Genomic DNA, 92051 nt, shown 5'->3' on the forward strand with positions numbered 1-92051 from the left:
GGGTCATCGTTCGACTTGCATGTGTTAAGCACGCCGCCAGCGTTCATCCTGAGCCAGGATCAAACTCTCCGTTGAAGTAAAACAAAAACGAACACAACCAACACCCCCGGGAAAACGGGAGAAGAAAGCTGCAAAATTTGAAACCAGCTGTAAAAACCAGACCCACCACACAAAGCGGCAGGCCCGGCAAATTCAACCAATTCAATACAATAAATTGGTATCAACAAACTTGGCACACTATTGAGTTCTCAAACAACAGACACATTCGAATACTTGTCGAAACAATTCATGTGAATGAATTCTTTATGTTTCGCTTTTCTTCGTCGCGATGTTTACAGCCTATTTCATTCATTTCCACTTTGCAAATCCGGAATGTTCTCTCGAAATTCACTTTGCGGAACGAATCCGCCCAGCAAACATGAAGCAGTTTTCCATATCCACGCCAGGCGCGGGAAGAGTTGCTTCTCTATTTAGTGGGGGTTGGTCACCACTCATTGGTGGCGACTAGGAAGACACTACACGCTCCTCCCCGGCCGTGCAAATCGGCCTGGCAGGGCGTTCAGGCAACACTGTGGGGAGGCGGGCAGGACCTTGTTAGGGCGCAGCGACTTCAACGGTCGCCAGGTTCTTCTTGCCCCGGCGCAGCAGCAGATACCGGCCGTGCAGCAGCTCGCTGGACTCAATGACTACCTCGGGATCCGCGACCTTGGCGTTGTTCACGTAGGCTCCGCCTTCCGCAACCGTGCGCCGGGCCGCCGATTTGCTCTCCGAAAGTCCCGAGGCGACCAGCAGGTCGATGATTCCCAGCGCCGCGGTGCCGACCGTGACGGATGGCAGCTCGGAGGTGGCTGCCTTCAGCGTGGCCTCGTCCAAGGCCGTAAGGTCACCATTGCCGAACAGGGCAGCGGACGCCGCGATGACCTTCTCGGTGGCATCCACGCCGTGGACCAGTGAGGTCACTTCGAAGGCCAGCTTCCGCTGGCCCTCGCGGGCGAACGGCCGTTCGGCAACAGACACTTCAAGGGCCTCGATCTCGGCCCTGCCCAGGAAGGTGAAGACCTTGAGCCGTGCTGCAACATCACTGTCCGCCGTGTTAAGCCAGAACTGGTAGAAAGCATAGGGGCTGCACATCTGCGGATCCAGCCAGATGGCGTTGCCCTCGCTCTTGCCGAACTTCGTGCCGTCGGAGTTGGTGATGAGCGGCGTCCCCAGAGCGTGGACGTGCCTGCCCTCCACCTTGCGGATGAGATCAGTGCCGCTGGTGAGATTTCCCCACTGGTCGGAACCACCGGTCTGCAGCACACAGCCGTGGTCGCGGAAGAGCTGGAGATAGTCCATACCCTGCAGGATCTGGTAGCTGAACTCCGTGTAGCTGATCCCCTCATCGGAATTCAGGCGGTTGGCAACAATATCCTTTTTGATCATGGTGCCCACGCGGAAGTGCTTGCCGATGCCCCGCAGGAAGTCGATGGCGCTCAGCGGCGCGGTCCAGTCCAGGTTGTTCACCATGCGGGCGGCGTTGTCCCCCTCGAAGCTGAGGAAGCGCTGGACCTGCGCCTGCAGTTTTCCGACCCACTCCGCGACCGTCTCGGGGGTGTTGAGCACGCGCTCAGCCGTCTGCCGGGGATCGCCGATCAGGCCGGTGGATCCGCCGACCAGGCCGAGGGGCTTGTGGCCGGCCAGCTGGATCCGGCGCATCAGGAGCAACTGGACCAGGTTGCCCAGGTGGAGACTCGGCGCCGTAGGATCGAAGCCGCAGTAGTAGGTGGCAGGATCGCCGGCGAGCAGCGTCTCCAGCTCCGCCTCATCCGTGGAGACGTGGACAAGGCCACGCCATTTCAGCTCCTGCCAGACGTTGGCGAAGGTCGGGTCATTCTGCTGGGAACGGAGATCATTTAGCTGGGACACGGAATCCAAGTTAGCAGGATCCGGACACCGGCAGCGCTTGTGACCGCCGGACGGCGCCCCGCCGTCGGCTGCCGGAGCACATCCGGCTGTCGGCCGGCGGCTGCCGGCATCCGCGCCCGCCGGTGACAGCTATTCTTCGATGCCGGCCGGCACGGCGGCAGCAGAGATGAGCCGGAGCCGCTGGGTGGGCCGGGTCATCGCCACATACAGGTCGCCGACGCGGCCGTGCTCGTGGTTCAGCATCGCCGACGGCTCCAGCACCACGACGCCGTCGAACTCCAGACCCTTAGCCTCGCGGGGGCTGATCACCACGATGTCCTGGACATAGCTGCCGGCGTCCGTGCCGACGCGGCGGCCGTAGACGGCGCGGAGCGCGGCGGTCGCCTCGGGGAGGAGATCGCCGTCGGCAATCACCGCCAGCAGGCCGCCCTCCAAGGCAGCCAGCTCCTGCGGCAGGACCTCGACGAGCTTGCTGACGATCCGGCCGGGCTCGACGCGATCGATGACCGGTGACCAACGGCCCTCACGGACTGCTTTGGGGGCCGAAACAACCAGCCCGGCAGCGGTGGCCATCCGCGCGGCTGCTTCAGCAATCTGCGACGGCGTGCGGTAGTTGACGGTGAGTTCCTCGAGCTGCCAGCGGTCCCCGAACATCGGGGCCAGGGCGCTTTGCCAGGAATTGGCTCCGGCGATGGAGCTCGTCTGGGCGATATCGCCCACGATCGTGAAAGACTTCAGCGGGCAACGGCGGACCAGCAGGCGCCATTGCATCGGCGAGAGCTCCTGCGCCTCGTCCACCACGATGTGCCCGAAAGCCCAGGAACGGTCGGTCGTGGCACGCTCGGCAGCGGTAAGCCGGGTTTCGCGCTCCTGGTTCTGGTCCACCAGTTCCTCGGCGGAGATGAGGACATCCACGCCGGCGGTTTCCATGTTGACCAGGGTCTGCTTGGCATTGGCGATGTCGCGGGCACGGTCATTCTCCTGCTGCGCCAGTCCCCTGCCGGCCGCGGCGTCGAGCTCGCCCAGCAACTCGGCGGCCTCATCCAGCAGCGGCACGTCAGCCTCGGTCCACGGCGCATCGGCGGGCCGGAGCAGCAAGGCGCGCTCGGCCGGGCTCAGCATCGGGGTGCAGGCTTCAAGGATGGCCGGCTTGCTGAGCATCTCCCCCACGAGCTTTTCCGGAGTCATCGGCATCCAGCAGAGGTTCAGCGCAATGCGGACGTCCCGGGCGGAGCGGACGTCCTCGGCCAGGTAGGAGCGGTCGGCGTTGTTACCGATGCTGCCGGCTTCCACCAGTTCCGTCATCTGCTCGGTCAGTTCGCGCAGCAGGATCCTGACGAACGAGACGCGGGCCTCGTTGTGCGGCTTGTTGGTGGCGCGGGCCCTCTCGCGCGCCCGGCGGACCTGCCGGGGGGTGAGGACGAGCTTGCGCCCGTCGACGTCGAGGGTCCGGTTTTCGGCGGGGATCCGCTGGCGGTTGGCCACGGCGTTGGCAACGACGTTGGCCATGTCCAGCCGGCCCTTGATGGCGGCGACGGCGGATTCCGGCTCGGCGACGGCTTTGACGCCCGGCATCAGGCGCCCCACGCTGGCCATCACCACGCCGGTCTCGCCGAGCGAGGGCAGCACGCGTTCGATGTACTTCATAAAGGACGACGACGGGCCCACGAGCAGCACGCCGGCGGTCTTGAGCCGGTCCCGGTGGGTGTAGAGCAGGTACGCGGCGCGGTGCAGCGCGACGGCGGTCTTGCCGGTGCCGGGTCCGCCCTGGACCACGAGGGCGCCGGAGATGGAGGAGCGGATGATCCGGTCCTGCTCGGACTGGATGGTTCCGACGATGTCGGACATCCGGCCGGTCCGTTTGGAGTTCAGGGCTGCCAGCAGGGCGCCTTCGCCCTGGAGGGAATCGTCGTCGGCGAGCATGTCGGCGTCGAGCACGTCGTCCTCGATCGCCTTGACGTCGCGGCCCTGCAGGATCAGGTGGCGCCGGCGCCGCACGCCCTGGCGGTCGAACGCCGTGGCCTGATAAAAGTGGCCGGCCTCGGGGGCGCGCCAGTCCAGCATGAGCCGCTGGAGCTCGTCCGTGGTCAGGCCGATGCGGCCGATGTACTGGGCTTCCCCGGAATCAAGGTCGAGCCGGCCGAACACCAGGCGGTCGTCGACGGCGTCGAGCTGGGCGAGGCGGTCCTCGTACATTGCAGCGAAGGCGTCCCGCTCCGAGACGTTCTGCATGGTGCCCACCGCGCCGGCACGGCGCACCTGGGCCAGCTGGGCGCGCTTTTCTGCCCGCAACTCATCCAGCCGGGCATAAAGTCCGGCCACATAGTCGCGTTCATGGGCCAAATCAGCGTCGTGCATCGAACGTTCCCCTATCGAAAAAGACAGACCCACCATTTTACACCCATTTCGTTGGACGCGTCGGAAACATGTCAGGGCCTCGTTTTTTCAGGCATTCCACCGATGCTTCCGACGGCGTCCGGCGACCGCGGGGGCTAGACGCGCAGCAGCGACTCGATCCGATACCCGCCCAGAGCGGCGCGGCCCCGGAGCCCCTCAAGTTCCATCACCACGCCCACCCCGGCCACTTCGACGCCGCAGCGTTCGAACAGCCGGGCGGCCGCGCCGAGCGTGCCGCCCGTGGCGAGGACGTCGTCGAGGATCAGGACGCGGCTGCCCGGCGCGAGGTCGGTGGTGTGCAGCTCGAGGGTGGCGGTGCCGTACTCCAACGCATAGTCCTCCGCGACCACTTCACGGGGCAGTCTGCCGGCCTTGCGGACGGTGATGACGCCGGTGTCCGAGGCGTATGCAGCGGCCGCGGCCAGCAGGAAACCGCGGGCCTCCACCCCGGCGACGGCGTCGAACTGGCCCTTGAACGGCTCGACAAGGGCGTCCACTACAGCCCTGAACGCGGCCCCGTCGCCGAAGACAGGGGTCAGGTCCCGGAAGACGATTCCGGGTTTGGGGTAATCCGGGATGGTGGCGCACAGGCTGCCGATCAGCCCGGCCACCGTGGCAGGGGTGTGGTGCCCGGGCAACGTGGTCTGGTGGGTCTCGCTTTGATTCACCCATCAACCCTACTGGCTGGTGCCACGGCGCCCGCGCTCCGCACCGTCGCCGCCTTGTAGCGGGAGACGGTCGGGTCGCCGCTGAGCCAGAAACGCCAGGGGTAGTGGTGGGTGCCGCCGGCGCCGGACACCCCGACGCGCGGCCCGGAGCTGATGCCGGAAGCCTGGCCGGGCGGCACCTCCAGCCGGAACGGCGCGTCGAGCGCGTCCCGGCCGCTGTCCGCCGTCGTCAGTCCGAGAGCCGTGGCGAGCCGGGCAGGGCCGCTTGCCAGGTCTTTCGGGGATTTCGACGTCGGCCGCCGGGCCTGTGCCAGCGCCTCCCCCGCGATGATCTCGCCGGCCCGCAGGAGCAGGGCCGATGCCGTACCCGCCGGTCCGCACACGATGTTGGCGCAGTGGTGCAAGCCGTAGGTGAAGTAGACGTACAGGTGGCCGGCCGGGCCGAACATGGGCGCGTTGCGTGCCGTGGCTCCGCGGAAGGTGTGCGAACCGGGATCGGGGTGTAGCGAATCGTGCGGGCCGAGGTAGGCCTCCACCTCGGTGATCCGTACCGACACCAGGCCGTCCCTGCCCTCATACGTCAGCACCGCGCCCAGCAGCCGCGGCGCCACCTGCCGGGCATCGGCGGATAAAAGCTCCCGCACGGCGCCGGGTGTCAGTCTGGAATCCATGCTTCGACTTTAACAAGCCCCCCGGCCGGCCCCGCCACGGCCGTGTCCGATTTCCGCTAGCAGAGGTACCGGGAAGCTGGCAGGATGAGCTTATGGACTTCCTGCAGCGCTACCGGGCCATCGATGCCCGGGACACCCGTTTCGACGGGCAGTTCTACACCGCTGTCCGCACCACGGGCATCTACTGCCGGCCCTCGTGCCCGGCCCGGACCCCCAAGGCCGGGAATGTCACCTTCTACGAAACGTCTGCCGCCGCGCACGACGCCGGCTACCGGGCCTGCAAACGCTGCCTGCCCGAGGCCGTCCCCGGCACGCCCGCCTGGAACCTGCGCTCCGACATCGCCGGCCGTGCCATGCGGCTGATCAACGACGGAGTCATCAACCGCGACGGCGTCGAAGGGCTCGCCGCCAGGCTGGGCTACTCCTCCCGGCAGCTCAACCGGATCCTGAGCCACGAACTCGGCGCCGGCCCGCTCTCGCTGGCCCGGGCCAGCCGCGCCCAGACCGCCCGCACCCTGCTCGTCTCGACCCCGATGAAGGTGGCCGACATCGCCTTCGCCGCCGGCTTCAGCAGCGTGCGCCAGTTCAATGAGACCATCGGCGAGGTCTTCGCCATGACCCCTTCGGCGCTCCGGGCCACCGCCCGGCACAGCCGGGCGCCGGGTCCGGGTCCGGCAGCCGTGTCATCGACAGCACTCACGCTGAACCTGCCGTACCGGGAACCGTTTGATCCCGGCGTCTTCGACTTCCTTGCCGTCCGCGCCATCCCGGGCATCGAGGAAGGGACGTCCACCTCCTACGCCCGGACCCTGCGGCTTGCCCACGGTGATGCCCGGTTCACGGTGGATTTCGACGCCGACGCACCGGGCCGGCCCCTCATGCTGACCGTCGGCGCACTGGACCTGAGGGACCTTACCTCCCTGCTCAGCCGGGTCCGCCGCCTGCTGGATCTCGACGCCGATCCGGTCGCCATTGACGGCGCGCTGGCGGCCGATCCGCGGCTCGCGGCGAGCGTGGCGCGCCTGCCGGGGATGCGGATGCCCGGCGCCGTCGACCCGCAGGAGCTCCTGATCCGGGCCATGATCGGGCAGCAGATCACGGTGGCGGCGGCCCGCACCGCGCTCATCCAACTGTCCGCGGCAGGGAGCGGGTGCCTAATTCCCGCCGACGGCCTGCACCGGCTGTTCCCCACCGCAGCGCAGATCGCGGAGACCGGTTTCGAATTGCTCCGCGGCCCGCAGCGCCGCATCGACTCCGTCCGCGGGGCTGCCGCGGCGATGGCCTCCGGTGAGCTCGACTTCGGCTACGGCGACGACCTGCCCGGCCTGGAGGCCAAACTGCTGCCGCTGGCCGGCGTCGGGCCGTGGACCGTGGGGTACGTCGCGATGCGGGTGATCGGTGCGCCCGACGTCTTCCTGGCCAATGACGCCGCCGTGCGCAACGGCATCCGCTCGCTGGCCCGCGGTTCCGACGGCGCGGCCCTGTCCCCTGAATTCCGGCCGAGTGCCGACTTCCGTGAAATCAGCCCGTGGCGCTCCTACGCCACCATGCACCTCTGGCGGGCAGCCGCGTCAGCGCAGGCCGCCGCACGCGCCGCGGCCCGCGCCGCATCCCGCTCCCGGACCCGCCCGGCGACGGCCCAGACTCCCCCACCGAAGAAAGTGATGCCATGAAAGCCCAGCTGTTGACCATGTCCACCCCGGACGGCCCGTTTACCATCTTGGCGCGGGACGGCGCCGTCCTGGCCTCCGGCTGGACCGCGGTCCCGGCTGAGCTGACCGGCCAGATCCATGCCCGGCTGCTGCCGGCGGATTTCGAGCCAGTTACGGAGCTGGGCTCCATCTCAGCCGCCGTCGAGGAGTTCTACGCGGGCAATCCGGGAGCCGCCATGGCGGTACCCGTGCTGCAGAAGTCCGGGCCGTTCCGGGGCCATGCCTGGGATGTGCTGCGGACTGTGCAGCCGGGGCACCCGGTGACCTACACCGAGTACGCGGAGCTTGCCGGAAATGTTAGGGCCGTCCGGGCCGCGGCCAGCGCCTGCGCGTTCAACGCGGCTGCGCTGTTCGTGCCCTGCCACCGCGTGATCCGCACCGACGGAAGCCTGGGCGGGTTCCGCTGGGGGCTTGCTATCAAGGAAAGCCTGCTGGACCGCGAGCGGGAGCTGGCCCACGCCGCACCACAGCACCTCTCGTCAGCGCCGAGGTGAGACTTCGCGCCGATGGTCCGAAGGATCATGGGCGCGAACTCTCACCTCGGCGGGAGTCTCAGCGGGTCGCGGGCACCCCGGCCGGCCACGGCAGCAGCGCGGGGAGCTCGACGCCGTCGGCCGCGGCGGTGGCGCGCAGGCTGCCCAGCGTTGGGGTGCGTCCCGCAAGCCAGGCCGCGATATCGGTCAGCATCCCGTTAATCACTGTGGACCGGCCGCCGGGGGCTCCGATGGCCACGCCCGGCAGACCGAGCGGCTGGAGGACAAACCGCTGCCCTTCGGGGACGCGCGCGGACAGGAAGTCGAAGAGGTGCTCGCAGAACGGCCGGCTCCAGGTTTCCGGACCCCGTCCCGTGCCGAGGTCGGCGGCGTGGATAGTCAGTTCGCGCCAGAGAGCTAGTCCGCCGTCGAACACGACGCCGCCGCGGTAGTTGATCGGCGTCTGCCAGCCGACGTCGTCCAAGGATTCAAAAGCGTGCAGCGCCCGGCCCAGGGCCGCGTCCACGTCGGCGCGGTGTTCCGCCATGCTGTGCCCGGCAGCCATGTCGATGGCCCGGGTGCGGCTTTCGAACCCGCCGTCGTAGAGTTCGATTCTCTCGCCGCGGGCCGCGAATTCCAGCTGGCGGGCCATCGCGTTAGCGATGCCGCCGAGGTGGGCCAGCACATGTCCGCGGGTCCAGTCCGGCAGTTCCGAGGGCGCCTTGACGTCAGGCTCCGTCAGTTTGGCAGTGATTCCGGTCACGACGCCGGCAGCGCGGCGGAGTTCTTCCAGCAGCTTTTCGGGGGTGATAGCGGTCATGGCGAACATCCTAGCCGGAGCTCCCCGATTAACCCGGATTAACCCAGCTCAGCCGGACCGAAGCGGTGCCGGAGGTGCCGGCGGCTGTGCCGGGCCTGCCAGAACTCGATCTCCCGGGGCTGAAGGGCGTACAGCTGCCAGTCCGGGTTGTCGCCGCCGTCCGCGCCGGGCCGGGCCTGCCAGTCCGCAGCCGAGGCCTCGGCGGACAGCTCCGCCACACTGCCGGCAACACGGACCTGCCGGCCCTGCTGCTGCCAGAAGAAGTTCAGCGCGGCGTGGGGATTCGCCGAAAGTTCCCGGCCTTTCCGGGACGTGCGCGATGTCGCGAAGAGCCAGCCGGCGTGGTCGATGTCCTTCAGAATCAGCATCCGGGAGGAGGGCCGTCCGTCGGCGTCGACGGTGGCCAGGCTGAAGGCGTTGGGCTGCGGCACACCGGCTGCCAGCGCCTGATCGAACCAGAGGCGGAACAGCTCCGCCGGGTCCGCGGGCGCCGCAGCGGGTTCGAAGTCCGGGAGCACTTCGGGGAAGTCCGGCAGGGCACGCAGCAGTTGGCGGAAGGATTCGCTCATGTGCCCACCCTAACGAACGCGGGAAGGCCCGCGCCCGCAGGGTCCGCTGCGCTGTGCTGCTACCCCGCGTACCCGCGCACGCCGTCAAGCTCCGTTTCAAGCGCCAGCAGCTGGCGCTCGACGGCGGCCGGTGCGGTGCCGCCCTGGGAGTTGCGGCTGTTGAGCGAGCCCTCGGTGGACAGGACCGAGCGGACCTCCGGCGTCAGATGCTCCGAGATGGCCTCGTATTCCCCGTCCGTGAGGTCCCAGAGTTCCACCCCGCGGCTTTCGGCCTGCTTGACTGCGGCACCGGAGAGCTCGTGCGCCTCGCGGAACGGAACCCCCTGGCGGACCAGCCATTCGGCGATGTCCGTGGCCAGCGCGAAGCCCTGCGGGGCCAGCGATTCCATCCGCTCGGTGTCAAACGTCAGCGTCGCGATCATGCCGGAGACGGCCGGGAGCAGGACCTCCAGCGTGTCAGCGGCGTCGAAGACCGGTTCCTTGTCCTCCTGCAGGTCACGGTTGTACGCGAGCGGCAGGCCTTTCAGGGTGGCCAGCAGCCCGGTCAGGTTGCCGATCAGCCGGCCGGCCTTCCCGCGCGCGAGTTCGGCCACATCCGGGTTCTTCTTCTGCGGCATGATCGAAGAGCCGGTGGAGTACGAATCGTGCAGTGTCACGAAGGAGAACTCCTTGGTGGCCCACAGGATGACTTCCTCCGAGACCCGGGAGAGGTCAACGCCGATCATGGCCGTGATCCAGGCGAACTCGGCGAAGACGTCGCGGGAGGCGGTGCCGTCGATCGAGTTGTGCGTGGCGGAGAAGAAGCCCAGCTCGGCGGCCACGGCCTCCGGATCCAGGCCCAGCGAGGATCCCGCGAGAGCGCCGGAACCGTAGGGCGAGATCCCTGCGCGTTTGTCCCAGTCCTGGAACCGCTGCACATCGCGCAGCAGCGCCCAGGCGTGGGCCAGCAGGTGATGGCTGAGCAGGACCGGCTGGGCGTGCTGGAGGTGGGTGCGGCCGGGCATCGCCACACCCCGATGCTCCCTGGCCTGGCCCACCAGCGCATCGATCGTGGCGAGCACACCGCGGGCGATGATCCTGGCATGGTCACGCAGGAACATCCGGCCCAGGGTAGCCACCTGGTCATTGCGTGAGCGGCCGGCCCGGAGCTTGCCGCCGAGCTGGGTGCCGGCGCGTTCGATAAGTCCGCGTTCCAGCGAGCCATGCACATCCTCGTCGGACTCGGCCGGTGTGTAGGCGCCGGAGGCGACGTCCTCATCCAACCGGGCCAGGGCGTCGAGCATCCCTTCGAGTTCGGCGTCGTCGAGCAGTCCGGCCTCGTGCAGCACTCGGGCGTGCGCCTTGGAGCCGGCGATGTCGTAACGGGCCAGCCGCCAGTCAAAGTGCGTGGACTTGCTCAGCGCCGCAAGGGCATCCGCGGGGCCGCCGGCAAAGCGGCCGCCCCACAGTGCGCCGGTATTCGTAGCTTCCGCCTTGGTGGTTTCCGATTCAGCCACCGGGGCTACTGTCCTGCGACGCGGAGGTCACGGCCGGACGCGACCTTGGCGGACATGCCCCACAGCTCGATGAAGCCGCGGGCCATCGACTGGTCGAAGGTGTCGCCGGTGTCGTAAGTGGCGAGGTCGAAGTCGTACAACGAGGTCTCCGAGCGGCGTCCGTTAACGATCGCCTGGCCGCCGTGCAGCATCATGCGGATGTCACCGGTGACGTGGCGCTGGGTGTCCTCGATGAAGGCGTCCAGGGAGCGCTTGAGCGGGGAGAACCACTGGCCGTCGTAGACCAGCTCGGACCAGCGCTGGCCGACGGTCGCCTTGAAGCGGGCCTGCTCGCGTTCGATCGTGATGTCCTCGAGGTGCTTGTGCGCGGTGATGAGCGCCATGGCTCCGGGCGCCTCGTAGATTTCGCGGGATTTGATGCCGACGAGGCGGTCCTCGACGACGTCGATCCGGCCGATGCCCTGGGCGCCGGCGCGGCGGTTCAGGTCCTTGATGGCCTGCAGCGGGGTGACCCTGACGCCGTCGATCGCTACCGGAACGCCGGCCTCGAAGGAAATGGTGACCTCATCCGGGGCCGGCGGGAACTCCGGGGTGGCGGTGTAGTCGTAGATGTCCTTGGTGGGGGCGTTCCAGATGTCCTCGAGGTAGCCGGTCTCGACGGCGCGGCCCCAGACGTTCTGGTCGATCGAGTACGGGTTCTTCTTGGTGGTCTCGATCGGCAGTCCCTTTTCCTCGGCGAAGGCGATGGCCTTGTCACGGGTCAGGGCGAGGTCGCGGACCGGGGCGATGCACTTCAGGTCCGGGCCGAGGGTCTGGATGCCCACTTCGAAGCGGACCTGGTCGTTGCCCTTGCCGGTGCAGCCGTGGGCCACCGTCGTGGCACCGAATTCTCGGGCGGCTTTGACCAGGTGCTTGACGATCACCGGGCGGGAGATCGCGGAGACCAGCGGGTAGTGGCCCTGGTAGAGGGCGTTGGCCTTCAGGGCCGGCATGCAGTACTCGTTGGCGAACTCGTCGCTCGCTTCGGCCACGTAGGCCTCGACGGCGCCGCAGCCCAGGGCACGCTGGCGGATGGTCTCCAGCGACTCGCCGCCCTGTCCGACGTCGACCGCCACGGCGATGACCTCGGCGCCGGTTGCTTCACCGATCCAGCCGATGGCTACGGAAGTATCCAGGCCGCCGGAGTAGGCCAGCACAATACGCTCAGTCACTTCAAATGCTCCTTAGTTGTTGGGGAAAAATCAGTCGTGCGGGAAAAATATCGGGGTAAAGCTTGTCTGCTGAAAGCCTGTCACACCGCTGGCGCAGGCCCAATCATCAAAAAGTCCGGCCGGCCGTCAACTGGTGCCGGCTTCCTCGGCGAACTGCAGGAAGCGGGCGGCCGTGGCCGGGCCGCCCAGCGGATCGCGGGTGACCAGCAGGACCGTGTCGTCCCCTGCGATGGTGCCCAGGATGGAGGGCAGCACCGAATGGTCGATCGCCAGGGCCAGGAAGTTCGCGGCCCCGGGCGGTGTCCGGAGCACCACGAGATTCGCGGACGCCTCGGCGGTGACCAGGAGTTCCCCGCACAACCGGGCGAGCCGGGCATCGAGGATTTCCTGGGTCACGCCGCTCTTGGCCGCCCGCTCACCACCCTCCCCCGGCACCGCGTAGACGAGTGCGCCGTCCTTGCCGCGGACCCGGACAGCGCCGAGTTCCACGAGGTCCCGGGACAGCGTGGCCTGGGTGACCTGGACGCCGTCGTCCGCCAGCAGGGCCGCCAGCTCGGCCTGCGAGCGGACGGATTCGCCGGTCAGGATCGCGGTGATCCGCGCCTGCCGGGCCGTTTTGGTGGCCGGGCTGGCTCCCGGGGAAGCCGGCTGGACGGACACTATCCCAGCCCTTCGACCACTGCGAGGCCGGAGCGGTGCATAAGCCAGGCCATCAGCGCCTTCTGGGCATGCAGCCGGTTTTCGGCCTCGTCCCAGACGACCGACTGCGGGCCGTCGATGACGCCGGCGGCGATCTCATAGCTTCGGTAGGCCGGCAGGCAATGGAGCACGACGGCGTCCGGCGCCGCGAGCGTCATCGCCGCTTCGTCGACGGCGTAGCCGCGGAACAGCCGCAGCCGGGCTTCCTTCTCGTCCTCCTGGCCCATCGACACCCACGTGTCGGTGGCGACGACGTCTGCGCCCAGCAGCGCCTCGGCGGGGTCCACCGTGACGAGCACCGAGCCGCCGGTTTCCGCCGCGCGGTCCTCGGCGGCGGCGATGATCTCCGGCGAAGGCAGGTAGCCCTCGGGGCCGGCGACCCGCACGTGCATGCCCGCGGTGACCCCGGCCAGGAGGTAGGAGTTGGCCATGTTGTTGGCCGAGTCGCCGAGGTAGCTCATGGTGAGGCCCGCGAGGCCGCCCTTGTGTTCCTTGATGGTGAGCAGGTCGGCGAGGAGCTGGCAGGGGTGGTAGTCATCGCACAGGGCATTGATTACCGGGACGCGGGAGTTCTCCGCCATCGCAACGAGGCCGGAGTGGGCACCCGTGCGCCAGACGATGGTGGAGACCATGCGTTCGAGGACCTTGGCGGAGTCCTCGACGGATTCCTTGTGGCCGATCTGTGCCTCACCCGGGTTGATAATGAGGGCGTTGCCGCCCATGTCCGCCACTCCGGTGGCGAAGGAAACGCGGGTCCGGGTGGACGTCTTGTCGAAGATGACGGCGACGGTCTTGCGTCCGCTGCCCTCGGCGGCGAAAGGCTGCACGCTGTAGGGGGCAGCCTTCATCCGGACGGCGAGCTCGAGGACCTCGGCTTGCTCGGCCGGGTCCAGGTCGGTGTCCTTGAGGAAGTGGCGGGTCCGGGAGTTCGATGTGGTGGCCGTCGAGGTGGTTGTCGAGTTCACTGGGCGTCCTTTGCGGTCTGGAGGAGGGCGGGCAGGGCCGCCAGGAAGCGGTCAGCCTGATCCGTGGTGAGGATCAGCGGCGGCGCGAGGCGGATGATGCGCGGGCCGGGACTGTTGACGATGAAGCCCGCCTCCAGCCCGGCGGTCACGACGCCGGGGGCCACATCGGCGTCGAGATCGAAGCCGATCAGCAGTCCCTCGCCGCGGATCTCGGTCACGCCGTCGACCGTGGTCAGGCCGGTGCGCAGGTGCGCCCCCACGTGCCGGACGTGGTTCAGGACCTCCTGGTTTTCGAGCACATGCAGGGTAGCCAGCGCCGCCGCGGTGGCCACCGGATTGCCGCCGAAGGTGGTACCGTGCTGGCCGGCGGTCAGGAGCGAGGACGTGTCCGGGCCAAAGGTGAGCAGGGCGCCGATCGGGAAACCGCCGCCGAGGCCCTTGGCGAGGGTCACGGCGTCGGGCACAATCCCGGCGTCTTCGCTGGCGAGCCATTTCCCGGTGCGGCCGATCCCCGTCTGGACCTCGTCCAGGATCAGCAGGGCGCCGGCGGCGCTGGTGGCCTCGCGGGCGGCTTTGAGGTAGCCGGCGGGCAGCGGTCGGACGCCGGCCTCGCCCTGGATCGGTTCGAGGAAGACGGCGGCCGTGGTGTCATCCACGGCGTCCCGGAGGGCCCCGACGTCGCCGAACGGGATGTGTACTACGCCGCCGGGCAGCGGCGCAAAGGGGGCCCGGTAGGCTTCCTTCGCCGTCAGGGCGAGTGCGCCCATCGTCCGGCCATGGAAGGCGCCTTCGAGGGCAATGATCCTGGTCCGCGGTTTCTGGGCCGTGCCCGTGTTCCGGCGCGCCAGCTTGAACGCGGCCTCCACCGCCTCGGTGCCGGAGTTGGCGAAGAACACCCTGGAACCGGCCGGTGCGTTGCTGAGTTCCAGCAGTTTCTCGGCCAGCGCAATCTGGGTGGGGCTCGTGAAGAAGTTGGAGACGTGGCCCAGGGTGGCGAGCTGGCTGGAGATCACCGAGGTGACAAACGGGTGGGCGTGGCCCAGGGCGTTGACGGCGATCCCGCCGAGCAGGTCCAGGTATTCCTTGCCGTCGGCGTCCCAGACGAGGCAGCCGGAGCCGCGGACCAGGACTCGCTGCGGGGCGCCGAAGACGCCCAGGAGCGAGGAAGAGTAGCGGGCCAGCCAGTCAGTACCGCTGCTGCTGGGAACAATTGTGGTTGCGGTGGCCTCCGCACCGATGGGGGCCCCGCCCGTCCCCAGCCTCACCCCATCCTCGCCAGCTCGGACGGGGACCCCGGAGGCAGTGGGCCCACCGCGGTGCCCGACCACACCCGGCCCCCCATCGCTGCTGCGGCCTTCAGCGGAATGGCTCGGTTCAGTGCTGCTCACTATGCGTTCACTTCCTCGTCCGGGACCACCTGGGTGCCGATGCCTGCGGTTGTGAAGGTTTCCAGCAGCATCGAGTGCGGCAGCCGGCCGTCCACTATGTGGGCACGCTCCACGCCGCCCTCGACGGCCTTCAGGCAGGCCTCCATCTTCGGGATCATGCCGGACTCCAGGCGCGGCAGGAGCTCGCGCAGTTCCGAGGCCGTCAGCGAGGAAATCAGCGACGAGCGGTCCGGCCAGTCGCCGAAGAGCCCCTCGACGTCGGTGAGGATCACCAGCTTGGAAGCGCCGAGCGCTTCGGCCAGGGCCGCGGCGGCGGTGTCCGCGTTGACGTTCAGCACCTGGCCGGTGGTCTGCGCCTGCTTTGCTCCCGGGTCGCCGCTGCCGTCATCGAAGATTTCCGGCGCCACGGTTGAAATCACCGGGATCCGGCCGGCCGCGACGATGTCCAGAATGCCCTCGGGATTCACGCCGACGACTTCGCCGACGAGGCCCAGATCCACCTCTTCGCCGTCCACGACCGTGCCGGTGCGGATGGCCCGGAGCAACCCGCCGTCCTCCCCCGACATGCCGACGGCGTAGGGGCCGTGGGAGTTGATCAGGCCCACGAGCTCGCGGCCCACCTGGCCGGTGAGAACCATCCGGACCACGTCCATCGCCTCGGGGGTGGTGACGCGCAGCCCGCCCTTGAACTCGGATTCGATCCCGAGCCGGCGGAGCATGGCATTAATCTGCGGGCCGCCGCCGTGCACCACTACCGGGTGGATTCCCACGTGGTGCAGGAAGACGACGTCCTCGGCGAAGGCGCGGCGGAGCTCGTCGTTGACCATGGCGTTGCCGCCGTATTTGATCACCATGGTGGTGCCGGCGAAGCGCTGGATCCAGGGCAGCGCCTCGATCAGGGTGCCCGCTTTGCCCTGGGCGTCGCGCATGGACGTGGTTTCGCGTGTCTGGCTGTTCAAATTGTTCGTCCCTCCGGGAACTCCCTAGCTGGAGTAGGCGCTGTTTTCGTGGACGTAGTCGTGCGTGAGGTCGTTGGTCAGGATCGTGGCCTCGGCGTCGCCGGCCTGCAGATCGATCTCGACCAGCACTGCGCGCGGCTCCAGGTCCACCAGGCTGCGGTCATCGCCGATGCTGCCGTTGCGGCAGATCCGGATGCCGTTCATGGTCACGTTCAACTGGTCCGGTTCGAAGGCCGCGTCCGTGGTGCCCACGGCGGAAAGAACGCGGCCCCAGTTGGGGTCCTTGCCGAAGATGGCGGTCTTGAAAAGGTTGGAGCGGGCGACGGCGCGGCTCACGGTCTCCGCGTCCATTTCGCTGGCGGCGTTGAACGTGCGGATGGCGATGTCGTGGCTGGCGCCTTCGGCGTCGCCGATGAGCTTGCGGGCCAGCTCCGCGCACACCTGTGTCAGCCCGGCACCGAACTCGACGGCGGACGGAACCGCACCGGAGGCGCCGGAGGCGAGCAGCACGACAGTGTCGTTGGTGGACATACAGCCATCCGAATCCGCCCGGTCGAAGGTGACCCGGGTGGCTTCGCGGAGCCCGACGTCGAGCATGTCCGGCTGGACGTCCGCGTCGGTGGTGAGGACCACCAGCATGGTGGCGAGCCCGGGGGCCAGCATGCCGGCGCCCTTGGCCATGCCACCGATGGTGAATTCTTGGCCTTCGGCATCCGTGCCGGTGAAGACGGCCTGCTTGGACACGGAGTCCGTGGTCATGATCGCCGTGGCGGCGTCGGCCCCGCCCTCGGCGCTGAGTGCGGCTTTGGCGGTGCCGAGCCCGGCAAGGATCTTGTCCATCGGGAGCTGTTCGCCGATCAGGCCGGTGGAGCAGACCACGACGTCGGTCGCGGAGATACCCAGCGCTTCGGCGGTCTTCTCGGCCGTGGTGTGGGTGTTCTGGAAGCCCTGCGGGCCGGTGCAGGCGTTGGCTCCGCCGGAGTTGAGGATGACGGCATCCACGCGCCCGTCCTTGACCACCTCCCGGGACCAGTGCACGGGGGCAGCGGCCACCCGGTTGGAGGTGAATACGGCCGCGCCGGCCTTGGCGGGCCCGTCGTTGACGACGAGGGCCAGGTCCGGGGTGCCGGAGGCCTTGAGGCCTGCCGTCACGCCGGCGGCCCGGAATCCCTTGGCTGCGGTGATGCTCACGGTGCGACTCCCTGCAGGTCGAGGCCGGCGGTTTCCACCAGGCCGAGGGCTATGTTCATGGACTGCACGGCGCCGCCGGCGGTCCCCTTGGTCAGGTTGTCGATGGCGCAGGTGACGATCACGCGGCCGGTGTGCCCGTCGAGCGCCAGCTGCAGCACGGCATGGTTGGATCCCTGCACGGACTTGGTGGAGGGCCAGCGGCCTTCCGGCAGCAGGTGGACGAACGGCTCGTCGTCGTAAGCCTCGCTCCAGGCGTGGCGCAGCTCCTCCGCGGTGACGCCCGGGCGGATTTTCGCAGTGGCGGTGGTGAGGATACCCCTGCTCATCGGGGCCAGCGTGGGCGTGAACGAAACCGCGACCGGTCCGCGCGCGGCCTTGGACAATCCCTGTTCGATCTCCGGGGTGTGCCGGTGCCCGCCGCCCACGCCGTACGGGCTCATCGAGCCCATGACCTCGGCGCCGATCAGGCTGGCCTTGGCGGCCTTGCCGGCCCCCGAGGTGCCGGAAGCGGAAACGATGACGACGTCGTCGGTCTGCAGCAAGTGGCTGGTAAAGCCCGGAGTGAGGGCCAGCAGGGCCGACGTCGGGTAGCAGCCCGGGACGGCGATCCGCTTGGCGCCGCGGAGTTCTTCGCGCTGGCCGGGAAGTTCCGGCAGTCCGTAGGGCCAGGTCCCGGCGTGCGGCGATCCGTAGAACTTCTGCCAGGCGGCCGGATCCTCCAGCCGGTGGTCGGCGCCGGCGTCGATCACCAGTGTGCCGGCCGGCAGTTGCGCCGCGATCCCGGCGGAGGCGCCGTGCGGAAGCGCGAGGAACACGACGTCGTGTCCGGACAGGTTTTCCACCGTGGTGTCTTCGAGGATGCGGCTGGCCAGGCCATGGAGATGCGGCTGCAGTTCCCCTAGTCTGGAACCGGCGTTGCTGTGCGCTGTGATGGCCCCGATGGTCACGTCCGGGTGGCCGGCCAGGAGCCGCAGCACCTCGCCGCCGGCGTAGCCGCTCGCGCCGGAGACGGCAACAGAAATTGTCATAACCACGACTATACAGCAAGAGTATGCATAGGTGCTGATATTTATGCACGCATTGATCTGTGCTTTTTTCCTGTGTCCACCGCCCTGTGTCCCGGGTATGTTCCGGAGCCGGCCTCAGCCGGAGCCCGTATGCTTGCCAGAGGGTGATCCAGACCGTGCGGTCCGAATGCCGGATGCGCGTTGCCCGAAACAGTTACGAGGCATGCCCTATATGACCCCCACCCTCACTGCCGCTCCCGAAGCTTCAGGGCGCCCGAAATCGCGCGTCCGGCAACCCAACGCCGTCGTACTGAGCTATTCGGAACTGCTGAAGACGGTGAAGGCTGCCGGCCTCCTCGAACGCCGCGTCGGTTTCTACATCACCGTGTTCGCCAGCCTGGTCCTCCTGATGACCGCCACCTGGTTCGGTTTCGCCCTCATCGGGGACAGCTGGTTCCAGCTCCTCATTGCCGCCGCTGTGGGCGTTCTCTGCACCCAGTTGAGCTTTCTGGCCCACGAGGCCGGACACCGCCAGATCTTTGCCTCCCGGCGCGCCAATGACTGGGCCGCCCGGCTGCTCGCCACCTCGGTGGCCGGCATCAGCTACTCCTGGTGGGAGCAGAAGCACGGCGCGCACCACAACCACCCGAACGTGATTTCCAAGGACCCGGACATCGCCACCGGCGCCATCGCGTTCTTCCCGGAGGCCGCGGCCACACGGCAGGGCCGGTTCTCCTTCCTGACCCGCAAGCAGGGCTGGCTGTTCTTCCCGCTGCTGTTCCTGGTGGGCCTGGGCCTCCAGATCGATTCGATCAAGTTCGTCGTCCAGCGCGCCAAGGTCACGCACCGCTGGGTGGAAATCCCGATTCTGGCGGTCCGCCTGAGCCTGCTGCCGGTTCTCGCCTTCACCTTTTTGCCGTGGGGTATGGCGCTGGCCTTCATCGCCGTCCAGCTCCTCGTCTTCGGTTTTTATATGGGCGCGTCCTTCGCACCGAACCACAAGGGCATGCCGGTCCTGCCGGCGGACAGCCGCGTGGATTTCTTCAGCCGCCAGGTCCTGACGTCCCGGAACATCTCCGGCGGGTTCCTGATGGACATCCTGCTCGGCGGCCTCAACCGCCAGGCCGAGCACCACCTGTTCCCGGACATGGCCCGCCCGCAGCTGGACAAGGCGGCCGTGATCGTCCGTGAGTTCTGCGCCAAGCACCAGGTTCCCTACACGGAAACCACGCTGCTGCAGTCCTATGGCATCATCGTCCGGTACCTCAACGAGGTCGGCCTCTCCGCTGGCCGGCACTTCGAATGCCCGATGGCTACGGTGACCCGCCGCTTCTAAGCGGCCGCCCGTCAGCCGCCGGATTTGGCCTCCGCTGAAGCGGAGGGACCGGCTTCGGAGCACTGAATATCCTGTTCGACCCGGAGTGACGGCCGCTTACCGGCCGTCACTTCGTTGTTGGTGCCGCTGTCCCTAGGATGGGTGCAGGATCAGGGCACGGAAGTCCGGGCTCGGAAAAATCCGCGGGGCCATCCAACCTTGCAACGCCGGGCCATCCAGCCCTGCAACGCCGGCCATCCAACCCAGCAAGGAGACACATGATGCATGCAATCGTCGCCCGCGAGGCGGGAGGGCCCGGGGTTCTTACGCTCGCCGAGGTGGAACGCCCGGTTCCTGGTCCCGGCCAGCTGCTGGTCAAGGTCTCCGCCGTCGGGGTGAACTTCATCGACACGTACAAGCGCAGCGGCACGTACAAGGTGCCCTACCCCTTCACCCCCGGCTCCGAGGCGTCCGGCACCGTGCAGGCACTCGGCGACGGCGTCAGCGGATTCGCCCCCGGCGACCGGGTTGCCACGGCCGAAGGCATCAACTGCTACGCCGGCTATGCCCTGATCGATGCGGACAAGGCCCTGCCGGTCCCCCGCGGCGTCGACGACTTCACCGCGGCCGCCCTGCCGCTGCAGGGCATTACGGCGCACTACCTGATCAACTCCTCCTTCCGGGTCGAAGCGGGCCACACCGTGCTGCTCCACGCCGGAGCCGGCGGCGTCGGCCTCCTGCTGATCCAGCTGCTCAAGGCCAGGGGCGCACGCGTGATCACCACCGTCTCCACCGATGAAAAAAAGCAATTGGCCCGCGGGGCCGGTGCCGACCATGTGCTGCGTTACGACGGTTTCGCCGCCACGGTCCGCGAACTAACGGGCGGGACCGGCGCTGATGTGGTGTACGACGGCGTCGGCAAGGACACCTTCGACGGCTCCCTCGCCGCCCTGCGCATCCGAGGCACCCTCGTGCTCTTCGGTGCCGCGTCCGGCCCCGTGCCGGCCGTCGACCCGCAGCGGCTCAACGCCGGCGGCTCGCTGTACCTGACCCGGCCGACGATCGCCCACTACCTGCGCGATGCCCGGGAGCGACGCTGGCGCTCGGACGAGATCTTCGCGGCGGTGGCCGACGGAAGCCTCAAGGTCCGGATCGGTGCCCGCTATGACCTGGCGGAGGCGGCACAGGCCCATGACGACCTTGAGCAGCGGCGCACCACCGGAAAAGTCATCCTGGTGCCGTGATGTCCGGGACGCAGGGGGCCCGGGCGGCGGGGCCGGCGGCAGGACACCAGCGGGCCATGATTCGCCCGCCCGGCCGGCAGCGGAGGATTAACACAAAGCGAACCATGACACCTTCCATTCACCTCAACCGGAGATAATTCCCCTGTGACTGAGCAGCAACCGCACCGCAGCGACCCCCCGCAGACCCCTGCCGCCGCCGGCCCGGCCTACCGGGCGCAGCTTCCGGGATCGCTGGCGGCACCGCCGGAGCGGACCCTGATCGAGATCCTGCAGGACACCGCCACCCGCTTTCCGGATGCCTCCGCGCTCGACGACGGCCACGAATCGCTTAGCTACGCCCAGTTGCTGGCGGCAGTCCGGGCCACGGCGAAGGAACTGCATCTGGCCGGGCTCGGCGCCGGAGACAAGATCGGCGTCCGGATCCCCTCCGGCACCAACCGGCTCTACCTCTCGATCCTGGCCATCCTGATGATCGGCGCAGCCTACGTCCCGGTGGACGCAGATGACCCCGACGAGCGGGCCAAACTGGTCTTCGGCGAGGCCGGGGTAGCCGGCATAGTCCGGGGCACCGGGGAGATCGTGACGGGCAGCGGGCGGCCCCGGCCGTTCCCTTCCCCGAGGCTGCCCGGCGCGAACGACGACGCCTGGGTGATTTTCACCTCCGGCTCCACCGGAACCCCCAAGGGTGTTGCCGTGCGGCACCGCTCCGCGGCGGCTTTCGTCGACGCCGAAGCCCGGATCTTCCTGGCAGAGGATCCGATCGGGCCGCAGGACCGGGTCCTGGCCGGCCTGTCCGTCGCATTTGATGCTTCCTGCGAGGAAATGTGGCTCGCGTGGCGCCACGGCGCCTGCCTCGTCCCTGCTCCCCGGGCCCTCGTCCGGACTGGCATGGACCTCGGCCCGTGGCTGATCAGCCACGGCATCACGGTGGTCTCCACGGTGCCAACCCTTGCGGCTCTCTGGCCCGTCGAGTCCCTCGAGAGCGTCCGGCTGCTGATCTTCGGCGGCGAGGCATGCCCGCCGGAACTCGCGGATCGCCTCGCCGTGGAGGGCCGCGAAGTCTGGAACACGTACGGCCCCACCGAGGCTACCGTCGTTGCCTGCGCTGCACCGCTGGGAGGTCCAGGACCGGTCCGGATCGGGCTGCCGCTGGACGGCTGGGACCTCGCCGTCGTCGACGTCAACGCGGTGCCCGTTGGCGAAGGCGAGGTGGGCGAGCTGATCATCGGCGGCGTCGGGCTGGCCCGCTACCTCGACCCGGCGAAGGACGCGGAAAAGTACGCCCCCATGCCTTCCCTCGGCTGGGAGCGGGCCTACCGTTCCGGTGACCTGGTCCGCTATGAGGCCGCGGGCCTAATCTTCCAGGGGCGCGCCGATGAGCAGGTCAAGCTCGGCGGCCGCCGGATCGAACTGGGCGAAATTGACGCAGCACTGCAGGCCCTTCCGGATGTTGCCGGCGCAGCCGCAGCGGTGCAGACGACGGCGGCCGGCAATCAGATCCTGGTCGGCTACCTCGCCCCGGCCGGCGGCGGGGTGGACCTGGCCGCGGCCCGGGAATTGCTCGGCGCGAGCCTGCCGGCCGCGCTGATCCCCCTCCTCACCCTCGTGGAGTCGCTCCCCACCAAGACCAGCGGCAAAGTGGACCGCCGCGCCCTGCCCTGGCCGCTCGCCGGTGCCGCCGATACCGACGGCGCCCCGCTGAACCTCCCGGACGATGCACGCTGGATCGTGGACCAATGGAGCGCCGTGCTGGGCAGTACCGTCAGCAGCCTTGACGCCGATTTCTTCGCCTTCGGGGGCGGCTCCCTCGCGGCGGCCCAGCTGGTCTCGGCCCTGCGCGTCCGCTACCCCACCATCACCGTGGCTGACATCTACGCCACGCCCCGGATCGGGGCCCTCGTGGACGCCGCGCGGCAGTCCCTGCCCGAGGGCGGAGCCGGCCCCGCCCCGGAGCGGACGGTCCGCCGCACCGCACGCAGGTCACAGGTTTTCCAGATCCTGATGGGCGTGCCGCTGCACATCCTCGTGGGCATGCGCTGGCTCAGCTATCTGATGGCAGCCAACAACCTGCTCTCGGCGCTGGCCGGCTTCAGCGCCGCGCCCACGGTGTCCTGGTGGTGGGTGGCAGCCTCCTGGCTCGTCTTCGTCAGCCCGGCCGGCCGGATGCTGATCGCGGTAGCCGCCGCCCGCCTCCTGCTGAGGAAGGTGGTGCCGGGGGTGTACCCCCGCTCCGGCCGGGTGCATCTGCGCCTCTGGCTGGCCGAGCAGATCCAGGACCTGGCCGGCGCCATCAGCCTCGCCAGCGCGCCGTGGGTGCCCTACTATGCCCGCGCCCTCGGCGTGAAGGTCGGCAATAATGTCCAGCTCCACTCCCTGCCGCCCGTCACCGGTCTGCTGTCCCTCGGCAGCGGCTGCAATGTTGAACCCGAGGTCGACCTGTCGGGCTGGTGGATCGACGGCGATGTGGTCCACATTGGCGCCATCCACATCGGTGCAGGAGCCACCATCGGCGCGCGCAGCACGCTCATGCCCGGAGCCACGATCGGCGCCGGAGCCCGGGTGGAGCCCGGCTCGGCCGTCCTGGGGAAGGTTAAGGCCGGCCAATTGGTCGCCGGGTCCCCAGCGGAGCGGCGCGGCAAGGCCAGGCACACCTGGCCTGACACGGCACCGGAGCATCCCCTGATCGGCCGGCTCTGGTTCGCCGGCTTCGCCACAGCCTCTGCCGTGCTGGCGCTGATCCCCCTGCTGTCCGCGGCAGCCGCGGCGTCGGTCATGTTCTTCTTCATCCAGGGCAAGGAATCGCTCTCCGCCGCGTTGCCCCAGCTCATCGTGTCGCTCCCGCCGGCGGCGCTGGTGTGGTTCCTGACGAACCTCGTGCTCATCCTGCTCACCACCCGGCTCCTCGGCGTGGGACTGGCCGAAGGCTACTACCGGGTCCGCAGCCGGATCGGCTGGCAGGTCTGGGCCACCGAACGCGTGCTGGACCTGGCCCGGGATCTACTCTTCCCCCTCTACGCCAGCCTCTTCACCCCGGTCTGGCTGCGCTTGCTCGGTGCGAAAATCGGCAAGAACGTGGAGGCCTCCACCGTCCTGCTGATCCCCAAGATGACCACCGTCGGCGAAGGCGCGTTCCTGGCAGATGACACCATGGTGGCGTCCTACGAACTCGACGGCGGCTGGCTGAGGATTGCCCCCGCCAAGATCGGCAAACGCTCCTTCCTGGGGAACTCGGGCATGACGGCCGCCGGCCGCAACGTACCCAAGAACTCGCTCGTAGCCGTGCTCTCGGCGACGCCCGCGAAGGCCAAGTCCGGGACGTCGTGGCTGGGCAGCCCGCCCGTGCGGCTCCGGCGCACCGCGATCGCCTCGGATGACACGCGCACATACCAGCCGCCGCTGCGGCTCAAGTTTGCCCGTACCCTCTGGGAATTGGGCCGGTTTGTCCCGGTTGTAGCGACAGTGTCGGTCGCGGCCGGGGTTCTTCTCGCCTTCGATTGGCTGGCTTCCAGCTTCAACTACGGGGTTGCCGCGGCCCTGGGCGGCGTGGTGATCCTGATTGCCGGCGCCGCGGCTGCGGGAAGCGCCGTGGTGGCCAAGTGGGTCCTCGTGGGGCGCATCCGTCCGGGCGAACACCCGCTGTGGAGCTCCTTCATCTGGCGCAACGAGGTGGTGGACACCTTCATCGAGATGGTCAGCGCGCCGTGGTTTGCCCGCGCGGCTACGGGAACGCCGGCTCTGGTCTGGTGGCTTCGGGCGCTCGGCGCGAAAATCGGGTCGGGGACCTGGTGTGAAAGCTACTGGCTGCCCGAAGCGGACCTCGTGACCCTGGGCCGGAACTCCACCGTCAACCGCGGCTGCGTCATTCAGACCCATCTGTTTCACGACCGGGTGATGAGCATGGACACTGTTACGCTCGAAGACGGAGCAACCATGGGACCCCACGGGGTCATCCTCCCGCAGGCCAGGATCGGCACAGGCGGCACGGTGGGCCCGGCATCCCTCGTCATGCGGGGTGAAACGGTGCCGGCCGCGACATACTGGATGGGCAATCCGGTGAGTCCCTGGGCCGGGCCGGCCGCTCCGGCCCCCAAGCTCAAGTAGCCACACCCGCACCGCCAGTCCCGCACCCGCAATCCCGAAGGCCCGTTCCCCATGAGTTCCACCCCGATGAATCCCCCTGCAGGAGCCGGCACCGGCAGCGCGCTGCCACCGGGGGGAGCGGCCGGCGCACCGGAGCCGTACCTGCCCGGCCACGGCACCAACGCGTACCGCGTCACCCGCTATGAACTGGAGCTGGACTACAAGCTCAGCAGCAACCGCCTGAGCGGTCGCGCCGTCGTGCACGCGGTCACGCAGTACGCGACCGCGGCGATCGTGCTGGACCTTGTCGGCCTCCGGGCCAGCAAGATCCAATTCAGCGGCCGGCGGGTGCGGAAGTTCAGCCAGCGTGCGGAGCAGCTTGTGGTTGTGCCCGACGCCGCCCTGCTTCCGGGCGAGGAGTTCACCCTGGACATCCGTTACGAAGGTAACCCGTCCCCCCGCCGGGGGCTGTGGGGTGAGGTGGGCTGGGAGGAGCTCACCGACGGCGTGCTCGTCGCCGGCCAACCCAATGGCGCTGCGTCCTGGTTCCCGTGCAACGACCACCCGCGGGACAAGGCCAGCTACCGGATCAGCGTAACCACTGACGCTAACTACCGCGCCGTCTGCAACGGGGTGCTGCTCTCACACAGCAGCCGGTCCAGCCGCGAGACCTGGGTGTACGAACAGTCCGAACCCATGTCCTCGTATCTCGCCACCGTCCAGATCGGCCGCTACGAACTGCTGGCGCTCAACCCTGGCCGCCCGGCGGCTCAAGTGCCGCAGTACGCGGCCGTTCCCGCAGCACTGGCTGACGCCGCCCGCGAAGGGCTGGCACGCCAGCCGGAGATGATGCGGACCTTTACAGACTGCTTCGGCCCGTACCCGTTCCAGGAGTACACCGTGGTGGTGACGGAGGACGAGCTGGAGATCCCGCTCGAGGCGCAGACCTTGTCCATCTTCGGTCCCAATCAGCTGAAGCAGGACTGGAATTCGCAGCGGCTCATTGCCCACGAGCTCTCACACCAGTGGTTCGGCAACTCGCTGACCGCGGCATCCTGGAAGGACATCTGGCTGCATGAGGGGTTCGCCTGCTACGCGGAATGGATCTGGTCCGAGGAGGCAGGCGTTATGCCGGTGGCGGGCCGGGCGGCCGCCGCCTGGCGGAAACTCCACTCCGGCAGCCAGGATCTGCTCGTGGGTGATCCCGGGCCGGAGCTGATGTTTGATGACCGGGTCTACAAGCGCGGCGCCCTCGCGCTGCACGCCCTCCGCCTGCGCTGCGGCGACCTGGCGTTCTTTGCGCTGCTCCACGACTGGGCCGGACTGCACCGCCATGGCTCCGTGTCAACGCCCCAGTTCATCCTCGCCGCGGACCGGGCGACGGGCCTCGACACCGAAGCCCTGCTGCATCCCTGGCTGTATGAGGAAGCCCTGCCGCCGCTCCCGGCCGGCGGCTAGCCGGGGTCAGCACCCGATTTCAGGGCCGCGTTGTGCGCCCGTTCTCCAATGATGGCCGCTATGAGCGCATCACGGCGGCCATCTTTGGCGACTCGTTGGCATGGTGGCCGCTCCCGGCGGCCATAGACTCTCAAAACGCGAAGCCGGCAGGCAGGAACTCCTGGTAAACGATGATTTAGATACTCACCATGTTGAACAGGAGTTCCGTCACTTCCTCAAGCCCGCACCCGCGCGGCTTTAGAGTTCACTGGCTTCAGAAAACGCGACGGCGGCGGCGAGGTCCGGGGGCAGACCCGTCTCCGCCGGAGCCAGGTCCCGGACGTCGGCACGGTGCAGCACATCGAGGGTGTCCGGGGCGGTCCGCAGCCCGTCGCCAGCCATCTTCAGCCAGGCTTCCTTTCGGGCCCAGAGCCGCCCACGTTCGCGCAGCACCGCCCGGGGTGGGAGTCCCTGCAGGCCCCGGCGTTCCGCCGGTGCCAGCGCGACGACGTCGAAACCGGCAAAATCCGTCCGTGCGGGATCCTCGACGTCCACGCCAAGCCGCAGGCCCGGTTCCCGATGAACGACGGCGGCCAGCAGCGCCCAACCGCGGCAGCGTGACAGGCTGAGGGAAAGCCCGGCCGGGGCGCCGTCGAGCCAGTAGCCCGGCCGTCCATGGTCCACTTCCGGGCCGGTTCCACAGTCCGGGCAGGAGTACGCGGCCGTCAGCTGACCGGGGCGTACCCCCAGGAGACCCGCGGCGAGATTCCGCAGCGCAATCCGGCCGGCCAAAAAGTCCCGCCGGGTTGCTGCGTTTTTGATCCCCGCGGCACGCGCAAGTTCCGCGGGATCCAGGAAGGCCCCGCCGCCCGGTCCGACATCGGCAAGACGAACGGACCGGACAATGACCCCGAAAATACCCGGGACGTGGGTAACGTCGAGGCCTCCGGACACTCCTACCGTTGGACTGCTCCAAAGCGTTCGTGGGCGACCGCCACGGCGCTTTCGCGGGCCGCGGAGGCTTCGTCGGCGGTCAGGGTGCGGTCCCCGGCGCGGAAGCGCAGGCTGAACGCCAGCGACTTCGTGCCTTCTTCGATGCCCTTGCCCGCATACACGTCGAAGAGTGCCACGTCCTCGAGCAGTTCGCCGGCGCCTTCGCGCAGCGCCGTGAGCACCTCTTCGGCCGGTACCTCGTGGGGCACCACAAGGGCGACGTCCTGGCTGGCCACCGGGTAGGTAGAGATGTGCCGGGCAACGATCACGTCGGCGGCGGCCTCAAAGAGGGTGTCAGCGTTGAACTCAAGCGCAACGGTCCGGGCGGGCATGTCATGCGCTGCCAGCAGCTTCGGGTGCAGCTCGCCGGCGAAGCCCAGGACCTCGCCGGTGCGGAGCGCCAACTGCGCGGCCCGTCCCGGGTGGAAGGCCTGATGCTGTCCCTGGCTGACCACGATCTCGACTCCCAGCACGTTGCCGGCAAGCCGGGCGATGTCCAGCGCATCCGCCCAGTCCCACGCACGCGGCGAGTGGCCGGCGGCGGCGGGCGAATCGTGCCCGGTGAACACCGCGGCAAGGTACAGCGGCTGGTCCGGGACGCCGTCGTACAGGGCATCCAGCACCTCGTCACCGGGCCTGGCGCCGAGCGGCGGGATCGAAGCGGTGCCGAGCGTGTCCCCCGGCAGGAACACGAGGCCGGCCTCGAACAGCGCCAGGTCGCGGAAGCCTCGGGACTGGTTCCGCTTGGCCACCTCAATAAGCCCCGGCAGGATCGAGGTCCGCAAGTAGCCGTGCTCCTCACTGATCGGGTTGGCGAGCTTAAGCGCCCTGCGCGCCCCGCCTTCCGTGTCCACGCCGAAGGTGTCGTTGGCGGCCTTGGAGACGAACGGGTAGGCCAGGACCTCGGTCAGGCCGGCGTCGGCCAGTGCCTGCACGAGGCGGCGGCGCTGCTGCTGGACACGGGTCAGGCCACGGCCCGGAGGCGCCACTGGGAGGGTCGCCGGAATGCTGTCGTAGCCGACCAGCCGGGCGATTTCCTCGGTGAGGTCCTCCTTGGTTTCCAGGTCGTTGCGCCAGCTCGGGGCCGTCACCGTGTAGCTGGTGACGTTCTTTACGACGACGGCGCCCAGGTCCTCGAGCGAGGTGACAATCTGCCCGTCGCTGAAGTCGATGCCGATCCGTTCCGAGGCGAAGGCTGCGGGCAGCTCGATCGTGACGGTGTCCGGTGCGGTGCCGACGTCGGTGCCTGCCTCATCGGCAGTTCCGCCGGCCAGCTCCACCAGGAGGTCAACCACCCGCTGCGCTGCGATGCCCGCAACCTGCCAGTCAACGCCGCGTTCGAAACGCTTGGATGCCTCGGACGGCAGCCTGTGCCGGCGGCGGGAGCGTCCGATCGACACCTCGTCGAAGTGCGCGGCCTCGACCAGGACGTTCGACGTCGAACCGCTGACCTCGGTGGCCGCACCCCCCATGACGCCGGCAATCCCGATCGCGCCGGAACCGTCGGTGATCAGGAGGTCCTCGACGTCGAGTTTGCGTTCCTTGCCGTCCAGAGTGGTGATCTTCTCCCCCGCCACGGCGCGCCGGACCACGATGTCGCCGGACAGCGTGTCCAGGTCGTAGCAGTGCGTGGGCTGGCCGAGCTCAAGCATGACGTAGTTGGAGATGTCCACCGGCAGGGAAATGGAGCGGATGCCGGCCAGCCGCAGCCGGGAGGTCATCCACGGCGGCGTCGGCCGGCCGGCGTCGACACCGCGGACGGTGCGGGCCACGAAGCGGTCGCAGCCGGTCTTGCCGTAGACCGGGGCGTCGTCGTTGAGCTTGACACCGTGGCCGCCGGTCAGCGCCGCGGGGGCCCGGACGCGGGACGCCGGGTCGGTGAAGGACGTGCCGGTGGCGTGGGCGTATTCGCGGGCAACCCCGCGGATGGAGAACGCGTACCCGCGGTCCGGCGTCACGTTGATCTCGGCGGCCTGGTCGTAGAGGCCCAGGAGTTCCATGGCGTCGGTGCCGAGGTCCGGATCCAGCCCGATCCGGGAGAGGACCAGGATGCCGTCGTGGTCTTCGCCGATGCCGAGTTCGCGGACGGAGGCGATCATGCCCGCGGACAGGTGCCCGTACGTCTGCCGCGCGGAAATGCGGAAGTCGCCCGGCAGCACGGCACCGGGAAGGGTGACCAACACTTTGTCGCCTTCGACGAAGTTGTGGGCGCCGCAGATGATGCCCTGCACGCCGGAGGGGTCGATGCCCTCTCCCGTGAGGCCCTGCTGCCGGCCTTCGGGGACAACCCGGACCTGGCACCAGTTGATGGTCTTGCCGTTGGTCTGGGGTTCCTTGACGATGCTCAGGACCTGGCCCACCACGATCGGCCCCTGGAGGGTGTCCGTGGGCCGGTGGACTGCTTCTTCTTCAAAACCGACGGTGACCAGTTCGGCCATGACGTCTTCGGCCGTTGCTCCGGCCGGTACCTGCGCGAATTCACGCAGCCAGGAAAGGGGGATACGCACTGTTAGATCTCCATCCCGAAGTGCTCGCTGAAACGTACGTCGCCTTCGATCATGTCGCGCATGTCGCCCACCTCGTTGCGGAACATCAGCGTGCGCTCGATGCCCATGCCGAAGGCAAAACCTGAATAGATGTCCGGATCGATGCCGGCGGCGCGGAGCACGTTGGGGTTGACCATGCCGCAGCCGCCCCATTCGATCCAGCCGGGCCCGCCCTTGGCCCCCGGGTGCCAGATGTCCAGCTCCGCGGAGGGCTCGGTGAACGGGAAGTAGTTGGGGCGCAGCCGGATCCGGGCCTCGTCGCCGAACATCTGGCGCGCGAAGTGCTCCAGGGTGCCGCGGAGGTCCGCCATGCTGAGTTTCGTGTCGATGGCCAGGCCCTCGAACTGGTGGAAGACCGGGGTGTGTGTGGCGTCGAGCTCGTCGGTGCGGAACACCTTGCCGGGGCACAGGACATAGATGGGCAGTTCGCGTTCCAGCATGGAGCGGACCTGCACCGGGGAGGTGTGGGTGCGCATCAGCAGGTGGGCCTCGGGCGGCTCCACGAAGAAGGTGTCCTGCATTTCACGGGCCGGGTGGTCCGGCTTGAAGTTCAGCGCATCGAAATTGAACCACTCGGACTCGACCTCGGGGCCCTCGGCGATTTCCCAGCCCATTCCGACGAAAATATCCGCGACGCGCTCCTGCAGGGTGGACAGCGGGTGACGCGCACCGGCACGACGGCGGCGCGGAGCCGCCGTAACGTCCACGGTCTCCTCGACCAGGATCCGCGCGTCGTTCTCGGCTTCCAGCCCGGCGGTGCGGTCCGCGAGCGCCTTGTTGACGCGTCCGCGGGAGGCGCCCATGAGCTTGCCGGCGGCGGCCTTCCGGTCCTTCGGCAGCCCGCCGATTTCGCGGTTGGCGAGGCTCAGCGCGGACTTTTCGCCTGTGTGCGCCAGGCGTACGGCCTTGAGTTCATCGAGCGTGGCGGCGGCGGCAATGGCGGCAACGGCCTGGTCTACGGCTGCGGTGATGGCGGCTTCGTCCAGAGGATTCGGAACGGCGCCCGGCAAAATTTCAGTCATCTACTGTTCTTAGCTACGAGTCGGTTTATGCCAACGGCAATCGCGCCCGCAGATTGATTTCGCCGGCAGCGCATCTGTCATCAACATCTGTCATCAACAAAGGTCAGGGCACGCCGAAACCCCTCCGGCGGGCACTGGTGTCCAGTCTAGTTGAACGCATCCCGCTGCCCGGACGTCACGGGGACTCCTGCGGTTCGTAAAGGGCACGGATCCCCGGTTCAGTCCGGCTTCGTCCCGGCTAGCATTGCCTCATGACGTCCGGACAACGGCTGCGGCAGCTGGCCAACGTACTGAATGCAGCAACTCCGCTGGGGTTGCTGCTGGCCGGCTGTGCCCGCACCCCAGTCCGCCGCGGACCCCGGGGACTGCTGATCGCTACCGGCTACCGCTGGCGGCTGCCCATCGCCGGGGCGTTCACGGTGGGCAATGTGGTGCTGTTCCGTTCCGGGCCGGCGGAAGCCCTGGCCGATCCGGTCCTGCTGGGGCACGAGGAACGCCACAGCACCCAGTACGCCTGGTGCCTCGGTGTCCCCTTCCTGCCGCTCTATCTCCTCGCGGCCGTCTGGTCGCTGTGGCGGACCGGCAACCCCGGCTCCGCCAACGCCTTCGAGCGGCACGCCGGGCTGCAGGCCGGCGGCTACCCGGAGCCGGGTACTGCACGGACCCCTGCACGGACCCCTGCACAGACCACCCCTTCAACCAGTGCGGGCCGGGCGGCCCATGAGCGGAACGAGGCATGACATGACCGAAATCCCCAGGACTATTTCAGTCAGCGGAACCGGCAGCGCGGAAGCCGCGCCCGATCTGCTGACTTTTTCCATCGGCGTCGAGTGCCGCCGCGAGAACGTCGCAGCGGCGTACGGCGGTGCCGGAGGGGCCTCAGCCGCCATCTCCGCGGTTCTCCGGGACCGCGGCGTCGAAAGCAGGGACATCACCACCTCGGGACTCAATGTCAGGGCCGAGGTCAACTGGCAGGAAGGTCTGGGCCAAACCGTCTCCGGATACCTGGCATCCAGCGTGCTGAGCGTCCGGATCCGTGAACTGGCGGCTTCCTCGGAAATCATCGCCGCGGCCGTCGCGGCCGGCGGCGACGACGTCCGGCTCAACGGATTGGAGCTCGGCTTCGCGGATCCCGCCGCGGTCACGGCCCGCGCCCGCGAGGCCGCCTGGGCGGACGCCCTCGCCACGGCCCGGCACTTCGCTTCCCTCGCCGGCGCCTCGCTGGGCAAGGTGGTCTCGCTCGCCCAGCAGACCGGCTACCCCGCCCCCATCCCGGTAGCCGGGCTGCAGCGCGCCGTCGCCGCAGAGTCTCTCACCGTGGAGGCCGGCGAATCCAGCGTCAGCGCAGCCGTCGGCGTTGTCTGGGAGCTGCTCGACTGACGGACTGGTGCATTGCTGCCCGTGTACGGCTGCAGCGAGTGGGCATTTTCGTTGGTTCGTCGGGGGTCCGGGCGCGGTGGCCGGGCTCCGGGACATGCCCCGCGCCGGGGCCCGCGGCTGGACGTAGTGTCATTATGCCCAGTCCCGGGTTCGAAGAATGGGCATATTCCCTGCGGACTGCACGCCCGCCCAAAGGGACATGCCCAGCGCCGGGGCCAGCGGAAGGACATAGAGTCATTATGCCCAGTCCCGGGTGCGAAGAATGGGCATGTCCCCCGGCGCATGAAGATCCAGGCTCCGTCTGACCCCCGACGAACTAACGAAATGACCGCTAGTGCGTGGCACCCGCGGCCAGCTTGAGATCCGCCGTGGTGCCCAGCGTGGTGCGGACGACGACGGCGAGCGCCGCCGCCATGAGCCCCACCGGCAGGGACGCGGTGACGCTGCCCGGCGGGACCTGTTCGACCGCATACGGGACGTGAACGAAGCCTCCTCGTGTTCCGGGGCGCAGCCGCAGTGCGTGCATCAGCCCGTAGAAGACGTGATTGCAGACGTAGGTCCCTGCCGTCTGGGATACCTCGGCGGGGATCTGCGCGGTATCCAGCGCCGCCAGGGCAGCCTTCACCGGCAGGGAACTGAAGTACGCCGCCGGTCCGCCGGAGACCACGGCCTCATCCACCGGAGCGTTTCCCGCGTTGTCCGGAATCCGGGCGTCGTCGCAGTTGATGGCAATCCGTTCCAGCGAGATGCGGGACCTGCCGCCGGCCTGGCCGGCGCATACCACCACTTGCGGGCTGTACTGCTCCAGCGCTTCCTCCAGCACCCTGATCGAGTCCCCGAAGGCGCACGGCAGTTCCACCGTCCGCACCTCGTACCCCTCGGCCCGCAGCAGTGCCCCGGCCTCCCGTGCCGCGGTCCAGGACGGGTTGGTGCTTTCGCCGCCGAACGGCTCGAACCCTGTCAGGAGAATCATCGCCCCAGCCTAGCAATGCGGCCTGCAGTTCTGACGGGGTCCTTGACTTAAATTCGAACATACATTCGAATGGAGCCATGAGATGGGACGCGCAAGCACTCAAACCGGCGCCAGGAGTCAGGGCAGCTGACGGCACCACTGGTGAAGACAGTACTCGTGAACACAGTTCCGCTGACGGCGGCACCGCCGGCACTGCCCCCGGCTCCGGCGGCGGGCGAGGCGCACCGCCGGCCCCCGATGCCCTCCTTCCGCTGCTCGGGCTGGTGCGCTCCGTGACCACCCCCGAGTTTGCCGGGGTCACTTTCCATGAGGTCACCGCCAAATCGGTGCTCAACAAAGTGGCGGCCGGTTCGCGGATGCCGTTCGAGTGGACCATCAACCCCTACCGCGGCTGCAGCCACGCCTGCGTCTATTGTTTCGCCCGGAAGAGCCACACCTATCTGAACTTCGACGCCGGCCTGGACTTTGACAGCCAGGTGGTGGTCAAGATCAACGCCGCTGAGGTCCTTCGCCGGGAGCTGGCGAAGCCCTCGTGGGGTCGCCAGCATGTCGCCCTGGGGACGAACACGGATCCGTACCAGCGTGCCGAGGGCCGCTACCAGCTCATGCCGGGCATCATCGGCGCCCTCGCCGATTCGGTGACTCCCCTGTCCATCCTGACCAAGGGCACCCTCCTCGCCCGGGACATCCCGCTCCTGAAGCACGCCGCGGCCCAGGTCCCTATCGGGGTGGGCATCTCGCTGGCGATGACCGATGAGCATCTCTCGGAAGCCGTGGAGCCGGGCACTCCCGGGCCGCGGGCTCGCTTGAAGCTGGTGTCCCGGCTCCGGGAGGCAGGGCTGCCCTGCGGCGTTATGGCCATGCCCATCCTGCCGTGGCTCTCAGACAGCGACGAGTCCCTCGATTCGCTGTTCGGTGCCCTCAAGGCGGCCGGCGCGACGGGTGTCACGGCCGGGGCCCTGTACCTCAAACCCGGGACCCGGGAATGGTTCATGCAGTGGCTTGCACGGGAGCACCCCCAGCTTGCCGGCAAGTACCGGCGCCTGTATGGCAGCGGCTCCTACGCCTCGAAGGAGTACCGGGCGTGGCTGGCCGGGCGCATCCGGTACTTCAAGGCCCTGCACGGCTTTTCCGGCTCACACGGCTTCAGCCACCGGGACGTTAACACTGATCCCTATGGCGGCGGTCCCAACAGTGCTGATCCCTATGGTGTGGATCCCAACAGTGTGGATCCCCGGCAGGACGAGGCCCAGTATCCGGCCGGCAGCATCCCAGAGACCGCCGGCTACCCGGGCCACCCGGGCGGGCAGGGCAGCCGGGAGGAGCAAGCCGCGCAGCCCACCTTGTTCTGACGACACTGTCCGGGGCCCTGGGTTCCGGACCGCAGCCCTGCCTGCGGAGAGGGTGCTGAACGCGCACCTCGGCTTAAAGGGCCTTCAGCGCGCCGAGCACTTTGGCGAGGGACTCTTTCGCGTCGCCGAAGAGGAGCGTGGTCTTGGGGTCGTACAAGAGCTCGTTCTCGATGCCCGCGAAGCCGGGGCGCATCGATCGTTTCAGGAACACCACTTGCCCGGCCTGGGCCACCTCAAGGATCGGCATGCCGAAGATGGGAGCCCCGGGCGTTGACTTGGCGGCCGGATTGACCACATCATTGGCGCCGACCACCAGGGCGACGTCGGTGTTCGGGAACTCCGGATTGGCTTCCTCCAGCTCCTTCAATGCCTCGTAGCGCACGTTGGCTTCGGCGAGTAGCACGTTCATGTGGCCCGGCATCCGGCCCGCCACCGGGTGGATGGCGAAAACGACTTCGACTCCACGGGCCTCCAGTGCGGTGGCGAGCTCCGCGACGGTGTGCTGGCCCTGGGCGACGGCCAGCCCGTAGCCGGGGACGATCACCACCCGCTGGGCGTAGCCCAGCTGGACGGCGACTTCCTCGGGCGAGGACGAGCGGACCGGCCGTTCGCTCTGGACGGTCGAGCCCGCCGTCGAGCCGCCGCGGAAAGCGCCGAACATGATGCCGGCCACCCCGCGGCCCATAGCGGAGGCCATCACCTTGGTCAGGATGGTTCCGCTGGCCCCCACGAGCGTGCCGGCGACGAGCAGCAGGACATTGCCGAGCACGATTCCGGAGGCCGCCACTGCGAGGCCTGTGAAGGCGTTGAGCAGAGAGATCACGATGGGCACGTCGGCGCCGCCCACTGGCAGTACGAGCAGGAGTCCGGCCACGAGCCCCAGGACCAGCAGCGCAACGGCCCAGGCCGTCGAGCCGGTGAGGACGATGAAGACCCCGACACCGGCCGCACCCAGCAGGACAACACCCATGATCGCGGGCATGCCGGGAAAGAGCAGGGGGCGGGTGCTGATCAGTTCCTGCAGCTTGCCCACCGTCACCGCGGAGCCGGCGAAGGACACCGCGCCGACGGCCATGGTGAAGACCACGGCCAGCCGCACCCACGGGTCGTCGCCGTGCCCCAGCTCCAGCAGGGCGACCAGCGCGGCAGCCCCGCCGCCGACCCCATTGAACAACGCAACGAGCTGGGGCATCTGGGTCATCTGCACGCGCCGGGCCACCGGGACTGCCACGGCGGAGCCGACGGCGATCGCGGCCAGGATCAGCGGGATGTTCGCCAGCTTCGCGGACAGGAACACGGTGATGACGGCCACGAGGGCGCCGGCGGCTCCGATGGCGTTGCCGCGCCGGGCGGTCCGGGGCGAACTCAGGCCCTTCAGCGCGAGGATGAAGCAGACGGCGGCCACCAGGTAGAACATGGCCGTCCACTCCGGGGCAAGGAGACTCACGTGCGCTCCTCCCCGGCCGGGCCTCCGGTACGGGGGTGGGCCGGCTTCCGTCCGCCTGTCCGTCCGCCGAACATCTCCAGCATCCGGTCCGTGACGACGAATCCGCCCACCAGGTTCGCTGTTGCGAGGACGACGGCGAGGAGCGCGATCGCGAGCAGCCACGGCTCGGCGGCTTGTCCTGCCACGATGATTGCGCCGACGAGGATGATGCCGTGGACGGCGTTGGCGCCGGACATCAGCGGGGTGTGCAGCTTGCTGGTCACCTTGGAGACGACTTCGAAGCCGACGAAGACCGCGAGTACCATCACCGTGAGTATCGTGACCGGATCCATCACTGCTGTGCCTCCATTATTTGGCTGCCTCCATGGCGTCGGCGGTAGCGGCGTGCCGGACCGAACCCCCGTGGGTCAGGCAGGCTCCGGCGACGACGTCGTCGTCGAAGTCCGGGGCGACCTGGCCATCTTTAGTCATCAGGGCGAGCAGGTTGGCGACGTTTTTGGCGAACAGGCGCGACGCATCGGAGGCCATCGCGGAGGGCGCGTCCCGCAGCCCCACGAGGGTCACGAAGCCGCCGGCGACAGGCACCCTGATGTCCTGGCCAGCGATCACCCCCTCGACGTTTCCGCCGGATTCGGCCGCCAGGTCAACGACGACGGATCCGGCCCGCATGCCGGCCACCATGTCAAGGGTGACAAGCAAGGGTGCGGAGCGGCCGGGAATGGCTGCCGTGGTGATGAGGACATCCGCCGCCGCGACATGCGGGGCCAGCATGGCCCGCTGCCGCGTGGCCCGGTCCTCGCCGAGTTCGCGCGCGTACCCTCCGGCCCCTTCCGCGGCGGCGTCCGCCGACCGGTTGTCCAGGTCCAGGTGGATGAAGGTGCCGCCCATCGAGGCGACTTCGTCGGCGGAGGCCGCCCGGATGTCGTTGGCCGAGACCCGGGCGCCCAGGCGTTTGGCGGTGCCGATTGCCTGCAGCCCGGCGACGCCGGCTCCGAGGACCAGCACCCGTGCGGGCGGTATGGTCCCGGCCGCCGTCATGTAGAGCGGGAAGAACCGCGGGTAGCGCAGGGCCGCCTCCAGCACGGCCCGGTAGCCGGAGACGAGGGACTGTGAACTGAGCGCATCCATGGACTGGGCCCGGGAAATGCGCGGGACCAGTTCCAGCGCGAAGGAGGTGACGCCGGCGTCGGCGAGGGCCCGGACGGCGGGCAGCTCCGAGGCCGGCGAGCCGAACCCGACGGTTATTGTTCCCGGCCGCAGCCTGGCGGCGGTCTCGGTTGCCAGTGGCCGGACGTGCAGGAGGACATCCAGGGCTTCGGGCAGCAGCTCCGGGACAATGGTGGCTCCGGCCGTGGCATAGGCTGCATCCGCATACCCGGCTTCCGTCCCTGCACCGCACTCCACGGCGATTTTCAGGCCGAGGGCCGTGAGTTGCTGCACTGTCTCCGGTGTCGCCGCAACGCGTCGCTCCCCCGCACGCCGCTCCCGTCTGACACCGACCTGCACGGGCAACTCCTCTCGGTTCGCTTCAGAATAGTCACATGCCGGAGGCTTTGGCGAGAGACGCGGCGGGGAAAAGCGCTTCCGGCTATCATGCGGCTCTGTGGATCAGCCGGCGGGGACAGCCGGGCGGAGTGAACCCTGAACGTTATCCAGCAGTGCCTCCACGATGGGAAGGTCCGCCGGAATCCAGGGCAGTCCCAGGATTTCCCCGCGGTTCCGCAGACCGACCCAGCGCAGCTCGTCGTGGTCCTGCAGCGGCAGCGGGTCGCCGTCTACCAGCTCCGCAAACCACACACGCATTGCGGCACGCTCGTTGAGCGGCCAACCGGTGGCGGATCCGGCCTCCAGTTCGGCGCCCAGCCGGACGCTTACGCCGAGTTCTTCGAATAACTCGCGATGCAGCGCCTGCTCGGCCGTCTCTCCGGACTCCACCTTGCCGCCCGGGAACTCCCACATGCCGGCAAATTGCGGGGGTGCCGTGCGCCGTGCGACCAGCAGCCGGCCCGGATTGGCCAGGGAGTCCAATACAGCGCCGCCAACGATGCTTATGAGTGAAGTCACGCCCCAAGTCTAGGGCGGCGGCCGCTTCCGGGAGAATGGAGGTGGCCGCCTTCCTGATCACCAGGAATACCGGGTGGGCCCGCCCCGTTGCATAGACCAGCCCACACATCAGATTTATCTTGCCGCATTTTTTCTGGCTCATGCCGGGAACATCACCGAAAAGCAGACGAATGACAACCACTAAACAAGCCCCGGCCACGCCCAAGACCGGCACCCGCCATCTTGCCCTTGCCATCGTTTCCCTGGCCATGGGCGGATTCGGCATCGGCACCACGGAATTCACCATGATGGGCCTGCTCAAGGAGGTGGAACAGGGGCTCAACATCAGCACCCCGGAAGCCGGCCACCTGATCTCGGCGTACGCCCTCGGTGTGGTCATCGGCGCCCCGGTGCTGGCCGCCGTCGGCGCAAAACTGCCGCGGAAATACCTGGCCCTGGGCCTCATGCTGTTCTTCAGCGTCGCCAACCTCACCTCCTTCATTGCCCCGGATTACGGCAGCATGCTCGTATCCCGCTTTGCGGCCGGCCTGCCGCACGGCGCGTTCTTCGGCGTCGCGGCGGTGATCGCTGCCTCCCTCGTCGCCCCGACCAGGCGCGGCTGGGCCATTTCAATGGTTATGGCCGGCCTGACCATCGCGAACGTCGTCGGCGTCCCCTTTGGAACCTGGCTGGGCCAGACGTACGGCTGGCGGCTGCTCTTCCTGCTGGTCGGCGTGATCGGCATCATCACGCTGGTGATGCTCTGGCAGTTCGTCCCGTTCCAGAAGCCCCATGCCGATGCCAGCTTCCGCCGCGAGCTGGGTGCGCTCAAGCGGCTCCAGGTCTGGCTGGCCCTCCTGATCGGCGTCGTCGGCTTCGGCGGGTTCTTCGCCACTTACACCTACATCGCCCACACCATGACCTCGGTGACCGGGATCCCCTCGGTCTGGCTGCCGCTCGTGGTGGCGCTCTACGGGCTGGGCATGGTGGCCGGTAACATCGTCGGCGGCCGGATCGCGGACAAATCCGTGATGGGAACCATCTACTGGGTCCTGCCCGGCATCGCCGTGGCCCTTGTGGTCTACGCCCTGGCCGTGCACTGGCCGTGGTCCGCCCTGGTGATGGTCTTTGTGGTGGGCGGCGCCGGCGCCATGCTGGTTCCGGCCCTGCAGACCCGACTCCTGGACGCCTCACCCGACGCCCCCTCACTCGCGTCCTCGCTCAACCATGCTGCCCTGAACGTGGCCAATGCCCTGGGCGCCTTCCTCGGCGGACTCGTCATCGCCTGGGGCTGGGGCTACGTCGCCCCCGCCCTCGTGGGCGCCGGCCTGGCCCTGCTGGGGCTCGGAGTCGCCGCCGTCAGCGGCCTGGTGGAAAGCAGAAGGCCGCTGGCACCGTAGCCCGAATGCGGTTTCTTGAACGAACTACTCCTTGAGTGTTGTGCCGGGGTGGCCGCGGGCACCGGCCGGTGCCTGCGCCCGCACGGAGTACCGTACCCGCCGGACCCCGCCGCGCCCACCGCGGAATGCCCCAACGCCGGCCCGGAGGCGCAGCCTGGTCACGGCTGGTAACGATTGAATGTGATCCTGCTGACATTTAAAGCCGCAGGTGTTAGCTTGAAACCGTATTCGGAATCCACAATTCGGATGCCGACGAATATGTAGGAGGAGACATGGGCTTTCTTGGCTGGATCATTCTCGGACTCATAGTAGGTGCAATCGTTAAGGCAATCATGCCCGGCAAAGTCGGCGGCGGCTGGGTCACCAGCCTCGTGCTCGGCGTCGTCGGCGCACTAGTCGGCGGCTGGATCGGCGACCTGCTGTTCGGCGGCGGCAAGATGGAATTCTGGAATCTCGGTTCCTGGATCCTGGCCATAGTCGGCGGCCTGGCAGTTGCCGGAATCTACGGCGCCATCACAGGACGCAACAAGACCAGCGCCTAATCGCGCGGAGCAATGACGCGGGAACGACGGCGGGGGCCCACCTTTCGGTGGACCCCCGCCGTGTTTTCGTGCTGGACCGCGGCTTTGACCGTCCGGCTGCGTTTCCAGCCGCACCAGCCGCTACGCGGATTCCGTGCCGCTCCCCTGCTGCGACTGCTGCGCGCGGGCGCTGGCGTACAGGCAGACCGTGGCCGCGGTTCCGAGGTTGAGGCTCTCGGCAGCCCCGTACACCGGCACGGCCACCCGGTGGTTGGCAAGAGCAAGTTCTTCCCCGGACAGTCCCTGGGCCTCGTTACCGAAAAGCCAGGCGGTCGGATTCTCCAGCGCGTACCCGGATTCCGGAGCCGGCGCCCCCAGCCGGCGGGCGGAGTTCTCGTCCTGGAGCCGGTCCAGGTTGAGCTCGCCGTCGCCGTCGGCGGCCAGGACGCCGATACCGCGTTCCTTGCATTGGGCGACGATCTCCTCGACTTCGGCGCCGAGCACAACCGGCAGGTGGAAGAGGGATCCCGCCGTCGAACGCACCGCTTTGGGGTTGTAGATATCGACGCTGGAGGAGGTCAGGATGACGGCGTCCGCGCCGGCCGCGTCGGCTGCCCGCAGAACAGTACCGGCGTTGCCGGGGTCACGGACCTGGGACAGCACAGCGATCAGCCGCGGACCGGCGTCGAGCACCTGCTCGAGAACCGTGTCCAGGAAGCCGCAGACCGCAAGAACACCTTGCGGGTTGACCGTGTCCGCCATCGCGGCGAGCACTTCGTCGGTGGCGAGGTAGGCGGTGGTGCCCTCCGCGAGTGCTTCCAGGTCCGGGTGCCGGTCCAGGCAGGACTCGCTCGCGTAGACCTCGTAGACGATGCCGGGCTCCCCCGCAGCAATCCTCCTCTGGTGCAGGCCAAGGGCTTCCCGGACTGCCTGCGGCCCCTCAGCGAGGAACTCACGGCGCTTTAACCGGGCCGGGCGCCCGGCAAGCTGAGCTACCTTCCTCACCCGATCAGCTCGAGGGTTGGAGAGTACGTCATCTTGCGGGCGCCCGGTTTCGTTCATATAAGAACCTTAGTTGCTATTGCAGCCGGTTCTTGAACGAGGCAGCCGTCCGAACTACTTCAGGTTCTACTCGGCAGCCTCGTCGGTGGCCTTCTTGGCAGCAGGCTTCTTGGCGGCGGCCGGCTTCGTGGCGGCCGGTGCAGCCTCGGCCTGGACGGCCGGAGCTGACGTATCGGCGGGCAGCGAATCCTTGGCGATCTTGACCAGCGCGGCGAAGGCGTTGGCGTCGGAAACGGCAAGCTCGGCCAGCATACGGCGATCAACCTCGACCTCAGCGGCCTTCAGGCCCTGGATCAGTCGGTTGTAGGTCAGGCCGTTGGCGCGGGAGGCAGCGTTAATGCGCTGGATCCACAGGCGGCGGAAGTCGCCCTTCTTCTTCTTGCGGTCGCCGTAGCTGTACACAAACGAGTGCAGCAGCTGCTCTTTGGCCTTGCGGTACAGGCGTGAACGCTGTCCACGGTAGCCCTTTGCGCGTTCGAGGATAACCCTGCGCTTCTTGTGGGCGTTTACCGCCCTCTTCACACGTGCCACGTGCGTACTCCTTCGAAAATTCTGATCCCAAGCGTCTACTGCCGGAACAACCGGCCGGCCTGAGAAGCCTTTTTAATAGTTGACTGCTGCCAGGTGGCAATCAGCCAGAGAACTTGGAACTTAGATGCCGAGCATCTTCCGAATGACCTTGGCGTCGCCCTTGAAGACGATCTTGTCGCCGGCCAGGCGGCGGGTCAGCCTCGAGGACTTATGCTCGAGGTAGTGCCGGCGGTTGGCCTGCTGGCGGCGCAGCTTGCCGGTACCGGTCAGCTTGAAGCGCTTCTTAGCACCGCTGTGGGTCTTCATCTTCGGCATGGGAACCGATCTCCTTACGTATCCGCAGACAAGGTCTGCAGTCTTTCGTGCAGCCACCCCTGCGGGCGGCATGCTGGTTGCTTGCTGCCGGACATTGCTGTCCGGCAGCCGTGAACTAGTTGGTCTTCTTGGTTGCCGGCCTGGCGGCGGCCTTGGGGGCAGCCGGCCGTGCCGCGGGCTTCGGTGCCGCAGGACGCGGAACCGGCTTGGGCGCAGCCACCGGCTTCGGTGCTGCTGCCGGAGCAGCCTTGTCACCCTCCGGGGCCTTGGCAACCTCGGGAGCCTTCGCGGCTGCAGCCTTCGGCGCCGGAGGCGCCTTGGCAACTGCCGGCTTGGTAACTGCGGGCTTGACGGCGGCCTTGGGAGCCTCGCGCTTCGGAGCAGCCTTGGCGGCCTTGGGGGCCTCCTTCGGCGCTTCCTGGACGGGAGCCTTTTCTGCCGGAGCTGCCTCGACCTTGGTCTCGGCGGCGGGGGCCTCCGTAACGACGGCTTCTTCCACCGGGGCGGTCTTGGCCGGAGCCTCGACGACGGCGGCTTCCGTTGCGGGGGCCTCCGCTGCCGGTGCCTCAGCCTCGGTCACCGGCGCCTCGGGTGCAGTCCGGACCTCGTAGCCCTCCGGAAGAAGATCGGCGAGCGACTGCGTCAGGGGTGCTTCGGGGCCTGAGGTCTCAACGCGGCCGCCACCCGATGCCTTCGCTTCGTTCTCGGCCTTGGCTTCGGCGCGCTGCGTTGCGCGGCGAGCCTCCGCCTTGGCTTCGGCCTTGTTCTTCAGCGGGCCCACTACCATGACCATGTTGCGGCCATCGATGCGCGGGCTGGACTCCACAACCCCGACTTCAGCGACGTCGTCGGCAAAGCGCTGGAGCAGGCGGATGCCCATCTCGGGGCGCTGCTGCTCACGGCCGCGGAACTGGATCATGGCCTTGACCTTGTCACCGGCACCGAGGAAGCGGAGCGCGTGGCCGCGCTTCGTCTCATAGTCATGGGTGTCGATCTTCAGGCGGAAACGGATTTCCTTCAGGACCGTGTTGGTCTGGTTCTTCCGGGCCTCGCGCGCCTTGACCGCAGCTTCGTACTTGTACTTGCCGAAGTCCATCAGCTTGCACACCGGAGGCTTAGCCTGAGGTGCAACTTCAACGAGATCAAGATCCGCTTCGGCAGCCAAACGCAGGGCGTCTTCAATACGGACAACTCCTACTTGTTCGCCTGCAGGGCCGACCAGCCGCACCTCGGGGACGCGGATACGCTCATTGATTCTTGGCTCGCTAATGTTAAGGCTCCTGTGTTCGTGAGGGGTATTCCACCGGCAAAAAGAGAAGGCCTCCAATTGCCGGAGCAATCGGAGGCCTCGAGGATCGGTGCTGCCTGCCTCCTGAGGAGGCGGCATACATTCCCGCCAGGCTGACGCCCGGGTAAATGCCCGACCAGGTACCCGGCAACCTTGCTTCTTGCGAAGCTTCCCGAAGGATCGCGGCTGACGCGGGTGGGAGAGAACTCCGCTTGCTAACTGGAAACCGATTCTACAGAAAGAATCCCGTCCGGCGCACATCCACAACGGATCATGGTTGGTTCAACGGGGTTTCCACCTGTAGTCAGTCACCGCCATTCAACTCTGAGCAGTGAAAATAACGACATCCAGTCGGTCTGTGACAAGCTTACCAGCATGAGCACAACAGAGCGTAATTCACACGTCTACGAGCCCGACGGCGCCCAGAGCGATGTCGCACAGCAGATCCGCGACATCTCCGAGGTTCCCGCAATCGAGGTCATCACCACCGCCGCTGTGCACCTCATGAGTGCCGCCGCCGTAAAGCTCGGCCTGGCCGCCGAGGAGAACGCCGATGAGCTCAAGGACCTGGACGAGGCCCGGAAACTGATCACGGCCCTCGCCGGCCTGGTCACCGCGGCCGCGCCAGAGATCGGATCGCAGCATGCCGGCCCCCTGCGCGACGGGCTGCGGTCGCTGCAGCTGGCCTTCCGCGAGGAATCGATCCTTCCGGACGCCCCGGGCAAGGGTCCGGGCGAGAAGTACACCGGCCCGGTCAACTAACATCGCAGAAACCAGGCAGTAGCCAGTCACTTCGCGACGGCGGCCGGACCACGGTGGTCCGGCCGCCGTCGTCGTTAACGCAGGCTGTGTTTGACCATCGTCGTCCTCGATCGTCGTCAGTCATCGTCCGTCGCTGACGAACGCCGCTGGAACCGCGCCGTCGGGACTGCGCCGCTGCTTATGCGGTGGAGGCCAGCCGGAGCCGGCGGCGGTGCTGCAGCACAAGTCCCACGAGGCACAGCACGACGCCGGCCACTCCCACGGCGGCGAAACCGGCCCCCGGGCTGACGCCGTCGATGAAGAGTCCGGCCAGCGGCGCCCCGAGGGCCACGCCGCCGGTGAGCGCCGATCCGTACCAGCCCATCGCCTCACCACGGCGGCGCTCGTCGACGAGTGCGGCAACTTTCTCCGAGGCTGCCGAGAGGACCGGGGCGCACAGCAGCCCCGGCAGGAGCGAGAGCAGGCTCAGTGTCCAGGTGTCCTTCGCAAACGCCATGGGAATGGACAGGGCTGACATGCCCAGGAGCAGCAGAATCGGAGAGATCGGCCGGTGCAGGGCGCCGTAGATGAGCCCGCCGACCACCGAGGCCGCGCACCAGAAGAGGAACACGAGGCCGATCTCGGCCTGGTGTCCACCGGCCTCGAGAACCGCAACGATCCCCACGTCGGTGCCGCTGAGCACCATGCCTGCCCCGGCCGCGACGGCGAAGACGGCGCCCACGGCGGCGGTGAACCAGGCGAAATTGTGGCTGACCTTGTGCCGCAGCCCGGACCCGTTCTGCCGCCTTTCCGCGGCGGACGCCAAGGGCGCCAGCTCTGCGGCGGCTTCCTGCAGGTGGGCCGGTGCGGCGGCGACGACGGCGGCTTCCGCGCATTCCAGCTGGTCCGCTTCGAATCCGGCATCCGGAACTGCGGTGCGGGTGGGCGGGTTGAACCACATGAGGAAGAGTCCGGACACCGAGGTGGCAGCGCCGATGATGGTGAGCCCCAAGACCGAGTGTCCGGCGGTGGCCACGAGGGCGCCGGCAGCGGGCCCGATCATAAAGACCAGTTCCGTGGAGATCGCGTCCAGGGCGAAGGCCGTCCGACGCTGTTCCCCCGTGGCAAGTACGCCGAGGGACTGGCGCACCACGCTGAAGATTGGCAGCGTGAGCAGGCCGCCGACGAAGACCAGCGGCAGCAGCAGCTCGTAGGACACGTGCGGCACGATTGACCAGATGACCGTCTCGGATATGACTGACGGGATTAGGGCCCTGCGCAGGCCCACGGTGTCGACCCGCCGGCCCCGCCAGGGTGCCCCGACGGCGATGCCGATGGTCATGACGGCTGCTGCGGCGCCAGCGGCGGCATAGCCCTGCCCCAGGGTCAGGACGATGTGCAGGGTCAGCAGCACACCCGCGGCCGAGTGCGGTATTCGGGCGATCATCCCGACCAGCAGCAGCCGCCTGACCGGCCGCACGGCCAGCAGCTCACGGTAAAGCGCGAAGTTCACGAAACTATTTCCTTCTGGTACTTCCCCCAGCGGCACCGGGAGGTCTCCCGCTGGCTGTCAGTTACGGTGCTGCACGCTCTAACTTGACCTCGATCGAGTCAACCCGTTCGGCAAACATTTCATTCCGGCCCCACGCCGTGTTCAGGCCTGCCACGATCAACTGCACACCGTCGGCGTCGAGACCGTCATCCAGGTACAGGACCACCCGGACTTCCGGGCCGGCGCCACCGCCGGGGTATCGGCGTCCATCGGCGGCAACCGAGGCAACTCCACCGCCTGGCTGAATTTCTACACGGCGGACCTCCGGAAAGCCTACCGCCGCCAACCCGAGGGACTGCGCCAGCTCGGGATCCGCGTACGCCGGTGTCCACGGCCGCTGCTGCGCCAAGGCCCAGACGGCCGGCCGTCGCACCACGAATGTGACGGCGGAGCCGGGGTCGAGCACAAGCAGTTCGGCCCCTTCTGCGACGGCGGACAGCGCGGCGCGGGCCGCATACACGGCAACGGGCCGTGCCTCGGGATGCCAGGCCTCCAGCGCCGCGGCCGAGGTGAACAGTGGCATCGCGGTCCGGCCGTCGGGCGCCTTCAACGTCACGAGGGCCATATCGGCCTGCTTGTCACCGTGGAGCTTTTCACCGTGCAGCTTGTCACCGCGGATCTTGTCACCGTGGAGCTTTTCACCGTGCAGCTTGTCACCGCGGATCTTGTCACCGTGCATGGTGTCCACCGCCGGGCGCGTCACGCCTTCGCCTTCTTCGGCGAGCTGGGCGAGGATCGGCACGAAGACCCGGGCGGTGGACAGCGCGGCGACCACGCCGGCTTCGTCACCTTCCCCTGCCGCGAGGGCCGCAATGGCGGCGAGGTAGCCGGGGTCGGCCATGCCGTCGTCGTCCTCGAAATTGTGGATCCTGGCGTCCTCGCCGGCCAGGCTGCGGCCGGCCCAGGGCCGGCCTGCCGAGTCCGTCGCCCGGCCGGCGCCGGCCAGGGCAGCGGCAATATGGCCCGGCAACTGCCGGGAAGGTGTTGCGCTCTCGCCTTCAGGCTGGTGCTTCATCCCGCGGACCTGCTAGCGGCGGCCGGCCACGTCAAGGGCCTCGGGCAGTGTGAAGTTGCCGTGGTAGAGGGCCTTGCCCACAATCGCGCCCTCGACGCCGAGCGGCACGAGGGAGCGCAGGACTTTAAGGTCATCGAGGCTGGAAATGCCGCCGGAGGCGACGACGGGCTTGCCGGTCTTCTCGACCATCTGGCGCAGGAGTTCGATGTTGGGGCCCTTGAGGGTGCCGTCTTTGGTCACATCCGTGACGACGTAGCGGGCGCAGCCGGCCTCTTCGAGCCGGCCGAGGACGTCCCAGAGGTCTCCGCCTTCCCTGGTCCAGCCGCGGCCGGCGAGGGTGGTGCCGCGGACGTCCAGGCCGACGGCGATCTTGTCGCCGAAGCGCTCTATCACCCGGGCAGTCCACTCCGGGTTTTCCAGGGCGGCGGTTCCCAGGTTCACCCGGGCAACTCCAAGCTCGAGGGCGTTCGCCAGGGATTCGTCGTCGCGCAGGCCGCCGGAGAGCTCCACCTTGATGTCCAGCCGTCCCACCACTTCGCGGAGCAGTTCCGCGTTGGAGCCCCGGCCGAACGCGGCGTCAAGGTCCACCAGATGGACCCACTCCGCGCCCTGCTGCTGCCAGCTCAGCGCGGCTTCCAGCGGCGTGCCGTAGCTGGTTTCGCTGCCGGCCTCGCCCTGGACGAGGCGGACGGCCTGGCCGTTCACGACGTCGACGGCGGGCAGCAGTTCAAGGACGGGCAGCGGGGTTTCGGTGGTCATCGTGGGATCCTCAGTTTCTCAGCGGATGGCGGTGGTCGGGTTGCTGCCGGCGTGTTGCTGCCGGCGGTTGGCGGGCAGCTAGCCGGCGGGCAGGGTCAGGAGATAGGCGGCCAGCAGCGACATCCCGGCCAGTGCATAGAACACGATCTGGACCCAGCGAGGGCTCTTCTGCTGCCGGAACGACAGCGCCCCGCCAATCAGTAGCCCGGCGAGGCCCATAAGCACTATCGACCACATTTAGGCGGTCGCTTCCGGCGCGGCGGCTTCCGCTTTGACGTCCGGGACAGCAGCGGTCCCGGAGCCGTTGCGCAGGCCCTCGACCCAGTTGCGCAACAGGCGCGCCCCGGCGTCACCGGACTTCTCCGGGTGGAACTGGGTGGCGCAGAGAGGGCCGTTTTCCACGGCCGCGATGAACGGGGCACCGTGCTCGGACCAGGTGACCAGAGGCGCCGTCATGCGGGGCTGGATCACGTCGAAGTCCCAGTGCTGCACACCGTAGGAGTGCACGAAGTAGAAGCGCTCGCTCTCGACACCGGCGAAGAGCTGGGAACCGGCCGGCACGGACACAGTGTTCCAACCCATGTGCGGTACCACTTCGGCCGGCAGCAGCTCGACTTTGCCGGGCCACTCCCCCATGCCCGGGGCCTCGGTGCCGTGCTCCACGCCGGCCTCGAACAGGATCTGGAGCCCGACGCAGATGGCCAGCACCGGCCGGCCACCGGCAACGCGGCGTCCGATCATGCGGATGGCGTCAACGGCTTTGAGCTCGCGCATGACAGTTTCGAAGGCGCCGACTCCCGGGACGACGAGGCCATCGGCGTTAAGTACGTCCTCCGGCTTGGCGCTGAGGATGACCTCGGCCCCGGCGCGCTCGAGCGCGCGAACGGCCGAGCGGATGTTGCCGGAGCCGTAGTCCAGCACCGTGACGGTGGGCTTACCCTCGGGCGAGACGGGCTTCCTGCCGGCGTCGGGGTTGATGATGGCGCCGTCCTGCAGCACCTTGCCGGTCACAGCGCACCCTTGGTGGAGGGGATTCCCTCAACGCGCGGATCGGATTCTATGGCCGCACGCAGGGCGCGGGCGAAGGCCTTGAACTGGGCCTCGACGATGTGGTGCGGATCCCGGCCGGCGGTCACGTTCATGTGCAGGCAGATCCCGGCGTGCAGTGTGATCGCCTCGAAGACGTGGCGGGTCAGGGAACCGGTGAAGTGACCGCCGATCAGGTGATATTCCTGGCCGGCGGGCTCCCCTGCGTGCACGAGGTAAGGGCGCCCGGAAACATCGACAACGGCGTGCGCCAGGGCTTCGTCCAGGGGAACCGTGGCCTCGCCGAAGCGCCGGATGCCTGCCTTGTTGCCCAGTGCTGTGCGCAGGACCTCGCCGAGAGTGATGGCAACATCCTCCACCGTGTGGTGCACGTCGATGTGGGTGTCCCCCGTCGCCTTGACTGTCATGTCGATCAGCGAGTGCTTGCTCAGCGCCGTCAGCATGTGGTCGTAGAACGGAACCGAGGTGCTGATATCCGAGACGCCGGTGCCGTCCAGATTAATCTCGACCAGGACAGTTGACTCGCTGGTGGTCCGTTCCATACGCGCGGTCCGCCCCAGTGCAGCGGTTGATCCGGTGTTGCTCATGTTGAGGTGTCCTTTGGCTGAAGGCGGGGTGTAGGGCTTGCGGCGCCGGACTCGCGGGCGGGGGTTGCGGGCTCCGCGCTCAAGTCTAGGCCTGCTGTGCTGCGCGGCTGGTCAGTATCCTCTCAAGGGCTTCGAGGAAGGCTGTGGTTTCCGTCTCAGTGCCGGCAGTGACACGCAGGTGCCCGGGGATGCCGACGTCGCGGATCAGTACCCCGGCGTCCAGAAGTTCCTGCCAGGTCTCGTGCGAATCCCCGAGGCCGCCGAAGAAGACGTAGTTGGATTCGGAGGCCGCGGGTTTGAGCCCCATCCGCTGCAGTTCGGAGACTATCCGGTCACGCTGGCGCTTGATGTCCTGGACGTCGGCCATGAGCGCGGTCCGGTGGTTTAGCGCGGCCAGGCCTGTCGCCTGCGTGATGGCGGACAGGTGGTACGGCAGCCGGACGAGGCGCAGGGCGTCGGCGACTTCGGGGGCCGCCGCCATGTAGCCCAGCCGTGCGCCCGCGAGGGCAAACGCCTTGCTCATGGTGCGCGAGACAATCAGCCGCTCCCGGCCTGGCAGCAGCGTGAGGGCGCTCGGCGTGCCGTCGTGGGCGAACTCGTGGTAAGCCTCGTCAACGATCACCACGGCCTGGCTGGCTTCGCCCGCTTCATAGACCGCTGCCACGACGTCGAGGCCAAGCCCGGTGCCGGTGGGGTTGTTCGGGGAGCACAGGAACACAATATTGGGCTGCAGTTCACGGACCTGGCGGGCTGCCGATTCGGCACTGAGGCCGTAGCCCTCGGCGCGGACCCCGGCGATGTATTCCGTGTCCGTCCCGGCGGCCAGCAGCGGGTACATGGAGTAGGTTGGAGGGAAGCCGAGGGCGGTACGGCCCGGTCCGCCGAAGGCCTGGAGGATCTGTTGGAGGACCTCGTTGGATCCGTTGGCTGCCCAGATGTTCTCCGCACCCAGGCCATGCCCGAGGTAGTCCGCCAGGGCTCCGCGCAGTTCGGTGAACTCCCGATCCGGATATCGGTTGAGTCCGGCTGCCGCGATGGTCACGGCCTCGGAAATCGCGGCGCGGACATCGGCCGGCACACCATGGGTGTTCTCGTTGACGTTCAGCAGGATCGGCACCTCCAACTGCGGTGCACCGTACGGGCTCAGCCCGCGCAGATTGGTCCGGAGGGGGAGTCGATTCAGGCGTTCTAACTGGTCAGTCACTCAACTAGTTTAAGCGAGACGGCGACGAGCCCTGAAACTGCGACGCCTGACGGACTGCACCAGTGATGTTACTTGGCCGGAACGACCAGTGACTGGCCTGGAACCACGCGGGCCGCCTCGAGGTTGTTGAGCTGGAGAATGTCGGCCACCACATCGCGGGGGTCACGCTCCGGAGCCACTGTTCCGGCGATCGCCCACAGCGAGTCTCCGGGCTGGACGGTGACCGAAACAGCCGGGGTCAACCGCAGATCGGCGGCGGACTCGGAGGCCCTGGCCGGCGCATTGAGAAAGCCGCTGAAGGAGAGAATAAGGGCGGCCAGCAGGATAAGGGGAACGCCGAAAAAGACGAAGCGTCCGCGCCTGGTCAACCGCAGCGGCGCCTGCCTGGTGCGGGCCGCGGAGCCGTGCCCGCGGAGTGAACGACCATCGCCGGATACCTCTCCGCGGTCATTTGTGTAGCCGAATGTGTCGTGAAACGCGCTTGATGCTGACATGAACTGAGCCCTCCTGGACCATACGGTGCCGCCCGGCGTACTGCACGTACTTGCCGCCAACCGGCCTAACCTTCGAACATAGAACCGAACGTCGTGCCCTGTCCGAACATCGCTGGAGTCGAACACATATTCGAACTTCGCTAGTTCTGTTTTAGCACTTATCGACGAACATTGTCGAGACTCGCTAGAACAAATGTTTGAAAAACTGCTGCGGCTGGCCTACGTTGGAGTCACAGGACAACCGCATCTGCAGTTGATCAGCAGGGTCTGACAAAGTCCGACAAACAGAGCCGTACGTTGCGGCAACTGCAGCGACGACAGCCGGGCATAAGGGAAAGGCGTTGGCGAATATGGCAGCACAAGCCACCGGCGGCAGGGCCAGCCAGCGGAACCCGCAGGCAGCCCGGCCCCCGAAGAGCCTCACCATCCGGCAAAAGAAGATCCTGGAAACCATCCAGCGCTCGGTATCGGAGAACGGCTACCCGCCGTCCATGCGTGAGATTGGCGACTTGGTTGGACTGGCAAGCCTCTCCAGCGTCACCCACCAGTTGTCCCAGCTCGAGAAGCTGGGCTACCTGAGGCGCGACCCCAAGCGTCCGCGTGCCATGGAAGTGCTCATGCCGCTGACCCTGGATGAGGGGGCCACCAGGATTTCAGGAGCCGGGAAACCGAGCGGCCTGCGCTCCGTGGGCGGGTTGTCCGTCTCCGAGCTCACCAGCGCCACGGATACCGCTATGGTGCCGCTCGTGGGCCGGATCGCTGCCGGCGGCCCTATTCTCGCCGACCAGGTGGTCGAGGACGTGATGCCGCTGCCGCGCCAGCTGGTGGGTCATGGTGAGCTTTTTATGCTCAAAGTCGCAGGCGATTCGATGATCGACGCCGCCATCTGCGACGGCGACTGGGTGGTGGTACGCCGGCAGAGCGACGCCGTCAACGGCGACATCGTGGCCGCTCTGCTGGACGACGAAGCGACGGTCAAGACCTTCCGCCAACGCGACGGCCACATGTGGCTGTTGCCGCAGAATACCCAGTACGAGCCCATCCTCGGCGATCACGCCGTCATCATGGGCAAGGTGGTCTCGGTCCTCCGCTCCCTCTAGCTAAAATCAGATACCGGCTCTGACGCTCGCTCACCTTTCGCGGTGGACAACAGAACGCTTCCTCACTTTTCGGTTTGACCGTAAATGCTCCGTCACATCATGTGACGGAGCATTTACCTTTGGCACTCAGAATCGGAGTGCTCCCTGTTTCGGGTCTTTCGCCGAAGTCCGCCGACTCGGGGTGGGCTAATACGAGCGGGCACTGGGACACGACACGCAATCTTTCCTGCGACGCGCAGATGTCGTGGCGCTACCGGAATACCCGTAGCGCCAGGGCATTTGCGCGTCGCAAGGATAAATGCGCCGCGTCAGCAGCCCGGCACCGGAAGTCCGCGGAGTCCAGGCGCTGCCGTCGCCCGCGGGCCGGAGCAAGTGGGCGGGAACGCCGCGACCCGGGCCGGGGCGTTCCACCCGGAATCCCTGAATGGCAGCGACTACGCGGCCGGTTGCCCGGATTCTTTGGCGAGGCGTTCCAGCGCAGCAAAGGCTATCGCGGGATCGGTGGTGGGCCAGAACGGCGGAAGTGCGGCGCGGAGGAATCCCCCGTACCGTTCCGTGGATAGCCGTGAGTCCAGCACCGCCACCACTCCTTTGTCCGTCGTCGTCCGGATCAGCCGCCCGGCGCCCTGTGCCAGCCGGATCGCGGCGTGGGTCGCCGACACGCTCATAAAGCCGTTGCCGCCGGCCTGGGCCACCGCCCTGGACCGCGCCGTCATCAACGGGTCGTCCGGCCTCGGAAAGGGGATCCGGTCGATCACGACCAGCCGGCAGGAGTCGCCCGGGACGTCAACGCCCTGCCACAGCGACATAGTCCCGAAGAGGCAGGTGTCCGGCTCGTCGGCGAACTGCCGCACGAGCGCGGTCATGGTTGAGTCTCCCTGGCAGAGAATGCTCAGCTCCAACCGCGGCCGCATGGCCTCGGCGGCGTCTTCGGCGGCGCGGCGGGAGGAAAACAGGCATAAGGCCCCGCCGCCGGAGGCCCGGATCAGTTTCTCCAGCTCATCAAGCGCTTCCGGGGAGGTGCCGCGGCCGGGTTTGGGCAGGTGCTTCGCAACGTAAAGAATCCCCTGCTTGGGGTATTCAAACGGCGAGCCGACGTCGACGCCGGTCCAGCTGGGCGCGCCGGGGCCGACCAGTCCAAGGCCGCCGGCGGCCGGTTCAAACGCCGAGCCGATCGCCAGGGTCGCCGAGGTCAGGATTACCGTGTGGTCCGCGAACAGGCCCTCGCGCAGCCGGCCGGCGACGCTCAGCGGCGCCACGTTGATCAGCGCCGGAGCGGACTCGTCCGGCTGGGAGTACCCCTGCGCCGGGTCGAAGGTGCTGGTGCGGGAAAACCACACCACTTCACGGTTTTCCCGGGCCGCGAGCAGCCGTTCGCAGAGTTCCAGGATGACCATGAGCCGGGAGCGGGCGAGCTGACGTCCGCCGTCGGCCGTGTTGGCGCTGTCCCCCTTGGAATCGGACAGCCCGGCGCGGCAGGCATCACGCAACTGGTCCACACAGTCCAGCTGTTCGCTGTTGAGGCCGTTAGGCATAAGTCCGCCGGGGACGCCTTCAATGGCGAGTTCGAGGTTGGCCGCTGCATTGCTCAGCGCGTCAACGGTAATGCCGGTGTGCTTCCGCGCCCCTGAAGCGGCAACATTCACCATCGCCACGGAGAGCTGCCCGGACACGGCGCCGGTGACGCGGTCCTGGAGTTCGTGCGCCTCGTCAACCACCACGACGTCGTACTCGGGCAGCACGGCGAGGCCCTCGAAGGCGCTGACGGCCAGCATGGCGTGGTTAGTGACGACGACGTCGGCGTCTGCGGCGTTCTGCCGGGCCAGTTCACTGAAACATTCGCCCGCCAGCGGACATTTCTGCGCCCCGAGGCATTCCATCGAGGTGACGGATACCTGGCGCCAGGCGCGGTCGGTCACGCCGGGCATCAGCTCGTCGCGGTCGCCCGAGGCGGTCGCCTCGGCCCATTCGCGGAGCCGGACTACTTCCTTGCCCAGCTGGGAGGACGCGCCGCCCATGGCCGCGGCAAAATGCGGGACGGACGTGTCCTCGCCGAGGGAGAAGAGCTGGCCCTCGGAGGGCTCCTCGGAGGGGAAACCGCCGTCGAGCTTGTGCCGGCAGACGTAGTTGGAGCGGCCCTTGACCAGGGCGACCTTGACGGGCCGCTCCAGGGCAGGGGTGATGGTCTTGAGCAGCCGGGGCAGGTCGCGGCCCACGATCTGGGTCTGGAGGGCCAGGGTGGCGGTGGAGACGAGGGTTGGTTTCTGGCTGACCAGCGAATGGGCGATCAGCGGGACCAGGTAGGCGAGGGACTTGCCCGTGCCGGTGCCGGCCTGGACCAGCAGGTGGTCTCCGCTGTCGATCGCGCGCGCCACCTGCCGGGCCATTTCATGCTGGCCGTCACGGCTCTGGCCGCCCATGCCGGAAACTGCCCGGTCGAGGAGGTCAATGACGAACTCCTCGCCGTGCGGCTGGACTCTACCCACCGCCTTTTTTGCTGCCGGCCCGTGTCCGTCAGCTCCGTCAGGATTTTCACCAGCCCGGGTCCCGCCGGCAGATCCGTCGCCGGCACAGTCGTTCCCTGCGGAGTCGTCCCCGGCGGGGCCTGCCCGCTCCGGGTCCGGCCCCGTCACCGCTGCCTCAGTCATTGCTGATAAACGAATCCAGTTCAGCAGCGAATCCTTCGCGCACCATTACGACGGCCCGGGTGCCGGATTCCCCGTGGTCGAGGCTGAGAATCTCGGCGTCGGTCTCGTGCAACTTGCTGAGCAGGTCTCCGCGGTCGTACGGGATCATCAGTTCCAGCTTCACGCTGGGCCGCGGGATGCCGTCGCTGATGGCTTTGAGCAGCTCCGGAAGGCCCTCACCGGTGCGTGCCGAGACCACCACGTGGCGCGGTTCGCGCTGCTTGAGCCGTTCGATCACGAAGGGGTCGGCGGCGTCGGCCTTGTTCAGGACGATGATTTCCGGGACCTTGCGGGCGTCGACTTCGCTGAACACCTTGCGGACGGCGGCGATCTGGCCCTCCGGATCCGGGTGGGACACATCGACGACGTGCAGGATCAGGTCCGCGTCGGCAACCTCCTCCAGGGTGGAGCGGAAGGCCTCCACGAGCTGGGTGGGGAGCGAGCGGACAAAGCCCACGGTATCGGCGAGGGTATAGCCCAGCCCGTCGGAGGTTTCAGCCTTGCGGACTGTCGGGTCCAGGGTGGCGAACAGGGCGTTCTCCACCAGGACACCGGCATCCGTCAGCCGGTTCAGCAGCGAGGACTTCCCGGCGTTGGTGTACCCGGCGATCGCTACTGACGGCACGGCATTACGACGGCGGTTGGCGCGCTTGGTTTCCCGGGCCGGTTTCATCGCGGCGATTTCGCGCCGCAGCTTGGCCATCCGGGTGCGGATCCGGCGCCGGTCCAGTTCGATCTTGGTTTCACCGGGACCACGCGAGCCCATGCCGGCGCCTGCGCCGCCCACCTGGCCACCGGCCTGGCGGGACATCGAGTCACCCCAGCCGCGCAGGCGCGGGAGCAGGTATTCGAGCTGGGCCAGTTCCACCTGGGCCTTGCCTTCGCGGCTTTTGGCGTGCTGGGCAAAGATGTCCAGGATCAGGGCCGTGCGGTCAATGACCTTAACCTTGACGATGTCTTCCAGGCTGCGGCGCTGGGACGGGGCCAGTTCGGCGTCGACCACGACGGTGTCCGCGCCGGTGGACATCACGATGTCCTTGAGTTCCTGGGCTTTGCCGGATCCGAGGAAAGTTCCGGGATCGGGCTTTGCGCGGCGCTGGACAATACCGTCGAGGACCTCCGAGCCTGCGGTCTCGGCGAGGGCTGCGAGCTCACGCAGCGAGTTCTCGGCGTCGGCGAGGGTGCCTTCGGTCCAGAGACCGGCCAGCACAACGCGCTCAAGGCGCAGTTGCCGGTATTCGACTTCGGTGACATCTTCGAGTTCGGTGGACAGGCTGCCGATCCGGCGTCGGGCGTGCCGTTCTTCGAGGTCCTGCTGGTCGCCATCGTAGTTGCCGTGCTCCGCGTCCGGCCCGGAGATCGCCTGGGCCTTGCCGAGCACCGGCCGTGACTCGGCGGCAGCCGGGGCCTCGGTCCGGGCGGGGGTGTCCTTGGAGAGGATCCGGTCGATGACAGCCTGGATCTCCGCGGGGCTCATGTCCGGGGCTGCTGAATCGGGTCCGGTGTTGGGCTGGCTGGTCATGGTCTCCTTTGAAGGTTCGGCAGTTTCAGAATAGTGCCGATCGGTGCTGTGTGGGGCGGTATTCGCGCTGGGCTGACGACTATCGGTCAAACGGGTCCTCCTGGTATGCCGGCGGCGGTGCCGGGGGCAGAGTGGGCTCCGTGTGGAGCGGCGGGATGAGGGAGGGAAATCATTGATATGAGTTGCTGCCTGGACACGCCTGCGGGGACGAACATACGCCCGAGTCTTGTTGTCCAGAACTGTCCATGTGACGGGAATCGCTGTCCGCCAAATGGTGCGGACCCCAGACAGGGACGAAACACTGGATTGGGCGCTGCACAAGATCAAAGTTGCGGAAGGCAATTACCTGCGTCGCTGCGGTGACGGGATTTGACCCGCACCGGCTACTTGAAGATTGAGAACATGCCCTCAACAGTAGCAGACGGTGACGCTGCCTCCGGCCCGGGCGGGCGTCCGGGTGTGCTCCCCCGACCCGTGCCGCGGCAGCCCCGGACTTCCTGCCCCCACCGGTTTCCCATACAGGCCGACGGCCAACTAATCTGCCAGATATGGAGTCTGCACACTATTTCAGCGCCCAGCCCGCCGGGGCCTTCACGCGCAAGCCACTGACCGTGGAGCTTGCCGGCGAGACGCGCCGCTTGCAGACGTCCTCGGCCATCTTCAGCCCGGACGGCATCGACAAGGGCACGGCGGTCCTGCTGGCTGCGGTTCCGGCCCCGGCACCGCAGGGGAAGCTGCTGGACATCGGCTGCGGCTGGGGTCCGATCGCGCTCACCATGGCCCTGCGGGCACCGCATTCGCAGGTCCACGCCGTCGATGTCAACGAACGTTGTGTGACCCTGACCAACGAGAATGCGGCGCTGCTGGGGCTCGGGAACCTCACGGCCAGTACACCGGACGCCGTCGATCCGGAACTGCGCTTCGACACCATCTGGTCCAACCCGCCCATCCGGATCGGCAAGGACGAACTCCACGCGCTGCTGCTCCTGTGGCTGCCGCGGCTCGCGCCCGGCGGCTCCGCGTGGCTTGTGGTGCAGAAGAACCTGGGCTCGGACTCGCTTCAGCGCTGGCTCGCTGCGGAGCTGGACGGCAGCTTCACCGTGACGCGGGAGAGCACGTCAAAGTCGTTCCGCATCCTGCGGGTCAGGAAAGCACCCCACTAGCCACGATCGCGGCCGGCCCGCTGAGCTCGACATGCTCGTGGCCCCCCGGGCCGAGGAAAAACTTTACGCCCACGACGCCGCCGGGCACGTGGACGTTCCACACGTCCGGGGCGCCCTGACCGGCCCAATGGCGGATCGCGGCGGCGGTGGCACAGGCGCCGGTGCCGCAGGACTGGGTCTCCCCCACACCCCGCTCGTACACGCGCATCGTGATGGTCCCGACACCCTCATGGACCAGCGGCTCGGACGGCACGACGAACTCGACGTTGGTGCCCTTCGGCGGCGTCGGATCCACGTGGGGGGCGGTGAATAACTGCGTGGCGTTGAGTTCGGAGAGCTCGGCGAGGGCGACGACGGTGTGGGGGTTACCCATGCTCACCGAGAGTGCGGGGCGGGCCACCTCAAGACCCTCGGCGCTGACCAGCGAATCCATGGCCCGTGCTGTGGCCTCGCCCGGGAAGATAAACTCCCAGGACCCCATGTCGACGGCATAGCCGGCGGCGGTGCGCACAATCGTCTTTGCGCCACCCCGGGTGCCGATGGTCAGTGACTCGCCGGCAGGCAGCTCCACTAGACCCTCGGCGATCAGGAAGTGCACAAAGACGCGGACCCCATTGCCGCACATTTCGGAAAGCGAACCGTCGCCGTTGCGGTAGTCCATGAACCATTCGGCGTCCGGGTGCCCTGTGAGCAGCTCCTGTCCCTCGGGCAGGAGCCGGGACGGCACGGCGCGGATCAGGCCGTCCCCGCCGACGCCGCGGTGGCGGTCGCAGAGGGCCGCGACCTGCTCGGGAGTGATGGAGAGGGTACCGTTCGGGTCTGCGAGGAGCACAAAGTCGTTGCCCGTGCCGTGGCCTTTGGAGAATTTTAGTCCGCTCAGGGCTGCCGTGTCACCGATGGAGTTGCGGTCAGCGGCCACGGCCAGGGATTTATCCATGGTCCAAGGTTACCGTTCCGGCGCGGGCGCTGAAAAAGGAACCCAATATTCCACCCGGACTCCACGGAACGTCTCGCGGCATCCTCGCCGGAAAGCTGCGCCGGGCCGGAAGGCAGCGCCGGGCCGGAAGGCAGCGCCGCGTCGTGAGGCAGCGCCGGGCCGGAAGGCAGCGCCGGGCCGGAAGGCAGCGCCGCGGCGCGAGTGCTACGCCGCGTCCGCGCCGGGGCTGCACAACGCGGCGGCCTTCGTCACAAGTTCCGGGTCCTGCCAGTCCAGCCAGTGGATGCGCGGGTCCCCGCGGAACCAGGTGAGCTGGCGGCGGGCAAACTGCCGGGTCGCCACAATGGTTTCCTCCACCGCCTGCGCCTCGTCCGACTCGCCATCGAGGACCTTGAGGAACTGGGCGTAGCCGAGCGCGCGCGGGGCGGTCCTGCCGAGCCGGAGCCCCGCGGCATCGAGCTGCCGCACTTCCGCGAGCAGTCCGCGCGCTACCATGGCGTGGACGCGGGCAGCGAGCCGTTCCCGGAGCAGTTCCCGGTCCACCGAGAGGCCAATCTGCACGGTCGGCTGGAAGTACTCCCGGGTGGGCATGAACGAGCTGAAGGGCCGCCCGGTGAGTTCGAACACTTCGAGGGCACGGATAACCCTGCGCGCGTCGCCGAGCCTGCCGGCGGACACCGGGTCCACGGTCTCCAGCCGAGCCAGCAGCGGGGCCGGGCCTGCCGCTGCCAGTTCGGTCTCGAGCCGGTGCCGGATTGCGGGGTCTGTGCCCGGGAACTCCAGCACGTCAAGGGCGGCGCGGACGTAGAGCCCGGAGCCGCCGGCCAGGATGGCGCGTCTGCCGCGGCCGTGGATGTCGGCAATCCGAGCCCGGGCCTGCTGCTGGAAGTCCGAGACGCTGGCTTCCCCGGTCACGTCCAGGATGTCCAGGAGGTGGTGGGGCACTCCCCTGCGTTCGGCCCCGGTGACCTTTGCCGTGCCGATGTCCATGCCGCGGTAGAACTGCATGGAATCGGCGTTGATGACTTCGCCGTCGAGTTCCAGCGCAAGCGAGGCGGCAAGATCGGACTTGCCGGAACCGGTCGGTCCGACGACGGCGATCACCGGCAGTGCCGGTGTTGCGACTTCCGGTGTTGCGCCTGTGGCGGTGTTCTCTGCCGGTGCTGTGCCTGCTCGCGCGTCGCCGGCGCTGCCGCCAGGGGCTCCCTGCGGAGGTGCCACGGGACTAGCGGCCGCGGACCGGAAGGGTGGGCATGCCCAGAGACACACCCGTGGTACCAGAGGCTGCCCCCGGCACGGGTGTACCACAGGAGTCGGCCAGGGACCGGTCCCAGGCGTCACCGGCGCGGGAACGGCGGAGGCTGTAATCCAACGCCGACGCCGGATCGGAGACAAGGTGGAAGGCAGCCGCCGCGGTGATGGTCACGGTGACGAGATCGCCAGGGCGGGGTGCTTCAGCGCCGGCGGGCACGGAGAAGTGCACCAGCCGCTGGTCCTGGGCACGGCCGGAAAGCCGTTGGGTTTCCTCGGCTTTGCGGCCAGGCTGGGCCGTGACCATGACCTCGACGCGGCGGCCAAGCTGGCGGGCGTTTTCCTCGGCCGCGATCCGGTCCTGCAGCGCGGTGAGGCGTTCGAAGCGTTCCTGGACCACGGCCTTCGGGAGTTGGTCCGGCAGCTCCGCGGCGGGCGTGCCGGGCCGCTTGGAGTACTGGAAGGTGAAGGCGGTGGCGAAGCGGGAATTCTCCACGACGTCGAGGGTGGCCTGGAAGTCCTCTTCGGTTTCGCCGGGGAAGCCGACGATGATGTCCGTGGAGATGGCCGCGTGCGGGATCTTCTCGCGGACCTTGTCCAGGATGCCGAGGAACTTTGTGGAACGGTAGGACCGCTTCATGTCCCTCAGGACTTTGTCCGAGCCGGACTGCAGCGGCATGTGCAGCTGCGGCATGACGTTGGGGGTCTCGGCCATGGCGTCGATGACGTCATCGGTGAAGGCGGCCGGATGCGGGCTGGTGAACCTGACGCGTTCGAGACCGGAGATCTCGCCGCAGGCGCGAAGGAGCTTCGAGAAGGCTTGCCGGTCGCCGAATTCCACGCCGTAGGAGTTCACGTTCTGGCCCAGCAGGGTCACTTCGATTGCGCCGTCATCGACGAGGGCCTGGATCTCGGCCAGGATGTCGCCCGGCCGGCGGTCTTTCTCCTTGCCGCGCAGCGCCGGCACGATGCAGAAGGTGCAGGTGTTATTGCAGCCCACGGAGATCGACACCCAGCCCGCGTAGACCGAGTCGCGCTTGGTGGGAAGCGTGGAGGGGAACACATCGAGGGACTCGAGGATTTCCAGCTGCGCCTCGTTGTTATGGCGCGCGCGCTCCAGCAGGGCGGGCAGGGCACCGACGTTGTGGGTGCCGAAGACAGCGTCCACCCAGGGTGCCTTTTTCAGGATGGCCTCGCGGTCCTTCTGTGCCAGGCAGCCTCCGACGGCGATCTGCATACCCGGGTTGGCGGCCTTGGCCGGCGCCAGCATGCCGAGGTTGCCGTAGAGCTTATTGTCGGCGTTTTCCCGCACCGCGCAGGTGTTGAAGACCACGACGTCGGCCAGTTCCCCTGCGGAGGGGACGTAGCCGGCGGCTTCCAGTATCCCGGCCATACGCTCGGAATCATGGACGTTCATCTGGCAGCCGAAGGTGCGCACCTGGTAGCTGCGGGGCTGCACGCCATCACGCGCCGGCGCGGACTCCGGCACCGGCCCAGCGCTGGCTAAAGGCCCAGCGCTCATTAAAGGCGCAGTGTCCGTTGAAGGGGTGATGCCGGCTACTGGGGAGGGAATGGTCAAACTCACCTGTTAAGGGTACCGGGTCGGCGCCGTCACCGCGCGGCGTACACCGGCCGGCCCATCATGGGCGATGCACCCCGCAGCCCGACCGGTCGGCACCCGATTCAGAAATCCGGTTCGGTTTCCGTTTCGGCGCCCGCCACGGCGGCATCGAGGACTTCGCCGACGATCCGGAAGGACTGGGCGGGCTGGTACCCCTTGCGCGCTAGCATCGAGGCAAGCCGGCGCGCGGCCTTGTCACGCTCGGCGCGGTCCGCGAATCCGGTGACGGCCCTGAGCTTGCGCTGGACCAGGCCACGCGCCGCGGACTCCTCATCCTCCTCGCTGAGCTGGTCAAGGGCGACGTCCGCGACGTCCCCGTCAATGCCCTTCTCAGCAAGTTCACGCCGGAGTGCTCCCTTGGCCAGCTTGCGGCTCCGGGACCGGCTGCGGACCCACATGTCCGCAAAGTCGGCGTCGTCAATGAGCCGCACTTCCTCGAAGCGGTCAAGCACGGCTTCGGCGATGCCCTCCGGGATGTTGCGGTCAGCCAGCTTCCTGGCGAGCTGGAGCCGGCTCTTGGGCGAATTCGCCAGCTGCCGGAGCACCACGGCCCGGGCCACGGCCGCCGGATCGACGTCGCGGTCCTGCGCCGATGCCGGCTCCCCGGGCGGCGACTCCGACATTGCCGCTCCCCCGGAGCGGATGCCCTCAGCGAAGCCGGGGGCAGGTTTCCGGGCGGGGAATCCTGCCCCCCTGGTTGCTCCGCGCCGGGAAGCCGCGGCCCCGGACGCCCTGCTGCTAGAAGCCGTCAACGGCCTTCAGCTTCGGTGATTCCTCGGTCTCGGCGGGGACCTTGACGCCGACGCCGAGCTTTTCCTTGATGAGGCGCTCCAGCTCGGATGCCAGTTCAGGGTTGTCGCGCAGGAACCGCCGGGAATTCTCCATGCCCTGGCCCAGCTGATCGCCGTCGTAAGTGAACCAGGACCCCGACTTCTTGATCAGGCCGTGCTCGACACCCATGTCGATGATGCCGCCCTCACGGGAAATGCCCTGGCCGTAAATAATGTCGAATTCGGCAATCTTGAAAGGCGGAGCCATCTTGTTCTTGACGATCTTGGCCTTGGTCCGGTTGCCGACTGAATCCGCGCCCTCCTTGAGGGTCTGGATCCGTCGAACGTCGATGCGGATCGAGGCGTAGAACTTCAAGGCCTTACCACCGGTGGTGGTTTCGGGGGAGCCGAAGAACACGCCGATCTTTTCGCGCAGCTGGTTGATGAAGATGGCGGTGGTCTTGGTCTGGCTCAGGCGGCCGGTGATCTTACGCAGGGCCTGGCTCATCAGACGGGCCTGAAGACCGACGTGGCTGTCGCCCATGTCGCCTTCGATTTCCGCGCGGGGAACCAGCGCTGCGACGGAGTCGATGACGATTACGTCAAGGGAGCCGGAACCGATAAGCATGTCCATGATTTCCAGGGCCTGCTCGCCGGTGTCCGGCTGCGAGACCAGGAGTGCGTCGGTGTCGACGCCCAGCCTGGCTGCATACTCGGGATCGAGGGCATGTTCGGCGTCGATGAAGGCGGCGATGCCGCCGAGGCGTTGGGCGCTGGCTACTGCGTGCAGCGCCACGGTGGTCTTACCGGAAGATTCCGGACCGTAGATTTCCACGACGCGGCCGCGGGGCAGGCCACCAATTCCCAGTGCGATGTCCAACGCAATGGAACCGGTCGGAATGACCTCGATCGGCGCACGGACTTCGTCACCCAGGCGCATAACCGAGCCTTTGCCGAACTGCTTGTCAATCTGTGCAAGCGCTGCGTCGAGCGCCTTCTGACGATCCGGGGCTGCGGCCATGGTTCACACCTCTAATACTTTCTCGCTGTGGAGTGGCCGTTGCGGCCCTATGGTTGTGATCAGTGTTTCAATCAACGATTCGATCAGTGGTCTATCATCACTTACGCTAGCGGCACCCACCGACAGTGGTGCCGGCCGGCGTCGCGTATGTGGATAACGCTCTGAAAAAAGCATAGTCCTGCCCGAACAAATATTCGAACAATTGGACGGCGTGTCAGGCACCGGCTGCACCGAACCGGCTCTCAGCGGCAGGCCACCGGGACTCGCACTCAGGATCCAGCTAGCAGAATCCTGCCGTCAATGGTGCCGACGTCAGTGGGGTTTCACGTCGCGGCCCAGCCGCCGCTCAGGCGGGACCTCCTGGACATCGCACAAGGCCAGCCACACCTGCCGGGGCGGTACACCGGCCCGGAGTGCCTGATCGGCCGTGTGGCCGCCCACTCCGGCCAGGACCAGCGAACTGCTGAGGACACGCGAGTAGCCTGACCCGAATTCGTCGTCCATGAGGCGCCAAAAATCACTGATTCGCACGAATAGAGTCTCTCACGACGCGGACGGACCCTAGAATGGTTGCCATGAGCAACGCCGTCGAGGGGCCCGTGCTAGCCGGGAGCGCCGAGGACACCGCAGAAGCCGGCCTGATAGAGGTCGAAAACCAATTGAGCCTGCTCTGGCGCCGCGGGCGCTCCATTTCACATCAGCTCTCGCGGCAGCTCCACCCGGACATGGAACCCGCAGCGTATGGCCTGCTCTCGGTGATCCACCGGCGAGGCGCCGTGCGGCTTACCGAGCTGGCCTCGAGTATCTGCGTCGGTAAGCCCTCGGTAAGCCGCCAGGTCGCGTTCCTCGAAAGCCTCGGGCTTGTGTCCAAGCAAGCCGACCCTCTCGACGGCCGCGCCCAGATGATCCGCCTGACGCCCTTGGGCGACGAGAAGATGCACCACGTGCAGGACGCCCGGCGCGAAGTTTTTCGCCGACAGCTCGGAGACTGGCCAGCGGAAGAGCTGGCGACACTCGCCCGCTATATCGCCAGGCTCAACGCGAGCTATGAGCGCGTCGGCCTCCCCCAGGACGACACCCGCTAGTTCGAGCCGACGGCGTGCCGACATACTCCGGCACATGGCCGGGGGGCCGGGTGCGGTGGCCGGGCTCAGGGACATGCCCCGCGCCGGGGCCAGCCAGTGGACATAGTGTCACTATGCCCAATCCCGGGTGCGAAGAATGGGCATGTCCCGCTGGACTGAAGACCCGCCCTAATGGACATGCTCCGCGCCGCGGCCAGCCGGTGGACATAGTGGCATTATGTCCAGTCCCGGGTGCGAAGAATGGGCATGTCCCCCGGCGCGAGGAGGCCCCGGCGCTGCCTGTCCCCCGACGAACCAGCGTAAATGACCGCTGGTTCGAACCGACTGCGTGCGACACCTTCCGGCACGCATTCCCGTAGGCAGGAGCACCCCCTGCAGCATGCAGGAGGACCCCCGGCACGTGGCCGGGGGTCCTCCTGTCTGGAACTATGCGCGTCTAGAGCGCGGCTCGGGCTACCGTGCCCCGGAGAGCAGGCCCTTGGCCAACTCATCGTTGAGGTCGGTGTTCAGCTCATGGTCCAGGTCGCGGCCGTAGCGCTGGGCGAACTCCTGCGGGACGGTGTCCGGAACAGCGACACCCTCGGCGACGGCGACGCGGTCGCTCACTTCGCGGAGCATAAGCGAAAGCGGAACATCGAGGGCCGAACAGATCGAGGAGAGCAGCTCCGAGGAGGCTTCCTTCTGGCCACGTTCCACTTCACTTAAGTATCCCAGCGAGACGCGGGCACTGTGCGAGACTTCGCGGAGGGTACGGCCCTGGCGCTGGCGCACATCGCGGAGTACATCACCGATTTCGTGACGAAGTACAACCATCTTGCGCCCCTTCTGTTCGCTCTTAGCCTTATCGGCGAGGCCCACATCCTTCCAGCGGACAACGCCGTTCACGGATACGGGCTGCTTTACCATCTGTATCGCCTTGCTCCCTCGTATATCGAGACCGCCGGTTGAGGCGGACTAGTGATGCCTTCATCCTAGGCGCCTCCCCTCTTCGGAGGCGTCACAATCTAACAACTAACGGGAATCGACTTTTGTTCCCGGCAACTTTACGCCCGGTAGCCTTAGGGTGCCAGGGCGTCGAGCAGACGCTCCAGCGCGGCGCCGCAGGCCAGAGCCCGGATTTCGGAACGGGTACCCTCGAAGCTGTACTCGTACGACGTCGACCCCTCCGCGGTGGCGATCCCGATGAAGACGGCGCCGACGGCCCTGCCGCCGTGCGGTTCCGGCCCGGCGACGCCGGTGGTGGACACGCCGATGTCGGCGCCGCAGATCCTGCGGGCACCCTCGGCCATGGCCTCGGCGACCCTCCCGTCCACGGCGCCGACGGCGTCGAGGAGGTCCTGGGGCACGCCGAGTACGCGGGCCTTGACTGAGTTCTGGTAGGAAACGACGCCGCCCTGGAGCATCGCGGAGGCGCCGGGGGTGTCGGCGAGGACAGCCGCGACCATGCCGGCGGTGAGGGACTCGGCTGTGGCCACGGTGAGGCCACAGTCGATCGCCCCGGTGACGGCCAGTCCAGCCATCCGGTGAAGGTTGGGGTGAAGGTTGGGGTGCAGGTTGGTCATGCCTTGCCCTCCTGGGTCTGCTGTTGCCTTGCCCGGATGCCGCTGGAGCGCAGCTTGAGGGCTTCGATGACGTATTCGCCGCCGGTCCAGACCGTGATTGCCAGGGCCACCATCATGACCGCGAAGGCCATCATCCCGAGCCACGGCGCCAGCGAGGCCAGCGGAATGACGTACAGGACGATGGCCACCGTCTGGATGACGGTCTTGAGCTTTCCGCCGCGTGAGGCCGGGATCACGCCGTAGCGGATGACGTAGAAGCGCAGCGCGGTGACGCCCCACTCGCGGACCAGGATCAGGATAGTGACCCACCACGGGAGTTCCTGGAACACGGAGAGCATCACCAGGGCGGAGCCGATCAGGAGCTTGTCCGCGATCGGGTCGGCAATTTTGCCGAAGTCGGTGATGAGGCCGCGGCTGCGGGCGATGTCGCCGTCGAGCTTGTCCGTGTAGATGGCCACCGCGAACGTTGCGGCGGCAATCCAGCGCCACATCCCGTTTTGGGCATCCAGTTCCGGTGCGTCGAGAACGAGGAACCAGACGAAGAAAGGCACCATCACAATCCGCAGCATCGTCAGGATGTTGGGCAGGTTCCAGATCCGCGCGGCGGGCCCGGCGCTGTGTTCTTCGGCGCTAGTCACCTTCCTAGGCTACCGTCCGGTGAGTGACCAGGCGTCCTCAGAGCCGTTGTCATCATCGTCGCCGGAGCCGGAGCCGGAGCCGCCGTCAGCGCCGTCAAAGTACTCCGTGTTCTTGCCACGCCGGTCCAGATCCGCGGCCACGAGGTCCTCCGCATACCCGCCCTGGGCGATGTTGGCATTGGCGTTATCGCTCAGCGCGGCCGTCTGGGAATCGGCGACGGCGGGCATATCCATGCCCTTCATGGCGGCGAGGACGGCGGCAAGGTCATCCGGCTTGACCAGCACATCACGGGCCTTGGAGCCCTCGGAGGGGCCCACGACGCCGCGGGACTCGAGCAGATCCATCAGGCGGCCTGCCTTCGCAAAGCCCACCCTCAGTTTGCGCTGGAGCATCGAGGTGGAGCCGAACTGCGTGGTAACCACGAGTTCGGTGGCCTGCAGCAGGACTTCGAGGTCGTCGCCGATGTCGTCGTCGATCTGCTTCTTCGGCGCTTCGGGGGCGACGTCGTCGCGGTAGTCCGCCTTGAGCTGGCCCTTGACGTGCTCGACGACCTTGTGGATTTCCGATTCCGTGACCCAGGCGCCCTGGACCCGCATTGCCTTGGAGGCGCCCATCGGCAGGAACAGCGCGTCGCCCTGGCCGATGAGCTTCTCGGCGCCCGGCTGGTCCAGGACCACGCGGGAGTCGGTGACCGAGGAGGTCGCGAACGCCATCCGGGAGGGCACGTTGGCCTTGATCAGGCCGGTGACCACATCCACGGACGGGCGCTGGGTGGCCAGGACCAGGTGGATGCCGGCGGCCCGGGCCAGCTGGGTGATGCGGACGATGGAGTCTTCGACGTCGCGCGGGGCGACCATCATCAGGTCGGCGAGTTCGTCCACGATCACCAGCAGGTAAGGGTACGGCCGGATGACCCGCTTGGAACCCTCCGGCGGGATGACCTTGCCGGCCCGGACGGCCTTGTTGAAGTCGTCGATGTGCTTGAAGCCGTAGTTGGCGAGATCGTCGTAGCGGGCGTCCATCTCCCGGACCACCCATTGCAGGGCCTCGGCGGCTTTCTTGGGATTGGTGATGATGGGGGTGATGAGGTGCGGGACGCCCTCGTAGGCCGTGAGCTCCACACGCTTGGGGTCCACCATCACCATACGGACCTCGTCGGGGGTGGCCCGCATCAGAATGGAGGTGATCATGGCGTTCACAAAGGCCGACTTGCCGGCACCGGTGGCGCCCGCCACCAGGAGGTGCGGCATTTTGGCGAGGTTCGCGACGACGTAGCCGCCCTCGACGTCCTTGCCGACGCCGATCACCATGGGGTGTTCTGTGCGCCGGGCATTCTGGCTCCGCAGCACGTCGCCGAGGGACACGGTCTCGCGGTCCGTGTTGGGGATCTCGATGCCGATGGCCGACCGGCCGGGGATGGGGCTGAGGATGCGCACGTCCGAGCTGGCGACGGCGTAGGAGATGTTCTTGGACAGCGCGGTGACGCGTTCCACCTTGGTGCCCGGGGACAGCTCGATCTCGTAGCGGGTCACGGTGGGGCCGCGGCTGAAGCCGGTGACCTGGGCTTCCACATTGAACTGGTTAAGGGTTTCGGTCAGCGAGGCGACAATCGCGTCGTTGGCCTCGGTGCGCTCTTTGGGAATGGATCCCGGTGTCAGGACGTCCGACGGCGGCAGGGTGTACGTGACGTCGCCGGCGAGCGAAAGCTGCTCGGTGCGTTGCGGAATCGGCGTGGGCAGCGGTGGCGGGGTGACAGGCCGCGAGGGGACCTGCGCTGCAGCAGCGGCGGCGGTGGCCGACGGCACGTTGAGCGAACCCGCGGCGATCATGCCGGGGGTGACGAGCGGGATCGCCTCCGTGGCGTTCTCCCCCGCTGTCCCGGCAACACTGCCTGCCGCGGTACCCAGGCCCTGGGCTGCCTTGATCTTTTCGACGGCGATCTCGGCCTGGGTGGGCCGGCGCACGCCGGGTGCCACGGACTGGGAGCCCTTGGCGGCCTCGGCTTCTTCATCGTCGATGAGGGCACGTTCGAAGGCCTCGTCGCCGACGTAGCCCTCGAGGCCGGCGTCGTCGCTGTGATCCTTGCCGAAGAGGCGGCGGCGTTTCTTCCTGGCCGTGGCCGGGGCGTCGTTTTCGGTCAGATAGCTGCGGTCGTGGCCGTCCCGGTCGTCGCCGTCGGCGGCCTGGAGGTCGATGCCCATGAGGTGCTCATAGGCGGCACGCAGCCGGCCCGGGATGGCGCCAAAGGGGGTGGCCGTGACGATCAGCAGGGAGGTGAAGGCCAGCAGGGCGTAAAAAGCCACCGGGACGGCGGCATGGATCGCGGCGAGCGGCGCGGCGGCCAGATAGCCGAGCATGCCGCCCGCCTGGCGCAGTCCGTCGAAGCCGTCCGCGACGGTGGGCTCGCCCCCGATGATGTGGGCCAGGCCGGACCCGGCGAACGTCATGATCAGGAAGCCGATGCCGATCCTGTTGTTGCCGCGGCCGTCAACGGGCTGGCGGAACAGGCGGAAAGCGCAGACGAAGAGCATCAGCGGCAGCAGCAGGGACATCCAGCCGAAGGTGCCGTTGACGATTCCGAAGACCATGTCCGGGAACCAGCCGCGGAAGCCCCACCAGGCAAAGGTGGCGATTAAGACGCCGAGGGCGAGGTTGAACAGGGCTGCGCCGTCGCGGCGCTCGCCGGGGGCGAGATCGCTGACGTCGGAGCCGATCCGGCGGACACCGGCGCCTACAACGTGGGCAACGCCCAGCCAGGCGCCGGCCACCACCCGGACCAGCCACGGCTGTTTGGGCTCGACGGCGGCCAGCTGGCGGGTGCGCGCGGTGCCTGCGGATCCTCCGGACCTGCTGGTTTTGGACGCAGCCGGGCCGGCGCCCCGGGCCGGGGAGCTGCCTGATTTACCGCTGGAGTTTCCTCTAGGCGCGGAGGAAGTTCGTGTCGCCATACCCGCTACGGTACCCGACGCCTGGCCGAAACCTGCGGATTTTCGGGCCTGCGCGGGGATCATGTTGCGCCGGACGGGTGCACAAAAACGGCCCTCCCGGCCCGCCGCAACCAGAAGGCTGCGGGCAGGCCGGGAGGGCCGCCGTCGTGCTGTCGGTGGCTGCGACGCTTAGGCCTCCAGGACCACCGGGATGATGAGGGGCTTGCGGCGCAGCTTGCGGTTGACCCAGGTGCCGACGACGCGGCGGACAACCTGCTGCAGCTGGTGCGTGGTGTGGTCCGAGCGGTTGAGCACGGCTTCCTCCAGCGCGGCATTGATCTTGGGGATGATCTCGTCGAAGACGGAGTCATCCTCGGCCACGCCGCGGGCGTGGATCTCCGGACCGGAGACCACCTTGCCGGTGGCGCGGTGGATCACGGTGATGATGGAGATGAAGCCTTCATCGCCGAGAGTCTGGCGGTCCTTCAGATCGGCGTCGGTGATTTCGCCAACGCTGGAGCCATCGACGTAGACGAAGCCCACCTCGACCTGGCCGACGATGTCGGCCTGGTGGTCACGAAGGTCGATCACGGTGCCGTTGTCCCCGAGGAGAATGCTCTCCTCGGGGACGCCGGAATCCAGGGCGATCTTGCCGTTGGCGATCAGGTGGCGGGTTTCACCGTGCACCGGCATCGCGTTGAGCGGCTCAAGAATGTTGTAGCAGTACAGCAGCTCGCCGGCGGCCGCGTGGCCGGAGACGTGCACCTTGGCATTGCCCTTGTGGATGACGTCGGCGCCGAGCTTGAGCAGGCCGTTGATGATGCGGAAGACGGCGTTCTCGTTGCCCGGGATCAGGCTCGAGGCGAGGATAACGGTGTCGCCCTGGCCCACCACAACGCGGTGGTCGCCGTTGGCCATGCGGGACAGGGCCGCCATCGGCTCGCCCTGGGAACCGGTGGACATCAGGACCACCCGGTTGTCCGGCAGATTGTCGATGTTCTTGATGTCGACCAGGATGCCGGCCGGTACATCGAGGTAGCCGAGCTTCTCGGCGATCGCCATGTTGCGGACCATCGAGCGGCCGACGAAGGCAACTTTGCGGTTGTGGTTGGCGGCAGCGTCGAGGACCTGCTGGACGCGGTGGACGTGCGAGGAGAACGAGGCCACGATCAAGCGCTTGGAGGCCTGGCCGAAGAGCCGGTCCAGGGTGGGCCCGATGTCCTTCTCGGCGGTGGTGAAGCCCGGCACGTCGGCGTTCGTGGAGTCCGACATAAACAGGTCCACGCCTTCTTCGCCCAGCTTGGCGAAGTGGCGGAGGTCCGTGATGCGTCCGTCCAGCGGCAGCTGGTCCATCTTGAAGTCGCCGGTGTGCAGCACGGTGCCGCCGGCCGTGCGGATGAACACGGCGAGGGCATCGGGGATCGAGTGGTTGACGGCTACGAATTCGCATTCGAAGGGGCCGAACTTTTCAACCTGCCCCTCGGTGACCGTCTGCAGGACGGGCTTGATCCGGTGCTCCTGCAGCTTCGCCTCGATGAGGGCCAGCGTCAGCCGGGAGCCCACCAGGGGGATGTCGGCGCGCAGGCGCAGCAGGTACGGAACCGCGCCGATGTGGTCCTCGTGGCCGTGGGTCAGGACGACGGCGACGATGTCGGCGAGGCGGTGCTTGATGTAAGAGAAATCAGGCAGGATCAGGTCGACACCGGGCTGGGTTTCCTCCGGGAAGAGGACACCGCAATCGACAATGAGCAGCTTGCCGTCGACCTCGAAGACGGTCATGTTCCGGCCGATCTCGCCCAGGCCGCCCAGGGGAACGATCCGCAGGGTGTCCTTGAGCAGTTTCGGCGGCGTGACAAGGCCGGGAAGGGCGGTTTGGGTCATAATGCACTACTTTCCAGGCAGGATCCGGCCTGGTCTTTGCCGATCAGGATCAATACCCGATCAGGAAAAGACCATTCCGGCTTCTGCCAAGTCCTCGCGGATGGTTTCGATCTCGGCGTCGCCCGGCTCCACGAGGGGCAAACGGACAACCGAGTTGGGCAGGACTCCCTGCCACTTAAGAACTTGCTTCGCAGCAACAGCACCCTGGATATGGGTCATCACTGCACGGACCACGGGGTCCAGTTCGAAATGTATGGTGCGGGCGGCAGCAAAGTCGCCCGCAAGTGCGGCATCGATCATGGCACGGAATTGAGGGGTCGCGACGTGTGCGGTGACGCTGACGAGGCCGACGGCGCCGGCTGCCATCCATGGCAGGGTCAGTCCGTCGTCGCCGGAATAGACGTCGAGGTCCGTGTTGGCAAGCACGCGGGTGACGGCAGCAAAGTCAGCTTTGGCGTCTTTGAGCGCAATGATGTTCGGGTGGTCCGCGAGCCGGATCATGGTTTCCGGCAGGATCGGGACGCCGGCCCGGCCTGGAATGTCATAGACCATCACCGGAAGATCCGCAGCGTCGGCGACGGCTTCGATGTGGGCCTGGATGCCGGCCTGGCTCGGCTTGTTGTAGTACGGGGTCACGATCAATTGGCCGTGGGCCCCGGCCTTGACGGCCCGCCTGGCCATCTCGATCGAGTGCGAGGTGTGGTTGGTGCCGGTTCCGGCGATGACTTTGGCGCGGTCCCCGACAGCCTCGACGATGACGCGGAACAGCTTTTCCTTTTCGTCGTCCTCCAGCGTGGAGGTTTCCCCGGTAGTGCCGGAAACAACTAAGGCATCGTTGCCGTCGTCGACGAGCTTGTTGGCCAGCTCTGCGGACTGCTGATAGTCGACTTCCCCGTCGGAAGTGAACGGCGTGACCATGGCGGTCACAAGGGTTCCGAACGTGTAGGAGCGAATGTCAGAGTCAGCCATATGAAAAACGTTACCCTGTCCCCGGCGTGTTATGACAATGCAGCGGACGTGACGAAGATCAAATCCGGCCGCCGAGCGTCTCCTGAGCCGTGTCCTGAGCCATGTCCTCCGGCGTGCCGTCGTCCGCGGCGGCGGCAGGGTGCGCGGCGCCTGGGCCTTTTCGCGCCGGGGGACATGCCCATTCTTCGCACCCTGGACCGGGCACAATGACGCTATGTCCATCCATTGGCCCCGGCGCGGGGCATGTCCCCTTGGGCCGGTGTCCAGTCCAGTTGTCCAATCCAGCGGGACATGCCCATTCTTCGCACCCTGGACCGGGCACAATGACTCTATGTCCACCCGCTGCCCCCGGCGCGGGGCATGTCCCTCTGGGCCGGTGTCCTGTCCAGCGGGCGTTTTCGTTGACGTGATCGGGTGCAGGTGGCCGGCGGGGCGTTCCTTCCCGGTTGCCCGCCGCCACACCCTCTGCCGGCCGGGGCGCAGCCCGGATTCGAGTGCGCGTCTGGAGCCGGGCGCCGAAGTATCCGGGGAGGACCGTCACGGCTCGGGTGCGCGGGGCTGGTCGCCTCCAGCGTCGGGTGGGTCCGGCGGCGGGTGGGTCCGGCGGCGGGGAGCCGGGCATCACCGCGGGTAACGCGGGGGACATGCCCATTCTTCGCACCCGTGACTGGGCAGAAGGAAACCATGTCCACCCGCTGTCCCCGGCGCGGAGCATGTCCCTGAGCCCGGCCACCGCGCCCGGAACCCCAACGAATTTAACGAAAATGCCCAGCTCACGCTGCCGGGGCTGCCCCGGCGGCCCCGGCGGCCCCTGCGGATGGTGCGGCGGTCGGGGCGGCGCTGGCGGACGGTGCGGCTGTATCGGACGGCGGGGCGCAATACCGGCCGACCGCGCTTTCACGCAGGGACTCCGTCCAGGCGGAGAGACGCTGAGTGGCGCGCACATAATGGAACAGTTCGGTGGGGGTGAGTGCTTCGAGGTCTGCCTCGGCAAGTCGGCGGGCCAATTCGGCGCCGGGCATCTGGGCCGAGAGTGCCAACCCCTCGCGGTGCCATTGGACATCCTCCGCAGATTCACCGGCGACCAGCCGGCGGAAGAGGAAGTCCACCGCGCCGGGACTCATGGCTTTGAGCACCCCGGCCATACCCTCCCCTGGGCTGCGCTCCTCAAGAGCTCCGTCCTCAAAAGCGCCGTCCTCAAAGGCCTGGTCCTGGATGAGTCGGTCCTGGAATGCGGGCTCCGGTGCGATGTCCATGATTTCATGTTATTCGAACATATATTCGAATGCAAGAGCTTCTGCCCCTCCCTGACTCCCTACGGTTTAGTGCCTCCGCTAGAAGCCTCGGCACAGCCGGATATGAGACGATCGGACGATGACTCCGCGCGGATTGGCATCCACATCCCGGACCGCCGCGGGCAAGGCCGCCGGCGTCCGGCTGACCGGCATCGATGCCGCCCGCGGGCTGGCCCTGCTCGGCATGATGGCCACGCATGTACTGCCAACCTTCGAATCCGATGCGCAGCTGAGCCCCACCTGGGTCGGGCTCGTTTTCTCCGGACGGGCCTCGGCGCTGTTCGCCGTACTCGCCGGGATCGGCCTCGCGCTATCGACCGGGAAGCAGCAGCCGCTGCAGGGCACGGAATTGTGGGCCGCCCGCCGGGGAATCGCGCTCCGGGCGCTCGTGGTCGGCGCCGTCGGACTCTCCATCGGCGGACTCGAAGTGAACATCGCCATCATCCTGGTCCACTACGCCGTACTGTTCCTCTGCGTTCTGCCGTTCCTCGGATTCGACGTCAAACGCCTGCTCATCCTTGCTGTCGGCTGGGTGCTGATCACGCCCGCTCTCGCCTTCCTGCTCCGGCCCTGGCTCCTCACCTCCACGCCTCCGCTGCGACTGGGCCACAACCCCAGGTGGGAGGACCTCACCACGCCGCCTGCCCTGCTCGGCGACCTCTTCCTGACCGGCTATTACCCGGTTTTCCAGTGGATCGCCTACCTACTGATCGGGCTCGCCATTGGCAGGCTGGCACTCACGACGGCGGCGGTTCCGGTCCTGCTGCTGGCGGCGGGTACCGCCGTGGCGGTCCTGGCCAAGTGGCTCAGTACGGTGATGATGGAGGACTGGGGCGGCCGTGCGGCCCTGCAGGCACAACTTACCGATCCTTCGTACCCGTTGAAGAGCCTTCTCGAGGTCAATCTGGCGGGTGTCGACCAGTCAGGCTCCGCCTGGTGGCTCGCTACGAGCTCCCCGCACTCGGGCACCACGCTGGATCTGCTGCACACCTCGGGGGTAGCGGCAGCCGCCGCCGGCGTGTTCCTGCTGCTGGGCCGGCTCAGCCAGGGCGCCAGGATGGATGCGCTGCTTCCGCTGCGGGGCGCCGGTGCCATGACCCTGAGTCTGTACGCAGCCCACCTCTGCGTGATGGCGTCCCTGTACGGCCAACCGCTGCCATCCGGGTGGACGGTGGAGGGCCTCTATTGGGTCCAGGCGGCCGCCGTCGTGCTGATCGGCGGGATCTTCGCGGCATTGTCCTGGCGGGGTCCGCTGGAATGGGTGGCCCATGCCGCCAACCGGCTCGGCCGGCACCGGCCCGCCCGGCTCCGGTAGCGCAAGTAGCCGGGAGCGCCGCGGGCCCGGCGTCGGCGATGGGCCCGGGTTGCTCAGGCTTTCGGTGCGGCGCGGAACAGCCGGACGGCGTCGCGCATCGAGGCGCGGGCGCGCTTGCGGTCGCCGGCGGCGTCGTAGGCGCAGCTGAGCCGGAACCAGGAGCGCCAGTTCTCCGGCGCCGCTTCGGTCTCGACGCGGTACTTCTCGAACTCGGCGTCGGCTGCCTCCCGGATGATCCGGCCGGCCGGGGTGCGCGGCAGATTGTCTTCCGGCAGGCCGCCCTCGGCTTCGAGGGCCTTGGCCATTTGTTCGGTCCGGACGCCGAACAGCAGTTCCCGGAGCAGGGCCCAGGCACCGATGACGGGCAGGGCCAGGTAGGCAACGCCGATGGCCTTGGCCATCGGGTTCTCGTCCGCCATCAGCAGCACCGAACGCTGGAAGGACACCACCAGATAGAACACCAGCAGCAGGGTGACGGCTCCCACCCAGATCTTGGTGCGGTTTGCTTTCAGGGCGGTCAGCACATTGGCCACGGCGTTCAGAGTCCCAGGTCCAGGTAGCCGTCGAGGCCCACGGTGAGGCCCGGGTTCGCCGCTACGTTGCGGATGCCCAGCAGGACGCCGGGCATAAAGGAGGCACGGTCGAAGGAGTCGTGCCGGAAGGTCAGCTGCTCCCCCGGACCGCCGAGCAGGACTTCCTGGTGCGCGACGAGGCCGCGGAGCCGGACGCTGTGGACGCGGACGCCGTCGACCTCGCAGCCGCGCGCTCCCGGGCGTTCGCTTGTGGTGGCGTCAGGGCCGGGCGCGACGCCGGCGGCGGAGCGCTCGGCGGAGATCAGCCGGGCGGTACGCACGGCCGTTCCCGAGGGCGCGTCCACCTTCTCCGGGTGGTGCAGTTCGATGATTTCCACCGATTCGAAGTAGCGCGAAGCCTTTGCCGCGAAGGCGGAGGCCAGGACCGAGCCGAGCGCGAAATTCGGCGCGATCAGGACTCCCACGCCGGTCTGGCCGGCGAGGAGCTCCTCGAGCCGGCCCAATCTCTCCGCATCCCAGCCGGTGGTGCCAACGACGGCGTGCATGCCGTGTTCGACGGCGAAGCGGACGTTGGCTTCGGTGCTCTCGGGAACCGTCAGGTCCACCACGATCTGCGCGCCGGATTCGACCAGGCTATCGAGGGGATCGTTCCGGCCCAGGGCAGCCACGAGCGACAGGTCCGCGGCAGCCTGGACAGCCCTCACCGCTTCGGCGCCCATGCGCCCGTTCGCGCCCAGTACGGCGACTGCGAGTTGTTCGGTCATGGCATCAACCCTACCGCCGGGGCCGTGGCCGCCTTGAACCGGCGGCCGTGCGTGACGGGCCCGCCGCTGGTCGCTGATCCCGCGCGCTGGGGCCGGAGCGTTTACTCCACTGCACCCACCCATTCCACCGTGCCGTCGTTAAAGAACTGTTCTTTCCAGATAGGGACCTCGGCCTTGATCCGGTCCACCAGCTCCGAGCAGACCTCGAAAGCCTGGCCGCGGTGCGGAGCAGAGACCGCGCAGACGAGCGCGGGGTCGCCGATCCGGAGCATCCCGATCCGGTGCGCCGCCCAGATCCGGACCGGCCCGACTCGGGTTCCGCCGGGCGCCCCGGTCGCTTCGCCGGGCGCTCCGGCCGCTTCGCCGGCGGCCACCTGTTCGGCCGCCAGGGATGCGACGACGTCGGCCATCACCTGGTGCGCCGTAGGGTGCGCGCTGTAACTGAGCCGCTCTACCGCCCTGCCGCCGTCGTGGTTCCGGACCACGCCGCTGAAGCTGACCACGGCACCGGCGGTGTCCGATTCGACGGCGGCGATCGCCTGGTCCACGGAGAGAGGTTCGGCGCTGAGTACCGCGTGCAGCACTTCGAAGGCTGGTTCAAAGGTTGGTTCAGTGGCCATGGCTGCCTTCCAGCTGGTCGCAGAGGTGCCCGAGAATGGGATCCAGCACACTCAGGCCGTCCATCACGCCCTTCGGGGATCCGGGGAGGTTCACAACGAAGGTCTGGCCGGCCGCGCCGGCGTGGCCGCGGCTGAGCATGGCCATCGGGGTCTTGCTCATTCCGGCGCCGCGGATGCCTTCCATGATGCCGGGAATCTCACGGTCCAGCAGGGGCAGGGTCTGTTCCGGGGTGGCGTCGGTGGGGCTGAGGCCGGTGCCGCCGCTGGTAATGATGACGGCCGGCGCCTGGCTCAGGAGGGCGCGCAGGGCGGCCCCTACGGCCGCCCCGTCCGGGACCACCATCACCGGATAAGGTTCGAAGCCGTGTTCGGTGAGCCAGTCGATGATGACCGGCCCGGTGAGGTCCTGGTAGATTCCGGCCGCGGCCCGGGTGGAGGCGATTACGACGCCGGCCTTCCGCCCGGTGGCTTCACCGTGACGGTGTGGTTCGGGCGTGCTCATAGTGTCCAGTCCCCGCTCTTGCCGCCGCTTTTGGCGAGCACTTTGATGTCGGTAAGCACCGCGTGTTTGTCCACGGCCTTGATCATGTCGTACACGCTGAGGGCGGCCACCGAGGCGGCGGTCAGAGCTTCCATTTCGACGCCGGTGACGCCGCGGGTTTTGACGGTGGCAAACACTGTGACCATGTCGGCGTCGAGCTCAAAGTCGACCGTGACCTTCGCGATCGGCAGCGGGTGGCAGAGCGGGATGAGCTCGGGGGTCTTCTTGGCGGCCATAATGCCGGCGACGCGGGCGACGGCGAGGGCGTCGCCTTTGGGCAGGTCCCCGGAGCCGAGGAGGGCCAGGACCTCGGCCGTGGTGCGGACCGTTGCGGTGGCCATGGCCTCGCGGGTGCTTTCGGCCTTGTTGGACACATCGACCATGTGGGCTGTGCCGTCCTGGCGCAGATGCGTCAGGACGGATTTTGCTGTGCCGGCGGTATTCGTTCCGGCGGTATTTGCTGCGGCGGTATTTGTTCCGGCGGTATTTGCTGCGGGGTCTTCTGTTTGGTTCACAGCATCCATACTTCCACCTCGGCGCCCTCGGCGAGCGCGGCAATTCCGTCCGGCACATGCACCAGCGCATTGGAGTGCGCCAGCGCGCTGACCAGGTGCGAGCCGGCGCCGCCTTCCAGCCCCACCGTACCGTCCGGCCGGAGCGTGCCTCGCCGGACCTGGTGCTTGCCCGGCGGGGACGTCAGCGCTTCGGCCAGCCGCGCCCGGACCGCCGGGCGCGGTGCCGGTGAGCCGAACAGGGCGCCGAGCACGGGGCGAAGGAACATTTCGAAGGAGACGAGGCAGCTGACCGGGTTCCCCGGGAACCCGAGGACGGGGACGCCGTCGAACGTTCCGATCCCCTGCGGCCCGCCGGGCTGCAGTGCGACGCCGAGGAACTCGACGTCGTGTCCCTCCATCGCCTGCCGGACCACCTCGTAGGCGCCCTTGCTGACGCCGCCGGTGGTGACGATCAAGTCAACGTCCGGCGTGTGCCGGCGCAGCAGGCCGGTGAGCTCCCCCGGGCGGTCGGTGGAGATCCCGGTCCTGGTCACCTCGAGTCCGGCCTGCCGCATGGAGGTTTCGAGCAGGGTCGCGTTGGAATCGTAGATCTTGCCGGGCCCCAGCGGGCTGCCGGGTTCAACCACTTCATCCCCGGTGGTGACCAGGAGGATCCGCAGGGCGCGGTAGGCGGGCACCTCGGTGAATCCCAGGGCTGCCAGCAGTCCCAGCTGTCCGGGCCCCAGGAACGTCCCGGCGGCGAGCGCCAACTCCCCGGTGCGGATATCGCTGCCGGCGTTCCGGACAAAGTTCCCTGCCGCAGCCGCAGGCAGGCGGACCGTGGCCGGCTCCCCGGGCACGGGAAACGAATCGGGCACGGCCAGTTCGATCGGGACGACGGCGTCCGCTCCGGGCGGCATCATCGCGCCGGTCATAATCGGCGCGGCGGTGCCGGGGGCCAGCTCCGCCGGGGCGATGCCGGCGGGAACGGGAGCGGCGACGCGCAACTCCGCTCCGTCGTCGGGCACGTCGGTGCTGCGGATCGCGAAGCCGTCCATCTGGGAGTTCGCGAACGACGGCAGGTCCAGCGGAGCCACGATGTCCTCTGCCAGTCCCCGGCCAAGGGCAGCGAGGAGCGGGAACCGTTCGATCCGGTCCGGTGTGCGGAGCGGGGCCAGCAGCCGGCGGACAGCTTCGCGGTGCGCTTCCACGGTGGCGTGCCGTGTCTTAGTGCGGTGCATGCGTTGGTGACCCCTCGTTTAGCCCCGTGGCTTTAGCCCCGTGGCGTGGCTCGTCAGGACTTCACCTCAACTCTAACCGTGTGATAGCCGGTGGCACCGCTGGGCACTACGGGGGCCCGGTCCTCCACCTGCGCAGCGCCGTCCAGGTCCGTGGCCCGGACCTGGACCTCGTACCTCCCCGGGGTCAATGGCAGCGCCAGCTTCCATTGGTACCAGGTGTCCTTGGAGATCCCCGGGGCCAGCTCCGCCTCCTGCCATTCGCCGCGGTTGACCCGAAGCTCCACCTTGCCTATCCCGGTGTGCTGCGCCCAGGCAACGCCACCGAAGGCCACGTTCCCGGACCTAACGGAACGCCCGTCCCGGGGCACGTCGATGCGGGAGGAGGTCTTGATGGGGCCGAGCTCGGACCAGCCCCGGGGGGTCCAGTAGCCAACGTCGTCCGCGAAGCGTGTGACCTTGAGCTCCGTGACCCATTTGGTCGCCGAAACGTAGCCATAGAGGCCAGGCACCACGAGCCGGACCGGGAAGCCGTGCTCCAGCGGCAGCGGCTCTCCGTTCATCCCGACTGCCAGGAGCGCGTCCCGGCTGTCCGTGAGCACTTCCAGCGGCGTGCCGGCGGTCCAGCCGTCCGTGCTGCGGGAGAGGACCATGTCCGCCCCGGCTTTCGGCCCGGCCAGCGCCAGCAGTTCGCGGACCGGCCAGCCGAGCCAGCGGGCGTTGCCGATCAGGTCCCCGCCCACCTCGTTGGAGACGCAGGCGATGGTCACGTGCCGTTCGATCAGGGGTTTGGCCAGCAGTGCCGCGAAGTCCAGTTCAACCTCGCGATCCACCAGGCCGGTAACTTTCAGCGTCCACTGGCCCGGGTCCACCACCGGGACGCGCAGCGCGGTGTCGATCCGGTAGAAGTCTTTGTTGGGGGTGACCAGCGGGCCGATGCCGTCCAGCCGCAGCTCGGCGCCGGCCGGGACCGGGGGTGCGGGCGAGGCTGGGACGGGGAGCACGAGCTTGCTGCGCAGCTCACCGACGACGGCGGCAGCTCCCCTCAGGGTGGTGGCGAGCACCCCGGCAACGGCGGCGACGGCGGCCGTCCCGCCGAGCGTCTGCAGGAAGCGGCGCCGGGCGGGGCCTGACAAGGCGGGCTCCTGCGGGGCGGGCTGGTGCGGGACAGGGCTGTCACGCCACTCCCCCAGCCGCCGGATCAGCCAGCGCAGCAGCACCATACCCGCCACGGCTGCGAGCAGCGGGACCGGGATCGCATTCGCGGTCTGTCCGGTGCGGCCCAGCACGGCCACAAGGCCCACCACGCCGAAGACGGCGATGATGGCCACGCCGGCGAAGCGGCGACGGCGCTCCACTATTCCGGCCACGGCCGCCAGCGCAGCGATGACCAGGGCCATGCCGCACAACAGCGCGATCTTGTCGGCGGTGCCGAACAAGGCGATGGCCCAGTCCTTGACCGCCTGCGGGACGGCGTCGATCACAGCGCCCCCTACGGCAGTCACGGGCGAGATGGAGGGGCTCACGATCCCGGCGGCAAGTTCGCCCAGGGCCACGCCCGCGCCGACGGCGACGACGCCGGAAGCCGCGGCCCACCGGCTCCGTTGCCGGCCGGCCGTGCTTCGGGCGGGGTCCGGCCGCCCGGGCCGTGGGGGCGGCTGTGTGGCGTCAGCCGCTGTTTCCGGCGAGCTCTGCGAGGTCTTCATCCCTCCAGCATAGGTTCGCCGGCGGTCCGGGGCACCGCGAAGACACCCTGGCGCAAACCAGCCGAATCCCGTCACTCAACGGTAGGCATGCCGGGGCCGAGGTGGCGTAGCCTGACTTTATGAGTGTTCACCTTGGCATGCCCCAGCCCCGTGCGGATGACAGCCCCGGCGCGGGCACATCCGGGCCGCAACTGCCCGGACGTCCGGCCGCTCTGGCCCCCGGGCTGGTGGACCGCTATGGCCGCCGCGCCACAGACATGCGGCTGTCGCTGACGGACAAATGCAATCTGCGCTGCACTTACTGCATGCCGGCCGAAGGCCTGGAATGGCTCTCCAAGCAGGCCGTGATGTCCGCGGCGGAAATCGTCCGGATCGTGCGGATCGGAGTCGATATGCTGGGCGTGCGCGAACTGCGGCTGACCGGCGGGGAACCCCTGGTCCGCGCCGACCTGCTGGCCATTATTTCCGCACTCCGCGAGGCCCACCCGGATCTGCCGATCTCCATGACCACCAACGCCGTCGGCCTGGACAAAAAGGCCGCCGGGCTGAAAGCCGCCGGACTCTCCCGGATCAACGTCTCGCTGGACTCACTCCACGAGGAGACCTTCGCGAAGCTGACCCGGCGCCCCTTCCTCAACAAAGTGCTGGCAGGCGTGGACGCCGCCTGGGCCGCCGGCCTGGGCCCCGTAAAGCTCAACGCCGTGCTGATGCGCGGCATCAACGACGTCGAGTCCCCCGCCCTGCTGGCCTGGGCACTGGACCGCGGCTACGAGCTGCGCTTCATCGAGCAGATGCCGCTCGACGCCGACCACGGCTGGACCCGCCGGAACATGATCACCGCCGCGGAAATCCGTGAGCTGCTCTCCGTCGATTACGTGCTCAGCACCGATCCGAGGGACCGCGACGGCGCCCCGGCGGAACGCTTCGAGGTCCGGGCCCGCGTGCCCGGCACGGCCGAGGCTACCGGTCCGGTGCTCGGAACCGTTGGGATCATCGCCTCCGTGACCGAGCCGTTCTGCTCCGATTGCCGCCGCACGCGCATCACGGCCGAAGGCAAGATCATGAGCTGCCTGTTCTCCCGCGAGGAAGTCGACCTGCTGGGGCTGCTCCGTGAGGGCGCCAGCGACGAACAGCTCGCCGAGCGCTGGCAGGATGCCATGTGGATCAAGCCCAAGGCCCACGGTATGGACCACGTCGGACTGGACGCTCCGGACTTCGTCCAGCCGGACCGCAGCATGAGCGCCATTGGAGGCTGAACCACCTGTGAACGTACGTTACTTCGCTGCCGCGCGCGCTGCCGCCGGCGTCGACGAGGAGCGCTTTGAGCTCCCCGCGGACGCCACCGTCAACTCGCTGCTCGAGGCGATCCTCGCCGTCGAGCGCCCGGAACCCCCGGCGGGGACGCCGCCGCTGGCGCGGCTGCTGTCCCGGAGCAGCTTCCTGCTCAACGAAGTGGCCGTAAGGAACCGTTCGGCGGTGCTGAAGCCGGACGACGTCGTAGACGTGCTGCCGCCGTTCGCCGGCGGTTAGGCACCGCTTGCGCTATCACTTGCGGCGGCCAACCCGGGGTCTAAAGGCCCGGGAGTGATAGCGCAACCCCATGACACGCGCGCGGCACTGCTCACGCGCGGGCGGCGGTGTTCCCGGCCACTCGCCGGCAGACCGAGGTCATAAAAGGTGTGAATTCGCTCGCGGACCCCAGCCGGAGTCCGGCGCTGTGCGTCAGCACGCCGTCGTCCACCCGGAAGGTGTTCCGCGCGGTGCCGCGGTCGCTGCGCCGCTCCATGGTGAGGGTGCCATCGCGCCAGCTGGCGCGCGCGGCCGCCTCCGGGGGCAGGCCCCTGCTGTTGACGTGGTAAAAGAAGGTGTCCGGGCGGCCGGGGTCCGGGGTGAAGACGCCGTGGCCCTCGGAGCGGGTGCCGTCGGCCTCCGTGTGCCGGTAACTGTGGGTTACGGCCAGCCCGGCGGCTGCGCGGGCGAAGGTCAGTTCGACGGCGGCAACACGTGCCGGTCCCCAGGGCGTCGCCTCCCACTGTGTGGTTCCCGCCCAGTACCCCAGAAAGGCCTCAAGCGCCCCGTGTGCGCTGCCTGGCAGCGGCCGGTCCATCTGTTCCTCCCATGTGGAGTCCTCCCGAGTGAGCCCGTCCTTATCATCACGCGGCGCCGCCGGCCGTGTCTAGGCCCGGCTCAGAGGCCGAAGGTCTCGGTTTCCTCAAAAGGGCCCACCACAGTAACGGTCCGCGGGGCGGCCGCGAGTTCGCGGGCCAACTCCTGGACCTCGGCCGCGGTCACGGCTTTGATCTGGCGCAGCGTCTCGTCGATGTCCTGATACTCGCCGGAGACCAGCTCGGCGCGGCCCAGCCGGGACATCCGGGATCCGGTGTCCTCGAGGGCCAACACGATCCCGCCGCAGAGCTGCCCGACGGCCTTGCGGAGCTCCTCGTCGGAGATGCCGCCCCCGGCCAGGTGGTCCAGCTCGGCGCCGAGGAGTTCCAGGACCTGGCGGACCTTCGACGGCGTGCAGCCGGCGTACATGCCGAAGTAGCCGGCGTCGGCATAGGAGGACGCAAAAGAGTAGGTCGAGTAGACGAGTCCGCGCTTCTCCCGGATTTCCTGGAAGAGCCGGGAGGACATGCCCCCGCCGAGGACGGCGTTGAGCACGCTCATGACGAAGCGGCGCTCATCGGTCGCGACGATCGTGGGGCAGCCCATGATGATGTTGGCCTGTTCCACGGGACGCTTGACCACGTGCAGCCCGGCCGTTCCGGTGATGTCCGCCCGCTCGGTGGAACGCCGCTGCACCGGGGTGGCGTCCGCTTCCAGGGTCCAGCCGGCGGAGTGCAGGGCATCCACCACAAGTCCGCAGACGACGTCGTGGTCCAGCCCGCCTGCGGCGGTGATGACCAGCTCGTCGGGCCGGTAGTAGCGGCGGTAGTGGTCCCAGACCGAGTCGCGGGCGACGGCGCGGATGGCATCCGGGGTGCCGCCGATCGGCCGGCCGAGCGGGTGGGTGCCGAGGACCGCGGCGACGAAGTGCTCGTGGGCTACATCGGTGGGATCGTCGCTGTCCATCGCGATTTCCTCGAGGATGACGTCGCGTTCCTGCTCCATCTCCCGCGGGTCCAGCACGGCGCCGGTGATCATGTCCGCAATGACGTCTATGGCCATGGGAAGGTCGGTGTCCAGCACACGGGCGAAGTAGCAGGTGCTTTCCTTGGCGGTGGCCGCGTTGGACTCCCCGCCCACCTCGTCGAAGGCCGAGGCGATCTCCAGCGCAGTGCGGCGCTGGGTGCCCTTGAACAACAGGTGTTCCAGGAAGTGGGTGGATCCGTGCTGGCCCGGCGCCTCGTCGCGGGAGCCGACGGCCACCCAGAAGCCGATGGTGGCCGAGCGCTGGCCCGGCATCGCCTCGGTCAGGACGCGGACGCCGCCCGGCAGGACCGAGCGGCGCACCTCGGAGCCGCCGTCGGCGCCGTGGATCAGGGTGTCAGTGTGCTGGTTCTGCTCAAGCGGCAGGGGGACGACAGTCATCGAGGCCTTTCAGTAAAAAACGTGCGAAATCTGCCTGCAATCGTACCTTTAACGGCGGCGGGGCCGGTCTTAACAGCGGGGCCGGTCTTAACGGCGGCGGGGCCGGTGGATGATCCACCGGCCCCTCCGCTTGAGTCGGGAAGACTACTCTGCGGGCTCCAGGGAGACCTCAGCGTCGTCTGCGTTCTCAGAGTCTGCCCCGTCAGCCACAACGGGAGACAGAGAGAGCTTGCCGCGGTCATCGATCTTGGTGATTTCCACCTGGATCTTCTGGCCGACGGAGACGACGTCATCGACGTTGTCCACGCGCTTGCCGCCGGCGATCTTGCGCAGCTCGGAGATGTGCAGGAGGCCGTCCTTGCCCGGAGTCAGGGAAACGAAGGCGCCGAAGGTGGTGGTCTTGACAACCGTGCCCAGGTAGCGCTCGCCGATTTCCGGGATCTGCGGGTTGGCGATGGCGTTGATCGCGGACCGTGCTGCGTCGGCAGACGGGCCGTTCGTGGCGCCAATGTAGACCGTGCCGTCATCCTCGATCGAGATGTCGGCTCCGGTGTCTTCCTGGATCTGGTTGATCATCTTGCCCTTCGGGCCGATAACCTCGCCGATCTTGTCTATCGGGATCTTGACCGCGATGACGCGCGGCGCGAACTCGGAGAGCTCGTCCGGGGTGTCGATCGCGGAGTTCAGGACGTCCAGGATGTGCAGGCGCGCTTCGCGGGCCTGCTTCAGGGCTGCTGCCAGGACCGAGGCGGGGATGCCGTCGAGCTTGGTGTCCAGCTGGATGGCCGTGACGAACTCGGAGGTGCCGGCAACCTTGAAGTCCATGTCACCGAAGGCATCTTCGGCGCCGAGGATGTCGGTCAGGGCGGCGTAGCGGGTCTGGCCGTCCACCTGGTCGGAAACCAGGCCCATGGCGATACCGGCAACGGCTGCCTTCAGCGGCACACCTGCATTGAGCAGGGACAGCGTGGAGGCGCAGACGGAACCCATCGACGTCGAACCGTTGGAGCTGAGGGCCTCAGACACCTGGCGGATGGCGTAAGGGAATTCCTCGCGGGACGGCAGCACCGGCATGATGGCGCGCTCTGCGAGGGCACCGTGGCCGATTTCGCGGCGCTTCGGCGAACCGACGCGGCCGGTCTCGCCCGTGGAGTACGGCGGGAAGTTGTAGTTGTGCATGTAGCGCTTGCGCGTCACGGGAGACAGCGAGTCGATCTGCTGTTCCATCTTGAGCATGTTCAACGTGGTGACACCCATGATCTGGGTCTCGCCGCGTTCGAAGATGGCCGAGCCGTGGACGCGGGGCAGAACCTCAACCTCGGCGGTGAGCTGGCGGATGTCCGTCAGGCCGCGGCCGTCGATGCGGATCTGGTCCGTCAGGATGCGCTGGCGCACAACATGCTTGGTGACCGAGCGGAACGCTGCGGACAGCTCCTTCTCGCGGCCTTCGAACTGGCCGGCCAGGGAAGAGGTGACATCGTCCTTGAGCGCGTCGGAGGCCGTGTCGCGTTCCTGCTTGTCGGCAATCTGGAAGACAGCGGCCAGCTTCTCGGCGGCAGCGGACTCGACGGCGGCGTAGACGTCGTCCTGGTAGTCCAGGAAGACCGGGAACTCAACGGTCGGCTTGGCGGCGCGGGCAGCCAGGTCGGACTGAGCGTCACAAAGAGCCTTGATAAACGGCTTGGCGGCCTCGAGGCCCTCCGACACAACCTCTTCGGTCGGGGCGGTGGCGCCCTGTTCCTTAATGAGGTTCCAGGAGTTGTCCGTGGCTTCGGCTTCAACCATCATGATGGCGACGTCGTCGTTCTTGACGCGGCCGGCAACCACCATGTTGAAGACGGCGTTCTCGAGCTGGGAGTGCTTCGGGAAAGCGACCCACTGCGAACCGTGCTCGTCGGCGATCAGGGCAACGCGGACGCCGCCGATCGGGCCGGAGAACGGCAGGCCGGAGAGCTGGGTGGACATCGAGGAAGCGTTGATCGCTACGACGTCGTACAGCTCATCCGGGTTGATGGACAGCACGGTGACCACGATCTGGACCTCGTTGCGCAGGCCCTTGACGAAGGCCGGACGCAGCGGGCGGTCCATCAGGCGGCAGGCGAGGATCGCTTCCGTGGACGGGCGGCCTTCACGTCGGAAGAATGAGCCCGGGATGCGGCCTGCGGCGTACATACGCTCTTCGACGTCGACGGTCAGCGGGAAGAAGTCGAACCCTTCACGCGGGTGTTTGCCGGCGGTGGTGGCGGACAGCAGCGCGGTCTCCTCGTCGAGGTAGACCATCGAAGCCCCGGCTGCCTGCTTGGCAAGACGGCCGGTTTCAAAGCGGATTACACGCTTGCCGAAGCGGCCATTGTCAATGACTGCTTCTGAGAACTGGATTTCGGGACCCTCCATAGAGAGTCACCTCCGTTTCATGGTTCACGGAGTCCAGCCGCATCAACCCAGTCCAGCATCTGTCTGCTGGCCTGCACTGCACCCGGTCATCGATCGAGACCCACGGGCCTGGGCTTCGTTCCTTGAAGCCGTTCCCGGGAGTCACTACCGAGGACCGCGAATGCGTGATGCGGTTGATCCTCCTGTTGAGTTTTGTTTGAAGAAGGCGGCCCCTTCCGTCACGGAAGGGGCCGCCCCTTGAAGCTGACTAGCGGCGCAGGCCGAGGCGCTCGATGAGCGCACGGTAGCGGGTGATGTCAGTGTTCTTGAGGTAGGTCAGCATGCGCTTGCGACGACCAACCATGGCCAGCAGACCGCGCTGGGTGTGGTAATCGTGCTTGTGCACCTTCATGTGCTCAGTGAGATCCTTGATCCGCTGAGTCAGGACCGCAACCTGGACCTCCGGCGAACCGGTGTCGGCCTCGGACGTTGCGAAATCCTGGATGATGGACGTCTTTACAGCGGCTTCAAGTGCCACGATAACTCCTAGAGATGTGCCGTGAGGCCCGGGTCAGTAACTCACTGCCGGGAGTGCCGCGCCGGTATTCCTCCTCCGAAGAAGGGGTTTCCCGTACACAACGGGAGCCAGCCGCCACGGACTGCAGCCGGATCCAACGTTGAGTTTACCGGCATGCCGCCAATCTTGTCGAAACGGCTGCTCCTGCTACTGCGCGGGAGTGCCGTTGTCCAGCCGTTCGCGGATGGCGGCAACGCCCCGATAGAGCTCGCCGAATGATGTACTGAGCGGCGAGAGTCCGATCCGGATGCCCTGCGGCGCCCGGAAATCCGGAATGACGTCCTGCTCCCACAGCGCCGCAGTCATCTCCCGGAACGCGGGGTGGTCCACCGTGACGTGGCTGCCGCGCAGCTCCGGGTCCCGCGGCGTGGAGAGCGTCACGCCCGCCGGGGCGAGCCAGGCGTCATGGAGTTCGACGGCGAACGCAGTCAGCAGCCGCGACTTTTCCCGGACCGCGGCCATACCTGCCTCCTCGAGCAGGTCCAGCGTGCCGCGCATGGCGAGCATCCCGAAGATGGCCGGGGTGCCGCTGAGGAAGCCGCGGATGCCTGCGGCAGCTTCATAGCCGGGCCCCATCTCGAAGGCGTCCTTACGGCCTATCCAGCCCCAGATCGGCTGCTGCAGGCCGGCCAGGTGACGGGCATTGATATAGGCGAACGCGGGCGAGCCCGGTCCCCCGTTGAGATACTTGTAGGTGCAGCCGGCGGCGAAGTCGACGCCGGCGGCGTCCAGTCCGATCTCCACCGACCCGGCGGAATGGCACAGGTCCCACACCACCAGTGCGCCGGCGTCGTGCACGGCGGCGGTGATCCCGGGCAGGTCCGCGAGGAAGCCGGAGCGGTAGGCGATCTGGCTCAGGACCACGACGGCGGTGGCCGGGCCGGTGGCGGCCCGCACCTGGTCGACCGTGGCGCCGGAGGCGGGATCGGCGTCGATCCAGCGCAGCGTCAGGCCCTCTTCGCGGGCGATGCCCTCGACCAGGTAGCGGTCGGTGGGGAAATTCTCCGTATCCAGCACGATTTCGGAGCGGGCAGGGTCCGTCACGGCGGCCAGCGCGGCCCGGATCAGCTTGTAGAGCACCACCGTGGTGGAGTCCGCGATGATGGTCTGCCCCGGCGCGGCCCCGAGGACCGCCCGGCCGAGCTGGTCGCCGATGACCTGCGGGAGTTCGAGCCATTCCTCGTCCCAGCCGCGGATCAACCGGCCGCCCCAGCTGTCCCGGACGAAGCTGCTGACGTCGGTGACGGTGCGCTTGAGCGGCCGGCCGAGGGAATTGCCGTCCAGGTAGGACAGCTCCGTGTCGGTGCCGATGAAGTGGTCGCGGTAGGCGGCGAGCGGATCGGCGGCGTCGAGTTCGCGGGCGCGCTCCAGCAGGACGGTGTCGTTGCCGGCCGTGGCCTCTGCCGCGGGCCCCGCCGTTTGCGGGCTCAGGGCGCTCACCGGCCGATCTCCGTCCGGACGGCGAAGAGTTCGGGGAAGAACGTCAGCTCGAGGGCCTTCTGCAGGAAGGCGGCGCCGCTGGAGCCGCCGGTGCCGGGCTTCATCCCGATGGTGCGCTGCACCGTGCGCAGGTGGCGGAAGCGCCAGAGCTGGAAGTTGTCCTCGAGGTCCACCAGTTCCTCGCAGGCCTCGTAGGCGCCCCAGTTATCGGCCGCGTTCTCGTAGATGTACTTGAAGACCGGGACCAGTTCGGGGCAGAACTCGTGCGCCTTGGTGACGTCGCGCTCCAGCAGGGACGCGGGGATGTCGAAGCCCCGGCGCTTGAGGTAGGCCAGGAATTCGTCGTAAATACTCGGCGATTCGAGGAGTTCCAGCAGCATCGAATGGGCTTCTGGGTCGGAGTCGAACACCGGGAGCATCGCGGGGTTTTTGTTGCCGAGCAGGAATTCCACCGCGCGGTACTGGCTGGACTGGAAGCCGGAGGAGTTGCCGAGGAAGTCGCGGAACTGTGAGTACTCGGTGGGGGTGAGCGTGGCGAGCACGGACCACTGTTCGGTCAGGGTTTTCTGGATGTGCTTGACCCGGGCGATCGCCTTCAACGCGGAGCCGAGATCGTCCGAGCGGAGCCAGGCGGCGGCGCTGCGGAGCTCGTGCAGCACCAGTTTCAGCCAGAGCTCCGTGGTCTGGTGCTGGATGATGAACAGCATCTCATCGTGGTGCTCGGGGGCGCTGACCGGCTGCTGCGCGCTCAGCAGCGTCGGCAGCTGCAGGTAAGTCGCATAGCTCATCCGGGAACTGAAGTCACGGACAATGTCCCTATCCAGCTCCCTTGTGTTTTTCTCGATCGTCACGTCTCTTGCCTTCCTTGCCAACTGACTGTGAATCTACCCTTGAATTGGCCGGTCCACCCGCTGCCGGAGCGGCTCTCGGTCCGCAGCCCGGCCGCGGGTTAACGCCCCGGAATCAGCGTGCAAATCCAGTGTGCGAAGTTAAGGGGCGAACAGGATTTCATGGGTCTGGACCACGTCCAGGCGCATCTGATCCACCAACGCTTCAGGGCCACGGTACGCCACCATCCCCCGCAGCCGGACGACGAATTCCACTACTACTGTCTGGCCGTACAGATCGAAGTCCTCCACGGCCTCTTCCGGGCGGTCGATCACGTGGGCCTCCACCTGCCGGCTGACGCCGCCGAAGGTCGGGTTGGAGCCGACCGAAATGGCGGCGGGCCAGCGGGTTCCGGCTTGGTCCACGAGCCAGCCCGCGTAGATTCCGTCCGCCGGAATGTAGCCGCTGGCCTGCGGCCCGAGGTTGGCGGTGGGGAACCCGAGATCGCGGCCGCGAGCGGCGCCGTGCACCACTTCGCCGCGCATCCGGTGCGGCCGCCCGAGGACGGCGGCGGCGGTGGCGACGTCGCCCTCCCGCAGTGCCTCCCGCACCCAGGTGGAGGAGCAGCGCCGGTCCTTGCCGGCGTCGTCGTTCTGTTGTTCCTGTGGATCTTCGTGTGGATCACGGTGGACGGGGAAGCCCTCGGAGCCAAACTCGCTGATGACCAGCACCTCGAAGCCGAGCTTCTTGCCGAGCCCCTGCATGGTGCTGAGATCCCCGGAGTTGCCGCGGCCGAAGCGGGCGTCGTGGCCGATCACGACGTGGCTGGCCTTGAGGCGTCCGACGAGGATGTCGGCGACGAATTCTTCAGGGGTGAGGCTGGCCAGCTCCAGTGAGTACTTCATCACGAGCACGGCGTCGAGGCCTACTTCGCCGAGTGCCACGAGTTTGTCTTCCAGGCCCATGATCAGTTCAGGGGCGGACTCGGGGCGGTGGACCTGGGCCGGGTGCGGATCGAAGGTGATGGCGACGGTGCGGGCGTGGTTCAGGCGGGCGATGCGGATGAGTTGCGAGAGCACCTGCTGGTGGCCGCGGTGCACGCCGTCGAAGTTGCCAAACGTGACGACGGAGGGACCGAAGTCCGCCGGGACCTCGGACGGATCGTTCCAGATGTGGACCATCAACCTCGCCTTTTGCTTCCTGCCATGAGCTCCTCCGGAGAAACGCGCCGGCTCCGGAACTCTCTAAGATTACCTGCTAACGCGGCGCGCCTCCGACGGCGCCCCCTCGCTGGAGTCAGCGCTCGGCCAGCACCAGGACGGGCTGCCGGAGGGAGGGGTCGTGTTCCGCAGGCGGCGCCGCGGACGGCGCTGCGCGCTGCCGCCGGTGGCGCCGGTGGCGCCGGGGATGGTCGCTGGCGCCGGTGGCGCTGGGGATGGCGGGATGAGCGGGCTGGGCGGGCCTGGCGGGATGAGGGAGCTGGTAGGGTCAACCCATCCGCGCCGGAGACCGCCGGACGGGAACAATCTTGGGGGACATCATCTCGCGCTTCACCACTAGAGGCCCGCAGTTGGCCACTGTCTGTTTGATGCTCGCTGCGGGAATGTCGTTGAGCGCCTGCGGCGGTGCGGCAGAAGCGGCAGGAAACGCCGGGACGCCGTCGACATCCAGATCAACGTCCGCCGCGGAGTCCACAATGCCGTCGCCGGCGTCCGAAGCTGGCGGCTACGAGGGCTGGTGGAACGCTACGCCCGCCAACGGCAACCTCGCGGGATTCCGCCAGGAGACGGTGTCCGTCAACACGAGGACGAACACGGTGGTCGATGCTTTCAGCCGGAAGACCAACGACGCCGGGCGGCCCACCTTGATCTCCGATGTTCCCTACACCGTTGTCCCCGACCCTTCCTGGCCGGCAGACTCCGTGATCATCATCGATACAACGACTAACAAGGTGATCGAGAGCTTCCGCGTCGACCTCGACGGCGACCCAATCCGATAGCGTCGCCAACGGCGCGGGGGTGAAGGCGGCAGTGGTGACAGCGGAACGGTAGTCCCGCCAGTGTCGCAGGACGCCAGCCAGGATCGGCGGAAAGTAAGTGCCCGGGATGTTCCGCGCGAAGCACCGTGGCCGGTAGATGTCGGTGACAGAGCCCGTCTCGTCGCCCGGGCCCTTGGCAGCAAGGCACGCTCGGCCCCCCTTAAATCCCGTAGGGGTCGGAAGTCCAGCCCTACCTTGAGCGAAGCGACCCGCCGCCGCCGTCCGGTGAGAGGCTTTCGGACCGCCCGGACCCGGCATCCTTGGCAGATAGCACCGCGGGCCAGGCTTCGAGCTGGTCTGGAGGGCGGATCAGGACCGCGGGCGGCATCCCGGGCTCCAATCGCGGCCGCGAATTCCCGCTGATCCTCGACGGTGCGCTGCTGCAACCCGGGTGGCCAGCCAAAGTCGTCGTCCGCCGGGAACTCTGGCAGTCCGGTGACCTGAGCGTAAACGCGGGCGGCTGGCATTTTGCCGCTCCCGGTCACCCCGGAGAAGAGGACGCGGGTCAGTGCGGCCGGAGCTAGTTCCGGCGAGGTAGAGGCCGAACCGGCCCCGGGGTTGTGAGCGGCTTGCGGTACATATCGGCCGTGTCTGTTGAGTTCATGGACCGTCCCCCTTGATACGGTTCCATCCAGGTTCGACCCCTGGTGGACGACGGCGCTTCGCTAGCACCCGCCCCGCCCGGGCCGCGGGGCATACCAGTGTGCGACACTGATCCGATGTCAAAGTTCACCGTCTTAGCCTGAATCCACCGGTTGGGTTTGGGCCGGTCCGGCGTTTTAAACCGGAAATGCCCTTCTGATCAGGGAAAATAGGACTTGTCTGGAGTTCCGTTTTCGCCTTGCAGAGGAGCATTCCGTAGATGCAACTTTTCCATACCCCGTCGGCTATTTCCAGCGCTTTTGATGATCCGAATCTCGTGTCGGCCGCGGGGCTGGTCCCGGTCATGGGTCTGGCCGGGAAAACCGGGCTCGGGGAACTGGTCGATGAGCATCTGAAACTGCCGGACTATTTCGGTGCCAACGCGGGATTGAAGGTCACGGCCCTGGTCGCCGGGATGGTTGCCGGCGCCGATTCCATCGATGACATGGGACTGCTGCGCCACGGCGGGATGGGGAAACTGTTCAAGGGCACCTACGCG

General features: G+C 67.7%; 82 protein-coding genes, 1 rRNA gene and 1 pseudogene. 20 read left to right on the forward strand and 64 right to left on the reverse strand.

Annotated elements, in window-relative coordinates:
* The 5 genes from RCH07_RS07850 to RCH07_RS07870 form a co-directional block, all read right to left on the reverse strand.
* Window positions 1–75 (reverse strand): 16S ribosomal RNA (locus tag RCH07_RS07850); the annotation flags it as partial.
* A 519-nt stretch (window positions 76–594) separates the two neighbouring features.
* The gene (gene tyrS / locus RCH07_RS07855; RefSeq protein WP_326966910.1) at window positions 595–1908 is read right to left on the reverse strand and encodes a tyrosine--tRNA ligase; all 1314 of its coding nucleotides are present in this window, start codon (window positions 1906–1908) and stop codon (window positions 595–597) included.
* A 129-nt stretch (window positions 1909–2037) separates the two neighbouring features.
* The gene (locus RCH07_RS07860) at window positions 2038–4266 is read right to left on the reverse strand and encodes a HelD family protein (RefSeq protein WP_326966911.1); all 2229 of its coding nucleotides are present in this window, start codon (window positions 4264–4266) and stop codon (window positions 2038–2040) included.
* A 134-nt stretch (window positions 4267–4400) separates the two neighbouring features.
* Window positions 4401–4943 (reverse strand): adenine phosphoribosyltransferase, encoded by a 543-nt coding sequence (locus RCH07_RS07865; RefSeq protein WP_326966984.1) that lies wholly within the window; start codon window positions 4941–4943, stop codon window positions 4401–4403.
* A 26-nt stretch (window positions 4944–4969) separates the two neighbouring features.
* Window positions 4970–5644, reverse strand: coding sequence for a DNA-3-methyladenine glycosylase (locus RCH07_RS07870; RefSeq protein WP_326966912.1), 675 nt, complete (start codon window positions 5642–5644; stop codon window positions 4970–4972).
* Between the two features lie 92 nt (window positions 5645–5736).
* Between RCH07_RS07870 and RCH07_RS07875 the strand changes: the two genes are divergently transcribed.
* On the forward strand, window positions 5737–7317 hold the full coding sequence (locus tag RCH07_RS07875; protein ID WP_326966913.1) for an AlkA N-terminal domain-containing protein: 1581 nt from the start codon (window positions 5737–5739) through the stop codon (window positions 7315–7317).
* The gene (locus RCH07_RS07880; protein ID WP_326966914.1) at window positions 7314–7850 is read left to right on the forward strand and encodes a methylated-DNA--[protein]-cysteine S-methyltransferase; all 537 of its coding nucleotides are present in this window, start codon (window positions 7314–7316) and stop codon (window positions 7848–7850) included. The genes RCH07_RS07875 and RCH07_RS07880 overlap by 4 nt, the downstream gene beginning before the upstream one ends.
* A 58-nt stretch (window positions 7851–7908) precedes the next feature.
* Here RCH07_RS07880 and RCH07_RS07885 read toward each other — a convergent pair whose 3' ends face one another.
* The 10 genes from RCH07_RS07885 to argC all read right to left on the reverse strand — a co-directional run bounded on the left by RCH07_RS07885 (window position 7909) and on the right by argC (window position 18155).
* Complete coding sequence (locus RCH07_RS07885) at window positions 7909–8649, reverse strand: maleylpyruvate isomerase family mycothiol-dependent enzyme (RefSeq protein WP_326966915.1); 741 nt, start codon at window positions 8647–8649, stop codon at window positions 7909–7911.
* 38 nt (window positions 8650–8687) lie between these two features.
* Window positions 8688–9218, reverse strand: coding sequence for a pyridoxine/pyridoxamine 5'-phosphate oxidase (locus RCH07_RS07890; RefSeq protein WP_326966916.1), 531 nt, complete (start codon window positions 9216–9218; stop codon window positions 8688–8690).
* A gap of 59 nt (window positions 9219–9277) precedes the next feature.
* The gene (gene argH, locus RCH07_RS07895) at window positions 9278–10714 is read right to left on the reverse strand and encodes an argininosuccinate lyase (protein WP_326966917.1); all 1437 of its coding nucleotides are present in this window, start codon (window positions 10712–10714) and stop codon (window positions 9278–9280) included.
* A gap of 5 nt (window positions 10715–10719) precedes the next feature.
* The gene (locus RCH07_RS07900) at window positions 10720–11925 is read right to left on the reverse strand and encodes an argininosuccinate synthase (RefSeq protein WP_326966918.1); all 1206 of its coding nucleotides are present in this window, start codon (window positions 11923–11925) and stop codon (window positions 10720–10722) included.
* A gap of 126 nt (window positions 11926–12051) precedes the next feature.
* Complete coding sequence (locus RCH07_RS07905) at window positions 12052–12585, reverse strand: arginine repressor (RefSeq protein ID WP_326966919.1); 534 nt, start codon at window positions 12583–12585, stop codon at window positions 12052–12054.
* The gene (argF, locus tag RCH07_RS07910) at window positions 12585–13589 is read right to left on the reverse strand and encodes an ornithine carbamoyltransferase (RefSeq protein ID WP_326966920.1); all 1005 of its coding nucleotides are present in this window, start codon (window positions 13587–13589) and stop codon (window positions 12585–12587) included. The genes RCH07_RS07905 and argF overlap by 1 nt, the downstream gene beginning before the upstream one ends.
* Window positions 13586–14827, reverse strand: a complete 1242-nt coding sequence (locus RCH07_RS07915) for an acetylornithine transaminase (RefSeq protein ID WP_326966985.1) — start codon at window positions 14825–14827, stop codon at window positions 13586–13588. The genes argF and RCH07_RS07915 overlap by 4 nt, the downstream gene beginning before the upstream one ends.
* 149 nt (window positions 14828–14976) lie before the next feature.
* On the reverse strand, window positions 14977–15936 hold the full coding sequence (gene argB, locus RCH07_RS07920; protein ID WP_326966921.1) for an acetylglutamate kinase: 960 nt from the start codon (window positions 15934–15936) through the stop codon (window positions 14977–14979).
* Window positions 15937–15960: 24 nt separating this feature from the next.
* Window positions 15961–17127 carry a bifunctional glutamate N-acetyltransferase/amino-acid acetyltransferase ArgJ gene (argJ, locus tag RCH07_RS07925; protein WP_326966922.1) on the reverse strand — a complete coding sequence of 389 codons (1167 nt, stop codon included), beginning with the start codon at window positions 17125–17127 and terminating at the stop codon, window positions 15961–15963.
* Window positions 17124–18155, reverse strand: a complete 1032-nt coding sequence (gene argC / locus RCH07_RS07930) for an N-acetyl-gamma-glutamyl-phosphate reductase (protein ID WP_326966923.1) — start codon at window positions 18153–18155, stop codon at window positions 17124–17126. Before argC ends, argJ begins: the two co-directional genes overlap by 4 nt.
* Window positions 18156–18366: 211 nt before the next feature.
* On the opposite strand from argC, the gene RCH07_RS07935 reads away from it, so the two are divergent.
* The 4 genes from RCH07_RS07935 (at window position 18367) to RCH07_RS07950 (ending at window position 26231) form a co-directional block, all read left to right on the forward strand.
* Complete coding sequence (locus RCH07_RS07935) at window positions 18367–19470, forward strand: fatty acid desaturase family protein (protein ID WP_326966924.1); 1104 nt, start codon at window positions 18367–18369, stop codon at window positions 19468–19470.
* Window positions 19471–19727: 257 nt separating this feature from the next.
* Window positions 19728–20693, forward strand: a complete 966-nt coding sequence (locus tag RCH07_RS07940; RefSeq protein WP_326966925.1) for a quinone oxidoreductase family protein — start codon at window positions 19728–19730, stop codon at window positions 20691–20693.
* A 144-nt stretch (window positions 20694–20837) separates the two neighbouring features.
* Window positions 20838–24794: a Pls/PosA family non-ribosomal peptide synthetase gene (locus tag RCH07_RS07945; RefSeq protein WP_442784791.1), complete on the forward strand. Its 3957-nt coding sequence runs from the start codon at window positions 20838–20840 to the stop codon at window positions 24792–24794.
* 66 nt (window positions 24795–24860) lie between these two features.
* Window positions 24861–26231, forward strand: coding sequence for a M1 family metallopeptidase (locus RCH07_RS07950; protein ID WP_326966987.1), 1371 nt, complete (start codon window positions 24861–24863; stop codon window positions 26229–26231).
* Window positions 26232–26468: 237 nt separating this feature from the next.
* Here RCH07_RS07950 and RCH07_RS07955 read toward each other — a convergent pair whose 3' ends face one another.
* The 3 genes from RCH07_RS07955 to pheS are packed head-to-tail and all read right to left on the reverse strand — an operon-like array spanning window position 26469 to window position 30771.
* Window positions 26469–27164 carry a 4'-phosphopantetheinyl transferase family protein gene (locus tag RCH07_RS07955; protein WP_326966926.1) on the reverse strand — a complete coding sequence of 232 codons (696 nt, stop codon included), beginning with the start codon at window positions 27162–27164 and terminating at the stop codon, window positions 26469–26471.
* A gap of 2 nt (window positions 27165–27166) precedes the next feature.
* Window positions 27167–29710, reverse strand: a complete 2544-nt coding sequence (pheT, locus tag RCH07_RS07960) for a phenylalanine--tRNA ligase subunit beta (RefSeq protein ID WP_326966927.1) — start codon at window positions 29708–29710, stop codon at window positions 27167–27169.
* A 2-nt stretch (window positions 29711–29712) separates the two neighbouring features.
* On the reverse strand, window positions 29713–30771 hold the full coding sequence (gene pheS, locus RCH07_RS07965; RefSeq protein ID WP_326966928.1) for a phenylalanine--tRNA ligase subunit alpha: 1059 nt from the start codon (window positions 30769–30771) through the stop codon (window positions 29713–29715).
* Between the two features lie 251 nt (window positions 30772–31022).
* On the opposite strand from pheS, the gene RCH07_RS07970 reads away from it, so the two are divergent.
* Together RCH07_RS07970 and RCH07_RS07975 are read left to right on the forward strand one after the other, a co-directional pair.
* Entirely contained in the window at window positions 31023–31511 is a 489-nt protein-coding gene (locus tag RCH07_RS07970; protein WP_326966929.1) for a hypothetical protein, read from the forward strand.
* A 1-nt stretch (window position 31512) separates the two neighbouring features.
* A complete protein-coding gene (locus RCH07_RS07975; RefSeq protein WP_326966930.1) occupies window positions 31513–32151 on the forward strand; it encodes an SIMPL domain-containing protein in 639 nt (212 codons plus the stop codon).
* Between the two features lie 331 nt (window positions 32152–32482).
* Here the strand turns inward: RCH07_RS07975 and pcp are convergent, their stop codons facing one another.
* Window positions 32483–33124, reverse strand: coding sequence for a pyroglutamyl-peptidase I (gene pcp, locus RCH07_RS07980; RefSeq protein ID WP_326966931.1), 642 nt, complete (start codon window positions 33122–33124; stop codon window positions 32483–32485).
* Window positions 33125–33201: 77 nt separating this feature from the next.
* Here pcp and RCH07_RS07985 point away from each other — a divergent pair, with 77 nt between their 5' ends.
* Window positions 33202–34476: an Rv2578c family radical SAM protein gene (locus RCH07_RS07985; protein ID WP_326966932.1), complete on the forward strand. Its 1275-nt coding sequence runs from the start codon at window positions 33202–33204 to the stop codon at window positions 34474–34476.
* A 73-nt stretch (window positions 34477–34549) separates the two neighbouring features.
* Here the strand turns inward: RCH07_RS07985 and RCH07_RS07990 are convergent, their stop codons facing one another.
* The 4 genes from RCH07_RS07990 to RCH07_RS08005 all read right to left on the reverse strand — a co-directional run bounded on the left by RCH07_RS07990 (window position 34550) and on the right by RCH07_RS08005 (window position 37987).
* Window positions 34550–35923, reverse strand: a complete 1374-nt coding sequence (locus RCH07_RS07990) for an NAD(P)(+) transhydrogenase (Re/Si-specific) subunit beta (protein ID WP_326966933.1) — start codon at window positions 35921–35923, stop codon at window positions 34550–34552.
* Window positions 35920–36255: an NAD(P) transhydrogenase subunit alpha gene (locus RCH07_RS07995; RefSeq protein ID WP_326966934.1), complete on the reverse strand. Its 336-nt coding sequence runs from the start codon at window positions 36253–36255 to the stop codon at window positions 35920–35922. The genes RCH07_RS07990 and RCH07_RS07995 overlap by 4 nt, the downstream gene beginning before the upstream one ends.
* Before the next feature lie 16 nt (window positions 36256–36271).
* A complete protein-coding gene (locus RCH07_RS08000) occupies window positions 36272–37429 on the reverse strand; it encodes a Re/Si-specific NAD(P)(+) transhydrogenase subunit alpha (protein ID WP_326966935.1) in 1158 nt (385 codons plus the stop codon).
* A 102-nt stretch (window positions 37430–37531) separates the two neighbouring features.
* On the reverse strand, window positions 37532–37987 hold the full coding sequence (locus RCH07_RS08005) for a (deoxy)nucleoside triphosphate pyrophosphohydrolase (protein ID WP_326966936.1): 456 nt from the start codon (window positions 37985–37987) through the stop codon (window positions 37532–37534).
* A gap of 170 nt (window positions 37988–38157) precedes the next feature.
* On the opposite strand from RCH07_RS08005, the gene RCH07_RS08010 reads away from it, so the two are divergent.
* Window positions 38158–39366: an MFS transporter gene (locus RCH07_RS08010; RefSeq protein ID WP_326966937.1), complete on the forward strand. Its 1209-nt coding sequence runs from the start codon at window positions 38158–38160 to the stop codon at window positions 39364–39366.
* A 272-nt stretch (window positions 39367–39638) separates the two neighbouring features.
* The gene (locus RCH07_RS08015) at window positions 39639–39908 is read left to right on the forward strand and encodes a GlsB/YeaQ/YmgE family stress response membrane protein (protein WP_326966938.1); all 270 of its coding nucleotides are present in this window, start codon (window positions 39639–39641) and stop codon (window positions 39906–39908) included.
* A 120-nt stretch (window positions 39909–40028) separates the two neighbouring features.
* On the opposite strand, the gene RCH07_RS08020 is transcribed toward RCH07_RS08015, so the two are convergent.
* The 4 genes from RCH07_RS08020 to infC form a co-directional block, all read right to left on the reverse strand.
* Window positions 40029–40949, reverse strand: a complete 921-nt coding sequence (locus RCH07_RS08020; RefSeq protein ID WP_326966939.1) for a TrmH family RNA methyltransferase — start codon at window positions 40947–40949, stop codon at window positions 40029–40031.
* Between the two features lie 66 nt (window positions 40950–41015).
* Window positions 41016–41480 (reverse strand): 50S ribosomal protein L20, encoded by a 465-nt coding sequence (gene rplT / locus RCH07_RS08025; RefSeq protein ID WP_326966940.1) that lies wholly within the window; start codon window positions 41478–41480, stop codon window positions 41016–41018.
* A gap of 120 nt (window positions 41481–41600) precedes the next feature.
* Window positions 41601–41795: a 50S ribosomal protein L35 gene (gene rpmI / locus RCH07_RS08030; protein WP_003798720.1), complete on the reverse strand. Its 195-nt coding sequence runs from the start codon at window positions 41793–41795 to the stop codon at window positions 41601–41603.
* Window positions 41796–41910: 115 nt separating this feature from the next.
* Complete coding sequence (gene infC / locus RCH07_RS08035) at window positions 41911–43134, reverse strand: translation initiation factor IF-3 (RefSeq protein WP_326966941.1); 1224 nt, start codon at window positions 43132–43134, stop codon at window positions 41911–41913.
* A 324-nt stretch (window positions 43135–43458) separates the two neighbouring features.
* On the opposite strand from infC, the gene RCH07_RS08040 reads away from it, so the two are divergent.
* Complete coding sequence (locus RCH07_RS08040) at window positions 43459–43845, forward strand: DUF1844 domain-containing protein (protein ID WP_326966942.1); 387 nt, start codon at window positions 43459–43461, stop codon at window positions 43843–43845.
* Between the two features lie 178 nt (window positions 43846–44023).
* Here the strand turns inward: RCH07_RS08040 and RCH07_RS08045 are convergent, their stop codons facing one another.
* The 8 genes from RCH07_RS08045 to RCH07_RS08080 form a co-directional block, all read right to left on the reverse strand.
* Window positions 44024–45337 (reverse strand): MFS transporter, encoded by a 1314-nt coding sequence (locus tag RCH07_RS08045; RefSeq protein WP_326966943.1) that lies wholly within the window; start codon window positions 45335–45337, stop codon window positions 44024–44026.
* Window positions 45338–45398: 61 nt separating this feature from the next.
* Window positions 45399–46391 carry an SseB family protein gene (locus tag RCH07_RS08050; RefSeq protein ID WP_326966944.1) on the reverse strand — a complete coding sequence of 331 codons (993 nt, stop codon included), beginning with the start codon at window positions 46389–46391 and terminating at the stop codon, window positions 45399–45401.
* 12 nt (window positions 46392–46403) lie between these two features.
* The gene (gene priA / locus RCH07_RS08055) at window positions 46404–47150 is read right to left on the reverse strand and encodes a bifunctional 1-(5-phosphoribosyl)-5-((5-phosphoribosylamino)methylideneamino)imidazole-4-carboxamide isomerase/phosphoribosylanthranilate isomerase PriA (RefSeq protein WP_326966945.1); all 747 of its coding nucleotides are present in this window, start codon (window positions 47148–47150) and stop codon (window positions 46404–46406) included.
* A 78-nt stretch (window positions 47151–47228) separates the two neighbouring features.
* Window positions 47229–47387, reverse strand: coding sequence for a hypothetical protein (locus RCH07_RS08060; protein ID WP_326966946.1), 159 nt, complete (start codon window positions 47385–47387; stop codon window positions 47229–47231).
* The gene (hisH, locus tag RCH07_RS08065; protein WP_326966947.1) at window positions 47388–48161 is read right to left on the reverse strand and encodes an imidazole glycerol phosphate synthase subunit HisH; all 774 of its coding nucleotides are present in this window, start codon (window positions 48159–48161) and stop codon (window positions 47388–47390) included.
* Window positions 48158–48784 carry an imidazoleglycerol-phosphate dehydratase HisB gene (gene hisB / locus RCH07_RS08070; RefSeq protein WP_326966948.1) on the reverse strand — a complete coding sequence of 209 codons (627 nt, stop codon included), beginning with the start codon at window positions 48782–48784 and terminating at the stop codon, window positions 48158–48160. Before hisB ends, hisH begins: the two co-directional genes overlap by 4 nt.
* Window positions 48785–48869: 85 nt before the next feature.
* Complete coding sequence (locus tag RCH07_RS08075) at window positions 48870–49988, reverse strand: histidinol-phosphate transaminase (RefSeq protein ID WP_326966949.1); 1119 nt, start codon at window positions 49986–49988, stop codon at window positions 48870–48872.
* A gap of 68 nt (window positions 49989–50056) precedes the next feature.
* Window positions 50057–50482, reverse strand: coding sequence for a LysM peptidoglycan-binding domain-containing protein (locus RCH07_RS08080; protein ID WP_326966950.1), 426 nt, complete (start codon window positions 50480–50482; stop codon window positions 50057–50059).
* Between the two features lie 350 nt (window positions 50483–50832).
* On the opposite strand from RCH07_RS08080, the gene lexA reads away from it, so the two are divergent.
* A complete protein-coding gene (gene lexA / locus RCH07_RS08085) occupies window positions 50833–51582 on the forward strand; it encodes a transcriptional repressor LexA (RefSeq protein WP_326966951.1) in 750 nt (249 codons plus the stop codon).
* Between the two features lie 434 nt (window positions 51583–52016).
* On the opposite strand, the gene RCH07_RS08090 is transcribed toward lexA, so the two are convergent.
* Window positions 52017–54230, reverse strand: coding sequence for an ATP-dependent DNA helicase (locus RCH07_RS08090; RefSeq protein ID WP_326966952.1), 2214 nt, complete (start codon window positions 54228–54230; stop codon window positions 52017–52019).
* Window positions 54223–55791, reverse strand: coding sequence for a GTPase HflX (hflX, locus tag RCH07_RS08095; protein WP_326966953.1), 1569 nt, complete (start codon window positions 55789–55791; stop codon window positions 54223–54225). The genes RCH07_RS08090 and hflX overlap by 8 nt, the downstream gene beginning before the upstream one ends.
* 548 nt (window positions 55792–56339) lie before the next feature.
* Between hflX and RCH07_RS08100 the strand changes: the two genes are divergently transcribed.
* Complete coding sequence (locus RCH07_RS08100; RefSeq protein WP_326966954.1) at window positions 56340–56954, forward strand: class I SAM-dependent methyltransferase; 615 nt, start codon at window positions 56340–56342, stop codon at window positions 56952–56954.
* Here the strand turns inward: RCH07_RS08100 and dapF are convergent.
* From dapF to RCH07_RS08130, 6 genes are all read right to left on the reverse strand, one after another.
* Complete coding sequence (gene dapF / locus RCH07_RS08105; protein ID WP_326966955.1) at window positions 56935–57891, reverse strand: diaminopimelate epimerase; 957 nt, start codon at window positions 57889–57891, stop codon at window positions 56935–56937. The two genes, RCH07_RS08100 and dapF, sit on opposite strands and share 20 nt — an antisense overlap.
* 204 nt (window positions 57892–58095) lie before the next feature.
* Window positions 58096–59001, reverse strand: a complete 906-nt coding sequence (gene miaA / locus RCH07_RS08110) for a tRNA (adenosine(37)-N6)-dimethylallyltransferase MiaA (protein WP_326966988.1) — start codon at window positions 58999–59001, stop codon at window positions 58096–58098.
* Window positions 59002–59116: 115 nt separating this feature from the next.
* Window positions 59117–60727 carry a tRNA (N6-isopentenyl adenosine(37)-C2)-methylthiotransferase MiaB gene (gene miaB, locus RCH07_RS08115; RefSeq protein WP_326966956.1) on the reverse strand — a complete coding sequence of 537 codons (1611 nt, stop codon included), beginning with the start codon at window positions 60725–60727 and terminating at the stop codon, window positions 59117–59119.
* 98 nt (window positions 60728–60825) lie between these two features.
* On the reverse strand, window positions 60826–61386 hold the full coding sequence (locus tag RCH07_RS08120; protein WP_326966957.1) for a regulatory protein RecX: 561 nt from the start codon (window positions 61384–61386) through the stop codon (window positions 60826–60828).
* 115 nt (window positions 61387–61501) lie between these two features.
* Entirely contained in the window at window positions 61502–62554 is a 1053-nt protein-coding gene (gene recA / locus RCH07_RS08125; protein WP_326966958.1) for a recombinase RecA, read from the reverse strand.
* Between the two features lie 312 nt (window positions 62555–62866).
* Window positions 62867–63085 (reverse strand): DUF3046 domain-containing protein, encoded by a 219-nt coding sequence (locus RCH07_RS08130; protein ID WP_326966959.1) that lies wholly within the window; start codon window positions 63083–63085, stop codon window positions 62867–62869.
* A gap of 44 nt (window positions 63086–63129) precedes the next feature.
* On the opposite strand from RCH07_RS08130, the gene RCH07_RS08135 reads away from it, so the two are divergent.
* On the forward strand, window positions 63130–63639 hold the full coding sequence (locus tag RCH07_RS08135; protein WP_326966960.1) for a MarR family winged helix-turn-helix transcriptional regulator: 510 nt from the start codon (window positions 63130–63132) through the stop codon (window positions 63637–63639).
* Between the two features lie 453 nt (window positions 63640–64092).
* Here the strand turns inward: RCH07_RS08135 and RCH07_RS08140 are convergent, their stop codons facing one another.
* The 7 genes from RCH07_RS08140 to RCH07_RS08170 form a co-directional block, all read right to left on the reverse strand.
* Window positions 64093–64545 carry a helix-turn-helix domain-containing protein gene (locus RCH07_RS08140; protein WP_326966961.1) on the reverse strand — a complete coding sequence of 151 codons (453 nt, stop codon included), beginning with the start codon at window positions 64543–64545 and terminating at the stop codon, window positions 64093–64095.
* 152 nt (window positions 64546–64697) lie between these two features.
* Complete coding sequence (locus RCH07_RS08145) at window positions 64698–65201, reverse strand: CinA family protein (protein WP_326966962.1); 504 nt, start codon at window positions 65199–65201, stop codon at window positions 64698–64700.
* Window positions 65198–65839 (reverse strand): CDP-diacylglycerol--glycerol-3-phosphate 3-phosphatidyltransferase, encoded by a 642-nt coding sequence (gene pgsA, locus RCH07_RS08150; RefSeq protein WP_326966963.1) that lies wholly within the window; start codon window positions 65837–65839, stop codon window positions 65198–65200. Before pgsA ends, RCH07_RS08145 begins: the two co-directional genes overlap by 4 nt.
* 9 nt (window positions 65840–65848) lie before the next feature.
* Window positions 65849–68788, reverse strand: a complete 2940-nt coding sequence (locus RCH07_RS08155) for an FtsK/SpoIIIE family DNA translocase (protein ID WP_326966964.1) — start codon at window positions 68786–68788, stop codon at window positions 65849–65851.
* A 168-nt stretch (window positions 68789–68956) separates the two neighbouring features.
* A complete protein-coding gene (locus RCH07_RS08160) occupies window positions 68957–70648 on the reverse strand; it encodes a ribonuclease J (RefSeq protein WP_326966965.1) in 1692 nt (563 codons plus the stop codon).
* A gap of 60 nt (window positions 70649–70708) precedes the next feature.
* Window positions 70709–71617, reverse strand: coding sequence for a 4-hydroxy-tetrahydrodipicolinate synthase (gene dapA / locus RCH07_RS08165; RefSeq protein WP_326966966.1), 909 nt, complete (start codon window positions 71615–71617; stop codon window positions 70709–70711).
* Window positions 71618–72390: 773 nt separating this feature from the next.
* Entirely contained in the window at window positions 72391–72873 is a 483-nt protein-coding gene (locus RCH07_RS08170; protein WP_326966967.1) for a hypothetical protein, read from the reverse strand.
* 118 nt (window positions 72874–72991) lie between these two features.
* Here RCH07_RS08170 and RCH07_RS08175 point away from each other — a divergent pair, with 118 nt between their 5' ends.
* On the forward strand, window positions 72992–74227 hold the full coding sequence (locus RCH07_RS08175; RefSeq protein ID WP_326966968.1) for a heparan-alpha-glucosaminide N-acetyltransferase domain-containing protein: 1236 nt from the start codon (window positions 72992–72994) through the stop codon (window positions 74225–74227).
* Window positions 74228–74280: 53 nt separating this feature from the next.
* On the opposite strand, the gene RCH07_RS08180 is transcribed toward RCH07_RS08175, so the two are convergent.
* The 7 genes from RCH07_RS08180 to RCH07_RS08210 all read right to left on the reverse strand — a co-directional run bounded on the left by RCH07_RS08180 (window position 74281) and on the right by RCH07_RS08210 (window position 80123).
* Complete coding sequence (locus tag RCH07_RS08180; RefSeq protein ID WP_326966969.1) at window positions 74281–74760, reverse strand: hypothetical protein; 480 nt, start codon at window positions 74758–74760, stop codon at window positions 74281–74283.
* 5 nt (window positions 74761–74765) lie between these two features.
* Complete coding sequence (dapB, locus tag RCH07_RS08185; protein ID WP_326966970.1) at window positions 74766–75524, reverse strand: 4-hydroxy-tetrahydrodipicolinate reductase; 759 nt, start codon at window positions 75522–75524, stop codon at window positions 74766–74768.
* 101 nt (window positions 75525–75625) lie between these two features.
* A complete protein-coding gene (locus RCH07_RS08190; RefSeq protein WP_326966971.1) occupies window positions 75626–76144 on the reverse strand; it encodes a molybdenum cofactor biosynthesis protein MoaE in 519 nt (172 codons plus the stop codon).
* The gene (locus tag RCH07_RS08195; RefSeq protein WP_326966972.1) at window positions 76134–76646 is read right to left on the reverse strand and encodes a MogA/MoaB family molybdenum cofactor biosynthesis protein; all 513 of its coding nucleotides are present in this window, start codon (window positions 76644–76646) and stop codon (window positions 76134–76136) included. Before RCH07_RS08195 ends, RCH07_RS08190 begins: the two co-directional genes overlap by 11 nt.
* Window positions 76643–77209, reverse strand: coding sequence for a cyclic pyranopterin monophosphate synthase MoaC (gene moaC / locus RCH07_RS08200; protein WP_442784792.1), 567 nt, complete (start codon window positions 77207–77209; stop codon window positions 76643–76645). Before moaC ends, RCH07_RS08195 begins: the two co-directional genes overlap by 4 nt.
* Window positions 77197–78420, reverse strand: a complete 1224-nt coding sequence (locus tag RCH07_RS08205; protein ID WP_326966973.1) for a molybdopterin molybdotransferase MoeA — start codon at window positions 78418–78420, stop codon at window positions 77197–77199. The genes moaC and RCH07_RS08205 overlap by 13 nt, the downstream gene beginning before the upstream one ends.
* 53 nt (window positions 78421–78473) lie before the next feature.
* Window positions 78474–80123, reverse strand: coding sequence for a molybdopterin-dependent oxidoreductase (locus RCH07_RS08210; RefSeq protein WP_326966974.1), 1650 nt, complete (start codon window positions 80121–80123; stop codon window positions 78474–78476).
* A 119-nt stretch (window positions 80124–80242) separates the two neighbouring features.
* On the opposite strand from RCH07_RS08210, the gene moaA reads away from it, so the two are divergent.
* Together moaA and RCH07_RS08220 are read left to right on the forward strand one after the other, a co-directional pair.
* The gene (gene moaA / locus RCH07_RS08215; protein WP_326966975.1) at window positions 80243–81379 is read left to right on the forward strand and encodes a GTP 3',8-cyclase MoaA; all 1137 of its coding nucleotides are present in this window, start codon (window positions 80243–80245) and stop codon (window positions 81377–81379) included.
* A gap of 7 nt (window positions 81380–81386) precedes the next feature.
* Window positions 81387–81653, forward strand: a complete 267-nt coding sequence (locus tag RCH07_RS08220) for a MoaD/ThiS family protein (protein WP_326966976.1) — start codon at window positions 81387–81389, stop codon at window positions 81651–81653.
* Between the two features lie 91 nt (window positions 81654–81744).
* On the opposite strand, the gene RCH07_RS08225 is transcribed toward RCH07_RS08220, so the two are convergent.
* From RCH07_RS08225 to RCH07_RS08255, 7 genes are all read right to left on the reverse strand, one after another.
* Window positions 81745–82230 (reverse strand): DUF1579 domain-containing protein, encoded by a 486-nt coding sequence (locus RCH07_RS08225; protein WP_326966977.1) that lies wholly within the window; start codon window positions 82228–82230, stop codon window positions 81745–81747.
* A gap of 80 nt (window positions 82231–82310) precedes the next feature.
* Window positions 82311–83654 (reverse strand): M16 family metallopeptidase, encoded by a 1344-nt coding sequence (locus tag RCH07_RS08230; protein WP_326966978.1) that lies wholly within the window; start codon window positions 83652–83654, stop codon window positions 82311–82313.
* A 144-nt stretch (window positions 83655–83798) separates the two neighbouring features.
* Window positions 83799–86048, reverse strand: coding sequence for a polyribonucleotide nucleotidyltransferase (locus tag RCH07_RS08235; RefSeq protein WP_326966979.1), 2250 nt, complete (start codon window positions 86046–86048; stop codon window positions 83799–83801).
* 247 nt (window positions 86049–86295) lie between these two features.
* A complete protein-coding gene (rpsO, locus tag RCH07_RS08240; protein WP_326966980.1) occupies window positions 86296–86565 on the reverse strand; it encodes a 30S ribosomal protein S15 in 270 nt (89 codons plus the stop codon).
* A gap of 186 nt (window positions 86566–86751) precedes the next feature.
* Complete coding sequence (kynU, locus tag RCH07_RS08245; protein ID WP_326966990.1) at window positions 86752–87978, reverse strand: kynureninase; 1227 nt, start codon at window positions 87976–87978, stop codon at window positions 86752–86754.
* A gap of 62 nt (window positions 87979–88040) precedes the next feature.
* Window positions 88041–88895 (reverse strand): tryptophan 2,3-dioxygenase, encoded by an 855-nt coding sequence (kynA, locus tag RCH07_RS08250; protein WP_326966981.1) that lies wholly within the window; start codon window positions 88893–88895, stop codon window positions 88041–88043.
* Window positions 88896–89033: 138 nt separating this feature from the next.
* Entirely contained in the window at window positions 89034–90053 is a 1020-nt protein-coding gene (locus RCH07_RS08255; RefSeq protein WP_326966982.1) for a bifunctional riboflavin kinase/FAD synthetase, read from the reverse strand.
* Between the two features lie 407 nt (window positions 90054–90460).
* Here RCH07_RS08255 and RCH07_RS08260 point away from each other — a divergent pair, with 407 nt between their 5' ends.
* Window positions 90461–90871 (forward strand): hypothetical protein, encoded by a 411-nt coding sequence (locus RCH07_RS08260; RefSeq protein ID WP_326966983.1) that lies wholly within the window; start codon window positions 90461–90463, stop codon window positions 90869–90871.
* A gap of 901 nt (window positions 90872–91772) precedes the next feature.
* Window positions 91773–92051: pseudogene (locus tag RCH07_RS08265) on the forward strand (IS1380 family transposase); the annotation flags it as partial.

The sequence above is a fragment of the Arthrobacter sp. CG_A4 genome (assembly GCF_035985125.1).
Classification (GTDB): domain Bacteria; phylum Actinomycetota; class Actinomycetes; order Actinomycetales; family Micrococcaceae; genus Arthrobacter.

Coding starts and splice junctions, on each gene's coding strand:
- RCH07_RS07860 (WP_326966911.1), bottom strand. CDS start 4,266: ATGCACGACGCTGATTTGGCCCATGAACGCGACTATGTGGCCGGACTT.
- RCH07_RS07870 (WP_326966912.1), bottom strand. CDS start 5,644: ATGGATTCCAGACTGACACCCGGCGCCGTGCGGGAGCTTTTATCCGCC.
- RCH07_RS07875 (WP_326966913.1), top strand. CDS start 5,737: ATGGACTTCCTGCAGCGCTACCGGGCCATCGATGCCCGGGACACCCGT.
- RCH07_RS07880 (WP_326966914.1), top strand. CDS start 7,314: ATGAAAGCCCAGCTGTTGACCATGTCCACCCCGGACGGCCCGTTTACC.
- RCH07_RS07885 (WP_326966915.1), bottom strand. CDS start 8,649: ATGACCGCTATCACCCCCGAAAAGCTGCTGGAAGAACTCCGCCGCGCT.
- RCH07_RS07890 (WP_326966916.1), bottom strand. CDS start 9,218: ATGAGCGAATCCTTCCGCCAACTGCTGCGTGCCCTGCCGGACTTCCCC.
- argC (WP_326966923.1), bottom strand. CDS start 18,155: ATGACAATTTCTGTTGCCGTCTCCGGCGCGAGCGGCTACGCCGGCGGC.
- RCH07_RS07935 (WP_326966924.1), top strand. CDS start 18,367: ATGACCCCCACCCTCACTGCCGCTCCCGAAGCTTCAGGGCGCCCGAAA.
- RCH07_RS07940 (WP_326966925.1), top strand. CDS start 19,728: ATGATGCATGCAATCGTCGCCCGCGAGGCGGGAGGGCCCGGGGTTCTT.
- RCH07_RS07950 (WP_326966987.1), top strand. CDS start 24,861: ATGAATCCCCCTGCAGGAGCCGGCACCGGCAGCGCGCTGCCACCGGGG.
- pheS (WP_326966928.1), bottom strand. CDS start 30,771: ATGACTGAAATTTTGCCGGGCGCCGTTCCGAATCCTCTGGACGAAGCC.
- RCH07_RS07970 (WP_326966929.1), top strand. CDS start 31,023: ATGACGTCCGGACAACGGCTGCGGCAGCTGGCCAACGTACTGAATGCA.
- RCH07_RS07975 (WP_326966930.1), top strand. CDS start 31,513: ATGACCGAAATCCCCAGGACTATTTCAGTCAGCGGAACCGGCAGCGCG.
- pcp (WP_326966931.1), bottom strand. CDS start 33,124: ATGATTCTCCTGACAGGGTTCGAGCCGTTCGGCGGCGAAAGCACCAAC.
- RCH07_RS07985 (WP_326966932.1), top strand. CDS start 33,202: ATGAGATGGGACGCGCAAGCACTCAAACCGGCGCCAGGAGTCAGGGCA.
- RCH07_RS07995 (WP_326966934.1), bottom strand. CDS start 36,255: ATGGATCCGGTCACGATACTCACGGTGATGGTACTCGCGGTCTTCGTC.
- RCH07_RS08010 (WP_326966937.1), top strand. CDS start 38,158: ATGACAACCACTAAACAAGCCCCGGCCACGCCCAAGACCGGCACCCGC.
- RCH07_RS08015 (WP_326966938.1), top strand. CDS start 39,639: ATGGGCTTTCTTGGCTGGATCATTCTCGGACTCATAGTAGGTGCAATC.
- RCH07_RS08020 (WP_326966939.1), bottom strand. CDS start 40,949: ATGAACGAAACCGGGCGCCCGCAAGATGACGTACTCTCCAACCCTCGA.
- rpmI (WP_003798720.1), bottom strand. CDS start 41,795: ATGCCGAAGATGAAGACCCACAGCGGTGCTAAGAAGCGCTTCAAGCTG.
- RCH07_RS08040 (WP_326966942.1), top strand. CDS start 43,459: ATGAGCACAACAGAGCGTAATTCACACGTCTACGAGCCCGACGGCGCC.
- RCH07_RS08050 (WP_326966944.1), bottom strand. CDS start 46,391: ATGAAGCACCAGCCTGAAGGCGAGAGCGCAACACCTTCCCGGCAGTTG.
- priA (WP_326966945.1), bottom strand. CDS start 47,150: ATGACCACCGAAACCCCGCTGCCCGTCCTTGAACTGCTGCCCGCCGTC.
- RCH07_RS08060 (WP_326966946.1), bottom strand. CDS start 47,387: ATGTGGTCGATAGTGCTTATGGGCCTCGCCGGGCTACTGATTGGCGGG.
- hisB (WP_326966948.1), bottom strand. CDS start 48,784: ATGAGCAACACCGGATCAACCGCTGCACTGGGGCGGACCGCGCGTATG.
- RCH07_RS08080 (WP_326966950.1), bottom strand. CDS start 50,482: ATGTCAGCATCAAGCGCGTTTCACGACACATTCGGCTACACAAATGAC.
- lexA (WP_326966951.1), top strand. CDS start 50,833: ATGGCAGCACAAGCCACCGGCGGCAGGGCCAGCCAGCGGAACCCGCAG.
- RCH07_RS08090 (WP_326966952.1), bottom strand. CDS start 54,230: ATGACTGAGGCAGCGGTGACGGGGCCGGACCCGGAGCGGGCAGGCCCC.
- hflX (WP_326966953.1), bottom strand. CDS start 55,791: ATGACCAGCCAGCCCAACACCGGACCCGATTCAGCAGCCCCGGACATG.
- RCH07_RS08100 (WP_326966954.1), top strand. CDS start 56,340: ATGGAGTCTGCACACTATTTCAGCGCCCAGCCCGCCGGGGCCTTCACG.
- dapF (WP_326966955.1), bottom strand. CDS start 57,891: ATGGATAAATCCCTGGCCGTGGCCGCTGACCGCAACTCCATCGGTGAC.
- RCH07_RS08120 (WP_326966957.1), bottom strand. CDS start 61,386: ATGTCGGAGTCGCCGCCCGGGGAGCCGGCATCGGCGCAGGACCGCGAC.
- recA (WP_326966958.1), bottom strand. CDS start 62,554: ATGGCCGCAGCCCCGGATCGTCAGAAGGCGCTCGACGCAGCGCTTGCA.
- RCH07_RS08135 (WP_326966960.1), top strand. CDS start 63,130: ATGAGCAACGCCGTCGAGGGGCCCGTGCTAGCCGGGAGCGCCGAGGAC.
- RCH07_RS08140 (WP_326966961.1), bottom strand. CDS start 64,545: ATGGTAAAGCAGCCCGTATCCGTGAACGGCGTTGTCCGCTGGAAGGAT.
- RCH07_RS08145 (WP_326966962.1), bottom strand. CDS start 65,201: ATGACCAACCTGCACCCCAACCTTCACCCCAACCTTCACCGGATGGCT.
- RCH07_RS08155 (WP_326966964.1), bottom strand. CDS start 68,788: ATGGCGACACGAACTTCCTCCGCGCCTAGAGGAAACTCCAGCGGTAAA.
- RCH07_RS08160 (WP_326966965.1), bottom strand. CDS start 70,648: ATGACCCAAACCGCCCTTCCCGGCCTTGTCACGCCGCCGAAACTGCTC.
- dapA (WP_326966966.1), bottom strand. CDS start 71,617: ATGGCTGACTCTGACATTCGCTCCTACACGTTCGGAACCCTTGTGACC.
- RCH07_RS08170 (WP_326966967.1), bottom strand. CDS start 72,873: ATGGACATCGCACCGGAGCCCGCATTCCAGGACCGACTCATCCAGGAC.
- RCH07_RS08175 (WP_326966968.1), top strand. CDS start 72,992: ATGACTCCGCGCGGATTGGCATCCACATCCCGGACCGCCGCGGGCAAG.
- dapB (WP_326966970.1), bottom strand. CDS start 75,524: ATGACCGAACAACTCGCAGTCGCCGTACTGGGCGCGAACGGGCGCATG.
- RCH07_RS08190 (WP_326966971.1), bottom strand. CDS start 76,144: ATGGCCACTGAACCAACCTTTGAACCAGCCTTCGAAGTGCTGCACGCG.
- RCH07_RS08195 (WP_326966972.1), bottom strand. CDS start 76,646: ATGAGCACGCCCGAACCACACCGTCACGGTGAAGCCACCGGGCGGAAG.
- moaC (WP_442784792.1), bottom strand. CDS start 77,209: ATGGATGCTGTGAACCAAACAGAAGACCCCGCAGCAAATACCGCCGGA.
- RCH07_RS08205 (WP_326966973.1), bottom strand. CDS start 78,420: ATGCACCGCACTAAGACACGGCACGCCACCGTGGAAGCGCACCGCGAA.
- RCH07_RS08210 (WP_326966974.1), bottom strand. CDS start 80,123: ATGAAGACCTCGCAGAGCTCGCCGGAAACAGCGGCTGACGCCACACAG.
- moaA (WP_326966975.1), top strand. CDS start 80,243: ATGAGTGTTCACCTTGGCATGCCCCAGCCCCGTGCGGATGACAGCCCC.
- RCH07_RS08225 (WP_326966977.1), bottom strand. CDS start 82,230: ATGGACCGGCCGCTGCCAGGCAGCGCACACGGGGCGCTTGAGGCCTTT.
- RCH07_RS08230 (WP_326966978.1), bottom strand. CDS start 83,654: ATGACTGTCGTCCCCCTGCCGCTTGAGCAGAACCAGCACACTGACACC.
- RCH07_RS08235 (WP_326966979.1), bottom strand. CDS start 86,048: ATGGAGGGTCCCGAAATCCAGTTCTCAGAAGCAGTCATTGACAATGGC.
- RCH07_RS08255 (WP_326966982.1), bottom strand. CDS start 90,053: ATGGTCCACATCTGGAACGATCCGTCCGAGGTCCCGGCGGACTTCGGT.
- RCH07_RS08260 (WP_326966983.1), top strand. CDS start 90,461: ATGCTCGCTGCGGGAATGTCGTTGAGCGCCTGCGGCGGTGCGGCAGAA.